The organism is Afipia carboxidovorans OM5 (assembly GCF_000218565.1).
GTDB lineage: Bacteria > Pseudomonadota > Alphaproteobacteria > Rhizobiales > Xanthobacteraceae > Afipia > Afipia carboxidovorans.
Genome location: NC_015684.1, coordinates 567,160 through 680,896, shown reverse-complemented (window position 1 = coordinate 680,896; position 113,737 = coordinate 567,160). Strand labels below are relative to the sequence as shown.

Below are 113,737 nucleotides of genomic sequence, written 5' to 3'. Positions count from 1 at the left end.
GGACTGAGGCTGAGACTCGGCGGTCTGCTGGCGCCAGAGCCGGGCATAGAGCCCGTCTTTGCTCAGAAGCGCGTCATGCGTGCCCTCTTCGACCACGCGACCGTCGTCGATCACCAGAATGCGGTCCATCCGCGTCAGTGCCGACAGCCGATGCGCGATGCTGATGATGGTCTTGCCGGCCATTAGCGCCTCGATCTCCTGCCCGATCGCAAGTTCGGCTTCGCTGTCGAGCGCGGACGTCGCCTCGTCGAGGATCACGATTGGCGCATCTTTCAGAATCGCACGCGCCAGCATGATGCGCTGGCGCTGACCACCCGAGAGCTTGCCACCGCGCTCGCCGACCGTCGCATCGAGTCCCCTGCGACCGTCTTCATCTTCGACGTCCGTAACGAACTCGAAGGCGCGCGCACGATGCAGCGCGGCTTGCAATTCGGCATCGGAGGTATCCGGCTTGCCGCACAGAATGTTGTCGCGGATCGAGCGGTGAAACAACGAGACGTCCTGCGTGACGACGCTGATCCGCTCGCGCAAACTTTCCGCCGAAACGGTGCGGATATCCTGCCCGTCGATGCGGATGTCGCCGCCCTGCACGTCCATCAACCGCAGCAACAGCGCCACCAGCGTCGATTTGCCGGCGCCGGAACGACCGACGATTCCAAGTTTTTCGCCGGGCGCGATATTCAGACTGAAGTTCTGGAAAACCGGCGGCCGGTCGCCATAGCCGAACGTCACGCGATTGAACGTGATCGCACCTCGCCGTGCGTCGAGTGCAGCCGCGCCGTCGTTATCCGGCATCGCATTGGGCGCAGCGATCACGCCCATCCCCTGCCGGATTTCGCCGAGGTTCTGGTAGATCCCCGACACCTCCCACGCAACCCAACCGCCGGTATTCGCGGCCTGCCACACCAGCGGCAGCGCCATCGCCACCGCTTCCGCGGCCACACGGTCGTGCAGCCAGAGAGTGCCGCCGATCACGGCCGTCGCCAACAGGAGCGCGGTGTTGAGAAGCGTGAGCCGCGTCATGAAGCCGGTGACGCTCGCCATGTGGCGCGCCTGCGCCTCGTCATGCGCGAGCACGGCATTGCGGATCGGCCCGTCGGTCGTCGCGGCGGCGGTGAACATCTTCACCGTCAGGATGTTGCCGTAGCAATCGACAAGCTCGGCCATCAGCCGGGAATATTTGTCGGCGTTGCTGTCGGCGCGCAGGCGCAGTTGCGGCACGAACCGCCGCAGCAGCAACGCAAAGCCAATGAACCATGCGAGGATCGGCAGCATCAGCCGCCAGTCGGCATTGGCGAGCAGCACCGCGCTCGTCAGCCCGTACATCGCGAGATACCAGACTGCGCGGATCGCAGCTTCCGCCACCTCGCGCAGCGCGCCCGGTGTCTGCATCACCCAATGCGCAAGCCGCCCCGGCGAGTCGCTTTGAAAAAAGCTCCAGCTCTGGCGCACGACATGCCAATGACTGATCCAGCGCATGCGCGAGGTGACGCCGGGGATCAGGAAGCCATTGCGGATGCGCAGGTCGAGCCAGATGAACAGCGGCCGGAGGAGGCCGATCACCAGCAGCAGCGCCAGCAGCATCGGCCACCGCTCGTGCCATGCGGCCCAGCGATCCGCCTGCCCAACGAACGCAACCATTTTGCCGATGAAGACGGCAACAAGCGCGTCGGCGAACGCGACGCCGAAGCCGCATACGAACAGCCAGATGAAGATGGTCCGATGTTCGGCCAGGAAATAACGGCAGAAGCCCAGCAAGGACGCGGGCGGCGCGGATGGTGGAGGCGGCGCGAGGATCGCCGGGCGCTGCAGCCGAAGCATCAGCGGCCGCTCCGGCAGACGATACAATCCCGGTCAGGACTGTTCGGATCATAAAGGGCCCGCCGCGGCTCTGTCGGCGCAGGCAAGACCATCGGCTTTATCGATTGGGCCGGGCCGCCATCCATTTCAGAGAAGCCGGGGTTCATAGGAGCCGGTTTTCAAAAGGCGATGGCGGACTTGAGGGAGTGGTGTCTCACCCTTCCCGAACGACATGCGGCATGCCGTCGCGACGGCATGCCGCACAATATCACTTACTTGAAAAAGCCGGCGTACTTCTTGCCGTCGCTGCTCGGCCCGGTGTGATTCGACTTGATGAGATCCATCGTGCCGAGTTGAATAAGAGCGGGTTTCTCGTATTTCTTCACAATATTCTCCCTCTAGAGGTTGCGTGTCGCATGGCACGCGGCCCGAAAACTGGCTGATTGCACAATCAAAACAAACCCCCCGTTTAAGGGGGCCGATCATTCTCACTCAACTTCAAAAAAACACCATCGGGCACCGACAGGTTTTTCACAGCGTTTCGTCACAGCCGAGCGCCCATGACGCGCCGATGAACCAGCAACGCTCCGGCGGCGCGGGACGCTTCCAGATCAGGCTGCGTACCCGGTCGAGACCGCCGCCCTCAAAGGCCGCTCGCAATCGCGCGAGTTCATCGGGGGCCACATCAGAGTTGCCTTCGGCCCAGACGAAATAGGCCGGCGTGATCGCCTCGGCCGCATAGCCCTCGGCCCGCCGCTCGATCCGCAGTGCGGCTCCGTGCTCGGCATGGCGACCGCCCAGATGCGGCTGCTGCGGACCGGGGACGCCGAGCGGAAACACCAACCGGCCACCGGAGGCGAGCCCTTCAATCCAGCGGTCGGCCGGCCGTGCCACGGCGAAATTCACATAGACGCCGTCGGCTTCATTTTCCGGCCAGCGCGTGCCGTCGCCGCAGACGACCGTCACGTTGCGATAGGACGAGAGATTGTTCCTGGCCTTGTCCGCAAGCGCCGGGTCGAACTCGACGGCAGTGACGCGACCGGACAGGCCAACCAGTTCGGAAAGCATCGCGCTGTAATAGCCGCTACCGGCGCCGATATGGACGACATGCTCGCCGGACTTCGGCCCCAGCGCCTCGAGGAGCTTGGCGTGCAGCGACGGGCTGCCGTTGTTGACGCCGCGCGCCGGATCGAGCGCCACGACGATATCCTGATAGAGCACCACCGGGTCCCGGTCCGGCAGCACATGATGGGCGATAACCGGCGAGACCGCCGTCCATGGCGGCGGCCCGAGAAACGCCTCGCGCGGCACGGCCGCAAAGGCTGCGGCGATGGCGGGGTTCTCGACGCCGAGCACCGCCAGCATCTGACGGCCAAACGCGCGCCGCACCACGGCAAGCTCAGCCGGCGAAAAGAGAGAGACGCCGTCTCTGGTTTTGGCCTCCTGCACCGTCGATGCCCCCGGACCATTTCGCCTCCACTATCGAGGAGGCGCGTCAAACTGTCATCTCTCAGCCGTCATCCGGATACCTATGCGATAGGTCGTGTCGGCACCGGCATCGCCCTGATCGCTTGAAGGTCCGATCCGCTTATGATTTCTGGATATTCGCTGAGGGGGACATCGACCGCAATGGCGCTGTGGCTGCCTAACCGGATCATACAGGCCACATTGCTGCTGTGCGCCGCCATCGTTGCGCTGACGCTTTGGGCAGCGCTGCACCAGCCATGGCTCGGTCTCGGCCTCACCGTCTCTTCAGAAACCAAGTCGATCCTCGTCGCCAGCACCCACCCGGCTGGACCGGCCAAGGGCATCGCCACGCAATCACAACTCGTGTCCATCGGGCCTGTCGTTCTTGATCCGGACGACATTGTCGAAGAGCCGGACATGTTCGAGTCCTACGACCGGATCGACCGGTTTCTGCAGCGGCAAACCGAACTCGCCAATCTTCTCCGGCAGCCGAGCGTCAGCCTGCGGATCCGGAGCGAGGCTTTCCCGACCGCCGAGGCGGATGTTCTCGTCAGCCCGGCCCGCCGCCCGATCAGCGATCTTCCGGCGTCGTTCTGGGTGCAGTTGATCACCGGCGTCGGCGCGCTGCTGATCGGGATGTTCGTTCTTGCGCTGCGGCCAGCCGATCTCGCCACCCGCCTGTTCGCGCTGTCGGGCGCAATGATCGCACTCTCGGCGTGTACGGCGGCGGTTTATTCCTCGCGTGAGCTTGCGATCGACGGCGGCCTCTTCCGCATGCTGTCGGCGCTCAACCATGTCGGATCGCTCGGCTTCGGCATGGCGATGATCGCGCTGTTTCTGATCTATCCGCGCCGGCTGGTGCCGCATTGGGCGTTATTGATCGTCCCGGCTATCTTCGTCCCATGGCTTGCCGCTGACATCTTCCGGCTGGTGCCGACGCAAACCATCGGCTCGCAGCTTCCGACCTCGATCGAAATGTTGCTGATCGTGGTTGCGGTCCTCGTGCAGTGGGTCATCAACCGGCGCGACCCCCGCGCCCGCGCGGCGCTGGCCTGGCTTGGCCTCTCCGTCATCGTCGGCGCCGGTGCGTTCGTGTCGCTGATCATCGCGCCGATCCTGGTCGAATCCGTACCGGCGATCCAGCAGGGCTATGCGTTCGGCTTCTTCCTCCTGATCTATGCAGGCCTGTCGCTCGGCGTCGCCCGTTATCGCCTGTTCGACCTGTCGGAATGGGCCTTCCGCATCGGCTTCTACACCGGCGGCACGCTGTTGCTGTTCGCCATTGATGCGGCGCTGATCCTGCTCCTGCAGATGCAGCAGACGACATCGCTCGGCATTGCACTTCTGCTCGTCGGGTTCGGCTATCTGCCTCTGCGCGGCACGCTGTGGAGCCGCTTCGTCGCCAACAAGACGCTGGCGGACCATGAAGTGTTCCGCTCGGTCATCGACGTTTCGCTCGCCACCACCGCGCCGGAGCGCTCCGCACGCTGGCGCGCGCTGCTGGAGAAACTATTCGATCCGCTCGCGATCGAGGACAGCAAGGAGTCCGTGCCGGACGTCGGCGTGCGCGACGAAGGTGTCGACCTGCTGCTGCCATCGGTTGCCGATACGTCTGCGCTGATCGTGCGCTATCCCTGGCAGGGGCGGCGGCTGTTCTCCACCGCGCATCAGGACCTCGCGCGCGAACTGGTCCGCCTGCTGCGCTACACCGAGGAAAGCCGCCACGCCTATGAGCGCGGCAGTCTCGAGGAGCGCAACCGCATCGCCCGCGATCTGCACGACGATGTCGGCGCACGCCTTCTCTCCGGCCTCTACAAGACCGAACTCGGCGACACTCATACGGTGCTGCGCGACGCCATCGCCGATATCCGCACCATCGTCAGCGGCCTCGCCACCGACCAGCCAGTGCTGGGACAAGTCATCGCCTCGCTGCGCCACGAGGCCGGCGAGCGGCTGAGCGCCGCGGGCATCGATCTCGATTGGCCCATCGCCGCCAATGACGACAGCGACACGCCGCTCGACTACCGCGTCTATCGCTGCTTCGTCTCCGCGCACCGCGAGGCCGTCAGCAACATCATCCGTCATGCCCGGGCGAGCAACGTGGCGATCCATGTCAGCGAGAGCGACGGCCTGCTGTACACCGTGATTTCCGACGACGGCATCGGCATCGATCCGGCGCGGGCTACCGGAAGCCCGAACGGGCACGGCTTGCGCGGCCTCATCCAGCGGGTGAACGGCGTCGATGGCCGCGCGGTGATCCGCCCGCTGCCGATCGGCACCACCGTCGAGATCACCATCCCACTCGCGCCGAACCAGTCTGCCCATTCCGATTCCAGCGCCACCCCGAATGCCGCGGCACACCCCGCGTTCAAGGGATAGGCGGCTTCCCCATACCGCCCTACGGTCCGGAGCGAAAAGTCCGCCTCATGACATTGTCACCAGCACAGGGCCGCCCGCGACAGGTCTTGATCATCGAAGATCAGGCCGACACCCGCGCGTGGCTCCGCCAGATGGTGGCGTCGGCATTCGAGCATGCCGAGATCGCCGAGGCATCGTCCTGCGCAACGGCGCTGGCGTGGCTGAAGGCGCATGGCGCGCGCATGGCCGACAACAGTGGCGCGCTCGCCCTGATCGATCTCGGCATGCCGGACGGCTCCGGTATCGACATCATCCGCGAACTGACGGCCCGCTACCCGACCGTGCTGCGGATCGTCACCACGATCTACGACGATGACCGGCATCTGTTCGAGGCGATTGCCGCCGGTGCGCAAGGCTACCTGCTGAAGGATCGGCACCCGGATACGATGGTGCAATATCTGCATCGCATCGATAATGGCGAGCCGCCGCTGTCGCCGTCGATTGCCCAGCGCATGCTGCAGCATTTCGCGCAAGTTAAACCGCAGACCTCCGATCCGGAATCCGCCTGCAGCCTCACCGCACGCGAGACCGACGTGCTGCGGCTTCTCGGCCGCGGACTTCGGGTTGCGGAAACTGCGCGCGTGCTCGGCCTCACGCCGCATACCGTCGCGGGCTATGTGAAGGTGATCTATCGCAAGCTGAACATTTCATCGCGCGCCGAAGCGGCAATCGAAGCGAACCGCCGCGGCCTGACATAGCGCCCGGGTGTAGGACTCAACAGCTCTCGCAATTCGTCATGCCCGGCTTTATGCCGGGCATCCACGTCTTAAAATTTCAATGCAAGAAGGCGTGGATGGCCGGGACAAGCCCGGCCATGACGACAACAACATTTCCGTCAACACCCTTAGTGCACGCCGAAATAGGCCTTCTTCATTTCCTCATCGTTCAGAAGATCCTGCGACGTGCCTTCGGCGACGACGGCGCCCTGACTGATGACATAGCCGTAATCGGCGATCGCAAGCGTCTGCCGGACGTTCTGCTCGACCAGCAGCACCGACACGCCCGATTTGTTGATGTCGCGGATGATGGCGAACGAATCACGCACCAGCGCCGGCGACAGGCCGAGCGACGGCTCGTCGATCAGGAGAATGCGCGGCTCGCTCATCAGCGCCCGGCCGATCGACACCATTGCCTGCTCGCCGCCGGACATCGTGCCGGCGAACTGCTGCTTGCGCTCGGCCAACCGCGGAAACGTCGCATAGACTTTCTCGAGCCGCTCCGCGACGACGGACTTGTCCTTGACCAGATAGGCCCCGACGCGAAGGTTTTCCTCGACCGTCATTTTCGGAAACAGCTTGCGGCCTTCCGGCACGCAGCCGACCCCGCGCGCGATGCGGACATGGGTGGCAAGGCCGTTCAACGCCTCACCGTCGAGCGAGACGTCGCCTTCGAGCACAGGCAGCAGGCCGAGGATGGCGCGGATCAGCGACGTCTTGCCGGAGCCGTTGGCGCCGAGAATGCAGGTGATGGCGCCGGCCTTCGCCACGATGGACACCCCGGACAGCACGCGGGCACTGCCGTAAGCGGCGGTGATGTTGTTGGTGACAAGATTTCCGCTCATGATGTCCCCAGATACGCTTCCTGAACCCAAGGATCGGCAACCACCGCCTCGAACGTTCCCTCAGCGACCTTGCGGCCGTAATTGAGAACCACGCAGTGCTCGGCGACGCGCTGCATGATATCCATTTCGTGCTCGATGATGATGATGCTCATGCGCGGATTGTGTTTCCGCACATTGAGAATATCGCCCATGAACTCGCGGGTCTCGTCGGGCGTCATGCCTGCGGAGGGCTCGTCCAGCAGCAGAAGGCGCGGCTCCGCGATCAACGCACGGCAGACTTCGATCCGTCGCCTGTCGATCATGTTGAGACGATGCAGCGGATCGAAAATCCGTTGCGCCAGCGGTTCGCTGAACGCCCTCAGCAACCCGTGCACGCGCTCATAATTTTCGCGCACCGACTGATTGAACTGCCGGCGGCGAATGAGATTGCTGAAGATCCCGAGATCGAGGCTGTTCTGCCGGCCGATCACGATGTTGTCGAACACCGACAGCGACAGACAAAGCCGCGAGCGCTGGAACGTCCGCGTCACGCCGAACTGATAGATCTGGCGCGCCGGCAGCCCACCGATCTCCTTGCCGTCGATCGACACCTGGCCGCCACTCAGATTGCAAAGGCCGGTGACGGCGTTGAAGAACGTCGTCTTGCCGGAGCCGTTGGGCCCGATCAGGCCGGTAATCGTGCCCTCATTGATATCGAGCGAGAGGCTGTCGAGCGCCTGCAGGCCGCCGAACTTGACGGACACATCCTTTGCGGAAAACAGGTGCGTCATTGCCCCACCTCCCTTCTGAACTGCCGCATCGCCCGCGGAAATAGACCGGCCGGGCGGAAACGCAGCACCAGAACGACAAGGATCGCGAAAACGAGAATGCGATATTCGCCGATGCCCTGAAGCTTCTCGGGAAACACCACGACGAGGATGGCCGCCGGCAGAACCGCCCAGAGATTGCCGATGCCGCCAAGGACGATGATCGACAGCATCAAAAGCGAATCCGAGAACGTGAAATTGCTCGGCGCGATGAAGTTCTGCATCATCGCAAACAGCGCACCCGCAACGCCGATCAGGAAATTCCCGACAACGAAGGCAAAGATGCGCCAGCCTGCGACGTTGATGCCGAACACCGAGGCGCCGACCGTATCTTCGCGCACCGCGTCAAGGTTGAGGCCGATCCAACTTTTCTCCAGGTTTCGCGCCAACAGAAAGAATAGCGTGAACGCCGCGAGCGCCAGCAGCACATAGTTGAGATAGAACGACGCCTCGAAGGAGCCGAATGTGATGCCGTTCAGGAGAGAATGTCCGGCGACGCTTGCGCCCTCGACCTTGAGACCCTGCGGCCCACCCAGCGCGGGGTTCACCTCGAGGAAGCTCCGGAACAACAGGCCGAAGGCGATGGTGATCAGCGCGGCATAGTGCCCCTGCGTTCGCAGCACCGGCAGAATGATGATGCTGCCGATCAGCGCGGCCATGAACCCGCCCGCCAGCAGGATCAGCAGCGACGGCACGCCGGTGCTTCCCATCACGGCGGCCGTATAACCGCCGACGCCGAAGAACGCCGCGCCGGCGAAGTTGATCACGCCCGCATAGCCGAACTGGATGGTGAGCCCGATGCAGGCGAGCCCGTAGATCAGCACCGAGGCCAGCATCATGAGCTGGAAGTGATCCTCATGGATGGCGACAGCGATGGCGACGACCGCAACCGGGATCGTCCACACGACCCACGAACCGGAGTCGGTCAGCAAGGATGCCAGCTCCGCACCGGCCTTCATGCGGGACACGGCAACAATCGCCACCGCCGCGACGGCGAGCGCCGCACCCACCTGCCACTGCTCTTCCGCAGCAAGGACGACGATCGTCCAGACAACGGCAAACGCGATGATCGCGACCGAAGATACGACGCGCAAAGGATTCACGATCACACCCTTTCGCTGTATCGCTCGGCGATGATGCCGGTGGGGAAAATCGTCATGGCGATGATGATCGCGGCGAAGGCGAACACATCGCGATAGCCGCTGGCATCGGGAAATACGACGACCCACAGCGTCTGCAGCGCGGCGAAGGTGAAGCCGCCGATGATGGCACCCCAGATGCTGCCGAGGCCGCCGACCACGGCCGCGGAGAAGCCGATGATGCCGAGCAACAGACCCACGCTGAAATTGATCTCGCTGTAATAGATGCCGTGCATGACGCCGGCGATCCCCGCAAGCAGCGAGCCGAGCGCGAAGGTCGCGAGCACCGTGCGCCGGAACGGAATGCCCATCGCCTGCGCGGTGTCGCCATCCTGAGCGACGGCGCGAATGGCGAGGCCGAGCTTGGTATGCCGGATCAGCCAGTGCGTCAGAAACACCACCGCAAATCCGAGCGCGAGAAGGATGAGACTATCGAGCCTTAAAAACACGCCGCCGAGCTCAATCGGCGTTTTGGGCAGGAGCGATGGAAACGCCTTCGGATTCGCGCCGTTCGGATAGAACAGGCGGATCGATTCACGGATCACCGTTCCGATCATCAGCGTCATCAGGAGAATGTTGAAGGCGGACGAGTTGCGCATCGGAATGACGAACAACTGCCCGATACCGGCGCCAATGGCGCCGGTGACGAGGCATGCGACCAGAAGGACGAAGATGAGGCCGAGAAAAGGAAGGTCAAGACCCACGAGTTGCAGGGCCAAAAATGCGATCAGACCGGAGAAGGCTCCCAGGGTGAGAACGTCACCGTGCGAAAACTTGATGACGTCCAGCACCCCGAAGAAGAGAGTGAAGCCCACCGCAACCAGGGCATACATGATGCCGAGTACCGCGCCGTTGAAGACGAACTCGAAGAAAATGGCCATCCCGATGCGCCTCTCGCCTTAGAGGCCCTTCAGCTTGCGTTTGCCGCTGACATATTCGCTGTCTTCCCAGCGGACCCAGTGGCCATCCTGCGCGACATACTTGGTCGAGGCCACGCTATTGTTGCGATGGTCGTCGAACGTGATCGCGCCCGCAATGCTCTGATAGTTCTTGGTGGCGTTCAGCACATCGCGAACCTTCTTGCGATCCGGCCCGACCTTCTCGATCGCGGCCATGATCAGATCGGCGGCGACATAGGCGTAAGGCCCGTAAGGCTCGGCAGGCTCCTTGAAGCCGGCCTTCTGATAGTCCTCGATGAACTTCTTGCCGCCCGGCATCGTCTCAGGCGGGGCGCCGTTGTGGAAAGCGATGGTTGCTTCCGCATTCGGACCGAGCGCTTCGAGATACGACGTGGACATGATACCCGACACGCCCGCGAACTGGATGTTGACGCCGAGACGCTCCATCTGCGAACGCACGCGCACGCCGAGCGGTGTCAGGCCTGCGAAGACGACGATCTGGGGCTTGGCTTCCTTGATCTTGAGAAGCTCGGCCGAGAAGTCCTGCTGATCCGCGCTCACGCCGAACGTGCCGACGATCTGCCCGTCAGTCTTGGCGATCTTCTCCTGGAAGAACTTGAGGAGACCGTTGCCGTAGTCCGTCGTGTCGTGGACCACGACCCACTTCTTGTAACCGGTACCGGTCAGGAACGTCGTTGCGACCGCGGTTTCGTCGAGCATCGAGCCGTTGACGCGATGGATTTCCTTGTAGTCGTTCCCGTAGGTGATCGCCGGAAGGATCGCGCCCCACACCACTGCGGGCATGCCGAAACGATGATAGACATCCACCGTCGCGATCGCGACCGCCGAGCAATAATGCGTCACGCCAGCGATGATGTTCTTGTCGGTCGCAGCGCGCGTCGCAACCTGAATGCCGACGTTCGGTTTGCACTCGTCGTCGAGCGCAACGAGTTCGTATTTGTATTTCGACTTCGGATCGGCGTTTCGCAGACGCACTGCGAGCTCGGCGGAGTTGCGGCCGCCAACACCGGCGGCGGAGTTGCCGCCCGACAGCGGACCGACGAAACCGATCTTGACCGTTTCCTTGGATTGCGCGTGAGCAGTGACGGCAGACACCGCCAATGCAACACCGACTGCTGCTGCTTTAAACAACATACTGACCTCCCTCGTGGCACTGGTTACGTTCGTTGAAGATACGGAGCACTCTTGGCGGTGCGTGTCTCTCCCATCCGCGCGAACGTGCGTTCGTTGCAGCCGGCAGAATGGGAGTGATGGTGAAAGGCTTGCAGGGCCCGCCTGCGAAATTAGCGCTGTACGATAGATGTTGAGCATCGCGGCGGGCAAAGCCGCGTCCGCGCTTGCGGGATGGCGTGCCCCGCAACCGGCTTCGCATGCGCCAGCCTGCAGCTCCGCGCGATAGCCCGTGCCTGCCAAGCGCAGGCGAGAATTGAGCGATCGTCCTCACAGGGGGTTACCTCCGTATCGTGGACGACATCGTACAATTTTTAATTCGACATATAGAACCAAGTTCGATAGACTGAATTGTGACACCTCTCGTCAGAATGTCAATGCCCGTCCTCTGAGGTGAAATGACATCTGCGGCGAACGCATCTGGAATACGAAATGCAACGGAAAGCGGAGATGACCACGCAGACGAAACCACCGGTCAAGAAAGACCTCGCTCCCGCGTTGACGCGCGGCTTAGGGATCTTGACGTTCATTGCACGCACCGGACGGTCGGTGACTCTGACAGAGATCGCCGACGAACTTGGAATTGCTAAAAGCTCCGCGCATGGACTGCTCGCAACGCTCGTGAACGGCGGCTTCCTCGACAGGCAGGCGGACAGCACGTATCGGCTCGGCCTGCGCGTGGTCGAACTCGCGAATGCACGCATTGAAAGCTCCGAGCTCCCTGCAGAATTCTACGCGATCTGGAATCGCTATCCGCAGTTTCATCAGGAAGCCGCCATCCTCGCGGTGCTGGATGGCCCGGACGTGATCTACATTGCATGCCGCAACAGCCCGCTCGCGCTCGGCATCACGTTCAGGCCCGGCATGAAGCTACCTGCCTGCTGCACCGCGACCGGCAAGGCGCTGCTCAGCACGTTGTCGAACAGCGAGGTGCGCGATTTCTACAAGCGCCATGAGTTCGCGCGGCTGACGCAAAGCAGCGTTCCGAACGTCAGCAAGCTGATCCGTCAACTCGAGGAAATTCGCGAACGGGGATTTTCGATCGACGACGGAGAAACGCGCGACCACATGTGGTCGGTCGGCGCACCGATCTGCGGCTGGGAGGGGCAACGCTCCGCCGCCGCGGTTGCGATCAGTTGCCTCCGATCAGAGGTGACGCCGGACAAAATCGTCCGGACCAGTGACTTTACGAAAGACTTCGCCAGAGCCTTGTCAGAAGCAGGCAGCGCTCTCCAATCCTGACCGTGCGTTTGACAAGAGAAACGCTGCATGGGGACGAAATATCTTTCACTGACCCAACTCGGCTGGGACCACTTCCGCGTGGTGCTGGAAGTGGCAAGAACCGGCACGCTTGTCGCCGCGGCGCGGCGACTCGGCGTCGATCAATCGACCGTCAGCCGTCGCCTTGCGCAGGTCGAGTTCAGCACCGGCGGCACGATCTTCAAGCGGAACCGGCAGGGGCTGTCGCTGACCCCACTCGGCAACGAGATTTTCTCCCGCGTCGAGAAGATGGAAGCCTCGCTCCTCGAAATTCAGGGCATTACTAGCAAAGGCACCATTGCAAGCGGCCGCGTCACCATCGCCTCGATGGAGGGCATCGGATCGCTGTTGATCGCGCGTTCACTGAAGGCGCTGTCGGTCGCCTATCCCGAGATCGAAGTTCATCTCGTGACGACATCGAACCACGTCGATATCTCCAAACGCGAGGCCGATATTTTCGTCAGCTTCTTCGAGCCCGCGACCGGTTCGCTCGTGACCCAGAAGATCGCCGACGTCTGCTTTCATCTCTATGCGAGCGACGAGTATATCGGCGGGCGCACGATCATGCTGCCGACCGACCTGCAGGGCGAGACCTTCATCGGCTACATCGACGATCCGATTTTCCTGCCCTCGGCCCGCTGGCTCGAAGAGTTCATCGAAAATCCCAAGATCGGTTTTCGCGCGACCAGCATGTTTTCCCAGATGAACGCAGCTCAGGAAGGCCTCGGCATTGTCATGCTGCCGAATTATGCGCAAGCCGAGTTGTCCGGTTTGCGCAAGATCGTCCCCGATCGCTTCACCACCGTGCCGCTCTACATCAGCGTGCAGCAGGATTCGCAATTCCTGCCGCACATCCGGGCCGTGTATGATTCGCTTCTGGGATATCTCGGCGAGACGGTGAGCTGAAATCTATCTCGACTAAGAGAAGAAACCGCTCTCCTGCAGGCACAAACGCAATCGGCCCTCCGTGCATCGGAATCGAAGCAACGGAGGGCCGACTGACGATTAGACTACAGAGACTTACTTGGACGCTCTCATGTCGGCGACCAGCTTCGCCACCTGATCGGCGCTGGCCCCCTGGATGCGCGCGTTGACGCGCGTGGTGCCGAAGCCGACGAAGAGCGCGATCTCGTTCGCTGCCGGTCCGCCGGGAATCGACACCGTCGTGCCGTCCATCGCATCGTAGTCCCAGGCGTCTTCAGCGCCGCCGAACAGAATGTCGATCGAGGTGCCCGGTCCGCCAACCTTGGCGTTTCCGGGAATGAGCGCAGGACCCGCACCAAGCCCGCGACGCATCGCAAGACCGATACGCGGATGAATGAGCGCCGCACCGTGCTCGGAGTCACCATTGCTTCCGACGATCACGCCTTTGCCGTAGGCACGCGGACGCTCCTGACCGGAAAACCGCTCGAGCACGCGCTTCGTCAGCATCCCGCCAACTTCCACCGAGATTTCCGCAAGACGCGCGAGATCGGCATCGCTCGCCGCACCCTTGCCGGCAAACGGATTTTCGAACACCACGCCCGCCACGATATGGCGCACCACCTTGTCAGCCGGCTTTCCAGCCTCGCTCAGGATTTCACGCTCGAACATGTGAAACTGCCTGATTTTCACTGACTTAACTTCATCAACCATTCTCTCTCTCCCTAAAGCTGTTGAATGCACGGTGGCGGACGCGACGAAGGATATTGGCCCGTCGCAGGGCTGTCAGTTTGCAAGAATGCATGGATGCATGCAGTTTTCCCGACATGCTGATGCAGCATCAGTCCTTATGGTGACGGCGCTTTTTGACTTTCTGGAAACAACGCATTCGCCGCGGATGAATTGGTGCGCGGCGGCCGCGTGAGGAGGCCATATGAACGCCGTGACGGAATTGCAAGTAAATACTATATCTCACTGGATTAACGGCAAGCCATTTGCCGCAACGTCGGGCCGCACGTCAGACGTCTTCAACCCCGCGATCGGCGCGGTGAGCGCGCGGGTCAGTCTCGGCAGCGCCGCCGATGTCGATGCGGCTGTCGATGCAGCCAAAGCCGCCTTTCCGGAATGGTCCGAAACGCCGCCGCTGCGGCGCGCGCGCATTCTCTTCAAGTTCAAGGAGCTGCTTGATCGCAATCACGACAAGCTTGCGGAGCTGATCACGCGCGAGCACGGCAAAGTGTTTTCCGATGCCAAGGGCGAAGTGATCCGCGGCATCGAGGTCGTCGAGTTTGCCTGCGGCATCCCGACTCTGCTGAAGTCCGAATTCACCGACAACATCGGCGGCGGCATCGACAACTGGAATCTGCGGCAGCCGCTCGGCGTCGTCGCCGGCATCACGCCGTTCAATTTCCCGGTGATGGTGCCGATGTGGATGGTCCCTGTCGCACTCGCCTGTGGCAACACCTTCGTGCTGAAGCCGTCCGAACGCGATCCCTCACCGAGCCTGTTGATTGCAGAACTGCTGAAGGAAGCGGGTCTCCCCGACGGCGTGTTCAATGTCGTGCAGGGCGACAAGATCGCGGTCGATACGCTGCTTGAGCATCCGGATGTCGAAGCGTTGTCCTTTGTCGGATCAACGCCGATCGCGGAGTACATCTACAAGGAAGGCACCAGCCGCGGCAAACGCGTGCAGGCTCTCGGCGGCGCCAAGAATCATCTCGTCGTCATGCCGGATGCCAATCTCGATCAGGTGGTGGATGCGCTGATCGGCGCGGCCTATGGCTCGGCCGGCGAACGCTGCATGGCGATTTCGGTAGCCGTCACCGTCGGCGATGTCGCTGACGAGTTAGTGCCGCGCCTTGCAGAGCGTGCGCGGACCCTCAAGATTCGCAACGGTATGGATTCCGAGGCTGAGATGGGGCCCTTGGTCACGAGCATCCATCAGGCGAAAGTCGAAGGATATATCGCCAAGGGACAGGGCGAAGGCGCGACGCTTGTCGTCGACGGCAGAGGCCACGAAGTCGAAGGGCACGAGAAGGGCTTCTATGTCGGCGGCACGCTGTTCGATCACGTCACCCCGAACATGACCATCTACAAGGATGAGATTTTCGGCCCGGTTCTCTCCGTCGTGCGCGTGCGCGATCTCGCGGAAGCCGTCGAGCTCATCAACGCTCATGAGTTCGGCAATGGCGTGTCGTGCTACACCAGCGACGGCGGCGTGGCGCGCGCCTTCTCACGCCAGATCAAGGTCGGCATGGTCGGCATCAACGTACCGATTCCGGTGCCGATGGCCTGGCACTCGTTCGGCGGGTGGAAGCGCTCGCTGTTCGGCGATCATCACGCCTATGGCGAGGAAGGCATTCGCTTCTACACGCGCTACAAGAGCATCATGCAGCGCTGGCCGAGCAGCATCGGCAAGGGTGCCGAATTCACGATGCCGGTTGCGAAATAAATTTTCGCGGGGCTCTCCTTGCGAGAGCCCCGTTTGGACTCAAAGAAAGCGTCACGCCGCATGGGATGACGACGGCTTGGCCAGCGAACGCTCCGGCAGCCGCGTCCCGCCATCGCCGGCGATCAGATCGGCAATGAACTCCGGCTTGTGGAACAGATAGCCCTGGCCAAGACGAAGGCGCGTCTGATTGATCAGATAGTCCTGCTCTTCCAGAGTCTCGATCCCTTCCGCAACCACGGACACGCTGAGAGCAGAGCCGAGCGATTCGATGGCGCGGAGAATGCTTTGGTTGCGCGGGCGCTGGTGGATCGACGAGACCAGCGAACGGTCGATCTTCAGTTCATCCACCGTCAGGTCCGCCAGCTTAGCGAGCGATGAATATCCCGTCCCGAAATCGTCGATCGAGATGCTCACGCCCGCCTCACGCAGCATGGGAAGCACGTGGGTCTGGAACGGTCCAATGGCCGCGAAGGATTCTTCCGTCAACTCCAGAATGACGCGTCCAGCCTGCCCGGTGTCGTAAATCCGCTGCGCCAGCTTGAGCATGAAGGGCATCTTCATCGACTGCGCGGCGGAGATGTTGATGCTGTATTTGGTGGCAAGGCCGAACTTGGCATCCAGCTCCGGCAGATGCTGGATCAGATCATCGACGATCAAATGGGTAATCCCGTCGAGAACGCCAAGCTCGCTGGCGAGCGGCAGAAACTCTCCCGGCGCGTGCACGGCACCGCTCTGATCGACCCAGCGCGAAAGCGCCTCGAAACCGACGATGGTGCGGGTGCGGAAATCGACCTTCTGCTGAAGCGCACAGCGGAATTCACGATTGGAAAGAGCCCCGCGAATGCAGCGTTCCAGCGACAACTTCTCCGTCGCTCTGCGCCCCAGCGTCCGGTTGAAGAAGGCGACACCGCCCTTGGAAGAGCTTTTGGCGCGATACATCGCCATGTCCGCATGGCGCCGCAACGTGTCGTAGTCGCGGCCATGATCTGGATAAAGCGCGACGCCGATCGAGGCGGACGTCTTGATTCCGACTCCCTCGATCCGGAACGGCCGCTTCAGACGGCTGCGCACGCGGCTGATCAATGCGGACGCGTCGGAGCGCTGGTCGACAGGATTGAGGATAATCACGAACTCGTCGCCGCTGATGCGCCCGAAAATATCCGTGGACCGGATCTCGGATTTCACCCGCTTGGCGATCTGCCGCAACAGTTCGTCGCCGATGGCATGCCCGTGATGATCGTTGACCTGCTTGAAGTCGTCGAGATCGAGAAAGGCGAACGCCACTTTCCGGTCATCGTCGGCGGTGCGGATCAGATCGTCGACAAGCTCCTGAATGTGGGTGCGGTTCGGCAGGCCCGTCAGCGCATCAAAATTGGCGCGGAAACGCAGCGCTTCCTGGCTGATCTTCAGCTGCTCGGTGAGGTGCTGAAGCCGGTTGCTCTCCGCCTCGGTCTGGTTGGCGCGGGACGCCGCCAGCGCGTGCGAGGCGAGCAGCGAGAATTTTCGCGCCACCGCCACATGCGCGCGGTCGAATCCGGGCTGATCTTCGCTGCGCAACAGCATCATCAGGCCGCGCCGGTTGCGAATGCCAAGCGGCAGATAAAGCGCAGGCTGCACACCGGAAAGATTGATGCCGAAATCACCGGGACATTCGTCAGGCCCGCCGTCCGAGACGGTCGTGACGATACGGCCGGACAATGCCTTGCCGAACAGGCGCGTGATCTTCCAGATCGAGCCCACGGCCGCAGGCTGACTCGACGCCACGCATTCCAGCGAATCGTCGCCATGCCGTCGCTCGACCAGCACGATAGCGCAGGAATAGTCGAACACCGGCATTAACGCGGAGAACACGCCCGCGAACGGATCGTTGTCGCCGTCCACGCACAGCACGGCATCAAGCGCACTCAAGAGCAGGTTGGCATGCGTGGTTTCGGTGCGCAGGATATCGACTTCCCTGCGCATCTCGACAAGTGTTTCGCGAAGCTCTTCTGAGCCTTCCATAAAGTCAGCCCGTTATTTGCCGAAAGCGATCGCGGAGATCATCAGGTTGCCGTGCGCGTTCTTGTTGAGGATCGCGCCCTGCTCACCAAAGGTGAAGCAGCCGAGGAACGGCATGCCGCCGAAGCTTGACGCGACCGCCTGCGAGACTTTCGGCATGCCGTCGCCGACCGCCAGCATGCAGCCCGCGCAATAGACCACGAGGCCGCCGGCAAGGTTGGAGAGCCCGCCCGAGAGCGTCGCCGTTGCCGCCGATGCGACCTTCCCGGCGCGATCGACAAGGCGCGCCTTTTCGCCCCGCATGCTGTAAAGCCGCGTGCCTTCCTCGATCGACGCGAAGGTCGACAGCACACCGTTCTCGAGGATCTTGTCCGGGTGCACGAGCAGATAGTGGGTGATGCCCTCGATCTTCCCGGCGTCGACACCAAGCGGATGCATCGTAGTGTCGACGAGAATATTACCGCCGGCCTCGACCTTTTCCGCGAGCACGCCGCCGAGCCATTCGTTATAAACTTCGGCTGCTGGCCGGCCATCGATCGAGACGATCTGCCGGCCGCACGATTGGGTGACGATACCGCTGCCGCCTGCGGAGCCGTAAACGACACGCGTGACGATGCCGCTTTCGCCGCTCGGCTCATAGCCGCCCTGAAACATGAAACCGATGCCGCCGGAGGAGAACAGCACGCCGACGACCAGCCCGTCGGTCATCACGCCACCCTGACTGATCTGCCGCCACTTCCCGGCGACCTCGTTGTCGGCCGCACTGCCGCCGATGATCGGGCAGCGATCTCCGACAACGCGCCGCAGGCCTTCGATCACCGCTTCTTCCTGACCAGGCGTCTGATAGATCCAGATCAGTTCGGGCAGTTCGCCGGCGCAGCCTGCATTCTCGAGCGCAGTGTGGAGTGCGCGTTCCGCACAATCCGCAGCATCGCCCTCAAGGCGCACACCTGCGGTGCCGTAATCACCGTCTGCGTCTTCGATCAGCAGAACGCCGATCGAACCTGCGCCGCCGAGCCCGGCTTCGGTCATGATGCCGGCACAGGACGTCCCGCCGAGGATCGCGGCATCAGGAAATTCCTTGCGGAGGAAATCGAGGATCGCCTGATCGTCGTGATCGCAATCATAGAATGCGCAGACGAGGTTCGGCTTTATGGTCGCATCAGCGATGTGGAGCGACAGGTCGGATAAAACATTCTCCGTCGAGCCGGAGGCAGCAAATGATTTCAAAGCAACCATGATATCCCACGCAAAGACATAGACGTCTTCGTGGCTATCAGGGCTCCGTTAAAATTTGCGGTAGTGCTATGGTTTCTTATTAGTTCTGGCGGACCAAAAATTGTAACTAAATTCGCATTTTCCGCTGTGTCCCAGCCACTTTCCGAATTGAAGCGCACCGTTGCGCCGCGTGCGCGGAACCGCCGCAGACGCCCAGAGCTCACACATTCCGAAAACGATTTCTCCAGGGCCTTGCTCTTTGCAAGACCCTGGAGATTGACGTGTCTGGAGACTTCCTTGGCTGGCAGCGTCGTTTACGCTTGCAGCGCAGCCTTCAGCTTATCCGGCGTATAGGGCACCGACCGCAGGCGAATGCCGGTTGCATCGAACACCGCATTGGAGATCGACGACGGCACGATCGCCGTCGTCGGCTCTCCCGCACCCCACGGCTTCTCGTTTGGCCGATCGATCAGCTCGATGACAATTTCCGGAATGTCCGGGAACGTCAGGATCGGATAGGTCGCCCAATCGAGCGAGGTCGACATCGCGCGATCGAACTTCACTTCCTCGATCAGCGTGCGGCTGACGGTCTGGATGATGTTGCCGTCGATCTGGTTCTTGACGCCGTCCGGATTGATGATCTGTCCGCAATCGTGAACGATATAAAAGCGCGGAACGCGAATCTTTCCGGTGCTCCGGTCGACCTCCACTTCGGCCACAGCCCCGACATACGTGCGGGTCAACTCATACTTCGTATAGCTGATGCCCCTGCCCTTCAGGATGTTGCCGGAGCGATTACCCTTCGGCGAGGCACGCTTGTCCCACTTGGCAAGCTTGGCCAGACGATCCAGCACCTCGATGCCGCGATTGTCATCGAGATACTTCAAACGAAACTCAAGTGGATCGATCTTGGCTTCGGCCGCCAATTCGTCCAGGAAGCATTCGTTCGCATACGTGTTCTGCATGCGCCCCGGCGCTCTGATCCAGGACGGGCGGAACGGCGTGCTCTCAAGCCGGTGGCAGACCGTGCGCACATTCGGGATTTTATAGGGGATCGCCGAATTGCGGATGACGTTGCCCGGCGCCATGACGAAGGTCGACGGCAACTCCGCAAGGTCCTGCGCCACCAGCGGCGTGCTGCCGGGCATGCCCTGCGGAACGAAGAACTCCGAATCCCAGGCGTTGATGTTGCCGTTCGCGTCCATATTGGCCCGCAGATCGATCAGCGTCGGCGGCCCCATCGGTTCCCAGCCATGCTCGTCCGCACGCGACCACTGCACGCGCACCGGCTTGCCGACGGCCTTGGCCAACACCGCCGCATCGCCCGCGGCATCCTCATGGCCGTTGCGGCCGTAACAGCCGGCACCTTCGTGATAGATGCAGCGGACATCCTCAGCCGGCATCCCGAACATCTGCGCCAGTTGCTTGCGCAGATTGTGTGTCGCCTGAGAGGCAGACCATGACGTCAGCTTGCCGTCCTTGAATTCCGCAATCGCACAGGATGGACCGATCGATCCGTGAAGGTTGATCGCGAAATCGTACGTCGCTGACAGCTTCTTGCCGTCGGCATTCAGCGCGGCGACCACGTCGCCGGTGTTGCTGGTGACGTCGTCCTTGGCGATCTTGGTCGATCGCACATGGTCCCAAAGCTTGGCTTGATCGGGCAGCGTTTCCGACTTCGACCAGCTCACCTTCAGTTTCTGGGCGGCGCGGATTGCATTCCACTCGGTGGCTGCAACGACGCCGAGGAAATCCTTCTCGCGCACGACGGTGACATCCGGGATCGACTTGATCGAACTTTCATCCACGCTCTCGATCTTCGCGCCGAAGGCCGGCGGCCGGATCACGCGGCCATGCAACATGCCCGGCACGCGAACGTCCTGCATGTAAGTGAACTGGCCGGTGACCTTGCCGGGAATATCGACACGCATGGCCGACTTGCCGACCACCTTGAAGTCCTTCGGGTCTTTGGTCTGGACCGGCTTCTTCGGATCGAGCTTCAGATTGAAACTCTTGTCGCCGATCAGTTGACCGTAGCTGACCTGCTTGCCGCCCTTGGATTTGACGACGCCATTCTCGACGGACAGGCTTTCGCGCGGCTCGCCGAGATGCTTCGCCGCTTCGTCGAGCAACGCATTGCGCGCCGTCGCCGCCGCCTGCCTGAGTTGAACACCACCGCTCTGAATGCCGAGACTTCCGGACGACACGCCCTGATCCGGCGTCAAACCGGTGTCGCCCTGAATGAACTTGATCGCGGACAACGGCACGTCGAGTTCTTCAGCGACCATCTGCGGCAACGCCGTCGAGATGCCGGTGCCGAGATCGACCTTCCCCGAATAGACGGTGACTTTCCCTTTGGTGTCGATCGACAGGAAGCTATCGACTTCCGTCAGCGCCAACGGCTTGCCAGGTTTTGCCGCATCCTGCGCAAGGGCGCCATCGAGCGTGCCGCCGATGGCAAAACTGACAACGAGAGCTCCGCTTCCCTTCAGAAGCTGACGTCGTGAAACATGCAAATTCATGACAGCCTCCCTTACACGTAGCTCGACGCGCGCTTGACGGCTTTGACAATGCGACTGTGCGTTCCACAGCGGCACAAATTATTGCCCAACGCTTCCTTGATCTGCTCTTCGGTCGGCTTCTTGTTCTTCGCAAGAAACGCGGCCGACTCCATGATCATGCCGTTGATGCAATAGCCGCACTGCACGGCCTGCTCTTCGATGAAGGCGCGCTGCACCGGATGAGGCTTCTGCGGCGTCCCCAATCCTTCCAGGGTGACGACCTTCTGCTTGTCGGTGATGGAGGACAGCGGCGTGACGCAGGAGCGCACCGCCGCGCCATCGATATGCACCGTGCAGGCGCCGCATTGAGATAGGCCGCAGCCGAAGCGCGGACCGTGCAGCGCGAGATTATCGCGCAGCACATACAAAAGCGGCATGTCTGGATCGTCGATCCGAACGGACACCTTCTTGCCGTTCACTGTGAGTGATTTGGAGACTGTCATGTTTCACCTCGAAATGGTCATGTACCATTGGGGTTAGGAGGCGTTTGTCAGGTCGGAATGGAAACTGCCGAACCGGGTCGCAACACCATGGCGGCACGCCGCACGATATATCTGCCCGTTCACTGCAGCCGTCTTATCCCGTGCGGCCGTCGCCACGGCCGCACCCTCGATGAGTTCGCCTATCGAAGACTATAAATTTTCGTACGAACAGAAATCGATAATATCTCACAATCATGTGCGAAAAACTCACCGACGGAACCGTACGCATTGCGACTTCCCCGCATTCTGCGCGCACGTTGCTGCTTCGTGATGGAATGTAGGAAGCCCGCAGGGATGCGGGGCATCACGAACGGGCATTATGCCGCACGATATATTGGCATATTGAATCCGCTCGTTCCGGCGAGGGCGCTGCAACGCCCCGTCAGCCCACCGGCGGTCAGGCTTCGACGTCGAGCCAGCCCTTGGCGATCGAGCCGTCACGCGCATCCGGATTGAACCAGATCATCTCGCCATCTTTCATTACGCCGCAGAGATTATCCAGCGCCCGGATATCCTTGAGCGGGTTGCCGCGCACAAAGATCAGGTCGGCATGAAAGCCGGGGCGGATCTGCCCCACCTTGTCACCAAGACCGATCGCCTCCGCGGCAACACTAGTGGCGCTTTTGAGCGCCAGCACTTCGGTCATGCCGGCCTCGACCATGAACTTCACTTCCACCGCGACAGAGCCGTGCGGATTGCCCGGCGTGCCGGCATCGGTTCCGGCAACAATGGGAACGCCGGCTGCAATCGCCGCGCGGAAGCTATCGAGCCACGGCTCCGAGGTGCGGCGCATTTTCTCGACGGCGTAATCGGGCAGCCGCTCCTCGCCGCACCCGAGCAGAATGCGCCGCATCGGCGTGAGCGTCGGCACCAGCACCGATCCCTGCTTCAGCATGGTCTCGATCAGCGCGGGCGTCAGATAAATTCCGTGCTCGATGGTGTCGACGCCAGCCTTCAGCGAATTGGCGATACCTTGCTCGCCCTGAGCGTGAGAGGCAGCGTGCTTGCCGCAATTATGCGCTTCATCAACCGCCGCCTGCATTTCCTCGGCGCTGAGCTGCACATGCTCGGGCTCGACACCGGAGGTGATCACGCCACCGGTGGACACCACCTTGATCAGATCCGCACCTGCCTTCAGATTCTGGCGCGCGGCCTTGCGTGCCTCATCAACACCATCGACCTCGACACCGATGAAACGGTTATGACCGCCGGTCATGACGATGCAGGGGCCCGAAGCGAGCATACGTGGCCCGCGCACAAAGCCCGCATCAATGGCCTTCTTCAGATAGATGCCAATCTTGCCGGAGCAGCCGACGTCGCGCACCGTTGTCGTTCCCGCACGCAGCGTCGCCTCGGCGGCTGCCGCCGCACGATAGGCCGTGGTGAGATAAGGCTCGGCCACGAGATGCGGAACGCTGTCGTTGCTGCCGTCCAGACAGAAATGGACGTGGGCATTGATAAGGCCCGGAAGAACCGTCAGCCCCTTCGCATCGATCACCTCGGTTGCGGGATCGAGTCCGGCGGCATCGGCGAAGTGTTCGCCTTCGATGCCGATATCCATCGCTTTGAGGTCGTTGCCGCCCAGCCAGACGTGCGCATTCGTGATCTTCATGAGAGTCTCTTAGGTTAGAGCGCGCCTTGCGCGAGGCGTTCGCTGACGACGTGGCAGGCCGCGAGGTGTCCCCCGCCGATATCGACAACCGGAGGCCGCTCCTCGCTGCACTTCGCGATCGTCAGCGGACAACGCGGGTGGAACGGACAACCCTTCGGCGGATTGATCGGGCTCGGAATCTCACCTGTGAGTTTCGTCCGGTTCTTGCGCTTGGCTGGGTCGACCGCCGGCACGGCGGAGATCAAGGCCTGCGTATAAGGATGCGCCGGACGCTCGAGCAGCACATCGGACGAACAAACCTCCATGATCTGCCCGAGATACAGCACCGCGATGCGGTCGCAAAAATACGAGCTGAGATTGAGGTCGTGGGTGATGAAGATGTAGGTCAGGCCAAGCTGCTTCTTCAGGTCTGAGAGCAGATTGATGATCTGCGCCTGCACCGATACGTCGAGCGCCGACACCGCTTCGTCCGCGAGGATGATGTCCGGTTTAACCGCCAGTGCCGCGGCAATCGCCACGCGCTGGCGCTGCCCGCCGCTCAATTCATGCGGATAACGGTTCGTTGCGGTCGGCGGCAGACCGACCAGTTTGAGCAACTCCTCAACCTGTCCGGAGAGATTGCCGGTCGCCACGCCGTAATTACGGATCGGCTCCGCCAGAATATCGCCGATCCGCATCCGCGGATTGAGCGAACTGAATGGGTCCTGAAAGATGATCTGCACCCGCTTCCAGTAGCTCTGACGCGCCTTGCCTTTGAGGTTCGCAACATCGCGTCCCTCGAGTTCGATGCTGCCATCGGTCGGCTGCTCAAGCCCGAGAATGAGCCGCGCCAGCGTCGATTTACCCGAGCCGGACTCACCGACGATGCCAAAGCTTTCGCCCTTGCCGATCGAGAACGAAACATCGTTGACCGCATGCACATACTTGCGCTCCACGGTCCAGCCGGTTCGCTGCGGCAGCACGAATGACTTCTTCAGATGGCGGATGCTCAGTTGCATGTCTGAATCTCCTTCCACCGGAAGCATCGCGTCTCCGCCCCATCGGGCAGGCGCTCAATCGACGGATGAACCTGAGAGCAAAGATCGATCGCGTTCGGACAACGCGGCGCAAACCGGCAGCCGGGCACATCGCTGAGCCGTGCCGGTGGATGGCCTTCGATGGCCTTCAGCCGTTCGCCGCGCGCGACGTCCGGAATGCAGGACAAAAGACCGCTGGTGTAGGGATGGTGCGGGGCCGCGAACACCTGCCGGACCGATCCACGCTCCTGCATCTCGCCCGCGTAGAACACGGCGACGGAATCGCAGAGCTCGGAAATGATCGCGAGGTCATGCGTGATGAACAGGATGGAGATTCCCATCTCATCGCGGATTTCCCGCAACAGATCGAGAATCTGCGCCTGAATGGTGACATCGAGCGCCGTCGTCGGCTCATCGGCAATCAGCAGATCAGGCGAACAGGCGATCGCCATGGCGATCATCGCACGCTGGCGCATGCCGCCGCTCAATTGAAACGGATACGCGTCCATGCGCCGTGCGGGCTCGGGGATGCCGACGCGCTGGAGAAGCTGCACCGCGCGCGCATGAGCTTCCTGCTTGCTCACCGGCTCATGCGCGAGAATGCCGGCGATGATCTGCGAGCCCACCGTAAACACCGGATTGAGCGCCGTGAGCGGCTCCTGAAAGATCATGCCGATCCGCGGGCCGCGCAGCTTGCGCATGTCGCGCTCCGGCATTCGCGTCAGGTCCTTCCCGTCAAACAGAACGCGGCCGCTCGAAACCTTGGCGATGGCCTGCGGCAACAGGCCCATCACGACAAGAGCGGTGACGCTCTTGCCGGAACCGGACTCGCCGACCAGTCCCATGATCTCGCCGCGGCGAATTTTGAAAGACACGCCCTGCACCACGTTGGCCGATCCGTGATCGGTGCGGAACGCGACGCTGAGATCTTCGACACTCAGCAGAATATCGTCCTGATTGCTCATGATCCGGCCTCAGAGCTTCAAACGGGGATCGAGCGTGTCGCGCAGGGCATCGCCGAACAGATTGATGCCGAGCACGGTCGCGACAATGGCGATGCCCGGCACAACGGACAGCCACCAGGCGATGCTCATGTAGTCCTTGCCTTCGGCAAGCATCCAGCCCCACGTCGGCGTGCTCGGTGACACACCGAGACCGAGGAAGGTCAGCGCCGATTCCATGATGATCATGAAAGCGAATTCGAGGGTCATCACGACAATGACCGGCGTGGACACGTTCGGCAGGATATGCGCGGCGAGAATGCGGAGCTGGCTGTTGCCGCGCACGCGCGCCGCCTCGACATACTCCTTCTCGCGCACCGACAGCGTCTGGCCGTAAACGATACGGGCAAACTGCACCCATCGCGTGCAAGCCAGCACGAGGATCAGATTGGTGATGCCGGCACCCAGCGCACCCACCACGGCAACGGCAAACAGGATGTAAGGGATCGCCAGAAACACATCGACGATCCGCATCAGCACGGAGCGGATCATGCCGGGATAGAAGCCCGCAACGATTCCCACCACGGTGCCGATCACGCAGGCGATGAAGGCCGTGGTGAAGCCGATGAAGAGCGAGATGCGCGCGCCATACATCACACGGCTGAGCAGATCGCGGCCGAGATGGTCGGTGCCCAGAATATGATTCCAGGTGCCGCCGGCGAATACCGGGGGCTTCATGCGCATCAACAGGCTTTGCGTATTCGGATCATGCGGCGCGAGCACCGGCGCCAGCACGGCCATTGCAACCATGACGAAAAGGATCGCAAGGCCGATGGCGCCACTGCTGCGCCCGAGAATCCGGCGCAGCGCCGACTTCCTGTACCAGGCAGAGAACCCCGACGATGCCGGCATCGAGCTGGCGGATGAGCTCATTTGAAACCTCCGCCTTCGCGAATGCGCGGGTCCATGTAGGTGTAGAGAACGTCGACCGTGATGTTGATGAGCACGAAGATCGACGCGAGCACGAGCACGACTGCCTGCACCACCGGATAATCGCGCGCGAAGATCGAATCGACGGCAAGGCGGCCGACGCCCGGCCACGCGAAGATGGTTTCGGTAATAACGGCACCGCCGAGCAACACACCGAATTCGAGGCCGATCACCGTGATAAGCGGGATCGCTGCGTTGCGCAGGCCGAACTTGAAAATCACCGTCCGGGTCGGAATGCCGACCGCGCGCGCCGTGCGGATATAATCCTGGCTCAACACGTCAAGCATGCCCGAGCGTGTCAGGCGCGCGATTCTCGCCATCGAGAACACGGCGAGCGTCGCGGCGGGAAGGATCAACGTTTCCAGACCGGAGCGGCCGCCCGACGGCAGCCACTGCAACTGAACCGAGAACAGCAGGATCAACATCAGCCCGAGCCAATAGACCGGCATCGCCTGCCCGAGCAGCGCGAGGCCCATCGCAATGGAGTCGAGCGCACTGCCGCGCTTGACGGCAGCGATCACGCCGATCGGCACGGCGAGACAGGTGGCGATCAGCAATGCGCTGCCGGTCAACTGGAAGGTCGCGGGCAGATGGTCGAGCACCATGTACACCGCAGGCTCACTGTGACGATAGGAGAAGCCGAGATTGCCGGTGATCACGTCATAGGCGAAGCGCAGGTACTGCAACGGCAATGGATCGTTGAAGCCCATGCGCAAGCGAAACGCGGCACGTTCCTCCGCGCTCGCATCCATCGGCAGAAGCAACTGTGTCGGATCGCCGGACAGATGCAGCAGGAAGAAAACGAGAGTCATCACTCCAAGCAGAACGAGCAGAGCCTGAAGGAGGCGCTTCGCCAGATAGCTGATCATTGAGGTGCGTCCCAAGAGGCGGGGCCGCCCGGAATGGGCGACCCTGCCAGAGCCAGATCAGCGAAGCTTGATGTCGGCAAGCCGCAGACTTTCGTCAGCGCGCGGCTTCCAATCCAGCTTGGCGTTCACGCCATAAAGGTCGATCTGCTGATGCAGGAACAGCCAGGCCGCCTTGTCGTGGATCATGTTGTTCAGCTTCTCGTAGAGCTTGTTGCGCTTGTCGGGATCCATTTCCTGACGCGCTTCGACAACAAGAGCCTGGATTTCCTTGTCGTCGAAATTCGACACCGGCTCGCCTGCGCCAAACTGCGGGGTCGCCCACTGATCGGGGTCCATGCTGGGAAGCGCCCAGCCCAGCATGTACATCGGCGACACCTTATGCGTCGTGAACATCTGGGCGTAGTTGCCCCACTCATGGACCTTCAGATTGACCTTGATGCCGACCTCGCCGAGCTGGGCAGCAACGATCTGCGAGATGACGCGGTCCATCAGGTAACGGCCGTTCGGCGTGTCCATGTCGATGGAAAAGCCGTTCGGGAAGCCGGCTTCCGCGAGCAGTTGCTTGGCCTTCTTCGGGTTATAGTCATAAAGCTTCGACTTGAAGTCCACACCGAGCAGCCGAAGAATATGGCCGTTGACGTCGCCCGCACGAATGCCGTTGCCGAGCAGCAGGCTCTTGACGATTTCATCGACATTGACGGCGTGGTTGATCGCCTGACGGACGCGCTGGTCCTGCAGCGGTCCGGGAACGGTGTTCACCAGACCGAAGAACAGCACACGCGCGCTCGGGACGGTCGCCACCTGAAGGTCGGAGGCCTTCTTTATCGCGGCGATGTAGTCCGGCGGCAGGTTGGTGATGATGTCGACGTTCTTCGCCTGCAGCGCGGCGATGCGGGCCGCGACGTCAGGAATGGCGCGGAACTGCGCCTTCTTCACCGTCGGCGCGCCGCCCCAGTAATTCTCGTTGGCATCGAGATCAAGGAAATCGCCACGCACCCACTTGCCGACCTTGTAAGCACCGGTGCCCACCGGGTTGGCGGCAATGCCTTCAAGGCCGACCTTATCGAAGTAAGCTTTCGAGACGATGTTGATGAGCGTGAGACGCGCGGGCAGCACCGGGTCCGGCACCGACGTCGTCAGCCGGACGGTGTAATCGTCGACGACATCGACGGACGACACCGTGTTGATCCAGCCGCGCTGCGGCGAGCGCTCTTCCTTGTTGAGCACGCGATCGAGCGAGAACTTGACATCCTTCGCGCTGAACGCATCGCCATTGTGAAATTTCACGTTCTTGCGAAGCTTCAGCTCGAGCACCGTATCGCTGATACGATTCTGCGATTCGGCAAGCGCAGGCACGATCTTCAGATCGGAATCGCGCGCAAGGAGCGCATCATAGATGTTGGCATTGACGTTGATGGTCGGAACGGTGACGTCGCGGTGAGGATCGAAGCTCACCGGATAGACGCCCTGCGCCACGACGACGCGGCCGTCCGGACCGGCCGAAGCGCTGAGCGGCGCGAGCGTCATGGCAGCGAGGCCCAAACAGGCCATCCACTTATGAAAAGCACTCATGGTCGTTATTTCCCCTCGTATGGACCTTGCGTTTACACCCTTAGCGAAGCAATTCTTGTGCCAGCCCCCGGCTATTTAGTTCCAAATGGGACTTGTTTGGATTTTCGCAGCTCCGCTGAATTAGTTCCATTGTGAACTAATTCGACATCATGTTATCAATTTGGTCAAGACCATGCCCCATCCAATGATCTTCATAGATAACCCGACACCGTTCGCGATCCGCGTGAACGTCCTGACGAACCGCTACGTCACCACGCTGGGGGCGATGCTCGAGAAGGAATACGGGCTCCAGTGGCATGAATGGGTGGTGGTATTTTGTATCGAGCTACGGGAGGGATGGACCGCCACCGACATTAGTAATGCGATCGGGCGGCCGAAGAACACGATCAGCCGGGCCGTGCATAAGCTGCAGAAAATGGGGCTTATTTCGCGGAAATCGCATCAGGACGACGCACGCGTCCAGGTGCTCGCCTTAACTGCGAAGGGAAAACGCTTCTACGCAAAGATGATGCCTCGCCTGCTGGTTGTGGAACACAGCATCTACGGCCGCCTGAACGACAAGGAGCAGGCCCAATTCATCAAGCTTCTCAACAAGCTTCACGACGTCAAACCAACCCGCGTCAGCACTAAAGAAGGATCAGATTGAGTGTCTCAGTTCGTCCATGACCCAGGCGATATAAGCGCGATCCAGTCCAGCTTCGTATCGGGTGCATCCGATCCAGTGAGATTTCTCGAAACGCTGCTGCAGCGTGCGGAGGCGGTCGAGCCGCATATTCACGCCTGGCTGTCGCTGGATATTGAGGCCGCACGGCGTCAGGCGCGCCGGTGTCGCGACGAAATGCAGCAGGGCGTCAGGCGCGGTCCGCTGCACGGCATCCCGGTCGCGATCAAGGATGTCGTCGACATCGAGGGTCAGCAGACCCGGGCGGGAACAGCAAGCCGGGCAGAAAGTGCGCCGGCCACTCTCGACGCGAATATCGTGGCAATCCTGCGCGCGGCAGGCGCCATTATAATGGGCAAGGTGCATACGACCGAGTACGCCTATTTCGAGGGCCCGCCCCCGACGCGCAATCCGTGGCACGCGTCTCATACGCCCGGCGGATCGAGCGCAGGATCGGCCGCTGCAGTCGCCTCCGGCACGGCGGTTTGCAGCATCGGCACGCAGACGGCCGGGTCCGTGGTGCGCCCCGCCGCCTATTGCGGCATTGCGGCGTTCAAGCCGACGACGCAAGACCTCTCCACCGCCGGCCTCACCCAGCTTGCGCCAACCTTCGATACGGTCGGCTGGTTCGGCTACCGGATGAGCGACGTCGCCACCATCAGCGCAGCGCTTCAGCCGCAGCGCTACAAGCATGCGCGCAGCACCCGCCCGCTGCGCATCGCGATGCTGGACGACCCGCTGTTCGCTGACGCGGATAGAGCGGTGCAGGACGGCCTCGGCAAGATCCACACGCAACTTCACAATGCCGGGCATCAGGTGACGTCGCTGAAGTCTGCCGTCGATCTGACGGCGGCCCTCTCACTGCATCAGACCGTTCTCGAATACGAGTTGTCCCATATCTATGGTGAGCTGGAGACCACGCATCCCGACAAGGTGTCGGAGGCCTGGCTTGCCGCTATCAAGCGCGGGAAGAAAATCAAGGATGGCGTTTATGCCGATACGCTGCATCGCATTCTACAGATGCAACTGACATTCTGGGACGCGTGCGCCGATATCGACGTCTTGATCGCCCCGGCTGCGCCGGACATCGCGCCCGAAGGCATGAAAACCGGCGACCCGCGCTACATCATTCCGCTCACCGCGCTTGGCGGCCCGATTTCGACCGTGCCTGTGGGAGTGGCGCCCTCCGGACTGCCGCTCGGCGTCATGCTCTGCAGTCCGCCGGCCACCGATGCCACATTGCTGGGGCACTCGCTCGCGATTGCAGATGCGATCGAAATGCCTCGCGCTTAAAGAGCGCCCTGCTCTTGGAATGACCGACGCCGGACCCGATCTCCATCGGTCCGGCGCTTGGCTGCCATTTTCAACGGCCGGCGGATTCGTCGCAGCTCAAGCTCCCCGCGCGGGGTAACCCACGTCGGCGAGCGCCTTCTCGATCCTGCCCCGGTCCGCTGTCGTGTCGACGCTCACCGTCCGCTTGCTGGCATCGGCGGAAACTTTTGCGCTCGGATCGACGGCCATGATCGCCTTCGTCACGGTCTCGACGCACCCGCCGCAGGCCATTTTTTCGATCAGAAGCTGCATCTCGGTCTCCTTGTTTCCATTGATATCCAGCTACACCTTCCTACCGTTGGAAGGTCAAGCCTCCTGCTTCTCCCGGCTTCCCCTTGACCTTCCAACGATGGGAACCCCCATCTTAGACGTGAGGTGGTTTTCTCAAGAGGAAAGAGGCTCATGAACGCCCCGACCAAACCGGAACGAACCAGCGCGCCGACCATCAGCCTGCCGATCGAGGGCATGTCCTGCGCATCTTGTGTCGGCCGTGTCGAAAAGGCGCTCGCCGGGATCGATGGGGTGGGCTCCGTCAGTGTCAACCTTGCGACCGAGCGCGCGGACATTCGCCCGAGCGGCCCGGTCGACACCCGCGCGCTGGTGCGGGCGGTCGAGGCCGCCGGCTATCATGTGCCGTCCACCGTCACCGACCTCACCATCGACGGCATGACCTGCGCCTCCTGCGTGGCGCGTGTCGAGAATGCACTGAAAGCAGTGCCGGGTGTCACCGAAGCGGTGGTGAATCTTGCGACCGAACGCGCGAGCGTGCGCGGCACGGCCAATCCGCAGATACTCGTAGCGGCGGTGGCATCGGTCGGATACACCGCGCGCCCGATCGGCCATAGCAGCGCCGACAATGACGCGGCCACGCAGCGCAAGGACGCGGAGCGGGCCGAACTCAAGCGCGATTTGATCATCGCCACAGTGCTGACGCTTCCGGTCTTCGCGCTGGAAATGGGCGCGCATCTCATTCCCGGCATGCACGACGTCATCATGCGCACCATCGGCATGCAGTGGAATTGGTACGTTCAGTTCGCGCTGACGACGCTCGTGCTCGCCATTCCCGGCATCCGATTCTACGCCAAGGGCATCCCCGCGCTTGTACGTCTCGCTCCGGACATGAACTCGCTGGTCGCGGTGGGAACGCTCGCCGCCTATGCCTATTCCATCGTCGCAACCTTTGCGCCGTCGCTGCTGCCTTCAGGCACGGTGAACGTCTATTACGAAGCAGCGGCGGTGATCGTGACGCTGATCCTGCTCGGCCGCTTTCTCGAAGCGCGCGCCAAGGGCCGCACCTCGGAGGCGATCAAGCGGCTGGTCGGTCTGCAGGCCAAGACCGCCCGCGTCCGACGTGACGAGACGCTTCAGGACATTCCGATTGGCGATGTCGCATTCGGCGACACTGTTGAAGTGCGCCCCGGCGAGCGCATTCCCGTCGATGGCGAAGTGATCGAGGGCGAAAGCTTCGTCGATGAATCCATGATCACCGGCGAGCCGATCCCGGTTGAGAAAACGACAGGCAGCAGGCTGGTCGGCGGCACCGTGAACCAGAAGGGTGCTCTCGTCTTCCGTGCGACCGCCGTCGGCGAAGCGACCATGCTGTCGCAGATCATTCGCATGGTGGAAGAGGCGCAGGGTTCGAAGCTGCCGATTCAGGCGCTGGTCGACAAGGTGACGATGTGGTTCGTACCCGCGGTGATGGCAGCAGCGGCGCTGACCTTCATCGTCTGGCTTATCTTTGGGCCGACGCCGGCGCTGACCTTCGCGCTCGTCAATGCCGTCGCTGTGCTGATCATCGCCTGCCCCTGCGCGATGGGCCTCGCCACGCCGACCTCGATCATGGTCGGCACCGGACGCGGAGCCGAGCTCGGCGTTCTCTTCCGCAAGGGCGAGGCTCTGCAACTGCTGAAGGACGCCAAGGTGGTGGCCGTCGACAAGACCGGAACGCTTACCGAAGGCCGCCCCGCATTGACCGATCTCGAGATTGCCGAAGGGTTTGCGCGCGAGCACGTGCTGGGCCGCATCGCTGCCGTCGAGACAAAGTCGGAGCATCCGATTGCCCGCGCCATCGTCGAAGCAGCGGAAGCCGAAGGCATTTCCATTCCCGACATCAGCGCCTTCGAATCCGTCACCGGCTTCGGCGTCAAGGCCGAGATCGACGGTGAACCGGTGCAGGTGGGCGCGGATCGCTACATGCGCGAGTTGGGACTGGATGTCGGCGTATTCGCGGCGACGGCCGTGCGGCTCGGCGATGAAGGCAAGTCGCCGCTCTATGCCGCCATCGGCGGACGCCTGGCGGCGATTGTCGCGGTTGCCGATCCGATCAAGGAAACCACGCCGGAGGCGATCAATGCGCTGCACGATCTCGGCCTCAAGGTCGCGATGGTCAGCGGCGACAATCGGCGCACCGCGGAAGCCATTGCCCGCCGGCTCGGCATCGATGAAGTGGCGGCCGAGATCTTGCCCGAAGGCAAGGTCGAGATCGTGCGCAAGCTGAAGGCGGAGCACGGCACGCTCGCCTTTGTCGGCGACGGCATCAACGATGCGCCGGCGCTGGCGGAGGCCGATATCGGAGTAGCTGTCGGCAACGGCACGGATATCGCCATCGAGGCAGCCGATGTCGTGCTGATGTCGGGCAGTCTCAAGGGCGTGCCGACGGCGATCGCTCTGTCGCGTGCCACCATCGGCAATATTCGCCAGAACCTATTCTGGGCGTTCGCCTACAACACGGCGCTGATCCCGGTTGCGGCGGGCGCGCTCTATCCCGCGTTCGGCATCCTGCTCTCGCCGATCTTTGCCGCCGGCGCGATGGCGCTGTCGAGCGTGTTCGTCCTCGGCAATGCATTGCGGTTGCGCAGATTCCAACCGTAATTATCCAGATAGAAAACCTGTGGTCGCATCGGAGGCAACAGAATGAACATCGGGCAAGCGGCAAAGGCCTCGGGCGTATCCGCCAAGATGATCCGCTATTACGAGCAGACCGGTCTCATTCCCCCGGCCGATCGCACGGAGTCCGGGTATCGGGATTACTCGGATTCGGATGTGCATATGCTGCGTTTTATCCGCCGCGCGCGCGACCTCGGATTTTCCGTTGCGGAAATCAACGAACTGCTCAGCCTGTGGCGCGACCGGTCACGCCAGAGCGCCGATGTGAAGCGCATCGCTGCAGCGCACATTAACGATCTGCGCGAGAAGATCACCAATCTGGAGCAGATGGCCGATACGCTGCAGGCGCTGATCAATTGCTGTGCCGGCGATCATCGCCCGGACTGCCCGATTCTGGCCGATCTGGAGAAGATGACTGATGATCCGCAGGAGCAGCCCCGCTCCGGAAATCTAAAACGCCTTCCGCATTAGATGCGCGGGCTTTCCGCGGATGGAACATGAATCGCCGCACATTAACGACGTCTGCGAAGCATGTGCATCTAGCGACATATTGCGCTGGCCATGCTGTCACGCAGCTAGTGCGAACGATCTATAGCCGCAGACCACAACAGCATTGACCTCCGGAACTCAAGTTACGCATACTACCTCCCAATAAGGGGACTGCTCGCATAATTAATAAGAATAATGCGGTCCTAGAAAATCGGTAGGGAGGGATCCGACATGGCAAACGGCCGGACTGGCTCGGTTGAAGGCAGGATCGTCGCCGGGCTCATTCAACGTGATGCTGGCCGAATTCGTGGCGTCGTATCTCGTGGAATTATTGCCACGTCAGTATACAGGAATCCGGCGTGAGCGTCGCTACGATTACCGAGCGACCGCGCGAGGATCAGTCAAAAGCTGCGTCCGTTCTGCTCGACGTACAAAATCTGCATGTGCATTTCGAAACCTCGCGGGGCCGCGTCAGGGCCGTCGAGGACCTCAGCTATAACGTCAAACGCGGCGAGGTCGTTGCCGTCGTCGGAGAATCCGGCTCCGGAAAGTCGGTCTCCGCGCTGTCTATCATGCGGCTGCTGTCGCCTCTGACCGGCCGCATTCCCAAGGGACGTATCGAGTTCGAAGGGCGCAACCTGCTCGATCTCACCAATGAGCAGATGCGAGAGGTGCGCGGCCGCGACATCTCGATGATTTTCCAGGAGCCGATGACCTCGCTCAATCCGATCCTGACGATCGGACTGCAGATCATGGAGCCCTTGAAGATTCATTTGAAGATGAGCGACGAAGAAGCCCACGCACGCGCGGTGGAGCTTCTGACGCTCGTCGGCATCCCCGATCCCGCGGGACGGCTCGATCAATACCCGCATCAGTTTTCAGGCGGCATGCGTCAGCGCGTGATGATCGCGATCGGGCTTGCCTGCAATCCCAAACTGATCATCGCCGACGAGCCGACCACCGCACTCGACGTCACCATCCAGGCGCAGATTCTGGAGCTGATGAAGGATCTGTCACGCAAGCTCAACATTGCGCTGATCGTCATCACCCACAACCTCGGCGTCGTTGCGCGTTACGCCGACCGTGTGATCGTGATGTATGCCGGCCGCCTGGTCGAGGAAGGCAACGCGGAGAACGTCTTTCATCACCCGCGCCACCCCTATTCGATGGGCCTTCTGCGCTCGGTGCCGCGGCTCGACCGTCCGCGTGGCGCGCGGCTTGAGACCATCGAGGGATTGCCGCCCAATCTCGCGCGCATGCCGACCGGTTGTCGCTTCGCGCCGCGCTGTCCGTTCAAGATCGATATTTGCAGCACCGAACCGCCTCTGCTGCCGACCGACACCGGAGGCTTGTCGCGTTGCCACCGGCAAAAGGAGATTGCTGCCGGTACAATCTCGTGGAGCGCCGCCGAAGGAAGTGTCCAGAAAACCGAGATCAAGACCGGCACGCCGATCCTCTCGGTGCGCAACCTCGTCAAGCATTTCGCGGTTGGCAGCACGCTGGGCACCAGCGGCGTGGTACGCGCGGTGCAGGATGTCAATCTGGAGATTTTCGCCGGTGAGACACTCGGCCTCGTCGGCGAGTCGGGCTGCGGCAAGACCACGGTCGGCCGCCTGATCCTGCGTCTGGAGAATCCGACCAGCGGCGAAATCCATTTCGAAGGCACCGATCTGGCAAGCGCTGACGCCGCCACGATGAAGGCCATCCGCCGCAAGATCCAGGTGATCTTCCAGGATCCCTACTCGTCGCTCAATCCGCGCATGACCGTCGGCCAGATCATCAGCGAGCCGCTCAAGGTCTATAATCTTGTCAAGGGCAAACGCGGCGCGCTCGAGCGCGTGGAGGAACTGCTCGCGCAGGTGGGACTGCGGCCTGAAATGGCCTCGCGCTATCCGCACCAGTTGTCCGGCGGCCAGCGCCAGCGCGTCGGCATTGCACGCGCACTCGCGATGGAACCCTCCTTCATCGTCTGCGACGAGGCCGTATCGGCGCTGGACGTGTCGATCCAGGGGCAGATCATCAATCTGCTCGAGGATTTGCAGCACCGGCTCGGGCTTGCCTATCTGTTCATCGCGCACGACCTCGCGGTAGTGCGACATATTTCGATGCGCGTGGTCGTGATGTATTTCGGCCGCGTCATGGAAGTTTCCGAGCGCGATGCGCTCTACGACGAGCCGCTGCATCCCTATACGAAAATCCTGCTCGACGCGGCGCCGATCCCCGACCCTACAATCGAGAAAAGCCGCGCGCCGCGGCTGATCAAGGGAGAGTTACCAAGTCACATGGCGCCGCCGACTGGATGCGTTTTTAATACGCGCTGCCCCATCGCTACCGAGGAGTGCAGGACCGTCGTGCCGCCGCTGGAAGAAAAGCGTCCCGGCCACTTTGCTGCATGTATCAAGGTATGACGGGCAGGCAGGGATAATAAAAAAAGGGAAGACGTCCACGCAGCAAGAACCCGAAAACAAGGGGCTATCAAGGAGGAATTCGCAATGAGACTGGGATTAGGGGCCTTAGCCCTCGGATTTTCTGCGCTCGCTTTGATGGCGAGTGGGGCCGACGCGCAAACGCCCAAAAAAGGCGGGGTTTTGAAATTCGCAGTCGGCGCCGAGCCGCCGAACTACGACTGCCACGGCGCGACGTCGTTCGCGTTCATTCATCCGGTACGCCCCCACTACAATACGCTCCTGAAGTTTGACGAGCCGAACTACCCGAAAGTGAAGGGCGATCTTGCCGCATCATGGACGGTGGCGCCGGACGGCCTGACCTACACGTTCAAGCTCAAGCCGAACATTAAATTCCACGATGGCTCGACGCTGACATCGGCCGACGTGAAGGCCAGCTACGATCGTATCGCCCACCCGCCGCAGGGCGTGGTGTCGATCCGCCAGGCGGCCTACGAGGACATCACCTCAATCGAGACGCCCGATGCGAACACTGTGGTGTTCAAGCTCAAGGCTCCGAACGCCTCGATGATTACCAACTTCGCGTCGCCGTGGGACTGCATCTACAGCGCCGCGAAGCTGAAGGAAGACCCGAAGTTTCCCGAGAAGCACATTCTCGGCACCGGCCCCTTCAAGTTCGTTGAACATGCCGCGGGCTCGCACTGGGTTGGCGAACGCTTCCCCGAATACTTCGAGAAGGATCGCCCCTATCTCGATGGCTTCCGCGCCATCTTCATCACCAACACCGCGGCCCGCGTGAATGCGCTGCAGGCCGGCGAGGTGCTGGCTGAGTTCCGCGGACAATCGCCAGCCGACAAGAAGAAGCTGGTGGACGCCCTCGGCGACAAGGTGAATGTCTACGAATCGCCGTGGGTGTGCAGCCTGGCGGTGATCTTCAACGTCGAAAAGAAGCCGTTTAACGATGCCCGCGTTCGCCGGGCGCTCTCGCTCGCTCTCGACCGATGGAAAGGCTCCGAGGCGCTGTCGAAGATCGCCGTCGTCCGCGATGTCGGCGGTGTGCTGCGACCGGGTTATGAGCTTGCGGCCTCAGAGGCCGAACTCACGACCTATCCGGGCTTCGGCAAGGACATCAAGAAAGCACGCGACGAGGCAAAGAAGCTGCTCGCCGAAGCCGGCGTGAAGGACTTGAAGTTCAAGTTCATGAACCGCAACGTGCCGAGCCCCTATACGCCGGTCGGTGTGTTCGTGGTCGATCAGTGGCGCCAGATTGGCGTGACCGCCGAGCATGAACAGCCGGAGACCAAGGCCTATATCGGCAATCTGCGCAGCGGCAACTACGAGGTCGGCCTCGACTTCGCCTGCGATGCTGTCGACGATCCGAACCTTCAGCTTCTGAAGTACGTGTCGTCTGACAAATCGACGATCAACTACAGCCGCAGCATCGATCGCAAGATCGATGAATTGTACGAGAAGCAGAAGCGCGAGCTCGACCCCAAGAAGCGGGCTGCCATCCTGCGCGAAGTGGAGAAGCACGCGCTGACGGAAGCTGCCACGGTCCCGGTGATCTGGTGGAACCGCATCATCGTGAACTGGAAGCAGCTCCATGGCTGGCACATGTCGCCGAGCCACTACATCAACCAGGATCTGCAGGACGTCTGGCTCGACCAGTAATCCGCACCATCCACCGGGCGGCGACGCAAGCCGCCGCCCGGCTTAATCCCGCCCGCGTGCGCAGGGACCTCTGCAGATGCTTCGCTACACGATCCGACGCTTTCTCCTGATGATTCCCACGCTGTTCGGCGTGGCCGTGCTCGTCTTCATTATGTTGCGCGCAATGCCGGGCGACATCGTCGAGATGCGCATGCTCATGGACGGCGGACAGGTGACGCCGGAGGCGCTCATCGTGGAGCGCGCGCGGCTCGGCCTCGATCAGCCGCTATGGTACCAGTTCTATGACTGGATCACCGGAATCATGGTCGGTGATTTTGGCACGTCGATGTGGACCGGGCGTCCGGTGATCGATGAAATCAGCAGCCGCCTCGGCCTCTCGCTCGAGGTCGCGATCCTGGCGACGATCCTCGCGATCCTGATTTCCATCCCGCTCGGCACCATCTCCGCTCTCTATAACAACACCTGGATCGACCACGTCATCCGCACCTTCGCCATCGCCGGCCTCGCAATCCCCTCGTTCTGGCTCGGCATGCTCATCATTTTGGGCCTGCTTTTGACCTTCAACTGGATTCCGCCCCTCACCTACACGCCGATCTGGGAAGATCCGATCACGAACCTCTCACAGCTCATCTGGCCCGCGCTCGCGGTCGGCTACCGCTATTCGGCAGTCGCCACACGCATGACGCGCTCGACGCTGCTCGAGGTCTTGCAGGAAGACTACATCCGCACCGCGCGCGCCAAGGGCGTCTACGAGCGGCTGGTGCTCTCCCGCCACGCGATCCGTAACGCCATGCTGCCGGTCGTGACCGTGATCGGCCTCGAATTCGCGTTCCTGATCGGTGGCCTCGTCGTCACCGAGCAGGTGTTCAATCTCAACGGCATCGGCAAGCTGTTCGTCGAAACCGTGACTCGCGCCGACTACACCATGGTGCAGGCGCTGGTGATGCTGGTCGCCGCGTTCTTCATTGCCGTCAATTTCGTGGTGGACCTGCTCTACGCCGTGCTCGATCCGCGCATCCGGTATTCATGACATGACAGACGCCGCTTCTCCCGACATCGACTTCCGCGAGCGCAAGGCGCAGCACCCGATCATCGCGTTCGCGCGCACGCAGCCAACCGGCATGATCGGCCTCGTCTTCATCATCGTGCTGTTCATCGCAGGTCTGTTCTCGGAGTTCGTCGCCCCCTATGACCCGCTGGAGATCGACTACGCCAGCATGCTGGCAGCGCCGTCGTGGGACCACTGGATGGGCACCGACGCCTTCGGCCGTGACGTCTTCTCGCGCATCATTTTCGGAGCACGCACGGCGCTCGCGGTCGGATTTCTGTCGTCGATGCTGGGATCGGGCATCGGCGCGGTGATCGGCATGGTCTCGGCCTATTTCGGCGGCCGCATCGACATGGCGATCGAGCGGTTCATGGACGTGTTGCTGTCGTTCCCGATCATCGTACTGGCGCTCGCGGTTGTTGCGGTGCTCGGCAAGTTTCCGGTCGGCGGGCTCGACCTCAACCTGATCGTGGCGATCGCCATTCCGATGATCCCGAAGATAGCCCGCGTGGTGCGCTCGGCCACACTCGCCATTCGCGGCCTGCCTTACATCGATGCCGCGCGCGCAGCCGGCTACAGCAACGTCCGCATCATCTTCCGCCACATCGCGCCGAACGTGGTTGCGCCGTTCCTCATCATGTTCACGGCCTTTATCGCGCAGGCGATCCTGCTCGAGGCCTCGCTCTCGTTTCTTGGCCTCGGCGTCACCGAGCCGACCGCGGCCTGGGGCTTGATGCTGTCGGGCACCTCGCAGGATTTCTACAGCCAGGCGCCCTGGATCATCCTGTTTCCGGGCATCGCCATCAGCATGGCGGTGTTCGCCTTCAATCTGTTCGGCGACGCACTGCGCGACTATCTCGACCCGCGCTTCAAGGTGTAACGGTCTCGCCTTGCGGCGAGGCCCCGAGCCAGGCAGCCGGACCCGATCGCGGCGGGCGATGATGCCAGGCCGGACAAGCGGCACCATTTTTGCAACGCTTGAAGAGGCGAATAGCTGGCGGCCGCAAATCCAACGGACCGCTCATCCCGCCCGCAATCACCGGCAATCAATATTTTATTTTAAACGGTGGGAATGGCGCGCCCGAAAGGATTCGAACCTCTGACCCCCAGATTCGTAGTCTGGTGCTCTATCCAGCTGAGCTACGGGCGCAATTCGCAGGATGGGGGCCAAGCGGCCCTTGCGAGGGGGCATAGCTAACGGCTCCGGTGGCTCTTGGCAAGGTCGGTTTTCTTAAAGATCACCGGCCAAATCCTCTCCCAATTGAGGACCTTAGTGCCGCTCAGGCGCGGGCCCGCTCCTGGCGCAATTCGCGCAAAGGAATGGTCCGGTCGGGGATGACGATCCGGAACGTCGCCCCGATCGTCCCCTCGACGAGATCGATCTGCCCGCCATGCGCGCGGATAAGCTCTGCCGCGATGGCAAGCCCAAGACCGGTGCCGCCTTCGCGCGAGGAGCCCTGAAACGCCTCGAACAGATGCTCGCGCGCGCGTGGTGGAATGCCTGGCCCGGTGTCGGAAATCTCCAGCACCGCGACCGCGCCCTCGCGACGCCCGGCCACGCGGATCTGCTTCGGCGCGATATCGGCATCAGGCTGGGTCTCGAGCGCCTGAAACGCGTTGCGCACGAGGTTGAGCAGAACGCGAAAGAGTTGATCGGGGTCGGCATCGACCACGAGCCCGCGCTCGATGGCACTGCCCCAAACAATATCAGGGTCAGTCGCGATGCCGACCGATTCGCGCACCTCGTTGACGATCGGCTCGAGCGCCACCATGCGCCGCTCCGGTCGCGCCTCCTGCACCTTGCCGTAGGACAGTGTCGACTGACAGAACGCAATCGCGCGCTCGAGCGAGCGCAACAGTTTTGGCGCGAAGCGCTGCACCCGCGGATCGGGCACGCTCGCGAGCTGGTCGGAGAGAAGCTGCGAGGAGGCGAGCAGATTGCGCAGGTCGTGATTAATCTTGGAAACGGCCAGTCCAAGCGCCGCGAGATGGCTCTTCTGATGCAGCATGGAGACAAGATCGTGCTGCAAATCCGCCAGTTCTCGCTCGGCGACACCGATCTCGTCCCCACGATTCGAGGGCACGATGACGCGATCGACGCTCTCCGGATTCTCGTGAAACGCAACCAGGTTCGCGGTCATCCGCCGCATCGGCCGCACGAACAGGAAGTGCAGGGCGAGGTAGATCAGTCCCGCGGTCGCGATCGCAAAACCAAACGACAGCAACAGCACGTTGGAGGAGAAGCGATACATCGCCTTGCGCAGCGGCGCCTCGTCCACCACCACTTCGATGAACTGCTCGCCCTGCGGTGCAGGCCCGATGATGCGGATCACGCCGTCGCTGCGCTCCAGCATCATCGAGAATGAATCGGCGATCGCCGACCACACCGTCATGGTGCGCATATCGATGTCGCGCACCACCGCGGGCGGCATATCGGCCACCGCAAGCAGGCGGCGCTGCTGGCCGGATTTGATCGCGACCGCACGCGCGCCGATGCTTTGCAGAATACTGCGGGCAAGCGAATCCGGCACCATGCCCGCTGGCGCGGCATCGAGCACCAGCGCCGCGGTGTTGGCGGCGGCGATCCGGTCGTTGAGGCGGTTGACGCTGAAGTTGGCGATCGAGGGGACGTAGATCAGCACTTCCGCGATCATCACCAGCGGAATCGTCAAAAGCAGGAGCTTGCCGGACAGATTGAGCCGCCCGCGCGGCATAGCCGGCCTTTCCTGCGACGTCTTCGGCGGCACGCTTTCAGCCACGATCCGGCCCTTGATTTCCGCTCCCTCGTGGGCCCCACACTCGCACCTGCAGGCGGGGCCCGTCAAACGCTCGAAATAGCTGAAATCTATGAATATTTCAGGGCGGCCCGGCGGCGGCGCCGGACTCGGGGCAATTTGCACGCTCCGTTGACGAAAACAGCCCACTCCCGTATAAGCCCGCCAACTGTCCGCGATGGCCCGGCTCGTCCGGGCCGGTTTATTTCTGGCCGGCTCCGAGCCCCATCTGCGGACGAACCCATTGAAACCTGCTCGGCAATTTGAATTTGCTCGGCACTCACTGGGGCGATGCCGCGAAAAGCGGACGCCCGACAGCGGAGAACGACCGTGAAGCGGACTTATCAACCCAGCAAACTGGTGCGCAAGCGCCGCCACGGCTTTCGCGCGCGTCAGGCCACGACCGGTGGCCGCAAGGTTCTCGCTGCCCGCCGCGCGCGTGGTCGCAAGCGCTTGAGCGCCTAACCGGCGGCCATGATGCGCCGGTTGACAGCATGGACCGGTTGAAAAAACGCGCGGATTTTCTCGCCGCCGCCCAAGGTCCGCGCGCTGCGCGGCCCGCTTTCGTGGTGCAGGCGCGCCTTCGCGACGATCCCGGCCCCACCCGCATCGGCTTCACCGTCAGCAAAAAGGTCGGCACGGCCACCGAGCGCAATCGCGTGCGCCGCAGGCTTCGCGACATGGTCAGACAGGCGGGGCTCGGCACGGCGCCCTCTCCGCGTGATTATGTCATCGTCGGCCGGCGCAACGCGCTCAACCGGGAATTCCAAGTTTTGATCGCGGATTTTCGCGCCGCGCTCGCTCACCTCAGCAAGGCGAAGGGCGCGATCGGCGCCCGGCCCTCCCGCCCTTCCCGCCCTTCCCGCCATTCGCAGCAGACCCGCGAGACCTGATCGATGACCGATAATCGCAACACCATCCTTGCCGTGCTCCTGTCCGGCGTCGTGCTGCTCGGCTGGCAGTATTTCTATAATGAGCCGGAGATGGCGCGCCAGCGCGCCGCGCAGCAGGCGCAGACGCAGGCGGCGAACCCCGCGAACTCGGCGGCACCGAACGCAACCACGCAGACGCCGGCCGCTGGCAGCACGGCACCGACGCCGGGCTCGCCCACCATCCAGCAGCAGCAGGGCGCGCAGGTGAAAGACCGCGCCGAGGTGATCGCCGCCTCTCCGCGCATCAAGATCGAGACGCCGAACCTCATCGGCAGCATTGCGCTGAAGGGCGCGCGCTTCGACGACGTGTCGCTCGTGAAGTATCGCGAGACGGTCGATCCGAAGTCGCCCGCGGAAGTACTGTTCTCGCCGTCGGGCACCAAGGCGCCCTATTACGCGGAATTCGGCTTCGTGCCGGCGGCCGGCGCTACCATCAAGATGCCAACCCTCGACACGGTGTGGACGCAGGAGGGCTCCAACGCACTCACCTCCACCACGCCGGTGGTTCTCAAATATGACAACGGCGAAGGGCTCACCTTCACCCGCACGATCTCGGTCGACGACAAATACGTCTTCACCGTCAAGGATGATGTCGCCAACAGCGGCACCGCGCCGACGACCGTCTATCCGTTCGGCCTGATCTCGCGTCACGGCGTGCCGGAAACTTCGGGCTATTACATCCTGCATGAAGGCCCGATCGGCGTGCTTGGCGACCAGGGACTGCAGGAATTCTCGTACAAGAACATGGACGAGAAGAAGACGAGCGAGTTCAAGGTCACCAACGGCTGGCTCGGCATCACCGACAAATACTGGGCAGCGACGCTGCTGCCGGATCCGGCTGCTGCGCTCACCGCGCGCTTCTCCTCGAACCTCGTCGGCCCAACCCGTATCTACCAGACCGACTATCTACTCGACCCGGTCGCCGTGCCGGCTGGCGGCAGCGCGACCACCACGACGCGCCTGTTCGCCGGCGCCAAGGAAGTCGCGACCGTCGATGCCTACGACAAGCAGCTCAAACTCAACCGTTTCGAACTGCTGATCGACTGGGGCTGGTTCTACTTCATCACCAAGCCGATGTTCTGGGCGATCGACCAGCTCTATCGCCTGTTCGGCAATTTCGGCGTCGCGATTCTGCTCGTCACCGTCGCCATCAAGGCGGTGTTCTTCCCGCTCGCCAACAAGTCCTACGCCTCGATGGCGAAGATGAAGGCCGTGCAGCCGCAGCTGACCGCGCTGAAGGAGAAATATCCTGACGACCGCGTGAAGCAGCAGCAGGAGATGATGGAGATTTACAAGAAGGAGAAGATCAATCCGATCGCAGGCTGTCTGCCGATCGCGATCCAGATCCCGGTCTTCTTCGCGCTCTACAAGGTGCTGTTCATCACCATCGAAATGCGCCACGCGCCGTTCTTCGGCTGGATTCGCGATCTCTCGGCGCCGGACCCGACCCACATCTTCAACCTGTTCGGCCTGTTGCCCTTCGATCCGAGTGCGGTGCCGCTCATCGGCACCTATCTCGCCATCGGCGCCTGGCCGGTCATCATGGGCATCACGATGTGGTTCCAGATGAAGCTCAATCCGCAGCCGCCGGATCCGACGCAGAAGATGATCTTCGACTGGATGCCGGTGGTGTTCACCTTCATGCTGGCCTCGTTCCCGGCAGGCCTCGTGATCTACTGGGCCTGGAACAACCTGCTGTCGGTTCTGCAGCAGAGCGCCATCATGAAAAAGAACGGCGTGAAGATCGAACTGTTCGACAACCTGAAGTCGATGTTCGCCAGCAAGAAAGCGGGATAGCGGCATAGCCGCCGAACCCGATATGTCATCCACCGTCATGCCCGGGCTTGTCCCGGGCATCCACGTTTCTGTAGTCTCGAAAAACATGACAAATGATCCCGACGCTGAATTGATCGAAGCCGGCCGAAAGCTTTTCGCCGGCGACTGGCAATTCTTCTGGGCCTCCCCCTCGATCGAGACGCTGCCGCCGATGCAGGGCATCGAGATCGCACTTGCGGGGCGCTCCAACGTCGGCAAGTCGAGCCTCATCAACGCGCTGACGGGCCGCAACGCGCTCGCGCGCACCTCGCACACGCCGGGACGCACGCAGGAACTGATCTTCTTCAAGGGACCGGGCCCGCTCGACGCTCAGACCCCCGAACTGCGGCTCGTCGACATGCCGGGCTATGGCTACGCCTCCGCGCCGAAAACCAAGATCGCGTCGTGGACCACGCTGATCCACCGTTACCTGCTCGGCCGGGCGAACCTCGCGCGCGTCTATGTGCTGATCGATTCACGTCATGGCTTCAAGGATGCCGACGACGAAGTGTTGACGACGCTGGACAAGTCCGCGGTCAGCTACCAGATCGTGCTGACCAAGACCGACCAGGTGAAGAAATCCGCGCTTGACGAGACCATGGCCGCAATGGCGGAGAAATTGCGCAAGCATCCGGCCGCCTATCCCGAGATGCTGGTGACGTCCTCGCGGGATGGCGCCGGCATGGCCGAGATGCGGGCGGCGATCGTGAAACTGTTGCGGGAGCGGGCATGACTTCAACCTTATCGCTGCGGATCGCGGTCGCGTTCGCCGGACTGATGGGGGCCTGCGGCGTGGCGCTCGCCGCCGCCGCGACACACCAGGCCGATGCAACTCGGCTCGGCATCGCATCCTCGATGCTGCTGTTCCACGCCTGCGCCGTGGTCGGCACGGTGCTGCTGGTTCATCAGGGGCTCGCGCGTCGCCAGCTCGGGCTGACCACCGCTTACGGCTTCATCCTTGCCGCGATCCTGTTCGGCGGCGACCTGGTGTCACTGCATTATACCGGCCATGGCCTGTTCAGAATGGCTGCGCCGACCGGCGGCACGCTGTTCATCGCCTCCTGGCTGATGCTCGCCGTCGCGGCACTCTGGCCGCCGCGGGCCACCAATGCGTGAGGTGCTTTGCACCTGTCACACCAATCGGCTAAACCCGTCTCGCCCAGCCACCTCTTGATTATCCCTCGATTATCCCTTGGCTACCCGCCGCAAGGTTCGCCCATGTCCGACATAAGCCCGCAGGATCAGGCCCGTATTCTCTCCGAAGCGCTGCCGCATATGCAGCAGTACGACGAGGAGACCATCGTCATTAAATACGGCGGCCACGCCATGGGCGAAGAGCACCTTGCGCGCGAATTTGCCCGCGACATCGTGCTGCTCGAGCAGACCGCGATCAATCCGGTGGTGGTGCATGGCGGCGGTCCGCAGATCGCAACCATGCTCGGGCGCCTCGGCATCAAATCCGAATTTGCAGCCGGATTACGGATCACCGATGCGTCCGCCATCGAGATCGTCGAGATGGTGCTCGCGGGCTCGATCAACAAACAGATCGTCAGCCACATCAACGCCGCCGGCGGCAAGGCCGTCGGTCTGTCCGGCAAGGACGGCAACATGGTCACCGCCGTGAAGGCGACGCGCACCATGATCGACCCGGATTCCAACATCGAGAAGGTGATCGATCTCGGTTTTGTCGGCGAGCCCGACAAGGTCGACCTCGCGCTGTTGAATCAGTTGATCGGCCATGAGCTCATTCCGGTGCTGGCGCCGCTCGCGGTCTCGACCGACGGGCAGACCTACAATGTCAACGCCGACACGTTTGCCGGCGCGGTTGCGGGTGCGTTGCGCGCCAAGCGTCTTCTGCTGCTGACGGATGTCGCCGGCGTGCTCGACAAGTCGAAAAAGCTGATCCCCGAACTGTCGATCAAGGATGCGCGGCGGCTGATTGCGGACGGCACCATCTCCGGCGGCATGATCCCGAAGGTTGAGACCTGCATCTACGCGCTTGAGGCGGGCGTCGAAGGCGTCGTCATTCTCGACGGCAAGACTCCGCACGCCGTGTTGCTGGAATTGTTCACCAATCAGGGCACAGGCACGCTGATTTACAAATGACAGCGGCGCAGACACCAGCCTGCTCCGCTTCTCCGAGAGACATGACCGAGAAACGCGGCTTCGACCACATCGACACCTGGGTGTTCGATCTCGACAACACGCTCTACCCGCACCACGTCAACCTGTGGCAGCAGGTCGACGGTCGCATCCGCGATTTCGTCGCCGACGCGCTCAAGGTCGAGGCGACCGAAGCCTTCCGCATCCAGAAGGATTACTATCGCCGCTACGGCACCACGATGCGCGGCATGATGACCGAGCACGGCATCAGCGCCGACCAGTTCCTCGCCTATGTCCACGACATCGACCACTCGCCGCTCGAGCCTAACCCGGCGATGGGCGAAGCGCTTTTCAAGCTGCCGGGGCGCAAGCTGATCCTGACCAACGCCTCCGTCGCTCACGCCGAGAAGGTGCTGGAGCGGCTCGCACTCGGCGTGACCTTCGACGGCGTGTTCGACATCATCTCGGCCGAGTTCGAGCCGAAGCCCGCGCGTCGCACCTATCAGCGCTTTCTCGACCTGCACGATGTCGATGCCTCGCACGCCGCGATGTTCGAGGATCTTGCCCGCAACCTCGCGATTCCTCACGAGCTTGGCATGACCACCGTGCTTGTGGTGCCGGACGGCGCCAAAAAGGTCGTGCGGGAAACCTGGGAAATGGAAGGCCGCGACGCGGCGCATGTCGACCATGTGACCGAGGACCTGACGGGGTTTCTGGCGGGGATTGCGGGAAAATAAATCCCCGTCATGGCCGGGCATAGCCGTTCGAAGAACGGCGTTCTCCTAAGAACGCCTATGACCCGGCCATCCACGACTTTCTTACCGGCTCTCAAGACGTGGATGCCCGCGACAAGCGCGGGCATGACGGTAGGTGTGGCTTGCTCTCTCTCGCAAATTCGGCCAAAGAATTCCCTGCCAATTGGCAACTACTTCCAGCTGGCAGGAATTCTTACTGCTGATTTTCCAAGGAAGCCAATGTCTCTCTCCGCTCTCGAAACTACGCTGAACACAGCCTTCGACGCCCGCGACAGCATTACCGCCGCGACCAAAGGCGAGGTGCGCGACGCGGTGGAGCTTGCGCTCGACCTGCTCGACAAGGGCGAGGCGCGGGTTGCCGAACCGCAGGCGGATGGGGCGTGGAAGATCAATCAGTGGCTGAAGAAGGCCGTGCTGATCTCCTTCCGCCTCAACGACATGGCGCCGATTCCGGGCGGCCCCGGCGGCGCGCAGTGGTGGGACAAGGTGCCCTCGAAGCTCGAGAATTATTCCGAGCAGAAATTCCGCGAGGCGGGTTTCCGCGCGGTGCCGGGCGCGATCGTCCGCCGCTCGGCGTTCATCGCCAAAAACGTCGTGCTGATGCCGTCTTTCGTCAATCTCGGCGCTTATGTCGATGAAGCGACCATGATCGACACGTGGTCGACTGTCGGCTCCTGCGCGCAGATCGGCAAGCACGTCCACATCTCCGGCGGCGTGGGCATCGGCGGCGTGCTGGAGCCGTTGCAGGCCGGCCCGGTCATCATCGAGGACAACTGTTTCATCGGCGCGCGCTCCGAAGTCGCCGAAGGCGTGATCGTGCGAAAGGGCGCGGTGCTGTCGATGGGCGTGTTCATCGGCGCCTCGACCCGCATCATCGACCGCGCCACCGGCGAAGTATACATCGGCGAAGTGCCGGCCTACTCCGTGGTGGTCCCCGGCTCGATGCCCGGCAAGCCGCTGCCCGACGGCTCGCCCGGTCCCTCGCTTTACTGCGCCGTGATCGTCAAGCGCGTCGACGAGAAGACCCGCTCCAAGACCAGCATCAACGAACTGCTGCGCGAATAACCATGAGCAAGGCGCTCGACATTGCCCGTGATCTTCTGGCTTGCCCCTCGGTGACGCCGGCGGATGCGGGTGCGCTCGGCGTGCTCGAAAAGCTTTTGAAGGATGCCGGTTTCGAAACCTATCGCCTGACGTTCAGCGAGCCGGGCGCGGACGACACCGACAACCTCTATGCGCGCATCGGGGCCGGCCATCCGCACATCACCTTCGCGGGTCACACCGACGTGGTGCCACCCGGCGATAATGCAGCGTGGTCGCACGATGCATTCGCGGCCACAGTCGACGGCGGCGTGCTCTATGGCCGCGGTGCCGTCGACATGAAGGGCGCGATCGCCTGCGCCGCCGCCGCCGTGCTCGATTATCTCGAAGCCAACGGTGGTAAACCAAAGGGCTCGATCTCGTTCCTCATCACCGGCGACGAGGAAGGCCCCGCCGTCAACGGCACGGTGAAGCTGCTCGACTGGGCCGCGAAGCGCGGCGAAAAATTCGACCACTGCCTGCTCGGCGAACCCAGCAACGTCAACGCGCTCGGCGACTGCATCAAGGCAGGGCGGCGCGGCTCGCTGTCCGGCACGCTGATCGTCGAAGGCAAGCAGGGCCACGCGGCCTATCCCGACCGTGCGCATAATCCATTGCCTGAAATCGCAAGCCTCGTCGCAGCGCTTGATGCCGATCCGCTCGATCAGGGCAGCGATCACTTTCCGCCGTCCAACCTCGAATTTCTGTCGATCGACACCGGCAATCCGGCGTGGAACGTGATCCCGGCGCAGGCGCGCGCGCGCTTCAACATCCGCCACAACGATTGCCGCACGCAGGACGCGCTACGTGCCTTGATCGAAGCGCGTGTCGAGAAACTCACAGGCAACCGCATCACCGCGCGCATCGAGTGGGAGCCGTCGAACGCCGACGCTTTTCTGACGCAGCCGGGCGCGTTCACTGATCTCGTTATCGACGCGATCGAGGAAGTGACCGGACGCAAGCCGAAGCTCGACACCGGCGGCGGCACCTCGGATGCACGCTTCATCACCCATTACTGTCCGGTGCTGGAATTCGGCCTCGTCGGCCAAACCATGCACCAGATCGACGAGCGCACGCCGGTCGCCGATCTCGACGCGCTGACGCAAATCTATCGCGGCGTTCTTACGCGCTACTTCAAGTGAGCACGCGCATGAGCGGGCACATTCTCGTTCTCACCGCCATCGACGATGAACTCGACAAGGCGCGCGCGCCTGACGGCGTCGAGGTGATCTACACCGGCGTCGGCAAGATCAATGCGGCGAGCGCCGCGACGCTCGCGCTTCTGGTGCTGCGCCCGCGGCTCGTGATCAATTACGGCACTGCCGGCAAAATTCACAAGATGCATAACGGCCTCGTCGAGGTCGCGCATGTCGTTCAGCGCGACATGATGGCGATGCCGCTCGCGCCGCGCGGGCGCACACCGTTCTCGCCGGAGATCGATCACCTGTCGTCGGGGCGCGACGGCGTGATCTGCGGCACCGGCGACAGTTTCGTCACCGCGCCCGATCCGTGGCTCGTCGAGAACAAGGTCGACATCGTCGACATGGAGCTCTACGCCATCGCTCATGTCTGCCAGCGCCACTCGCTGCCCTGGCGCGCATTCAAGTTCATCACCGACGAAGCCGACGACAACGCCGCCGATCACTGGCAGGAGAATGTCAGGGACGGCGAGGAGACGTTCTGGGATGCGATGAAAGCGCTGGAGTCATAGCCTCTACGAGCACTTCTTCCCCTCTCCCCTTGTGGGAGAGGGTGTCCGAGCCCAGCGAGGGCGGGTGAGGGGTCGCATCGCATATGCAGCTTCACCCCTCACCCGGCTCGATCTCGCTTTGCTCGATTCTCGCCACCCTCTCCCACAAGGGGAGAGGGAAAGAAGAATCAATAATCCACCCGCACCAGATACAATCCTTCCGGCGGGGCCACCGGGCCGCACGCGGTGCGGTCGCGCGCAGCGAGCGCATTGCGCATGTCGGCGATGGTCCACCGGCCGTGACCGACCCACACCAGCGAGCCGACCATCGAACGCACCTGGCTGTGCAGGAACGAGCGGGCCGAGGTGACGATGCTCACCGCATCGCCCTCACGCGTGACGTCGAGTTGATCGAGCGTCTTTTCCGGCGATTTCGCCTGACATTCGGTGTCACGAAACGTCGTGAAATCGTGCCGGCCGACCAGCACCTGCGCAGCCTCGTGCATCGCCGCGACATCGAGCGTCCGCGCGATACGCCACGCACGATGAAGATCGAGCGCGAGGTTGGCTCGCCGATTGCTGATGCGATAGATATAATGCCGCTTCACCGCTGAGAAGCGCGACTCGAATGTCTCCGGCACGATCTCCGCTGACAACACGCCGATCGGGTGCGGCCGCAGATGGGCGTTGAGCGCATCACGCACCTGATCGGTACGATAGGATTTCTCGAGATCGATATGCGCGACCTGCCCCAGTGCATGCACTCCGGCGTCGGTGCGCCCCGCGCCATGAACACGCACGTGCGTGCCCGCCAGCGCGGCGACGGCATCCTCCAGTGCGCCCTGCACGGAGGGGCCGTTGTCCTGATACTGCCAGCCGCAGAACGGCGTGCCGTCATATTCGATGAGGAGCTTGTAGCGCGGCATCAGCGTCGGAGCCTCGCTCCCTCTCCCCGCCCGCGGGGAGAGGGTCGGGGGTATAATGAGGGTGAGGGGCATAGTCCGGACGAGCAGCACGAACGCCCCTCACCCGGATTGCTACGCAATCCGACCTCTCCCCGTAAACGGGGCGAGGTGAAAGAGGCCGATCGAGGAATCCCCATCACATGACACTCAGCGGCGGTATGAGCGGCGTGCCACGCAGAAAATCCAGCGCGCGCATCGGCTGTTTGCCCGCGCGCTGCACGTCGAGAAGACGGATCGCGCCCTCGCCGCATGCGATCGTCAAGCGATCGTCGAGCAGTGCGCCGGGCGCGCCTGATCCCTTCACCAGCTCACAGCGCAGCACCTTGATGCGCACCGGCGCGCCGTCGATGGCGACCTCGAACCACGCACCGGGAAACGGCGACAGACCGTGAATGTGGCGCAGCACATCGTGTGCAGGCCGTGCCCAGTCGATCTTTGCTTCCGCCTTGCCGATCTTGGCGGCGTAGGTGACGCCTTCTTCGCCTTGCGGTTTAAGGTTGAGACTACCCTGCTCCAGCGCAACCATCGCCTGCGCCATCAACCTGGCGCCGCGCGGCGCCAGCGCATCGTGCAGGTCCTGCGCGGTCATCGCATCGGTGATCTGCAGGCGATCCGTCATCGCGACGTCGCCGGTATCGAGACCGACATCCATCTTCATCACCATCACGCCGGATTCGGCGTCACCCGTCATGATCGCACGCTGGATCGGCGCAGCTCCGCGCCAGCGCGGCAACAGCGAGGCGTGCAGATTGAAACAGCCGCGCGGCACAGCGTTGAGAATGTTCGCAGGCAGGATCATGCCATAGGCGACGACCACGGCGGCATCCGCGTTGTGGGCGCGGAATTCCGCTTCCGCCTCAGGCGTCCTCAATGTTGACGGCGTCAGCACCGGCAGGCCGAGCTCGCGCGCCGCCTTCTCCACCGGCGTTATCTGCAGCTTCATGCCTCGCCCGGCGGGCTTGGCCGCACGGGTATAGACCGCCGCGATCTCATGGCCCTGCGCATGCAGTTCGCGCAGCGTCGGCACTGCGAAATCCGGCGTGCCCATGAAGATCAGACGAAGCGGCATGAACGCGGGTTATCCCTTGCAGACTTAACCTTTTTACTCTGTCATGCCCGCGCTTGTCGCGGGCATCCACGCCTTGGCGATTTGAAAGACCAAGATGTAGATGCCCGCGACGAGCGCGGGCATGGCAGCAAGAGGGATTTCGTTCGACTACTTCGCCGCGAGCTTCGCGGCCTTGGTGAACTTCTTCATCACCCGGTCGCGCTTGAGCTTCGACAGATAATCGATGAACAGAACGCCGTTGAGGTGGTCGATCTCGTGCTGGATGCAGGTGGCGAAAAGCCCCTCGGCATCCTCCTCATGAACCTCGCCCTCGAGGTCCATGAAGCGCACGCGCACCGAGGCCGGCCGCTCGACTTCCTCGTAATATTCGGGGATCGACAGGCAGCCTTCTTCGTAGACCGCGATGTCTTCCGACTTCGACAAAATCTCCGGGTTGATGAACACCCGCGGCGCGCTCTCGCCCTCTTTCTTGGCGAGATCCATGGTGATGAGCCGCAGCGGTACCGCCACTTGAATGGCGGCAAGGCCAATACCTGGCGCGTCATACATGGTTTCGAACATGTCCTCGGCGAGCGCGCGGACTTCGGAAGTAATTTTTTCAACCGGCTCGGAAACGCGGCGCAGGCGTTTGTCCGGAATGCTGATGATTTCACGAATGGCCATGACTGCGATGTAATCGCTGCGCCTTTCGCGGTCAAACGGCCCGTGTGGCGCGCCGGGTCACCGCGTATGAAATAATTTGTTAACCATAAATGTTCCCGCTTCGTTCCATAGCGGACGCGAATCGGGCTACACTCGCACAATGAACGACATCCTATTTCTGATCGGCGATACCCCGGTGCGCACCGGCATGGCGCTTCTCGTCTGCGGCGTGCTCGCGCTGTCGCTGCTTCTCGTCATTGCCATCATCATCGCTCGCACCGGGAGGACCCGCGCGGCTGTTGCCATGGCACAGGCGATCCGCGCGGATGAGATGGAGGAGCGCCTCAGCGAGGTGCTGCGCATCCAGAACGAAGCTGCCGGGCGCGTGCACGAGATGGGGCAGGCGCTCGCCGGGCGGCAGACCGAGATGGCGCGCGCCGTCAACGAGCGGCTCGATTCGGTGACGCAGCGTGTCGGCCAGTCGATGGAGCAGACCACCCGCAACACCATGGAGAGCCTGCGCGCGCTGCACGAGCGGCTCGGCATCATCGACAACGCGCACAAGAACCTCACCGACCTCACGACGCAGGTGACGACGCTGCGCGACGTGCTCGCCAACAAGCAGGCACGCGGCGCGTTCGGCCAGGCGCGGATGGAAGCGATTGTGCAGGACGGGCTGCCGAAAGGCGCGTTCGCCTTCCAGCATACGCTGTCGAACAACAAGCGCCCGGATTGCGTGGTGTTTCTGCCCGACCAGCGACCGCTGTGCATCGATGCGAAATTTCCGCTCGAGGCGGTGACGGCGCTGCGCGAGGCCAAGAGCGACGACGCGCGCAAGCTTGCGGCGCAACGCTTGCGTCAGGACGTGATGAAGCATGTCTCCGACATCGCCGGGAAATATCTGATTGCCGGCGAGACGCAGGACACGGCCTTGATGTTCGTGCCCTCCGAATCCGTCTACGCGGAGATTCATGACGGCTTCGACGACGTGGTGCAGAAGGCCTATCGCGCCCGAATCGTGCTGGTGTCGCCCTCGCTCCTGATGCTCGCGATTCAGGTGATGCAGCAGATCATGAAGGACGCGCGGATGCGCGATGCCGCCGACCAGATCCGCACCGAGGTGATGAACATGATGGGCGACGTCGAGCGGCTGCGCGACCGCGTCAGCAAACTGGGCAGCCATTTCGATCAGGTCAGCGAGGACGTGCGGCAGGTGCTGATTTCGGTCAACAAGATCGGCAAGCGCGCGGTCAAGATCGAGGAACTCGATTTCGGCCAGACCGAGGATGCCTCCCCGCCCGCCGACAGCACACCGACCGACCTGTTCCCCAGCCAGCCGCGGGCATTGCAGGCGGGGGAATAAGCTTTTCCGCCATGACGATAGCGAGTGAAACTGCTGCCCTGCCACAAGTGAGAAGGAAAGCGCCCCGAATCTGCTAACACCTTCCCATGACATCGCCAGAGAGCGTCGAGACATCCGCTGCGGCCCGCGCATCCTGGCGTGAGGCGCTCACCGTTTATCTGAAGCCCCGCGTTCTGGTCGTGATGTTCCTGGGCTTCTCGTCGGGACTGCCGCTGGCGCTGTCGGGATCGACACTGCTGGTATGGGTCAGCGAGAGCGGTGTCAGCCTCGGCACCATCGGGCTGTTCACGCTGGTCGGCACGCCCTACACGCTGAAATTCCTGTGGGCGCCGCTGGTCGACGGCCTCAATCTGCCACTCCTCGGCCGCTGGCTCGGGCGCAGACGCGGCTGGCTGGTGTTCACGCAACTTCTCCTGATAGCAGCGATCCTTGCACTCGGACTGACCGATCCGGCGCGCTCGCCGTTTTTCGTCGCGGTCGGTGCGTTGCTGGTCGCGACTGCCTCGGCGACGCAGGATATCGTCATCGATGCCTTCCGCGTCGAGAGTCTTCCCGAGGATGAGCAGGCCGCAGGCATGGCCTCCTATGTCGCGGCCTATCGCGTCGGCATGGTGGCTTCGACCGCCGGCGCGCTGTTTCTCGTCACCGGGTTTGAGTATGCCGGTTTCGGCCGGCTTGCCGCCTGGTCCGCAAGCTTTGCCGTGATGGCAGGGCTGGTCGTGATCGGAATCATCACCGTGCTACTGGCACGCGAGCCGGCGCCATCGATCGAGGCAGAAGCAACAGCCGTCACGAGTGGCCACGACAGCTCAGTGCAGCGCGTGGCGCAGGCCGCGCTCGGCGCCTTCACCGAATTCCTGACGCGGCGTGACGCGGTCGCCGTGCTCGCCTTCGTGATGCTGTTCAAGTTCACCGATGCATTTGCCGGCGCGATGACGGTGCCGTTCATCATCGATATCGGGTTTTCCCGCAATGACTATGCCATCATCGTCAAGGGCGTCGGCCTCGCGGCCACCTTGATCGGTGGCTTCGCGGGCGGCTTCCTGGCCCGCACTTCGCCGCTGATTGTATGCCTGTGGATCGGCGGCCTGCTGCAGGCGATCTCCAACCTCACTTTCTCATGGCTGGCGTTGATCGGACCGCAGCAATGGGCGCTCACCGTTGCCGTCACCCTCGAGCAGTTCACCGGCGCCATCGGCACGGTGATCTTCGTCGCCTACCTCTCGGCCTTGTGCAACAACCCGCTGCACACCGCGACGCAGTATGCGCTGTTGACCGCGCTCGCCTCGGTCGGCCGCATCTATCTGTCATCAGGCGCCGGCTATGTCGCGAAAGCCACCGGCTGGCCCGCATTCTTCGTGGTCAGCGTGCTGGTCGCGATCCCGAGCCTGTTCCTGCTCGCCTATCTGCAGCAGCGACGGCATTTCGAGATGCTGGAAACGCCGACAAAGGCGTAGCTAGAACAGCGTCCGCTGCCGCATCGCCGCCGACAGCGTACCCTCATCGAGATAATCGAGTTCGCCGCCGACCGGCACGCCATGCGCGAGCCGCGTCACCTTGACGTTGGCATCCTGCAGCATGTCGGTGACGTAGTGCGCCGTGGTCTGGCCATCGACAGTGGCATTGAGCGCGAGAATGATCTCGGTCACTTCGGGCACCTGCGCGCGCGTCACCAGCGCATCGATGGTGAGGTCTTGCGGGCCGATGCCGTCGAGCGGCGACAGCGTCGCACCCAACACATGATAGCGACCCTGCGTTGCATGCGCACGCTCCAGCGCCCAGAGGTCGGAGACGTCGGCCACCACCACAATGATCGCCGGATCACGCCGCGGGTCGCTGCAGATCGTGCACGGGTTCTGCGTGTCGATGTTGCCGCAGGTGTGGCACACCTGAATGCGCTCGATCGCAACTTGCAATGCGGAGGCGAGCGGCGCCATCAGAGCTTCGCGCTTCTTGATGAGATGCAGCGCCGCGCGGCGGGCCGAGCGCGGGCCAAGGCCCGGAAGCCGCGCCAGCAACTGGATCAGCCGCTCGATCTCCGGTCCGGCAACGGTGGAGGCCATGTCAACCGAGGCCCAGCCCCGGAATGCTGAGGCCACCGGTCAGCGCCTTCATGCGCTCCTGCATCGCCTCTTCCGCCTTGCGCCGCGCATCGTTCTGCGCCGCGACCAGCAGATCCTCCAGCACCTCGCGCTCCTCCGGCTTCATCAGCGACGGATCGATGGAGACGGCTTTCAGCTCCATCTTCGCGGTCATGCGCACGGTCACCATGCTGCCACCGGCGGAGCCCTCAACCTCGACCTGGTCGAGCTGCTCCTGCATCTCCTTCATCTTCGATTGAAGCTGCGCAGCCTGCTTCATCATGCCGAGAAAATCAGCCATGAATCATCCTCACGTTAAACGTCGTCGTCATCGTCGAAGCCATCGGCGGACTCATCGCCTGCAGGCATCGCCGCGGGCGGCTCCGGCGCAAGACGGCGCACGTCGACCACCTCGGTACCCGGGAACAGCGTCATCACCGCCTGCACGCGCGGATCGGCCTGCACATCTTCGGTCAGCTTGTCCTTGCGTTCGCGCGCCTGCGCGCGCAGCGTCGGCTCGCCTTCTTCATTGGACACGATCACCGCCCAGCGGCGGCCGGTCCATTGCTCGAGCTTGCGCTGCAACTCGTTGACCACCGAGCGCGCGGCACTGCGCTCGAGCGCGATCTCGAGCTTGCCGTCTTCCATACGCACCAGCCGCAGATCGGCCTCAAGCGCGGTCTTGAGCTGCACGTCGCGCTTCTCGCGCGCGAGTTCGACAATGTCGGCGTAGGTCGAAAGCCGTAGCACCGGCGCGGACTGTGGCGCGACCGACTCCACCGGTCGCGGCTGCTGGCGCGCGATGGTTTCATTTGCAGCCCGCGCAGGCGGCATGGTGCGCGGCGCGGGCGCAGGACCACGCGAAACCGATGTGGGCGCAGACATCGCGGGGCTTCTCGGCGCGGCACCGCCGATGGGCGCAACAGAAGGAACGCTCCCTGCGCCGCCGTTTTCACCGATCATCTTGATCGCTTCGTCGGGCGTCGGCAGGTCGGCGACGTAGGCGACGCGCACCAGCACCATTTCGGCCGCAGCCTGCGGGCGCGTCGCGTTCTGCACCTCCGCAATGCCCTTGAGCAGCATCTGCCACATCCGCGACAGCACGCGCATCGACAGCTTGGTTGCGAATTCGCGACCACGCGTGCGCTCCGCTTCGCCGAGCGCGACGTTGTCCGCCGTCGCGGGCACCACCTTCACACGGGTGACGAAGTTCACGAACTCAGCGAGATCGCTCAGCACCACGACCGGATCGGCCCCGGTGTCATATTGCTCGCGGAATTCGGCAAAGGCGCTGGCGATATCGCCCTTCGCGAGATGTTCGAACAGATCGATCACCCGCGTGCGGTCGGCAAGACCAAGCATCTGGCGCACGTCCTCGGCGCGCACGAGGCCTGCCGCATGCGCAATCGCCTGATCGAGCAGCGAGAGCGAGTCGCGCACCGAGCCTTCCGCCGCGCGCGCAATCAGGCCGAGCGCTTCCGGCTCCGCCTCGACGCCTTCACGCGTCACGATATTTGCGAGATGCGTCATCAGCACCTCGGCATCGACACGCCGCAGGTCGAACCGCTGGCAGCGCGACAGCACCGTGACCGGCACTTTGCGAATCTCAGTAGTCGCGAACACGAACTTGGCGTGCTCCGGCGGCTCCTCCAGCGTCTTGAGGAAGGCATTGAACGCCTTCTCCGACAGCATGTGGACTTCGTCGATGATGTAGACCTTGTAGCGCGCACTCGATGGCGCATAGCGCACGCCGTCGGTGATCTGGCGCACGTCGTCGATGCCGGTGTGCGAGGCCGCGTCCATCTCCAGCACGTCGATGTGACGGCTTTCCATGATCGCCTGGCAATGCACGCCCGGCACCGGCATCGCGATGCTCGGCCCTTTCGCCGAGCCATCCGGCAATTCGTAATTCAGCGCGCGGGCGAGGATGCGCGCAGTCGTGGTCTTGCCGACGCCGCGCACGCCGGTGAGAATCCAGGCCTGCGGAATCCGCCCGGTCTCGAACGCATTCGAGATGGTGCGGACCATGGCTTCCTGGCCAATCAGGTCGTCGAAATTCGAGGGACGATACTTCCGCGCCAGAACGCGGTAGCCCGAGGCGACCGCGGGACGCTCGACGGCTGCGGGCTCCGCAAAACCAAGACCCGCTTGATCGCCGGCCTGCTGATCGGCCTGGTCGCCCGCACTCAGGCCTGAGAGGTCGGAATCGGGCATCGGACGATCCGCATCGTTGTTCGGGCGCGCCGCTCTGCCACGCAAAGCGGCGGGCAGTCGGCCGGCATCGCGCCGGCCCCGGCAGATGAAAGAGGTAGGAGACTGACGAGCGACCCGATCCGGACCTCGTTAGGGCTGCTTCCTTCCGGACCTGACCCGGTTGGCGAGTGGCTCGTCCACCGCCAATCTCCCACTCCCTATTTGGAGCGAAAGCCCACGGAAAGCAAGCAAGGGACGGTGCGTTTTACCGCTTTACAACGCCGCCCGGCGGGGCCGAAGCGGCGGATACCTCCGGCGGCAATCGAACAACCCGACGCCACTCTCATCCCTATCCGACAGGTTCCACGCTCCTCGCACAGCTCTGCTAATGTGCCGCGCAGAATCAATCGTCGTTGCGAGTCCCGCATGCCCTCATGGTCGCTTCACCCTCAGCTCGAAACAGACACCTGGGTCATCGGCGATCTGGAATTGTCGCAGCTGCTGCTCATGAAGGACGCCAACTACCCCTGGCTGGTGCTGGTGCCGCAACGTGACGGTGCGCGCGACCTCATCGATCTGACCGAGACCGATCGGATTCAACTCACGAAAGAGACCGACCGCGTCGCGCGGGCGCTGAAAGAGATTACCAACTGCGACAAGCTCAACGTCGCGGCGCTTGGCAACATGGTGCCGCAATTGCATGTCCACATCATCGCGCGCCGCACCACCGACGCCGCATGGCCGCGCCCGGTGTGGGGTGTGGTGCCGCCCGTGACTTACGAGGCCGCCACGGCCGATGCCTTGATCCGCGCGTTGCGCGAGAAAATCGGATTGTCCTGACAGGCGCGGAGACAGCAGACCTACGCTACGCTGAGATCCAATCCGGGGAACCGACCTCGTGGTCCGGCTGTTTTCCTGTTGCCACCCGCGATCGGAAACTTGATGAGTTTGCACCAGCCACCCGCCTCCGCTCCCCGCATTCTCTGCATCGGCATGCCGGTGCGCGACCTCGTGTTTCGCGTCCACAACCTGCCAGCAGCGGGCCACAAGGTACGTGCCACGCACTTTACCGAATTCAGTGGCGGCAATGCGCTCAATGCCGCGGTTGCCATCGCCCGGCTCGGCGGCCGCGTGCGGATGTCCGGTCCGATGGGAGATGCCGGCGAGAAGGTCGCCGAGACCATCATCGACGATCTCGCGCAGGAAGGCATCGACTCGAGCGCCATGGTGCGGATGCCGGGCCTCGTGACGCCAATCTCCAACATCATGATCGACCACACTGGCGAGCGCACCATCGTTACCTATCGCGATCCGCAAATGTGGAAGGTAACGCTGCCCGATACCGACGAACTCTTGAAGGATTGCGACGCGATCCTCACCGAGAACCGCTGCGCCGAATTCGTCCGCGACATTTGCTTCGAGGCGCAGGCGCGCGGCATTCCCGTGGTGCTGGACTATGACCGCGTGATGCCGCTCAATCAGCCCATGCTGCGGGCCGCGACCCACATCGTCTTCTCCGCCGAGGCGCTGCGCGGCACCGCCGAGACCAAAGACGATATTGCCGCGCTTCAGGCGATCGCCGGGATGACGCCGGCGTTCGTCGGCGTCACAAAGGGTGCGGGCGGCATGATCTGGCTCGAGGACGGGCGAGGACGCCACATGCCCTCCTTCCCGATCGAGGCGGTGGATACGCTCGGCGCAGGCGACGTGTTCCATGGCGCCTTCACGCTCGCGATTGCCGAGGGGCAATCGACCGAAGGCGCCATGCGGTTTTCGGCGGCCGCCGCGGCGCTGAAATGCGGTCGGCATGGCGGCGCCTTCGCTTCCCCTCAACGCGTTGAAGTGGAAGCATTTTTGGAAAGCGCCGGGGTCCGTCAGGAGGCCTGAACACCGGCTTCGCGCTTGGCCCAATGGCGGGGCTTGTCGTGAGAATATTTTTCTATATTATGGCGGTTTATCCTCCTTAAATAGAAGAATTATTCCATGTCTGACACCACCCTCGCGGCGGCCCCGATCGACACGGCACGCCGGCTCGACGCCATCGACCGCAAGATTCTCACTGTCCTGCAGGAAGACGCCTCGCTCTCGGTCGCTGAGATCGGGGAGCGCGTCGGGCTATCGTCGACACCGTGCTGGAAGCGAATTCAGCGGCTGGAGAGCGAAGGCATCATCCTGCGCCGCGTGGCTCTCGTCGATCAGAACAAGATCGGCCTCGGCATCACCGTGTTCGTCTCGGTGGAGAGCGGCGACCATTCCGATGCGTGGCTGAAGAAGTTTGCTGACGCGGTCAGCGCCATGCCGGAAGTGATGGAGTTCTATCGCATGGCGGGCGACGTCGATTATATGCTGCGCGTCGTCGTCGCCGACATGCAGAGCTACGACATCTTCTACAAGAAGCTCATCAGCGCGGTGGCGCTGAAGAACGTCACTTCGCGCTTCGCGATGGAGAAGATCAAATCCGTGACGGCGCTGCCGGTGCCCGCGTTGGCGTAAGACGGCCCCGGACGGCCGCTCCTTTTTGGCGCCCAAATAATCGTTTTTACCGATTGAATATAATAATATAATAAATTAGTATGATTGATCTGGATTTGCGATCAATGGCTGGAATTTCAGGAGTTCAGCCATGGATATGGTCTCCAGCGCAGCGCCTGCGCAGGAAAAGCCCGTTGTAACCCCCCGTTTTCGGATCGCCAGCGGCATCTGGCCGGGCCTGTTTCTGACCACCCTGATCGCGGCGGCCGCCTTCGGCATGCAGCGGCTGCCGGTGATTTCCACCTTCAGCCCGCTGATTCTCGCGATCCTGCTCGGCATGATCTTTCACAATCTGGTCGGCACGCCGGCCAACGCCAAAGCCGGCGTTACCTTCTCGCTGCGGCGGATTTTGCGCGGCGCCATCATCCTGCTCGGCCTGCAACTCACTGTCGTGCAGGTGATCGAAGTCGGCGCGGTCGGCTTCGGCATCATCGTGACCTGTTTGGTCGCGACCTTCCTGTTCACCGGCTGGTTCGGCAAGCTGATCGGCGTCGATCCCAAGCTCGCCGAACTGATCGGCGCGGGCACCTCGATCTGCGGCGCGTCGGCCGTGATCGCCACCAACACCGTCACCAACGCCCGTGACGAGGACGTTGCCTATGCGGTCGCCTGCGTCACGGTGTTCGGCTCGATCGCGATGTTCGCCTATCCGACGCTCACGCATCTCCTGCATCTCGACCCGCGCGCCTACGGCCTGTGGACCGGCTCCTCGATCCATGAAATCGCGCAGGTGGTCGCCGCCGCGTTCCAGGAAGGCAAGCAGGCCGGCGAATTCGGCACCATCGCCAAGCTATCGCGCGTCATGCTGCTGGCGCCGCTGGTGATCTCGCTCGGCGTGATCGCGAGCCGCCGCAACCATGGCACCTCGAGCGCCAAGGCGCCGCTGCCGTGGTTCGTGTTCGGCTTCATCGCGCTGATCGCGCTCAACAGCGTCATCACCGTTCCGCCGGAAGCCAAGACGGTGATCGTCTCGATCACCACCTTTCTGCTGTCGATGGCGCTGGCCGCGATGGGACTTGAAACCGATATCGGCAAGCTCTACGCCAAGGGCCTGCGCCCCTTGATGCTGGGCGCCGCGGCGTCGCTGTTCATCGCGCTCCTCAGCCTGACGCTGATCAAGCTCACCTCTTAAGGACCTTACCTCTCAAGGATCATGGATGACGCTCGAACAGCTTCGCATTTTCGTTGCCGTTGCGGAGCACGAGCACATGACCCGTGCGGCGGGCACGCTGAATCTGACTCAATCAGCGACCAGCGCGGCCGTCGCCGCACTTGAAGAGCGCTACGCGATCAAGCTGTTCGACCGGGTCGGACGCAACATCCGGCTGACCGACGCCGGCCGCCGCTTTCTGGTCGAGGCGCGCGCGATGCTCGCCCGCGCAGCAGCCGCAGAAGCCGTTCTCGCCGATCTTGCCGGACTGACTCGCGGCACGCTGACGCTTGCAGCCAGCCAGACCGTCGGAAATTACTGGCTGCCGCCGCTGATCCACCGCTATCGCCAGCGCTATCCCGGCATCGACATCACGCTGAAGATCGGCAACACCGAGCAGGTTGCAGCGTGGGTGCAGGAAGGCGTTGCCAATCTCGGCTTCATCGAAGGCGAGATCGAGAACCCCGGCCTGTCCACCGCACCCATTGCGGACGATGAGCTTGCGCTGATCGTCTCCGCCTCGCATCCGCTCGCAAAGTGCCGGACGCCGACAGCCGCTCAACTCAAGGCCACCAAATGGGTGGTGCGCGAACAGGGCTCCGGCACGCGCCATGTTCTCGAGGCGACGCTCAAGGGGTTAGGTGTCGCTCCCGACGAGATCGATATCGCGCTCGAGTTGCCGTCCAACGAGTCGGTGCGCGCGGCGGTGCTTGCGGGCGCGGGCGCCACCATCATGTCGCGCATCGTGGTCGAGGGCCTCGTGCACTCACGCGCCCTGATCGAGCTGACGGTGCCGATGCCCGCGCGGCGGTTCTCGCTGCTGCATCACAAGGAGCACCACATCACCCGCGCCGAGCAGGAGTTGCAGAAGCTGATCACGGAGAAGAAGTAAGCAGTTTGACGAAGACATCCTCCTCACGTCATTGCGAGGAGCAACGCGACGAAGCAATCCAGTTCGAATGCGAGGCAAAATGACGTCTGGATTGCTTCGCTCCGCTCACAATGACGATCCCAGAGCGTACTGCGCTAATCCCGGCGTGTCAGATCGCCTTGATCGCGGCGAGCGTCTCGTCCGAAACCTCAATGCCGTTGGCCTCGGCCGTATCGCGCAGCTTGAGGCGGCGGCTGCCGGGCAACCGCGCACCAGGCTGCGTGTCGATCGACGAGGCAAGCTCGGCGAAGTGCGTGAGAATTCCAGCACCACCGATGATCTTGGGATCGAACGCAACGATCAGTTGTCCGGTCGCAGGTGACGGCCCGTTCGCATCGAGGAAAGACGAGGCATCCGCTGCGTAAGTCGCATTCGTGAGACCTGCGGCAAGAAGTTCGACGATCATCGCCAGTACGGTGCCCTTGGCATCGCCCGCCGGAACCATCGTGCCCTTCAATGCCGCGACCGGATCGGTGGTCGGCTGTCCGGCTTCATCAAGCGCCCAGCCCTCGGGGATCGGCTCTCCCTTCTGCTTTGCGGCCAGGATATTGCCGCGCGCGACTTTCGACAGCGAGAGGTCGGCAACAATCGGCGCGCCATCGGGCAGCGGACAGGCAAATGCAATCGGGTTGGTGCCGAACACCGGTTTTGAACCGCCCCACGGCGCGATGGCGGCCGGGGTGTTGGCGAACAGCAGTGCGACGAGGCCCGCTTCCGCCAGTCGCTCGACCGGCTGACCAGCCGCACCGCAATGGTGCGAGCGGCGAATGGCGGCCACCGCTACGCCCTGCGACCGCGTGACGGCAGGCAGTTCGGTGATCGCAAGCTCAAGCGCGGGATAGGCAAAGCCGAGCGCCGCATCGATCGCGAGAACGCCAGGCGCGGAACGCGTCATGACTGGCACGGCGCGGCCATCGATCTTGCCGGCTTTGACCTGCGCAGCATAGGTCGGCACGCGCGACAGGCCATGGCCCTTCAGGCCGCTCGCTTCGGCGCCAACCAGTGAGCGCGCGACAACGGCGGCGGTCTCACGCAATGTCCCGGCCCGCACCAGAGCATCGGTGATAAGATTGTTTGCTTCAACCAGGCTGATCTTCGACATGCTCACGCCCCCTTGAGATGGCGGGCGACATTGTCCACCGTCACGCGCGACACGCGCACGTTGGACTCCACCGTCACGCCGGCGATGTGCGGCGTGAGAATGAGGTTCGGCGCATCCGCGAACACCGCGCCGCTGTTGCCGATCGGCTCCTTGTCGAACACGTCGAGCGCGGCGCCGCCAAGCTTACCGGCTTTAAGGGCCGCGGCCACGGCCGCCTCATCCACCACGCCACCGCGCGCGGCGTTGATGATGACAGCATCGTTCTTCATGCCGGCAATGGCCTTGGCATCAATCATCGAACGCGTCTCGGGCGTCAGCGGCACATGCAGCGACATCACATCGGCGGCCGCAAGCAGTTTAGCAAGATCGAGCGACTGCACCTTGCCCCACGGCTGCGTCCACACCGGCGCGTCGGCGGCAACGTAGGGATCGAAGGCAACGACTGTCATACCAAGCGCTGCAGCGCGCTGCGCCGTCTCGCGGGCGATCGAGCCGAAGCCGATCAGGCCCAGACACTTTCCTGAAATCTCACGGCCGACCAGCCGATTGCGCGGCCATTGCCCGGCAACCAGTTCCGGCGTCGCCTGATAGGCGCCACGCAGCAGCACCATGGCAGTCGCGATCACATATTCCGCGACTGAAACGTCGTTGGCCCCCGAGGCCGGATAAACCTTGATGTTGCGGGCGCGACAGGCTTCGACATCGATATTGTCGAGGCCGACGCCGAGGCGCCCGATGACTTCGAGCTTGGTGGCGGCTGCCAGCACGTCACCGCGCACCTGAGTGCGATTGCGCACGATCAGCGCGCGCGCCTCGCGCACGGCTTCCAGCAAGGCCTGCGGCTGATCGACAAGAGTGGGATCGTAGCGAACGTCAAAACCCGCCAACCCGTCACGGATGGCATCTTCGTCCATGAATTCAGTGATCAGTATCATCGGGTTCTCTGCTTGATAGGCACGTGAAAGTAATCGGGAGCCGCAATGCGGCTCCCGATTTGATGCTGTCAGAGCTTACTTCTTGTTCTTGCCGATCACGTCTTTCCAGACGGCGATCTCATGATCGAACTGCTTCTTGTGAGCAGCCGGAGTGCGCTGGTCAGCCGGGAACGGGCTGGTGCCCACCTCGGCAAAACGCTGCAGCACGGACTGGTCGGAAAGCGCAGCCTGCAGCGCCTCGTTCAGCTTCTTGACGATGGGCTCGGGGGTCTTCGCCGGAGCATAGAGGCCGTGCCAGATCGTGAAGTTGAAATCCTTCAGCCCGGCTTCCTGCAGGGTCGGAAGGTCCTTGAGCGCATCGAGGCGCTCGGCGGAGGTCACCGCATAGCCCTTGATCATCTTGCCGGAGATCTGCGGGATCGCGGTCGTCGATTGATCGCACAGAATGTCGAGCTGGCCGCCCATCAGATCGTTCATGGCCGGGCCCGTGCCCTTATAGGCGACGAGCGTGAACTTGCTGTTCAGCGCTTCCTGCATCAGCAGCGTGCAGAGGTGCGAGTTGGAGCCGACGCCGGCGTGACCGACGCTGACCTTGGTGCCCTGCTCGCGCATAATGCCGAGCAGCGCCTTCGCATCGCTTGCCTCGTAATTCTTTCGGCTGAGGAGAACCATCGGTCCTCGGTTGACAAGGCCGATCGGCGCGAATGCCGTCGACGTATCGTAGTCGAGGTTCTTGTAGAGCGATGCACCCGCAGCAAGAGCAACGTGGTGAATGAGGATGGTGTAGCCGTCGGCATCGGAACGCGCGAGACGCGAAGCGCCGACCGTACCGCCGGCACCGCTGACGCTTTCGACAACGACCTGCTGGCCGAGGGACTTCGACATCGACTGAGCGACAAGGCGCCCGATCGCGTCACTCGGTCCGCCCGCAGCAAAGGGAACGATCATTGTGATCGGACGAGTTGGATAATCCTGAGCGACGGCGGTTCCCGCCAGCATTAGAATTCCTGCAACTCCTGTGAGGCAAGCGTGCCAAACTGAGCGATTGCGCATGTAATCTTCCCTCCCTTTAATCAGCGCTGTTGAAAATGCAGCGGAGGCTCAGCGCACAAGCTCTCCGACCTTAGCTCTATCTTGCTCTTATATCATATATCTTCTATAAGACAAGGGTAGCAGGGAACGGCCAAAGAGTCATTCCCACACGAAGCTACCAAGCGTCGCTCGAACTGATGTTGGTCTAAGAGGGCAAAAGCTCTCACACCGAGGGAGGGTCGAATATGTCGGAGAGAGAGACGGCGAATGAGCAATCGTTATTGCTCAATCAGTCCGTTGTCGGTGGTCTTGCACTCATTGCGTTTGCTGTTTTTGCATTCTGGGCGCTGGGAGATCTCGATAGCGGCACGCTGCGCAGCATGGGCCCGGGTGGACTCCCGCGCGGCGTCGCGATCCTGATCGGCATCTGCGGAATTTTCATCGCAACGATCGGCGCACGCATCGATCCGCTGCGCATCGAACGCGTCGCAATCCGCCCGATCATTGTCTTGATGATATCGATCATCATCTTCGCCGCAACGATCCGCTCATGGTCGTTTGGATCACTGTCGATGCCGGGACTGGGCCTGATGGTTGCGGGACCGGTCACAGTGCTCGCCTCGGGCTTTGCCCAGCGTGAGCGCGACTGGCTCGACCTCGCCATTCTTGCGATGGCACTGACAGCCTTCTGCATGTTGCTGTTCGGCGATATGCTCTCGCTTCCGATCCCGGTGATGCCGATCTCGCTGCTCACATTTTTCTCGGGATGGGATCAGCGTCAGGTGCTCCGCCTGATCGTCGCGATCTACACCGTGATCGCCCTCGGCCTGTACCTCATTCGCCGCCAGCGTAACGCCAAGGGAGTGGCCGCATGAGCGAACTTCTTGGCAATCTCGGCCTCGGCTTCACCGTTGCACTTACTCTGCAGAATATCGGCTACTGCTTTATCGGCTGTCTCGTCGGCACGCTGATCGGTGTGCTGCCGGGCGTTGGCCCGATCGCAACCATCGCGATGCTGCTGCCGATCACCTTCGGTCTCGATCCGACCGGCGCGCTCATCATGCTGGCCGGCATCTATTACGGTGCGCAGTATGGCGGCTCGACAACCGCGATCCTCGTCAACATTCCAGGCGAAGCAACGGCCGTCATCACCACGCTCGACGGCCACCAGATGGCGCGACGCGGCCGCGCCGGCATCGCGCTCGGCATCGCGGCGATCGGCTCGTTCTTCGCGGGCACGGTTGCGACGCTGGTGATCGCCGCGCTCGGCAAGCCGCTCACCGGGCTCGCATTGCTGTTCGGGCCGACCGAATATTTCTCGCTGATGGTGCTTGGTCTCGTGTTCGCCATCGTGCTCGCGAGCGGATCGGTGCCGAAAGCCATTGCAATGGTGCTGGTCGGAATCCTGCTGTCCTGCGTCGGCGCGGATCTCGAAACTGGTGAGACGCGCATGACGTTCAACATGCCGTTCCTCACCGACGGCATCGACTTCTCGGTGCTGGCGATGGGCCTGTTCGGCATCGCCGAGATCATCCGCAATCTCGAGTCGCCGGAAGCCCGCGACGTCGTGCGGGACAGGATCGGCCGGCTACTGCCCGGCCTGGATGAATTGCGTCAGTCGGCGAAACCGATCCTGCGAGGCACTGGCCTCGGCGCCATTCTCGGACTTTTGCCCGGCAATGGCGCGGTGCTTGGCCCGTTCGCGTCCTACACCCTCGAAAAGAAACTCGCCAAGGACCCGAGCCGGTTCGGCAAGGGTGCGATCGAAGGCGTTGCGGGGCCGGAAGCCGCCAACAATGCCGGTGCGCAGACGTCATTCATTCCGATGCTGACGCTCGGCATTCCGCCGAACGCGGTGATGGCGCTGATGGTCGGCGCAATGACGATCTTCGGCATCGTGCCCGGCCCGCAGGTGATCGCGTCTCATCCCAAGCTGTTCTGGGGCATGATCGCCTCGATGTGGCTCGGCAACCTGATGCTTCTCGTCATCAACCTGCCGCTCGTGGGCCTGTGGGTGCGCCTCCTGAAAGTGCCCTACCGGCTGATGTACCCGACCATTCTCGTGTTCTGCTGTGTCGGCATCTATTCGATCAACTCCCAGCAGACCGACGTGTTGCTGATCGGCCTGTTCGGTGTCGTCGGATTGCTTCTGGCAAAAGTCGGTTTCGAAGCGGCGCCCCTGCTGCTCGGGTTCGTCCTCGGCGAGTTGATGGAAGAGAACCTGCGGCGCGCGCTGGTGCTGTCCCGCGGCGATCCGTGGGTTTTCATCACCCACCCGTGGAGCGCCGTGCTGCTCGCATTCTCGGTGTTCCTCCTCGTGCTGACGATCATCCCGGTGGTCCGCAAGGAACGCGAGGAAGTGTTCGCCGAATAACGGGAGCGATTGCAAAGCCAGTCAGGGGCGTGGGCGATGCTGAGCATCACCACGCCCCTTTTGTTTGCCGGTGCCGTATAAACTTCATCGCCTCGATGACGGAGGTGTCGATGTCCGCATCGTTCAAGCGATCGCCGGTCTGGCGGGATCGTCGCAAATGGTGCGGTCACTATTGAACGGCAACCAGCCATCTCGATAGTTCGTCTGCTTCGGACAGTGGAGGGTTTGAGAGGAGCGATGTCGCTCCCCCGCCCGTCATTGCCGCGCAATACTCTTGAATGCAGCGCAGAGCGGCTTCAAGGCCGAAGCGAACATAACTCTTGCGGGACCTATCGACCTCTCCAGCACAGGCGTTCGTAGATTTCTCCGACAAGTCATGTCCGCGTCGGCCTGATCAAACTGCTCTCTTCAAAGTGCAAACTGCTCCGGACTTGCAGGCACAAAAAACGCCGGCCTCGAAAGGCCGGCGTCTTTTTCTCTACGAGGACTCTCGCCGCTGCGAGCGGCGAGAGAAAGTCTCAGGCGCTGCGATAGAGCTTCGTCATCGAGAACTCACGATGGCCGAGCGCTTCCGCCGCAGTATTGCGGCCGCTCGCGGTCCGCATGATCATGTCGATCAGCGCATCGCCCGCCTGGTCGATGGTCATCTCGCGGCGGAGGATGCCGGTGACGTCGACGTCGATATGCTCGCTCATGGTGCGGAGCGTGCGCGGGTTGGCGGTGATCTTGATCACCGGCACGATCGGGTTGCCGATCACGTTGCCCTGGCCGGTCGGGAAGGTGTGGACGACATAGCCGCCCGCAGCCATCAGGGTGACGCACTCGGCCGCGGCCGACGAGGAGTCCATGAAGTAAAGACCCTTGCCCGACTTCGGCGCCTCGGCCGGCTCGAGAATGTCGATGTAGCGCGAGGTGCGGCCGATCTTCTCGAGGTTGCCGAGAGCCTTCTCCTCGATGGTGGAAAGACCACCCTCGATGTTGCCCTTGGTCGGCTGGCTTTCCGACAGGTCGTCGGTCTGGTTCTTGAAGATCACGTCGTCGGAATAGGCCTTCCACATCTTGTGCCAGCGCTCGCCGACTTCCGGCGTCGCCGCGCGCGTCTTGCAGATGTGCTCCGCGCCGGTGATCTCCGAAGTCTCGCCGAAGCAGCCGTAGATGCCTTCGGGAAGCAGCTTGTCGTACATGTTGCCGACAGTCGGGCAGGAGCCAAGACCGGTGGTGGTGTCGCTCTCGCCGCACTTGGTCGAGACCCACAGCTCGGAGACCGAGCATTCCTCGCGCTGCAGTTCGGTCGCGTGCTGAACGAAATCCTTCGCGGCGCGCGAAGCGTTCATGATGGTCTTGAGATCGCCGTTCTGCTCGATCGAGAAGCTCGCAACCGGCTTGCCGGTGGCGGCGATGCCATCGGCCACGCGCTTGGTCCAGCCGGGCTCGATGCCGATCACGACGCAGGCCGCGACGTTCGGGTTGGCGCCGGTGCCGATGATGGTGCGGAAGTGCAATTCAAGGTCTTCGCCGAACTGCAACCGCCCGTAGGCGTGCGGAATCGCGAGCGTGCCCTTGATGTTGTTGGCGACCGCCTCACAGGCAGCGTTGGAAATATCGTCCACCGGAAGGATAAGGACATGATTGCGGACGCCGACGCGGCCGTTCTCGCGGCGATATCCCTTGAAGGTGAGGTTGGAATATTTACTAGCCATGATTGTCGCGCCTCCCTTACCAGCGCTTGGTCTTGAGGTTGTGGACATGGACGTGTCCACCCTTCGCGACATCAGCGGTAAACTTGCCGATATCCTCGCCGTACTTCATCGCGGTGTCGCCGCTCTTGATGTCCTTTAGCGCGATCTTGTGCCCGATCGGCACATCCGCGCCGGCAACGAGCTCGAAGCTCGAATTATCGTGAGTAACGACACACAGCATTTTCGTCCCGGCCTTCAGGCCCTCGACGACGACAACGCCAACATTGTCTTTGTGCTCGTGCACAAGAAGTTGGGGAATGGACACGGTCCACGCGCTCCTCTTTAAAGAGTTGGTCTTATATCTTATATAAGATATTATCTTGTTGGCAGTGTCAAGGAGAAACGGATAGTTTCCGGGCGAAACCGAATCCCAGAGGAGTCGCAAAAGACGTGGCGAAGGCAATTGGCACCAGGCCGTTATATTCCCAGATCAGGGAGCAGTTCCTGCACCATCTGGAGGATCGTACCTGGGCACCGGGCATGCTCATTCCGAGCGAGATCGAGCTGGCGCGCAAGTTTGGCGTGAGTCAGGGCACGGTCCGCAAGGCGCTGAATGAGATGACCGCGGAGCGGTTGCTGACCCGTCAGCAGGGGCGCGGGACGTTCGTCACCGAGCCCGAAGACTCGCGCATTCTGTTCAAGTTCTTCCACCTCACGCCCGACAAGGCGGAGCCGACCTTTCCGGTGTCGCGTTTTCTATCGCGCACGAAAGGTGCGGCGACGGCCGAGGAAGCCGCCGCGCTGGCGATCCATCCGGGTGACGCGGTGTGGCGGATTCGCCGCAATCGTTCATTCGGCCAGATGCTGATCCTGACCGAAGTGGTCGTGCTGGCGGTGGCGCGGTTTCCGGACCTGCCGGAAGCGACGGTGTTGCCAAACAATCTCTATCAGCTGTTCTCGACGCGCTGGCGCATCACCATTGCGCAGGCGGACGAACAGTTGCGGGCGGTCTCGGCGACCAAGGCAATCGCACAGACACTGGGCTGCGAGCCGGGAACAGCGCTCTTGCAGATCCGCCGTATCGCGCGCGACCTCGGCGAGCGGCCGGTCGAACTGCGCACCTCGCATTGCCTCACCGACCATATCCACTACGCCTCCAACCTGCGCTGAGCGGCAGAGAAGGCGTCAGGTAACGCGTCATTCCCGGCTTTACGCCGGGCAAACCCGCTTTGAGTCTCGCCGCAATTCCAGCGGGGCTTAAATCTTCTGATTGTATTCGCCGACTTCGGGATGGGTGCGCAGAACGCTGTCCATCGCCTCGAACATCTCGCGCATGCGCTTCTCGGAGACCGGGCTTTCCACCACCACGACAAGTTCGGGCTTGTTCGATGATGCGCGCACAAGGCCCCAGCTTCCGTCCTCGCAGGTGACGCGCACGCCGTTCACTGTGACGAGATCGCGGATCGGCTGACCGGCGACCTTGTCGCCCTTCGCCTTCGCCGTCTCGAAATGCTTCACCACCTTGTCGACGATGCCGTACTTCGCTTCGTCCGCGCAGTGCGGCGACATCGTCGGCGACGACCAGGTTTTCGGCAACGCGTTCTTCAGGTCCGACATCTTCTTGCCGGGCGCGTGGTCGAGCATCTCGCAGATCGCGATCGCGGAGACGAGACCGTCGTCATAGCCACGCCCGAACGGCGCATTGAAGAAGAAGTGGCCGGACTTCTCGAAGCCCGCCAGCGCGCCAAGCTCATGCGTGCGGCGCTTCATGTAGGAGTGGCCGGTCTTCCAGTAACTCGCCTGAGCGCCCTGCCTCGAGAGCACCGGATCGGTGACGAACAATCCGGTCGACTTCACGTCGACGACGAACTGCGCGTTCTTGTGCAATGCCGACATATCGCGCGCCAGCATCACGCCGACCTTGTCGGCGAAGATTTCCTCACCGGTGTCGTCGACCACGCCACAGCGATCGCCATCGCCGTCGAAGCCGAGGCCGACATCGGCCTTGTGTTCGAGCACCGCGTCGCGGATTGCATGCAGCATCTCAAGGTCTTCAGGATTCGGATTGTATTTCGGGAAGGTGTGGTCGAGTTCGGTATCGAGCGGGATAACGTCGACGCCGAGCTTTTCCAGCACCTGCGGTGCGAATGCGCCCGCCGTGCCATTGCCGCAGGCGACCACCGCGCGGATGCGGCGCGAGAACGGCTTGCGCTTGGTGAGGTCCGCGATGTAGCGCGCCGGGAAATTCTCGTGAAACTGATAGCCACCGGCCGGCTGCAGCTTGAAGGCCGCGCCCAACACAATCTCCTTCAGCCGCGTCATCTCGTCGGGACCGAAGGTGAGCGGCCGGTTCGCGCCCATCTTCACGCCGGTCCAGCCATTGTCGTTATGCGAGGCCGTGACCATCGCCACGCAAGGCACGTCGAGATCGAACTGCGCGAAATAGGCCATCGGCGTCACCGCAAGGCCGATGTCGTGCACCTTGCAGCCGGCCGCGAGCAGGCCCGAGATCAGCGCGTATTTGATCGAGGCCGAGTAGCCACGGAAGTCGTGGCCGACCACGATCTCCTGCTTCACACTCATCTCGCCGATCATGGTGCCGAGGCCCATGCCGAGCGCCTGAACGCCCATCAGGTTGATTTCCTTGCCGAACAGCCATCGCGCATCGTATTCGCGGAAGCCGGTGGCCTTCACCATCGGCTCGGATTCATAGGCGTAGGTATTGGGCTTCAGCTCGGCTTTCGGCTTCGGAAACATGGAGAGGGCCTCGTGGAAAGAACTGTGGCAAGCCATAGCGAGAGCGACGGCTTGAGAAAAGGAGGGACTGGCGTTCTAGGAATGAATTGCGGCAGTTTGGCAGTCATATTACGGCCAGAAGGCTAACGCATTCCTCCTGTCATGACCGACGCCCGCCTCTACTACCCGGCCACGCAACGCAACCGTGACGTCATTCTCGGCGTGCTGCGCGGCGTCCTGCCGGCCTCGGGGCTGGTTCTGGAAATCGCAAGCGGCTCGGGCGAGCATGTCGTGCATTTCGCTGCCGCGCTGCCGCAGCTCACCTTCCAGCCGTCCGACCCGGAGGACGCTGCACGGCGCAGCGTCGCCGCCTGGACGGAGCGGTTGGGGCTTTCCAACGTGCTGCCGCCGCTCGCATTCCACGTGCAGGACAAATGGCCGATCGATGCCGCCGACGCAGTAGTGTGCATCAACATGATTCACATCGCGCCGTGGGAGGCGACGCCTGCGCTCTTACAGGGCGCGGCGCGAATCCTATCGCCCGGCGCACCGCTCTATCTCTACGGCCCCTATCGGCAGAAGGGCGTCGTCACCGCCGCGAGCAACGAGGCGTTCGATGCCGACCTCAAATCGCGCAACCCGGCATGGGGACTTCGCAAGCTGGAAGACGTCGCGGACCTCGCGCGCACCGCAGGCTTTTCCGCACCCGAAGTGACGCTGATGCCGGCGAACAATCTCAGTGTGGTGTTTCGGCGAGTGTGAAACCTGATGAAGTGTCATGCGCGGGCATAGCCGTTCGAAGAACGGCGTCGCTTCCGCTCGCCTATGACCCGCGCATCCATCATAAAAAAATTTATTCGATGGATTGCCGGGTCGAGCCCGGCAATGACGGCCTTGTGGCCTTACTGCTCCAGCACCAACTGGCCGCGGCTGTATTCAAAACGCTTGAGCTTCGACAGGTACGTCATGCCGAGCAGGTTCTGTTTCAGCGCGCCTTCCGGCATCACCAGCGCATCGACATCGCGCACCACGACGCCGCCGATATCGATACGGCTGATGCGGGCGCGCGCAGCTTTCGCCGGGCCATTCGCCGTATTCACGCTGGTGGTGTACTCATTGAGGAATGGCCGGATGCCGATCCGCTCCGCATCCTTCTGCGTCAGCGCGATCACCGTCGCGCCGGTATCGACCAGAAAATCGAGGTCGCGGCCATCAACGCGCGCCTCGGCACGGAAATGCCCGCTTCTGTCGGAGCGCAGCGCCACCTTGCGCACGCCGGGCTCTACCTCCGCCATCGCAAAGGCGTTCATGTCTTTCGACGCGCTTTCGGTCTTGGCCGGCAACGGCAGGTCGAGCCGCTCGGCGACCTTCGCCAGATAACTGCCGGAAGCGGCCATGATAACCGCGACGATCAGGACGGTACGCATTCGCCGGCGCCTGCTTTCTCAAACTATGGCCCGCCCGAACCCGCCTGTGGCCGATTCGGACCGGTTCACTCCCCCTCGCGAGGGGTTAACGAAGGCCCCGTCCCGCGGGGCCTCCCGTCCTGTTTCGGCGAATAGGGTAAGCAAAGTCTTAATGGCGGATGGAACCTCTCCCCGGTTGCGGTGCGAGGGAGTCAGGTTCCCCGTGGCTTCGCCCGGCGCGTCGGAGCGGCCGCCGCCGGATCGTCCGGCCAGGGGTGGCGCGGGTAGCGGCCGCGCAGGTCCGCGCGCACCCCGGCGTAAGAGCCGCGCCAGAAGCCCGGCAGATCGCACGTCACCTGCACGGGGCGATGCGCGGGCGACAACAGTTCGACGACGAGCGGCAAGCGTCCCTGCGCAATCGCGGGGTGCACGTTGAGCCCGAACAATTCCTGCAGGCGCACGGAAATCTTCGGCCCCTCCTCCGCCTCGTAGTCGATCGGCAGCGCCGTGCCGGTCGGCGCGGTAAAATGGGTGGGTGCCTCGCGCTCGAGTCGCGCACGCTTGTCCCAAGGCAGCAGCGCCATCACCGCATCCGACAGGTCGCCAGCCGAGATATCGGACAGCGCGGTCTTGTCGGTCAGCATCGGCTCCAGCCATTCCGAGCGATTTGCCGCAAGCGCGGCATCGGACAGATCGGGCCACTCGTCGGGCGCGGTTGCGCGCAGAAACATGACACGGTCGCGCCACTGCTTCAGCGCCTTCGACCACGGCAGACGGTCGAACCCGCTTGCCGCGAGCGCGTCGGCGAAAACCGTCGCCGTGTCGGCCGACGGTGTCACCGGCAGATTCTGCTCCGACAGCGTGATGGCATGCAACCGCTTGCGCCGCCGCGCCCGCAGCGCCATCGCGGATCTGTCGAACGAGACCTCATCCGCCGTCTCGATCTGCGCGGCAAAAATCCGCTCGATCTCGCCTTGCGTGATCGGCGCAGCGAGCAGAATGCGGCCGTTGGCGGCCGTGCCGGTCAACTCCGCGACCGCTAGGTATGGCTCGCGCGCCAGCCGCGAAGCCGGATCGACCTGCGCGCCGCGGCCGTTCGCCAGTGTGAAACTGCCCTTGCCGCGATGACGCGCCACGCGATCCGGAAACGCCAGCGCGAGAATCTCGCCTGTCGATAGCGCCTCTCGACCCTCTCCCCGCCCAGCGGGGAGAGGGTGGCGAGCGTCCTGCGCAGCAGGAGGTTCGGCGGGTGAGGGGCTTTCTTTCACTTGCGTCACCCAGCGCTGCGCCAACTGCCTAGCACCCTGCGCACGCGGTGAGCGGTCGCGCGCGAAATTCTCAAGCCGCGCATCGAGATCGACGCTGTCGCCACCGAGCCCGCGCTCAGTGAGGACCGCAGCGATGCGCGCCGCCGCCTCACCTGCGCCCTGCCCCGCAGCATCGACGATCATCCGTGCCAACCGCGGCGGCAGCGCCAGCGCGCGCAAGCGCTTGCCCTCTGGTGTAATCCGGCCCGCGGCATCGAGCGCACCGAGTTCGCGCAGCAACGCAGTCGCTTCTTTCAACGCGACCGCCGGCGGCGGGTCGAGAAACGCAAGCGTCGCCGGGTCAGCCACACCCCAATGCGCGAGGTCGAGCACCAGCGAGGACAGATCGGCGGACAAAATCTCTGGCCGCGTGAACGCCTCGAACGACGCTGTCTGCGGCTCGTCCCACAGCCGATAGCAAACGCCGGGCTCGGTGCGACCGGCGCGGCCACGGCGCTGATCGACCGCCGCGCGCGAGGCGCGTACAGTCTCAAGCCGTGTCAAGCCGATATCGGGCTCATAGCGCGGCACCCGCGCGAGCCCGCAATCGACCACGATTCGCACGCCCTCAATCGTAAGCGAAGTTTCCGCAATCGATGTTGCAAGCACCACTTTGCGCGTGCCCTTCGGCGCAGGCGCGATGGCGCGATCCTGCACGGCTGCGTCGAGCGCGCCAAACAGCGGCACGATCTCGATGGCAGGATCGCTGATGCGCTCGGCGAGAAATGTCTGCGTGCGGCGAATCTCAGAAGCGCCCGGCAGAAACGCCAGCACCGATCCATTCTCGCTTCGTAATGCTGAGGCGATCGCATCCGCCATCTGCCGCTCGATCGGCGCATCCGCCTTGCGGCCGAGATAGCGTGTCTCCACCGGATAAGCGCGGCCCTCGCTTTCAATCACCGGCGCATTACCGAGCAGTTTGGCAACCCGCGCGCCGTCGAGCGTCGCCGACATCACCAGAATGCGCAAATCCTCGCGCAGGCCGGTTTGCGCGTCGCGCGCCAGCGCAAGGCCGAGATCGGCATCGAGCGACCGCTCGTGGAATTCGTCGAACAGCACGGCAGCGACGCCGGTGAGTTCAGGATCGTCGAGGATCTGACGGGTGAAGATGCCCTCTGTCACCACCTCGATCTGGGTCTTGCGCGAGATCTTCGAGCCGAACCGCACACGATAGCCGACACGCTCGCCGACCTTTTCGCCAAGCGTCTGCGCCATCCGCTCAGCCGCGGCACGCGCGGCGATGCGGCGCGGCTCCAGCACGATAATCTTTCCACCCTTCACCCACGGCGCATCACGCAGCGCCAGCGGCACTCGGGTGGTCTTGCCCGCACCGGGCGAGGCGACCAGCACGGCGGCGTTGTCGCTCGCCAGCGTCTGCGCGAGTTCGTCCAGAACCGCATCGATGGGAAGGGGGGTGGTGAAGGTTGTCGTCACTGGCGCTCTCGTCTCACCCTCTCCCCTTGTGGGAGAGGGTGGTTTCGAGCGCAGCGAGAAACCGGGTGAGGGGTGAGACATATACCCCTCACCCGGCGCGATCTCGTTTCACTCGATCTTGCCACCCTCTCCCACAAGGGGAGAGGGAAGAAAAGACCCGACCTCAAACAAGCGCCGTATATGGGACTACAGCCCGCTTACGCGCCCCGCCCAATGCTCTCGTAGGTAAAGCCAAGCGCGGCCATCTCGTCGCGACGATAGATGTTACGCAGATCGACGATCACCGGATGCGCCATCTCGTTCTTGAGACGGGCGAGATCGAGCGCGCGGAACTGCACCCATTCGGTGACGATCACCAGAACGTCAGCGCCGTGCGCGCAGTCATAGGGATCGGTCGCATAGCCGATGTTCGGCAAATCGTGCTTCGCAGGCTCCATGCCGGCTGGATCATAGGCCCGCACCCGCGCACCGAGATCGAGAAGACCCGTCACCAGCGGGATCGACGGTGCCTCGCGCATGTCGTCGGTCTCGGGCTTGAAGGTGAGGCCGAGTACCGCAACCGTCTTGCCACGCAGATTGCCGCCGGCGGCGGCCGCGACCTTGCGCGCCATCGCGCGCTTGCGATTGTCGTTCACCGCGAGCACCGCCTCGACGATACGCAGCGGCACGTCGTGATCGAGTGCAGTCTTCACCAGCGCGCGGGTGTCCTTGGGAAAGCAGGAACCGCCGAAGCCCGGCCCCGCGTTGAGAAATTTCGGGCCGATACGATTGTCGAGGCCGATGCCGCGCGCCACTTCCTGGACATCGGCGCCAACCTTCTCCGCAAGGTCCGCAATCTCGTTGATAAAGGTGATCTTGGTCGCGAGAAACGCGTTCGCTGCGTACTTGATGAGTTCGGCCGTGCGCCGCTCGGTATAGAGGATCGGTGCCTGATTGAGATAGAGCGGGCGATAGACCTCACCCATCACCTTGCGGGCGCGCTCCTCCGAGGTGCCGACCACGATGCGATCGGGATGCTTGAAGTCCCGGATCGCCGCACCCTCACGCAGGAACTCCGGATTGGAAGCCACCGCGACATCGGCGGACGGATTGACCTCGCGGATGATGCGCTCGACCTCGTCCCCTGTCCCCACAGGAACGGTCGACTTCGTCACCACCACGGTGAAGCCCTTGAGTGCCGCGGCAATCTCGCGCGCGGCCGCGTAGACGTAACTGAGATCGGCATGCCCATCGCCGCGCCGCGACGGCGTGCCGACCGCGATGAACACCGCATCGGCTTCCGCCACCGGCCCCGACAGGTCGGTCTGGAAATCGAGCCGGCCGGCCTTCACGGAGGTCTCGACAAGCTGCTCGAGGCCCGGCTCGTAGATCGGCATCTCGCCGCGATGGAGTGCCGCGATCTTCCCGGCATCGGTATCGACGCAGGTGACGCGGTGGCCGAAGTCGGCCAGGCAGGCGCCGGAGACGAGCCCGACATAGCCAGTCCCGATCATCGTGATCCGCATTGCCCGATCTGCCTCATGGTTAACGCGCCGTTGCGCAAAGCCTCGCGCGTCTTAGCGGTTTTGCAACGCCGAGGGAACACGTTGCTGCCACATTAACGGCCACAGCGGCATGACATTTGAATGAATAAACCCGACTGAAACCTGCGCCCTCGAATGTAGCGCGAACCGAGCAGATTTGGCACGACAGTGAGCAAGAACGGGACACAAGCGACACCGGGCGCACGCGTCGACTGGGTCGACTATGCCAAGGGCATCTGCATCATCATGGTGGTGATGATGCACTCGACCCTTGGCGTCGAGGCCGCAGCTGGCGACGAGGGCTTCATGCACCTCATCGTCGCGTTCGCGAAGCCGTTCCGCATGCCCGACTTCTTCCTGATCTCGGGCCTGTTCCTGCCGCTCGTCATTAACCGTAACTGGCGCACCTACCTCGACCGCAAGGTCGTGCACTTTTTCTATTTCTATATCCTCTGGACCGCGATCCAGTTCGCATTCAAGGCACCGCATTTCGCATCCACCGGCGGCTGGATGCATGTCGGCGTGATGTACCTCGAATCCTTCATCGAGCCGTTCGGTACGTTGTGGTTCATCTACCTTCTGCCGGTGTTCTTCGTCGTCACCAAGTTGACGCTGCGCCTGCCCGGCTGGGCGGTCTGGATCGCCGCGGCGATGCTTGAGGCCTCCCACTTGCAAACCGGCTGGACGGTGATCGACGAGTTCGCCGCACGTTTCGTCTATTTCTATTCCGGCTACTTGTTCTCGCAGCACATCTTCACGCTCGCGGAGTCCGTCCGCCGCCGCCCCGGCGTGGCATTGGCCGGGCTTGCTATGTGGGCCGTCATCAACGCCACCCTCGTTCATATCGGCGCGAGCGAATGGCCGCTCGTCTCACTAGCGCTCGGCATTGCCGGTGCCTGCGCCGTCATCGCCGCGGCGACGCTGCTGGCACGCGCGAGTCTGGCCGATGCAATCCGCTACTGCGGTGAACATTCAATCGTGATCTATCTCGCCTTCTTCCTGCCGATGGCGGCGACGCGCACGCTTCTCCTGAAAACCAATCTCATTGCCGACGTCGGCCTCATCTCGCTGATCGTCACCACCGCCGGCGTCGTCGGTTCGCTTGTGATCTGGTGGGTCGTGCGCGACACCCGCCTCAACTTCCTGTTCGAGCGGCCGGGCGCGCTCTGGATCGCACCGCAGAAGCCGCGCCCTGCCCTGCAGCCGGCGGAATAGCCAATCTCTGCGCTCCCGTCATATCCGGACTTGTTCCGGGCATCCACGTCTCCCGGAATTCGAGAAGAAGGTCGTGGATGGCCGGGTCATCAGGGCGTTTACGCCCGTCTTCGACGGGCTATGCCCCGCCATGACGAATTCTGGTGTGCAGTGCTCCATTCCAAGGGGTGTCAAACGCGAGCCGGACTCCTTAAGTTGCGGCCATGTCGAAAAAGCCAGTTTCCTCCGCCAAAACTTCCGCAAAACCCGCCGGGGTCAAGCCACCCGGCAAGGGTGACCATGTCTTTCTGGTCGATGGCTCGGGCTACATCTTCCGTGCCTACCACGCGCTGCCGCCGCTGAACCGCAAGTCCGACGGCTTGCAGATCAACGCCGTGCTCGGCTTCTGCAACATGCTGTGGAAGCTGATGCGCGATATGCCGCCGGAGGATCGGCCAACCCATCTCGCCATCGTCTTCGACAAGTCCGAAGTTACGTTCCGCAACACGATCTATTCCGACTACAAAGCACACCGCCCGCCTGCGCCGGACGACCTCATTCCGCAGTTCGCGCTGATCCGCGAAGCGGTGCATGCCTTCGATTTGCCCTGCCTCGAACAGGGAGGCTTCGAGGCCGACGACCTGATTGCGACCTATGTGCGGGAAGCCTGCGCGCGCGGCGCGAGCGCCACCATCGTTTCTTCCGACAAAGACCTGATGCAACTCGTGACCGACTGCGTCACCATGTACGACACCATGAAGGACCGCCGCCTCGGTGTCCCCGAAGTGATCGAGAAATTCGGTGTGCCGCCGGACAAGGTCGTCGAGGTGCAGGCGCTCGCGGGCGACTCCGTCGATAACGTGCCGGGCGTGCCGGGCATCGGCGTCAAGACGGCCGCGCAACTCATCACCGAATACGGCGACCTCGAAACGTTGCTGTCGCGCGCTACGGAGATCAAGCAGCCGAAGCGGCGCGAGGCACTGATCGCGAACGCCGAGAAGGCGCGGATTTCGCGCCAGCTCGTGCTGCTCGACGACAAGGTGAAGCTCGACGTGCCGCTCGACGAGCTTGCCATTCACGAACCGGACTATCGCAAGCTGATCTCCTTCCTCAAGGCGATGGAATTCTCGACGCTGACGCGCCGCGTCGCTGATTATGCCGAGATCGATGCGTCGAGCGTCATGCCCGACGAGCGGCTGAAAAGCGCTTTCGCAGGCGGGCCGAGCGAAGCTTCGCCACAGACGCTGCCACTCGGCGGCGAGCCCGACACCAGAGCCAGGGGGACAGTCTCCACCGCGCCAGTTACAACGCTCGCGGCAGCGCCGGTATTTTCACCGCAGGCACTGGCGGCCTCGCGCGCCAAGGACGTTGCCGCAGCGAAGGTCGATCGCACCAAATACGCCACCATCCGCACCGCGGACGAACTCGCGGCCTGGGTGACGCGCGCGCATGACCTCGGCCATGTCGCGATCGCTATCAAGGCGACGTCGTTCGATCCGATGCAGGCGGACATCTGCGGCATCGCGCTTGCGCTCTCGCCGAATGAGGCTGCCTACATCCCACTCGGCCACAAGAAGGCCGGCGGCGGCGACGATCTGTTCGCAAGCGGGCTCGCGGATGGACAGATCGAAGCCGCGAAGGTGCTCGAAACCCTGACGGCACTTCTCGAATCCGAAGCCGTGCTGAAAACCGGCTTCGACATCAAGTTCGCGGCCGTGCTGCTCGCGCAGCACAACATCACGCTGCGCACCGTCGATGACGTGCAACTGATGTCTTACGCGCTCGATGCCGGGCGCAGCTCGCATGACATCGAGGCGCTGGCCGAGCAATGGCTCGGGCACGAGATGATCGCTCATGCTGACATTGTCGGCAGTGGGCGCAACCGTATCTCTCTCGATCAGGTGGAGATCCCACGGGCCGCCGAATACGGCGCAGAGTCCGCCGATGTCATCATGCGACTGTGGCTCGTGTTCAAGGCGCGGCTGATCTCCGAGCGCATGAATAACGTCTACGAGTCGCTGGAGCGGCCGCTGATCGACGTGCTCGCCCGGATGGAACGGCGCGGCATCATGATCGACCGCCAGGTGCTCGCACGTCTCTCCGGTGAATTTGCCCAATCCGCCGCGCGGCTCGAAGCGGAAATCCGCGAGATTGCCGGCGAGGACATCAATCCCGGCAGCCCGAAGCAACTTGGCGACGTGATGTTCGGCAAGATGGGCCTGCCCGGCGGCCAGAAAACCAAGACCGGCGCATGGTCGACCACGGCTTCGATTCTCGAAGATCTCGCCGAGGCCGGCCACGACTTCCCGCGCAAGATCCTCGACTGGCGGCAGGTGTCGAAACTGAAATCGACATACACAGATGCGCTGCCGACCCACCTTCTGCCGCAGACGCAACGTGTCCACACCACCTACGCGCTTGCCGCGACCACCACGGGGCGTCTGTCGTCGAACGAACCGAACCTGCAGAACATTCCGGTTCGCACCGAGGACGGCCGCAAGATCCGCCGCGCCTTCATCGCAGCGAAGGGGCACAAGCTCGTCTCGGCCGACTATTCGCAGATCGAATTGCGGCTTCTCGCCGAGATCGCCGACATTCCGGTGCTGAAGCAGGCGTTCAAAGACGGCCTCGACATTCACGCGATGACGGCGTCGGAGATGTTCGGCGTGCCGATCAAGGACATGCCGGGCGAGGTGCGCCGCCGCGCCAAGGCGATCAATTTCGGCATTATCTACGGCATCTCGGCGTTCGGGCTCGCCAATCAGCTTGGCATTCCGCGCGAGGAAGCCGGCGCCTACATCAAGAAATATTTCGAGCGCTTCCCGGGCATCCGTGCCTACATGGACGCGACGCGTGATTTCTGCCGTGAGCACGGCTATGTCACCACGCTGTTCGGCCGCAAGTGCCATTACCCCGACATCAAGGCCTCGAACCCGTCGCTGCGTGCCTTCAACGAACGGGCTGCGATCAACGCGCGACTGCAAGGCACCGCCGCCGATATCATCCGCCGCGCGATGATCCGGATGGAGGATGCGCTGACGCAAAAGAAGCTCGCCGCGCGCATGCTGCTGCAGGTGCATGACGAGTTGGTGTTCGAGGTCCCGGACAGCGAAGTGGACAAAACGCTCCCCGTCATCCGCGAGGTGATGGAGCAGGCCCCCTTCCCGGCGACGGCGCTGTCGGTGCCGTTACGCGTCGATGCCCGCGCCGCCGACAATTGGGACGAGGCACATTAAGCCATGCCGACGGCCTGACCCGGATGAGCGCGCTTCTCTCAAGCCCGCTCGCCGCGTTTGCCTTGACCGCGCCTTCACCGCCCGCCGACAATTCCGCATTGAACTGTTGATGGGCACGCGCAATAGTGGTGCACCCTCCCGATCGCCGCTAAATTGCGGTCCTCATCCCATCAGATTTCCGAGCCTGCCCGTGTCCACAGCCGCTGCCCGCGCCCGCCTTAAAGACATCATTCGCGACCGTTCGTTCGGACGCGGCGAGATTACGCTCGTCTCCGGGCGCAAGAGCGATTTCTACTTCAACATGAAGCCGACCATGCTCGACCCCGAGGGCGCGGCGCTACTCGCCGAACTGTTCTTCGAGGCGCTCCGGAGCGAGAAGATCGATTTCGTTGGCGGCCTTGAGATGGGCGCGGTGCCGATCGCCGGCGCAATCGCACAACTGTCATGGCAGAAGCAGCAGCCGATGTCGGCAATCTTCGTGCGGAAGGCGCCGAAGGAGCATGGCGCAAAGCTCGGCTTGGAAGGCCTTGCCAAGACCCAAAGCCTGAAAGGCAAGCGCGTCGCCATCCTCGAGGACGTCACCACCACCGGCGGGTCGGCTGTCAAGGCGGTGGATGCCGTCCGCGACGCCGGCGGCGAGGTTGCACTCGTTTTCACCATCGTCGACCGCGAGGAAGGGGCAAACGAGACCTTCAAGGCCGCAGGCTTGCCATTTCGCTCGCTCTACACTGCGACAGAATTTCTGAAGTCCTAGACTTTTGAAATCTTGAAAAATCGGCCGGCGAGGTCACACTGCCCGCAAATGACGATATCCCGCCGCCTGATCCTCACCCTTCTCGCCATCTGCCTGCCATCTCCCGCCTTCGCTTCGGGCCTTGATGGTGCTCAGTTGTCCGTTCTCTGGGCCCTGCCATTCATCGGCATCCTGCTCTGCATCGCCACCGGCCCGGTGTTCTACCCGCATGTCTGGGAGCACCATCTCGGCAAGTTCACCCTCTTCTGGTCGGCGCTGATCGTCATTCCGCTGTTTCTCGCGGTCGATGCGCCGACCGTGACGAGCGCACTCGCGCATACGGCATTTCTCGAATACATGCCGTTCATCCTCCTGCTGCTCGCGCTATTCACGGTTGCAGGCGGCATCTATCTCGAAGGCAATCTGCACGACAGCCCGCTGAGCAACACCGCGCTGCTCGGCATCGGTGCGGTGCTTGCGAGCATCGTCGGCACCACGGGCGCGGCGATGATCCTGATCCGGCCGCTGATCCGCGCCAACGACGAGCGGCAATACAATGCGCATGTCGTCGTGTTCTTCATCTTCCTCGTCGCCAATATCGGCGGCGCGTTGTCACCGCTCGGCGACCCGCCGCTGTTCCTGGGCTTCCTCAAGGGCGTCGACTTCTTCTGGACCACGCAGCATCTGTGGCTCGAAACCCTGACCACCGGCGGCATCGTGCTGGCGGTCTTCTGCGTGCTCGACATCTATTTTCACCGCCGCGAAGGCCGCGCACGGAAGAAAGACCCGACACCCGATTCACCGCTCAAGCTGCACGGCAAGATCAATCTGCTCCTTCTCGCCGTCATCATCGCCGCGATCCTGATGAGCGCAAAATGGAAGCCAGGCATTGCTTTCAACGTCGCCGGCGCCGAGCTCGAACTGCAGGATTTATTGCGCGACGCAATCTTCGTGCTGGTCGCGATTGCTTCCATCCGCCTCACCCGCAAGGCCGACCGCGATGCCAACGGCTTTTCGTGGGGGCCGATCCGCGAGGTCGCGATCCTGTTCGCCGGCATCTTCATCTGCATCATTCCGGTGATGGCGATGCTGCAGGCGGGCAGCAACGGCGCGTTCGCGAACCTGCTCGCGCTGGTGAGCCGCGCCGACGGCAGCGCCAACCCCGCGGCCTATTTCTGGCTGACGGGCGCACTGTCTTCGTTCCTCGACAACGCGCCGACCTATCTCGTGTTCTTCCAGCTCGCGGGCGGCGACCCGCAAGTGCTGATGACGACGCAGGCGGCGGTGCTCGCGGCGATCTCCTCCGGCGCGGTCTACATGGGCGCCAATACCTATATCGGCAACGCGCCGAACTTCATGGTCTATGCCATCGCCCGCGAGCAGGGCGTGAAGATGCCGAGCTTCTTCGGCTACATGATCTGGTCCTCGCTCGTACTGCTGCCGACCTTCGTGCTCGTCACGTGGCTTTTCTTCTAAGGCGCTGAGCGCGGGTTTCGCGCTCAGCCAAGGCCGCAAGCCGTGCCCTAACCTCGCGTTTACCATCCCGCGTTATTGTTTTGACGCCGGAAGCCACGCGCCGCCGGCACATTTTTTGTCGTGTTGGTGGAGTGACCGTTGCGTTTGCGTCCCGCATCGAAGCCCGGCTACGCCGTGCTGTTCGCCGTCGTGCTGGCGCTCGCGCCGCAATCCGCCTCCGCAGGCTTTCTCGATTTCCTGTTCGGCAGCAGCCCCGACCAGCGCGCGGCCGAGCCCACACGGCAAGCCCCGCAGACCGACTTCTTCGGCAATCCAATCGATCCGCCGCCTGCAACCGTCACACCCGTCAGCAGCGGGCGCTCCGCCTCCTACTGCGTGCGCACCTGTGACGGAAAATATTTTCCGCTGCCCGCGCGCACCAGCATGCCGCCCGCACAGATGTGCCAGTCGTTCTGTCCGGCCAGCACCACGAAAATCTATTTCGGCAGCAATATCGAAACCGCGCTCGGCGCGAACGGCGAGCGCTACAGCGAACTGCAGAACGCCTTTGCCTATCGCAAGACGCTGAAGGCCGACTGCACCTGCAATGGCCGCAGCCCCGGAGGCCTTGCGCCGGTCGACCTCGCACTCGACACCACGCTGCGGCCCGGCGACATCGTTGCGACCACCGACGGCCTCGTCGCCTATACCGGCGTGTCGCCGATCAACGGACAAACGGCGGAATTCGCACCGGTCGCGACCTATCCGGGCCTCACCCCCGAATTGCGTGCCCGCCTTGGTGAGATGAAGGTGGCGCCCGTCAGCGCCGATATCGGCGAGGTTCGGCCGAATTCGAATGTCGAGATTACCGGCACGCTGCCAGCGGCCCACACAGCGGCACGGAGCTCGGCACCTAAGATTGCGATGCCGGCGACCCGCGCCTCGCTGAACTGACGACGCGTCTTATCAGCGGCTGACGATGACGCCGATCACATTCGGCACGGCGCGAAAGCGTTCCTCCCATTCCAGCCGCGCGGCCGCACGGTTCTCCGGCGTGAGCAGCCCACGCTTCTCGGCGAGGATCATCCAGCAGAACCCCCACCAGTCGGTGAGAACGCCCTCGTCCCCCAACAGGTCATAACCTTGCTCCGCCGCGAACAGGCGGGCGCGATATTCGTCGAGCGTATCGAGGAACTCATGATCCTCCGGCGCGAGCATGTCGTCGGAAATGTCGTCGATGGTGTAGCCCCACACCGACATGCACACCGCATTGAAGGCGCGATCGATCTGGTCGTCGTCGATCATCTGATCGCGGGCCGCCACATGCAGGCGCGTCAGCGTCCGCGCGAAATCGGCGATCCGGGTCAAAGCGAGAGCGTTCAACGCAGCGTTGGACATGAGACCTCAAGCAGTAACAGGAGCCCCTTGGCCATCCCTTGGGGCAACAGCGAATCACAATGCTACAGCAACTCTTAATAATGTTCTACTTTTGTTCTTTATAACCCTTCTGCCCGCCCGGGCAATCCGGGCGGGCAGAAGCAACCAAAGAGGCCCGTTTCGGCCGAGCGCCGTTTATTCGGCCGCCTGCCGAGCGTCCGGCGCGGCCGCCAGCACATCGGCGTCGACGAGCTTCTCGAACTTGGTGAAGTTCTGCCGGAACATGCTGACCAGCGCCTGCGCGGTTTTCTTGAAGTCCGCCTTATCGGCCCATGTGTTGATAGGGTCGAGAATATCGGATGGCACGCCCGGCAGCGCGGTCGGCACCGCAAAGCCGAAATAAGGATCGGTGCGGAACGTCACGTTACGCAGCGAACCGTCGAGCGCGGCGGTGAGAAGCGCGCGCGTCACCTTGATCGGCATCCGGTTGCCTATGCCGAACTTGCCGCCAGTCCAGCCGGTGTTCACCAGCCAGCAGTCGACGTTATGCTTGGCGATCAGCTTGCGCAGCATCTCGCCATAGACGGTCGGATCGCGCGGCAGGAACGGTGCGCCGAAGCAGGCGGAGAATTCCGGCTGCGGCTCGGAGCCGAGACCCCGCTCTGTGCCCGCGACCTTGGCGGTGTAGCCCGAGAGGAAGTGATACATCGCCTGCGACGGCGTGAGCTTCGCGATCGGCGGCAGCACGCCGAAAGCATCGGCGGCAAGCATCACAATATTCTTCGGTTGCCCGGCACAGCCGGTTGGCGACGCATTCGGGATCGCATCGAGAGGATAGGCCGAACGGGTGTTCTCGGTCTTGGAGCCGTCGTCGAAATCCACCGCACGTGTCTGCGAATCGACCACGACATTTTCCAGCACCGCCCCGAAGCGCAGGCTCGCATCGTAGATCGCGGGCTCCGCCTCGCGCGACAGGCGGATGGTTTTGGCGTAGCAGCCACCCTCGAAATTGAAGACGCCGTCCGGGCCCCAACCATGCTCATCGTCGCCGAGCAGCGTGCGCTGCGGATCGGCGGACAGCGTGGTCTTACCGGTGCCGGAGAGGCCGAAGAACACCGCGGCATCACCCTTCGCTCCGACATTTGCCGAACAGTGCATCGGCAGCACGCCCTGCTCGGGCAGATAGAAGTTGAGCGTGGTGAACACCGACTTCTTCATCTCGCCCGCGTAATGCGTGCCGCCGATCAGCACGATCTTGCGGGTGAAGTCGATCGCAACCACTGTCGGCGAGCGCACGCCGTGGCGCGCGGGATCGGCACGGAAGCTCGGCAGATCGATGATGGTGAGCTCGGGCACGAAGTCCGCGAGCGCTGCCGTCTCCGGCCTGCGCAGCATCGTGCGGATGAACAGCGAGTGCCAGGCGAGCTCGGTGTAGACGCGGGTCTTGATCTGGAATTTCGGATCGGCGCCGCCGCAAAGGTCCTGCGCGTAAAGCGTCATGCCCTCGGCATGCTTGATGAAGTCCGCATGCAGCACCGCGAACTGCTCGGGCGTGATCGATTGGTTGGTGCTCCACGACATCGTCTTGTCGGTGAGCGCGTCGCGGACGGTGTATTTGTCTTTCGGGCTGCGACCCGTGAACTCACCGGTCTCGGCGCACAGCGCACCTTCCCGCGTTAGCTCCGCCTCGCCATTGCGAAGCGCATATTCGTAAAGAGCAGCCGTACCAAGGTTCCAATGCACGGCCTTGAGATTCTTGAGGCCGAATTTGTCGACGCCAAAAGCATCGTTACGGACACCACTCTGATCCACGAACGCTCTCCCTGCCTGCCGCGCATTTTGCGCGGTCGTTGATTTGAGGTCGCGACTTTATCCGTTGGGTGACAGACTGACGACGAAGCTCCTTTTCCGCCTTTAGTCGTGCGCAGGAAGTTGCAAACTCCCTTCGCTCATCGTGCTCCGCTGCGCGCCTTGTCCGCAAGGTCTTTCAACACGGTGCGCAAGGCGCCCGGGCTGGCGACCCGTCTCGGGAACGTCAATCGCAGATACCGATCCTCTGCGGCAAGGTCGAGACCGTCAGGGTCGCATGCGATACATCGCCAGTCCGCGGCAGGTGTATCGAGAAGCTGCGTCGCAAACAGGCTCAACGTCTCGGGATGATCAGTATTGAGATGCGCCACGATCTCCTCCTCCGCTGCCACGAGATCGGCTGCATCTGAGACCTCGGTGAGAAAACGCGCCGGCACGAGATCCACGATCCGCCCGAAGCCCGCGACAAGATGCACACCGGAGGGGTCGATCCGGAAGAACGAGAAATCGGGAAAATCCGCAAAATCCCGCGCCGAAGGGTGGAAGGCAAAATATCGCCTGCGGATACGGGGCAGCGCCTCCGGGGCGGCGGGCCGTGCCTCGCCTGCCAGCATAATGCGTGCGCCTTCAAGCGGATCGCCCGCCCGGCGCTCGTCCAGCATCAGTGAAACCCGCGGGTCGGCCAAAGCGTTCTGGGTATGCAGCGCCAGCCGCGAGATCAGGAGGAGCGGCGCGCCATCCGCGTCGGGAGCAACATTGACGAGCGAGCAATAGGGCGCCCCGCTCTCCGTCATCAGGGTCGCCAGCGCCCCTTGGCGGCTCCCGCGAAGCAGCGAACGGACCATGGTGGCGGAATCGGTCTGGGGCTGAGGTTTCACGGGGCAGAATCTTTCTTGAATTTAAAGGACTTTTTCTCAGCAAAAGCTGGTTCTTTTCGTGGTTTGGCGCATTATATGAGCAAAATCAGGTTGATTTGACCGGGTGCCGGGGAACCCGGTCACATTTCAGCCCAGCTTGAATTGCTCGTGGTTGATCCTGCTTGCCTTATTTGTGCGGCATCAAGGGTTGAAAACCCGCCCTCAGACGCTCGGAAACCAGACCCATGCCAACAATCGCCCTCGTTGACGACGATCGCAACATTCTCACCTCGGTCTCGATCGCGCTGGAAGCCGAAGGCTACCGCATCATGACCTATACCGACGGAGCGTCCGCTCTGGATGGCTTCAAGACAAGCCCTCCAGACATGGCGATCCTCGATATCAAGATGCCGCGGATGGACGGCATGGAGACGCTGCGGCGACTGCGGCAGAAATCGGATCTGCCGGTGATCTTCCTCACCTCCAAGGACGAGGAGATCGACGAGTTGTTCGGCCTCAAGATGGGCGCCGACGACTTCATCCGCAAACCGTTCTCCCAACGTCTCCTCGTCGAGCGGGTGAAGGCCGTGCTGCGGCGCGCGGTGCCGAAGGACCCTTCGACCCAGCAGAAGGAATTGGACACCAAGGCGCTCGAGCGCGGCGCGCTCCGCATGGACCCCGAGCGCCACACCTGCACCTGGAAGAACGAGCCGGTGACGCTCACCGTCACTGAATTCCTGATCCTGCAGGCGCTCGCGCAACGCCCGGGTGTCGTGAAAAGCCGCAATGCCCTGATGGATGCGGCCTATGACGATCAGGTCTATGTCGATGACCGTACCATCGACAGCCACATCAAGCGCCTGCGCAAGAAGTTCAAGGTCGTTGACGACGACTTTGAGATGATCGAAACGCTTTACGGCGTCGGCTATCGCTTCAAGGAAGCCGCCTGAGCGGCTTTCCCTGCTGATTGTCCTGATGGGCGGCGGGCCGGATGACTGCGCTCGCCGTCGTCGCAAGTGAATGGGTTTACGGTTGCTCGATCGCACGCCATCAGATCAATCGAGAACCACGGATGGGGCCATCCCGGCCGACCACCTGACGGTCGACGAGTCCATCAGCGACGACATCGTCACCGAAACGAGGGCGCAACCGCTCAACATCTTCCAGCGCGCGAGCCGCTACTTTCTCGCGCTGACGTTCTCCAGCCTGACCCGCCGCATCGTCTCGCTCAATCTCGTCGGGTTGATCGTGCTCGTGATCGGCATTCTCTATCTGTCGCAGTTCCGCGCCGGCCTGATCGATGCGCGCGCGCAGAGCCTTCTGGTGCAGGCCGAAATTATCTCCGGCGCAATCGCGGCCTCCGCCACCGTCGAGACCAACACCATCACGGTCGATCCGGATCGCCTCAGCGATCTGAAGACCGGCGAAAGTTATGGGCCGAATGACGAGATCCTGTCGGGCCTCGATTTTCCGATCAATCCCGAGCGTGTCGCACCGGTGCTGCGGCGGCTGATCTCGCCGACCAAAACGCGCGCCCGCATCTACGATCGCGACGGGGTGCTGCTGCTCGACAGTCGCAGCCTCTATGGACGCGGCGATGTGATGCGGTTTGAACTTCCTGCGCCCGCCCACAGCAAGCCCGGCCTGTGGGAGCGCACCATGATCGCGGTCCGCACCTGGCTCAATCGCGGCGACCTGCCGCTCTATCGCGAGCTCGGACCCGAGAACGGCAACGGCTACCAGGAAGTGAAGGAAGCCCTCGAGGGGCAGAGCGCCAGCAAGGTGCGGATCAACGACCGCGGCGAAGTAATCGTCTCGGTCGCGGTGCCGGTGCAGCGCTTCCGTGCAGTGCGCGGCGCGCTGATGCTCTCAACACAAGGTGACGACATCGACGAGATGGTCACCGCCGAGCGCGTCGCCATTCTGAAAGTGTTCGGCATCGCAGCCGTGGTGATGATCGCACTGTCACTGCTGCTCGCGAGCACCATTGCAGGCCCCGTACGCCGCCTTGCCGACAGCGCCGAGCGCGTGCGACGGCGCATCAAGAGCCGCGTCGAGATTCCCGACTTCTCCGCACGCAGCGACGAGATTGGACATCTGTCACAGGCGCTGCGCGACATGACCGGCGCGCTCTACAATCGTATCGACGATATCGAGCGCTTTGCCGCCGACGTCGCGCATGAATTAAAGAACCCGCTGACCTCGATGCGCTCAGCGGTCGAGACGCTGCCGCTCGCCAAGACCGACGACAGTCGCGGCCGCCTGCTTGCCGTAATCGAACACGACGTGCGCCGGCTCGACCGGCTGATTTCCGACATTTCCGATGCCAGCCGCCTCGACGCCGAATTGCAGCGGCAAGACGCCGAGCCGGTCGACATCCGCCATCTGCTCGATACGTTGACTTCGGTTGCGAACGAAACCCAGCAGGGCACCGACGTGAAAGTGGAGACGCGCTTCGAGGGTCTGGCTTCCGACCGCTTCTCCGTTCCGGGCCATGATTCCCGTCTCGGTCAGGTGATCGCCAATCTTCTCGCCAACGCCCAGTCATTCTCCGATCCGGGCAGCAAGGTTCGCGTTACCTGCCGCCGCCGCCGCGATCAGGTGGAAGTCGTTATCGACGATGACGGCCCCGGCATCCGTCCCGGTGCGCTCGAAAAAATCTTCGAGCGCTTCTACACCGACCGTCCGCATCAGGGCTTCGGCCAGAACTCCGGACTTGGCCTCTCGATCTCGAAGCAGATCATCGAGGCGCATGGAGGAAAGATCTGGGCCGAGAATCGCGCCGCACCGCCGGACACCGAGGGCAATTCGCGGATCGCCGGCGCGCGCTTCGTGGTGCGGCTGCCCGCAACATGACGCTCCCACCAGCCACCGTGCACGCCTCCGCCGTTCGTGTCGGTGATCGCGGCATCCTGATCCGCGGCGCCTCCGGGACGGGGAAATCGCGCCTCGTCCTCGACCTGATCCTCGCAGGGCGGACCGGCGCCATCCCGCCGACACAACTTATTTCGGATGACCGCGTCCGGCTCGAGGTTCGCGACGGTGCCCTGATTGCCCATGCGGTTCCGGAGCTCGCCGGTCTGATTGAAATCCGGGGTCTCGGCCTCCGGCACTGTGATTATGCCGCGCAGGCCAAAATCGGTCTGGTGGTCGATCTGGCCGCGCCCGACGCCGAGCGACTGCCCCCTCCAGAATGCCTCAAGACGTTGATTTCAGAGGTGGAATTGGCCCGAATCCCGGTCGAGGCCGGATATTCCGCGCTGCCGCTGGTGCTTGGGTTCCTCATCACCTCCTGAGCCTGTGCGAGGGGTGCGACGGAGCGCCCCTCGATTGCTGGAAGGGATTTGGTAACCATATAAATCCCAATATATCCTTCGGCTTGGCCGATGCAGGACTCTGCCGGTTTCGGTGGAGGCCCGCCATGGTCCCTCTTGCGTCGGGGCGCGGGATGGTCAACATGTGGCCCTTTCGTGCGGTGCACCAAACGCACCCGCGAGGAGTCTTTGATGATAGGTCTGGTTCTGGTGACCCACGGGCGTCTTGCCGACGAGTTCAAGGCGGCGCTCGAACACGTCATGGGTCCGCAAAAACAAATCGAGACGATCACGATCGGTGCGGAAGATGATGCCGATTTGTGTCGGAGCGACATAATCGAGGCCGTCAAGCGTGCCGACAGCGGTCAGGGCGTCGCGATCCTCACCGATATGTTCGGCGGCACGCCGTCCAATCTCGCGATTTCCTGTATGAGCCGGCCGAAGGTGGAAGTCCTCGCCGGCATCAATCTGCCGATGCTCGTCAAGCTCGCCAAGGTGCGCGAGGAGAAGTCTCTTCCCGAGGCGATCGCTGCCGCACAGGAGGCCGGGCGCAAATACGTCACCATCGCCAGCCGTGTGCTGGCTGGAAAATAACCATGACGGACGAGCAAACGCAGGCCGGAGCTGTCGTCCGGGAAATCCCCATCACCAACAAGCGGGGCCTGCACGCGCGCGCCTCGGCAAAATTCGTGCAGATGGCGGAGAAGTTCGACGCCGAGATCACCGTTACGCGCAGCGGCGAGAGCGTGGGCGGAACATCGATCATGGGATTGATGATGCTCGCGGCGGGGATCGGCACCTCGATCACCGTCACCGCGACGGGCCGCGAGGCAAAAGCCGCGGTCGATGCCATCGCCGAACTGGTGGCGAACAAGTTCGACGAGGAATAGCGCCGCCCGGCGGCCCGTTCCCTCCGTCATTTCCGCCCTTTTTACGCTTCGATCGGCCTTTCAGCCTTTGCTGAGAAAACCCCTAATGCTATCTCCGCGCGCATGACAACCACTCCGATATCGAACGTCCGCAACTTCTCCATCGTCGCCCATATCGACCATGGAAAATCGACGCTGGCCGACCGCCTGATCCAGACGACAGGCGGGCTGCAGGACCGCGAGATGAAGGAGCAGGTGCTCGACTCGATGGACATCGAGCGCGAGCGCGGCATCACCATCAAGGCGCAGACCGTTCGCCTCCGCTACAAGGCGAAGGACGGCAAGGACTACATCCTCAACCTGATGGACACGCCCGGCCACGTCGACTTCGCCTACGAGGTCAGCCGGTGTCTCGCCGCCTGCGAGGGCGCGCTGCTTGTCGTCGACGCCTCGCAAGGCGTCGAAGCGCAGACGCTCGCCAACGTCTATCAGGCCATCGACAACAACCTCGAGATCGTACCCGTCCTCAACAAGGTCGACCTGCCTGCCGCTGAGCCCGATCAGGTGAAGCAGCAGATCGAGGACGTGATCGGCATCGACGCCTCCGAGGCCATCATGGTGTCGGCCAAAACCGGCATCGGCATTCCCGATGTGCTGGAGGCCATCGTCACCCGTCTGCCGCCGCCGAAGGGCGATCGTGATGCGACGCTGAAGGCGCTTCTGGTCGACTCCTGGTACGACGTCTATCTCGGCGTCGTCGTGCTGGTGCGTGTCGTCGATGGCGTGCTGAAGAAGGGCGACCGCATCCGCATGATGGGCACCAACGCCGCCTATGATGTCGAGCGCGTCGGCGTATTCACGCCGAAGATGGTCAACGTCGATGAACTCGGCCCCGGCGAGGTCGGTTTCATCACCGCTGCGATCAAGGAAGTCGCCGATACGCGCGTCGGTGACACCATCACCGACGACCGGAAACCCATCACCGAGATGCTGCCGGGCTTCAAGCCGGCGATCCCCGTGGTGTTCTGCGGCCTGTTCCCGGTCGATGCCGATGATTTTGAAACGCTGCGCGGGGCGATGGGCAAACTGCGCCTCAACGACGCGAGTTTCTCGTTCGAGATGGAGACCAGCGCGGCATTGGGCTTCGGCTTCCGCTGCGGCTTCCTCGGCCTGTTGCACCTCGAAATCATTCAAGAGCGGCTGTCACGCGAGTTCAACCTGAACCTGATCGCGACCGCGCCGAGCGTGATCTACAAGATGCACCTCACCGACGGGCAGGAGATCGAGATTCACAATCCGATCGACATGCCGGATGTGGTGAAGATCGCCGAGATTGAGGAACCGTGGATCGAAGCCACGATCATGACGCCGGATGATTATCTCGGCGCGGTGTTGAAACTTTGCCAGGAACGTCGCGGCACGCAGAAGGAGCTGACCTATGTCGGCAGCCGCGCGATGGCGAAGTACGAACTGCCACTCAACGAGGTGGTATTCGACTTTTATGATCGGCTGAAATCGGTGTCGAAGGGCTATGCCTCGTTCGACTATCACCTCACCGACTACAAGGCGGCCGATCTCGTCAAGATGCAGATCCTCGTCAACAACGAGCCGGTCGATGCGCTCTCCATGCTGGTGCATCGCTCGCGCGCCGAGGGCCGCGGCCGCGCCATGGTCGAGAAAATGAAGGAGTTGATCCCGCCGCACATGTTCCAGATTCCGATTCAGGCGGCAATCGGCGGCAAGGTGATCGCACGCGAGACGGTGCGCGCGCTGCGCAAGGACGTCACCGCGAAATGCTACGGCGGCGACATCACGCGCAAACGCAAGCTTCTGGAGAAGCAGAAGGAAGGCAAGAAGAAAATGCGGCAGTTCGGCAAGGTCGACATTCCGCAGGAAGCCTTTATCGCCGCGCTCAAGGTGGATAGCTGAGGCCCGGCCTCTTCAGGAACTTGTTTCACCACACGGCGTTTCGCGGAAGTCCACAACCGCGAAGGAGGCTCCTATGCCGCGTGGAGACAAGTCGAGTTATACCGACAAGCAAAAGCGCAAAGCCCAGCATATCGAGGAAGGCTACGAGAAGCGGGGCATCTCCGACGATGAAGCCGAACGCCGCGCCTGGGCAACCGTGAACAAGGAAAGCGGCGGCGGCAACAAGAGCGGCTCGGGGCGCGGGGTGAAGGATACCCACGTCTCCTCCAAACGCGGCGGCGCCATCGGTGGCCATCGCGGGGGTGTTGCAGCCGCACGACGGCCAAAGGCTGCGCGCTCAGCCTCCGCCAAGAAAGCCGCCGCAACACGCAAGCGCCAAGCCGCCGCGCACACGAAGACCGCCAAGAAAACATCGGCAAGAAAAACTGCAACGAAGAAAGCAGGCCGCAAGACGGCTAAACGCCGGGCGACCTGAACCGACACTCGCAGCCGGCGACGTGGTGTCGATCCGATTGTCGCTGTCTTGTCTGGGAAAATTCGCGCCAGGAGCCTTCTTTATCGGAGGCTCTGATGTGGCGTCTCCAACGCTTTTGCCATCGATCCTGTCTTGACTCCGCCCTTTGAGGCCACGACGCTTGCCGCCGTATTCATCTCAGTCGAGGGAGACAGGAATGGCCTACAAGTTTGAAGTCTACAAAGACAAGGCGGGTGAGTTTCGGTTTCGCTTCAAGGCCCCGAACGGCGAGACGATGTGCAGCTCGGAAGGCTACAAGCAGAAGGCCTCGGCCCTCGATGCCATCGCGTCGGTCAAGAAGAATGCTCCCAATGCGGAGCTCGACGATCAGGCAAAATAGCCCTCTTTCCCTTTGAACGTATTTTGTCGATTGAAAATCCCCGGTTGCCGCCGGGGATTTTTTATGGATCAAATTTTTCAATAACTTCCGCACCGCAGCTGCGTCTCGTTTGAGGCGGCGCGATAGGTTATAAGGCGGCATGAGATTCCTGCGCCTGATTCTGGCACTCGCTTTTTCTCTCGCCCCCTTCGCGACATACGCGCAGGACAGAGGCACGCTTCATCCAAAGCCGCTGCCACCGCTCGCCAATCCGGACGATCCGCATCTCGCCGCCAAGCAACTTTTCGGCCGTGAAACAGGACCTGCGCGGCTGGTGCCGGGCGCGATCGGCTACTACGCCAAGGGCTGTCTGGCAGGGGCCCAGGCGATACCGATCGACGGGCCGCACTGGCAGGTGATGCGGTTGTCGCGTAACCGCAATTGGGGCCATCCGGAGCTTGTAGCATTGCTGGAGCGGCTCGCCGCCAAGGCGAACAAACTCGGCTGGCCGGGCCTCCTCATCGGCGATATGTCGCAGCCGCGCGGCGGCCCGATGTTCACGGGCCATGCCAGTCATCAAGTCGGGCTCGATGCCGACATCTGGCTGACGCCGATGCCGAACCGCACACTCACGCGCGCGGAACGCGAGAATATGTCGGCCGTGCAGATGGTTCGGAAAGATCGTCTCGATATCGATCCGCGCGTGTGGACACCGGCGCATCTCAAGGTGATCCGCGCCGCCGCCGAGGCGCCGCAGGTCGAACGCATCTTCGTCAATGCGGCGATCAAGAAGGCATTGTGTCGTGAGGCGACCGGAAACCGCCAATGGCTTTCCAAAGTCCGCCCGATGTATGGGCACGACTATCACTTCCACATCCGCATCAAATGCCCGCCGGGCAGCGTCGGATGCGAGTCGCAAAGACCGCCGGACGATCACGAGCATTGCAGCGGCCCTGATCTCGCCTATTGGTTCAGCGACGCGGTGCTGCATCCCAAGCCGCCGAAAGTGCCGCCAAAACCGAAGCCGCCTCTGACACTTGCGGATTTGCCTGCGGCATGTCGCACCGTTCTGACCGCACCATAGGGCGTGCGTCCGTTGAGCGATATGCGCATCAGTGCCCGCAACCAGATCAAGGGTAAAGTCGTGGAGGTGACCAAGGGCGCGACCACCTCGCATGTCCGGGTGGACGTCGGTGGCGGACAAGTCATCACCTCGTCAATCACCAACGAAGCCGTCGACGAACTCGGCCTGAAGAAGGGCGACAACGTCATCGCCGTCATCAAGGCATCCGACGTGATGATTGCCGTCGGCTGATGCGAAAAGCTCTCGCCGTCGCCATCCTGGCACTGGGGATCGTTCCTGCTCATGCGGACGATCCGGCCGGCTGCGATGGTTTCAAATGGTCGGTGACGCGAGAGCGCGCACTTCTCACCTCATCCGAATTGCCCACTCTCAATTCGGGTGTGGATGCGACAACCCTGCCGCCGCTGGGCGCTACGCTTAATCTGCAGCCCGCCGCTACGGCCAAACTGCCGAAACTGCCCGAGAGAACCCAGAAGTCCGGGACCCATGCCGGCTATCTGCAGCTCGGCCAGATACCAGCCGGCGTCTACACCGTCAGCATCTCGAGCTATGCCTGGATCGACGTCGTGCAGGACGGCGCCTACGTCAAGCCGATGGCTCTGAGCGGTGCGACCGGGTGCGACGGCATCCGCAGGGCGATCAAGTTCAACCTCGCGGCGGGGCTCACGACGGTGCAGATCAGCGGCGTCGATGCTGCGACCATCAGGATCGCGGTTATCCCTTCGTCCAATTAAGCCGTTGCCGCAGGCGCTAACAGCCTTCGCGCATGCGCGCTTAACCATTGGCGAAGTTAGGCAAAATGCCCCATGTCGCAGGCCGAGCCTTTACGCAGGCGTCACGCCTGATAAGGTGCGGCCCAAGCGAAACGCCAGCTCGCCGTAAGCCTGCTGGAGTTTGGAACGGCGCTTCCATTTTTCGTGTCCTGATCTGACACCCGGATTCCGCGCATTTTTTGCCGCGGACGGAACGCATATGGAGCGACTTATGCAATTGTTCTCCCGCATTTTCCTTGCTGCTGCGCTGATCAGCGCGCCGCTCTCAACCCAGGTTTTCGCCAAGGACGCCAAGCCGGCCGCCGCGACCGAAGCCAAAACCTTCACCGCCTTCGCTGCTGCCTCGATGAAGAACGCGCTCGACGAGGCTAACAACGCCTACACGGCGAAGACGAACAACAAGATCACCGCGAGCTACGCGGCCTCCTCCGCGCTTGCGAAGCAGCTTGAGCAGGGTGCGCCTGCCGACGTCTTCATCTCGGCCGACACCGCCTGGATGGATTACGCCATCAAGAACAAGAGCGTGAATCCCGACACTCGCGTCGACCTCCTCGGCAACAGCATCGTGCTGATCGCGCCGAAGGATTCCAAGATCACCAATGTCGAGATCAAGCAGGGCTTCGATCTCGCCAAGCTCGCCGGTGACGGCAAGATCACCACGGGCGACGTCAAGGCTGTTCCGGTCGGCAAGTATGCCAAGGCCGCGCTTGAGAAGCTTGGCGTCTGGGCTTCGGTCGAGCCGAAGATGGCAATGGCCGAAAACGTGCGCGCCGCGCTCGCACTGGTGTCGCGCGGTGAAGCTGTTCTCGGCATCGTCTACTCCACCGACGCCAAGGTCGATCCCGGCGTGAAGATCGTCGGCACCTTCCCGGCGGATTCGCACCCTGCGATCATCTATCCGGTTGCAGCCACCGCGAATGCCAAGGAAGGCACCGCGGATTACCTCAACTTCTTGAAGAGCTCTGCCGCCAAGGCGACGTTCGAGAAGTATGGTTTCAGCTATCTCGTCAAACCGAACTCGTAAGCGGTCCCGCTCACAATCGTGTTTGATATCTCTGCTGAAGAGTGGACGGCGATCGAGCTTTCGCTTCGCGTCTCGATCGTCGCCACGCTGGTGTCCACGCCAATCGGCATTGCCGTGGCGTGGCTGCTGGCGCGCCGCGACTTCTGGGGCAAGGCACTTCTCGACGCTGTGATCCATTTGCCGCTGGTGCTGCCGCCTGTCGTCACGGGCTACCTGTTGCTGTTGAGCTTCGGGCGGAAGGGGCCGGTCGGCGGTTTCCTCGACCAGTATTTCGGCATCGTGTTCTCGTTCCGCTGGACCGGTGCCGCGCTCGCCTGCGGCGTGATGTCGTTTCCGCTTCTGGTGCGGCCGATGCGGCTCTCGATCGAAGCGATCGACAAGCGTCTCGAGCAGGCTGCAGGCACGCTCGGTGCAGCGCCCTGGCAGGTGTTCCTCACCGTCACGCTGCCGCTCGCGCTCCCCGGCATTCTCGCCGGCATGATCATGGGATTTGCCAAGGCGCTCGGCGAATTTGGTGCGACCATCACCTTCGTCTCCAACATTCCCGGAGAGACCCAGACCATTTCCTCGGCGATCTACTCGCTGATCCAGACGCCTGAAGGCGACGTCGCCGCACTGCGGCTCGTCATCATCTCGGCCATCCTGGCAGTCGCTGCGCTGGTTGCGTCCGAACTCTTTGCGCGGCGCGCGCTGCGCCGTATCCACGGGCTGTGACATGCTGGACGTCGACGTCACCAAGCAACTCGGCCAGTTGAAGCTTGAGGTCGCCTTCCAGAGCGACAGCCCCGTCATCGGCCTGTTCGGTCCTTCCGGCGCTGGAAAAAGTTCGATCATCAATATGATCGCGGGCCTGTCGAAGCCCGATCGCGGCACGATCAAGATCGGCAGCGAAACGGTCGACGACACCGCAATCGGGCTGCATGTGCCACCCCACCGACGCAGAATCGGCTACGTCTTTCAGGATGCGCGCTTGTTTCCCCACCGCAACGTCAGCCAGAATCTCGACTATGGCCGGCGCATGAATAAGCTCGCGCCCGACCCCGCGCACTTCGAACGAATTCTCAACCTGCTCGATATCGGTCATCTGAAAAACCGGCGGCCGGGTCAGCTCTCCGGCGGCGAACGCCAGCGCGTTGCGCTCGGACGCGCATTGCTGGCCAAGCCGCGGCTGCTTTTGATGGACGAGCCGCTCGGCGCGCTCGATCAGGAACGCAAGGCGGAGATCCTTCCGTACTTCGAGCGCCTGCGCGATGAAGAGCATGTCCCCATGGTCTATGTGAGTCATGACCCTGACGAGACGCGCCGCCTCGCCGGGCATGTCGTGATGCTCAAGCACGGACGCATTGCGGCCCAAGGCGGACCGGAAATCCTGCCGCCATAGCTGCCGATTACGCTGATCCTGCTATCGCAGCTTTTGCAGCTCATATTTCAGAACACCAAGGCCTTCCAGCAGCGCAGGGCCGCCGCACAACGTATCGCGCGAGGGCAGATGGATGCGCCGCGTCTCGTCATAGCGCGCGCGCAACGCAGGGTGCGTGAGAAACAGCGCACCCTGATCGGTCGCGCCGCTTGCAGGCTCCTGCAGCACCAGCACGTCCGGTCCGGCCGTGAGCAGCGTCTCCATATCCATGAAGCCACCGATGCCGCCGCGCGCATTCGGCGGCGGTGTGAGCCCGGCCACCGCCAGCATCGCGGCAACAAGGCTCTCGGTGCCCTCAGTATAGCCCTCCCGCTGCAGGACAATCGCGGTGCGGGGCGGTTTCAGCGCCACTGCTGCAAGATCGTCCTCCGCGTGCTTCAGCTTTGACGCCAGCGCCGCGCCCCGCTCGGGATGGCCGAGCAGCACGCCCAGTTCGCGCACCTGCGCACGCGCCTCATCGATGTTTCGCACCAGCGCGACCTGCACCACGCGCAGCCCCGCGGCAGCAAGGATCGCCTGGGTCGGCCGATCGGTGAAACCGGACAGCACGAGATCCGGCGCAAGATTGACGACCGACTCGGAATTCCAGTCGATCTTCGGGAAGGCTGCCGCCTGTTCCGTCGTCACCGATAGCGAAGCATCGGTCGCATAGGGCGAGAGCGCCGCGATCTGCGATGGGTCGGCCAGCGCCAGCAGCAACTGATCGGCACACAGATTGAACGACACGATACGCCGCGGCGGCTCGACCGCAGAGGCGTCCCCCACGACAAGCATCAGCGCAAACATAGCCCCGATGGCAGCTTTCCAGCGAGGCGCTATCCGAACATCCATGCCCTGGCCTTTGACCGTCATTCCCTTGATCGCAACGCCCTGTTATGCCACGCCCATCGTCTCGCGCCAGCCATGGCGCACCCAATCGTAACCCGGATCGCGATGGCCTCCGACCCACAGGGACGTCTGCTCACTGTACTGCTCGCGGCACTCGTCGCGGTGCTGTTCGCTGTATCGTTGATGACAGGTCCGGCGCATTTCGACGCCGGGATAGTGATGAAGGCTCTGGTCTCCGATCAGGGCGTGGCCTCGATTATCGTGCATGACGTGCGCCTGCCCCGAACCCTGCTCGCCACGTTGATCGGCGCGACATTCGGCATTGCCGGTGCGGCATTGCAGGGCTTGCTGCGCAATCCGCTGGCCGAGCCTTCGCTGTTCGGCGCACCGCAGGCCGCCGCCGCATCCGCTGCCGGCCTGATGGCTTTCGGACTGGTCAGCCCCACCTCTCTTGCAGTGCCGCTCGGCGGCATTCTCGGAGCGCTCGTTTCAGTCGGCGCACTGGTGGCGATTGCGGGACGCCACGCGTCGCTGACGATGACGCTGCTCGCAGGCCTCGCGCTGGCAAGTCTTGCCGGTGCCGCGATCGCGCTCATCCTCAACCTCGCGCCGAATCCCTACATCGCGCTGGAAATTGCGTTCTGGCTGCTCGGCTCACTGCGTGACCGCAGCATGATTCATGTCTGGATCGCTGCGCCGTTCATGATCGCGAGTTGGATCGTACTCGCGGCGAACGCCCGCGCATTCCGCGCGCTGACGCTCGGCGAGGATGCTGCCGCCTCACTCGGCGTCGATGTCGGGCGCGTGCGCATCCTCGTCGTGATCGGCGTTGCGCTTGGCGTCGGCGCGGCGGTGTCGGTTGCAGGCGCGATTTCCTTTGTCGGCCTCGTCGCGCCGCATCTGGTGCGCCGCTTCTATGGCTCCGACCCAACTCGCACGCTGCTACCCTCCGCGCTCGCCGGAGCGGCGCTGCTGCTTGCCGCGGACATCGTGGTGCGGCTGGTGCCGGGCCCGCTCGAGATCAAGATCGGCGTTGTCACCGCGCTGATCGGCGTGCCGTTCTTCCTCGCGATGATCTTCCGCGAGCGCCGGGTGCTGGAGGAAGCGCCATGAAGCCGGACCTCGCTCCACGCTTTCGTGCCGAGCATCTCACCATCCGCCGCGGCGCGCGGACCATCGTTTCCGATGCGAACCTTGCGCTCAACGCCGGCGAACTCACCGTCCTTGCCGGACCGAACGGTGCGGGCAAGACGACGCTCGCGCGCGCGATGGCAGGCCTCATTCCTTGCGAAGGGCGCATCACCATCGACGGCACCGCACTTACTGCCATGAGTGCGCGGGAGCGAGCGAGCGCTCTCGCCTATCTGCCGCAAGGTCACGAATTCCATTGGCCGATGAGCGTCGCCCATATCGTGGCCCTCGGCCGCGAGCCTCATGCCGACCCGTTTTCCCGGACATCGACCGACGATCGCGCCGCCATCGTGAGGGCGATGGAAGCGACATCGACGGATTATCTTGCGGACCGCATCGTCACCACGCTGTCCGGTGGCGAGCGGGCGCGCGTCGCACTTGCCCGCGCACTCGCAACCGACGCACCGGTACTGATCGCCGACGAGCCGATCGCTTCGCTCGACGGGCGTCATCAGCTTATGATCATGGGGTTGCTGCGCGACATCGCCCATCGCGGCGCTGCGGTGCTGGCGATCATCCACGATCTCATGCTGGCGGCGCGGTTTGCCGATCGCGTGATCCTGCTCGATCAAGGCCGGATCGTTGCCAATGACGAACCGATCCTCGCGCTAACGGCGGAGCGCATCGCGCAGATTTTCAATATTTCGGTCCACCGCGTCGAGACGCCGGACGGCCCGCTTCTTCTGCCCTCGCGCCCGCTCTAGGTGCTGGGCGCTATGTGCCGGATACCGTCTTCCACATCCGCAGCACCCGGCGGCGCACGGCAGAGACACGGCGCGGGACGCGGATCGGCTTCTTCTCCTCGGAGAGACGCAGGCCGATCATGTTGACGCGGTTGCCGCCGAGGCCGCGCGCCACCAGCACAATGGAATCGAGAGGCAGCGTCGCACCCACCCGCGGCGCACGATCGAGGTAGATATCGAAATAATCCGCAAGCGTCAGCGACCGCATATCCGCGGGCACATTGATGCCATACGCCTCGGCCACTGCCTCCAGCGTGACGTCTCCCGCCAGCATGAAGTCTCCGAGCAGATGCGGGTCGGGCGCCATCGCCGGCGGCATATCGACGAAGAAGCGATCGAGTGCGCCGGCTTTCTGCGGCGGCGCCAGCAGATAGAGGTAATCGCCCTTCTGCACCGGCTCGGCTTCCGACGCCGAGAGGATTTTCTCCTCGCGAATAACCAGCGTCGGCTTCGACCACGAGGGCAGCAGCCCGCGCTTCAGGTACAAACTATTCGGTCGTACCGCGTAACCGACAAGTTGCTGCTCGAGCTGGCCCGGCAGATCGAGTTCGATACGGCGGGGCCCGCGGTCGGTGCGCGGCAGCGCGACATGCAGCCGCCGCGCCGCGTAGCCGAGCGTCCACCCTTGCATCAGAAGAGAGACGATGACGACAACGAAGGCGACATCGAAATAGACCTGCGCTTTCGGCATCTCAAGCAGCAGCGGAATGGAGGCAAGGAAGATCGCCACCGCGCCGCGCAGGCCCACCCAGGAGATGAAAATCTTTTCCCGTAGCTGGAACGGGAACGGCGCAAGACACAGAAACACCGCGATCGGCCTTGCGATGAACGTCAGTGCCAGGGCGACGGCGAGAGCCGGCAGCAGTGCCGTTATCAGCCGCTCGGGCGATGCCAGCAGGCCGAGCAGAACGAACATGACGATCTGCGCAAGCCAGGTCGCGGCATCAAGAAACGTCAGCACCGAGTTGTGGGCCCGCGTCGGCCGGTTGCCGATCACGATGCCCGCGAGATAGACCGCGAGGAAGCCGGAGGCGTGGTCGATCTGGGCGACACCGAAGATCACCAGCGCCGCCGTGGTCACGAAGGGGGCGTGCAGCCCCTGCGGCAGCGATATCTTGTTCAGCGCGAACACGACGATCCGGCCGCCGACCAGACCGATGATGGTGCCGAGCACGGCCTCCTGAGCAAACTGCCAGGCGATATGCGTCGCCGAGCTTTTCCCGAGCGACAGGATCTCGATGAGAACCATCGTGAGAAAAACCGCAAACGGGTCGTTGGTGCCGGATTCGACCTCCAACGTCGCGCCGATGCGCGGGCGAAGCCGCAACCCCTGCGCATGGACCAGGAGGAACACTGCGGCCGCATCGGTCGAGGCAACCACCGCGCCGACCAGAAACGCCTCGGGCCAGCTGAGATCGAGCGCGTATTTTGCGACCGGTGTCGTCAGGAGCGCCGTCAGCAGCACACCCACCGTGGCGAGCACCGCCGAAGGCGCAAGCACCGCGCGAATGCTCTGGAAGCGGGTCTTGAGCCCGCCGTCGAACAGGATCAGCGCCAGCGCCGCGGAGCCGACCAGATAGGCGATCCGGACATCGTTGAAATGCAGCTTGCCGAGGCCGTCCTCGCCCGCAACGAGACCAAGGCCAAGGAACACCAGCAGCAAGGGGGCTCCGAAGCGCAGCGCGAGCAAACTCGATAGAATGCCCGCCATAATCAGCACGGCACCGAGCAGGATCGCCAGATTGACGGAGTCGAGGATGACCATAGGGCGGAGGGGCTTTCAGCCGAGTCTTGTTCCTGCTTATAGGTGTCACGACAGATCGCCAACCAAAATCTCGGGATCATAAATGCGCCGGATTTCCGGTGCTCAACGCATCGCTCCGCGAGCCACACACCGCCCGCGCCGATTGACGTCCACGGCGCAAGGACGCATGAAAAGATCCTCCCCTACTGCCTCAAGCGGGACCTCTTGATGGACTGGACCAATCTGACCGACGCCCTCGCCAGCGCGACACGATCCATCGGCATCGAGGTGACGTCGCCCTGGTTCTACATGCAGTTCGGGGTGGTTCTGATCACCGCCGGGATCGCGCTCGCCCTCGCGAGCCTGCTGCGGGCGTGGTTCAGCCCGGCCTCGTTCTCCATGGGCTGGCCGGCACCGTTGCGGCTGCTGGTCCGGGTGCTGACCCAGCGCGCCGGGACTCTCCTGTTCGCGGTGCTGACCGAGGTCGTCCGGCTGGTAATGGTCAAGATGGAGATTCTCCCGCGCGGCTATGTGCTGTCGACCGCGACCAATCTTGCGACCGCATGGTTCGCCATCAGCCTCGCCACTAGCCTGATCCGCAACGAGTTCGTCGTCCGCATCGTCTCGGTCGCGGCATGGACGGTGGCGGCGCTCAGCATCATCGGCCGGCTCGACGACGCGGCAAACGCCCTCGATTCCATCTCGTTCACGGTCGGCACGCTGCGCCTGACGGCGCTCCTGCTCATCAAGGCCACCGTGCTGCTCGCCGTCGCGCTGTGGCTCGTCGGCGCGCTCAGCAACTTCATCGAAACCCGCATCACCCGTACCCGCGATCTCACGCCTTCCGTGCAGGTGCTGCTGATCAAGCTCGTGCGGTTCGCGCTGATCGTTGTTGCGATCGCGATGGTGATGGCCTCGCTTGGCGTCGACCTCTCCGCCTTCGCGCTGTTCTCCGGCGCGATCGGCGTCGGCCTCGGTTTCGGTCTGCAGAAGATCATCGCCAACTTCATCAGCGGCGTGATCCTGCTTGCGGACAAATCGGTGAAGCCCGGCGATCTCATCACCATCGCCGACAGCACCGGCACGATCAGCTCGATGAATACCCGCTACATCTCGGTTGCGGCTGGCGACGGGCGGGAAATCCTCATTCCGAACGAAGACCTCGTCACCCAACGCGTCGTCAACTGGACCTATACCGACCGAACCATGCTGGTGAAGGTCAATTTCGCCACCAATTACGATGCGGACCCAAGCCTCGTCTGCAAGCTTGCGATCGACACCGCTCGCAGCACGCCGAATGTCGCCACCTTCAAGGAACCGAACTGCTTGCTCACCGAATTCACCGAAACCGGCATGAAGTTCGCGCTGACGTTCTGGGTCGCCGACATCGCGGTCGGTATGGACGCCGTGCGCAGCAAGGTGATGCAGGGGCTGTGGACCGCCTTCAAGAAAGAAGGCATCCGGGTGCCCTATCCGGTGCGAGAACTGCGGGTCCGTGGCGGCGCGCTGCCGGTCGAGACAACGCTCGAAAACTTCGAGGACGAGAAAGACCAGGCTCCCGCCAATCCACCCAAAACCCCATAGCCATCGCCACAATTCGCTCCCCACGCGCCGTGGTTGCGAATTGCCGGCAAGGCATTAAATTAGCGCTATCGGGCCGCTACGCCCTCCAACCTGCCGCACCCATGACCTACGTTGACGCCACCCACGCCGCCGCGCGCAAGACCGGCCAGATCAAACTGCACGGCCCTTCCGCCTTTGCGGGCATGCGCAAGGCCGGTGAACTCACCGCCAGATGCCTCGACGAACTGGTGCCGCTGGTGCGCCCGGGAGTTCCCACCTCGGAAATCGACGACTTCGTCCGCGACTTCGCGATCGCGCATAACGCCATTCCCGCGACGCTGATGTATCGCGGCTATCGCCACTCGACCTGCACGTCGATCAACCACGTCGTCTGCCACGGCATCCCCGGCGACCGGCCGCTAAAGGAAGGCGATATCATCAACGTCGACGTCACCCTGATCGTCGACGGCTGGTATGGCGATTCCAGCCGCATGTACGCCGCAGGCGCGATCTCGCGCCGCGCCGAACGGCTGATCGATGTGACCTACGAAGCGATGATGCGCGGCATCGCCACCGTGAAGCCGGGCGCCACCACCGGCGACATCGGGCACGCGATCCAGAGTTTCGTCGAGCCACAGCAGATGAGTGTGGTGCGTGACTTCTGCGGCCATGGACTCGGCCGGCTGTTCCACGACGAGCCAAACATCATCCATGTCGGCAAGCCCGGCGACGGTGTGGTGCTTCGTCCCGGCATGATCTTCACCATCGAGCCGATGATCAATCTCGGCAAGCCGCATGTGAAAATCCTCTCCGACGGCTGGACGGCGGTGACGCGGGACCGCTCGCTATCCGCGCAGTTCGAGCATTCTGTTGGCGTGACCGAGAACGGCGTCGAGATTTTCACGCTCTCCCCCGGCAAGCTCGACAAGCCGCCCTACGCGGCCGCCTGAAATCTTTCGCAGCGGACATGCCGCATTTGCTTCTTGCAAAAGGCGGCGGGCTCGGCATGGTGATCGGGTAAGCTGTTGTGCCTGCCCATGACTGAAGATACGGACAATCCGTCAGACAAGCCCGGCTTCTCCGAAGCGCCGCACTATCACGGCCATCGCGAGCGATTGCGCGACCGCTTCCGCGAGGCCGGCCCCGATGCGCTCAGCGATTACGAATTGCTGGAAATGGTGCTGTTTCGCGCATTGCCGCGGCGCGACGTGAAGCCGCTCGCCAAGGCGCTGATCACGCGCTTCGGCTCGTTTGCCGAAGCTGTCCACGCGCCGGAGGCACGGCTCAAGGAAGTGAGCGGGCTTGGTGATGCCGCCATCACCGAAATGAAGCTGATAGCCGCAACCGCGAGCCGTGTTGCCAAGGGTCAGGTGAAGCAGCGGACCATGCTGTCGTCCTGGGCGAGCGTGATCGACTATTGCCGGGCTACCATGGCCTTCTCCGACAAGGAGCAGTTCCGCATCCTGTTTCTCGACAAGCGCAATCAGTTGATCGCCGACGAGCTGCAGCAGGTCGGCACCGTCGATCACACCCCGGTCTATCCGCGCGAGGTGGTGAAACGCGCGCTGGAACTATCGGCGACCGCGATCATTCTCGTGCACAACCATCCCACTAGCTCATTCATGAGCACGCTCAAGCACGCTACATCACATTGATGCACAATGATTTTCTGGCTTGTCGTAGTGCCGGATACCATGGCATATTGGGGGCGGTAAACGGAGGGATCAAAGCTCCTTTTGACCCCAGTCGCCGGCCCCACGAATCCGTCTGGCGACCCCACTTGAAAGCCGATGGGAGAGCCCAGTGCCTAGCCTTACTGATGGAGAAATACGCAGCGCCCTAAAACAGGTAGAGACAACTGGAAAGCAGCTAAGCCTCGTTGACGGCGAAGGACACGGCACCGGTCGGCTTGTCTTGGTCATGAAGCCAATGCCAACTCGCGTCACGGCAGATTGGATGGCGCAACAGTGGCGCGATCAGAAGCGCATTAAGAAGAAGCTCGGATCGTACCCTTCAATGAGCCTCCGACAGGCACGCGAGGTTTTCAATCGCGACTTTGCCGATATGATTCAAAAAGGTCGCAGCATCAAGATCGCGGGTGACACGCGCCCCGGTACTGTAGCTGACTTGTTCGAAGCCTATGTCGCGTCGCTCAAAGCCGCCGGTAAGCCGTCTTGGAAGGAAGCGGAAAAAGGGTTCAACAAGATCGCTGACACTCTCGGGCGTAACCGACTGGCGCGCGACATCGAGCCCGACGAAATCAGAGACCTTATCCGTCCGATTTATGAGCGAGGCAAACTGTCAATGGCGGATCATGTCCGCGGCTATATTCGGTCAGCATATAGTTGGGGCATGAAGTCCGAACATGACTATCGCTCAACGTCGGCGCGCCGCTTTCACCTCAACTATAATCCAGCCGCAGGAATCCCAACCGAGCCGAAGAAAGTCGGTACACGCTGGTTGGACGAGGAGGAATTTCTGAGGCTATACCGCTGGCTCGAATGCCCCGACGCGCCGGTCCATCCACCCTATACTCGTGCTGTCAGGATTCTCATGCTGACCGGTCAGCGCGTTCAAGAAATTGCTTCTTTGCATGTCGATCAATGGGATGCAGCGGAACGCATTATCGATTGGTCAAAGACCAAGAATGGCAAGCCTCATGCTATTCCGGTACCAAAGATCGCGGCGGAACTCATCGAGTCTATTAAGCCCAATAAGTTTGGTTGGTTCTTTCCTTCGGCCAAAGACCCGTCTCAGCCTGTTAGCCACGGTACGCTTTATTCCTTCATGTGGCGCCAGCGAGATCGTGAAGTCATCCCATTTGTAACGAACCGTGATCTCCGAAGGACATGGAAGACACTCGCTGGAAAGGCGGGGCTATCGAAGGAAATCCGAGACCGGCTCCAAAACCACACCCTTCAGGATGTTAGCTCCAAGAGTTACGATCGCTGGAACTACATGCCTGAAAAACGAGCGGCCATGGCCAAGTGGGACAAATTCGTGCGCGGGCTACTCGCGAAGAAGAAAAACAAATCCGAAATGAAAGAGGCCGCGTGACTGCGAAAATATGCGGGCTATGCTGGTCGTCTGGATCATTTATACGCTGTGGCGCATAAACACGATTTATTCGCTACAGCGTATATCCGAAGGAACGAACATCAATGTTCGGTATCGTGCGCAAGTGGATGGAGAAGCGGCGTGCGCTACGCCATCTCTGGCAAACTGACGCTCAGACGCTCATCGAGCAAGACGAGCCGAATGCCTACTATACGGCCCAGCGTTTGGCTGCACGGTGCCGCGCACGCGGCGATAAGGATTCTTTCTTTCATTGGGCCAAGGTCGCGGCGGAAGTCGCGCGCCTCTCTCCCCTCACTGAAATGAACTACGCGGTTGTAGAAGCCATTGTTGCGGAAGAACTCAGCGGCGCGGACAAAACGGAGCCAGGCCGTTCCTGATTTGGGAGTTTCCGGCACCGAGCAAATGCAAGCCGCGCATTAGCGACTTGCCGCAGTTCCTGACCGCCGGGCCTTTGCGAACTCGCGATCCGTAGCGATGAACCGTTCCAACATCGGCACGATCAGCTTCACCGGATCGGTTGCAGGCTGACCCGTCTCGCGGGCCAGCACTTCGGCATAGGCCACAAGATCGCGATGGAGCGACGCAGGCAGCTCCATCGCGATCTTCACGGGCTTGTCGTCGGCGATGGGGCCGAGTTTCAGTTTGGCCATGGTCAACCTCTGTAGGGCTCGAAGACGAGATCGCGTGTAACGATTACGCGGACGGGGAAGCCCGGCCGAATAGTTAGCGTCGGCGCGACATTGAGCTGGCGGCGGATGATCTGCTGCCCCGCATCGTTGATGGTGTCCTGGCCGCCGTTGCGGATGGCGCGCAACAGCCGGTCGTCGTCATCAACTGCCAGCTCCGCGCCGACGGAAAGCAGCGTCGAGAGGCCGGCGGCCTTGGCGAGATCCCACCAGTGATAATCAACGCCGTCCTCAAGACCGGCATAGCCTTGCGTGTCCGCGCCCGGCTGGCGTTCGAGAACGATCGAGCGACCATTGGGGAGGATCAACCTGTTCCAGACGAGTAGCACGCGACGCTGACCGAACTGCACGTTGTTGTCGTACTGCCCGATGATGCGCGTGCCCTGCGGCACGAGCAGGATGCGGCCGGTCGGGCTGTCGTAGATGTTCTCGGTCACTTGCGCGGTGATCTGGCCCGGCAGATCGGAACGGATGCCGGTAATCAGCGCGGCCGATATGACGGCTCCGGCCTGAAGGACATAAGGAGACGCCGGCGGCATGACGCGATCCATTGAGGTGGTGCGGCGATCGACGGCGGCGTTGAGGAAAGCAAGCTGCTTGTCCTGCGCGGTCGGCTGCGCGGATTGTCCATTGAGGCCCGCAAGATCGAGGCCGGCGAGGTTCGGCATCGCCGTGCTTCCCGGCGTACCGGCCGGATTCGTGGTGCGTGCCTCGGTCTGGAAAAACACCTTGCTGACGCGCGCGGCTTCTTCCTCCGCGAGCCGGCGTTCCTCGGCACGATCGACCGTTGGCGTTACGACCGTGGGCGGCACGACGGGCTGACCACGGTTCTGCGCATTGACGATGGGCCGACCGAGATCGCCCGGCAGCGCGGGACCGAGAACCGGGCCGGTGTAGTCGCGCGGCAATCCCGCAAGGCCATCGGCGGTCTGGCGGTTGTCAGTCGAATAGAGTTCTTCGCCACCCTTGCCGGCGTCACGGGTCTGAAGCGCATAGATCAGGGCACCGCCGATCCCGACCAGGGCGACGGCGCCGACGCTCGCCAGCACCTTGCGCGACAGGCGCGTGACACGCGGCGGTTCGGCGCGAAGCCGCATCGCCCCGGCGTTGTTTTCGGTGTCGGTCATGACGATGGCCTCCCGTCCGTGCGGACAATTCTGACGGTTTTCTGGTGTTTGCCACTGCCAAGGCGCAGCTCGGCCGCGCCGAACAGGCGGTCCACGATCAGGATGTTGTGGTAGATGCGGCTGTTGACGATCTGCGCTTCGCCGTCCGCGCCGATGACGAAGATCGGCGGCATTTCGCCCTGCACGATGCCGCGCGGAAACTCGACATACACTCTGCGGCCATCGTCATAGACCGCGACCGGCTTCCACGGCGGCGTGTCGCCGGTGAGCGCATAGCGATAGTTGCGCGCGGCGGCGACCGGGATGATTGGGGTTGCGGGAACGCCCGCGCGTCGATCTGCCGGCGATTGCGGATAGGCCCAGGCGACGGCGGGCATGTAGGGTTTCTCACCGGAGCGCAGCTCGACCATGTAGGTGCGCCGATCGGTGGTAATGACGAGGTTGGTGGTGATGTCGGCACGCGAGGGCTTCACCAGCACATGCACCCGGCGCGTCACGCCCGATCCGCTTTCCGTGTCGCCGATGATCCATCGGGCGGTGTCGCCCGCGGCGATCGGTCCCGCGCCGGTCAGGCTCTCGCCGGGTTCGAGCGCGATGTCGGTGATCTGGCCGGGCGCGGCATAGACCTGATAGAGCGCGCCATCGCTCCACGGATAAATCTGGATCGCATTGTAATAACCTTCGCGGCGCGGCTGCACACGGGCGGCAGCATTGGCGTTCTCGACGCGGCCGACCGGCGTGCCGGCCGCGGTGCCGCCCTTCGCCGGCGTCCAGGCCGGCGGAATGTGCAACGGCTTTGGCCGATCGTCGGTGACGGATGCGGGCATGGCCGGCAACGGCGGCACATCGGCGTCGTAGCTGATCTGCGGCGGCTTGTAGGTGGCGCAGCCTGCGAGCATGGTCGCGGAGAGCAGCAAAACCGGAAAGGCGGATTTACGGAAAGGCGTGCTCATTGGCTCATCTCCCGCGACCAGTTGATTGCATTGATGTAGATTCCCAACGGATTGGCCTTCAGCCGTTCGGCATCGCGCGGCGGCTGGATCGCGATGGTCAGGATCGCCGTCCATCTCTCCGTGGTGGAGAGCTGCCCGTTCTCGTAGTGACGTTCGGTCCAGGCGACGCGGAAGGAATCCGCCGAAGCGCGGATGACACTGGAGACTTCAACGGCGATCTGCTGCTTGCCGACTTTGGTGAATGGGTCGTTCCCCCTCGCGTAATCGTTGAGCGCCGCCGCGCCGCGATCGGTCGTCCAGTCGTAGGCCCGGAGCCAGTTTTGCCGCACGATGATCGGATCGGCCGGGATCGAGCGGACTTGCTCGATGAAGCGCGCCAGATGCCACGCCACTTGCGGGTCGGTCGGCCGGTAATCGGCCGTGGCTGCTGCGACGGCCTGTGCTTGGCCGAGCTTGTCCACCTGCACCACCCACGGCACGACGGTCCCGCGCGCAGACTGCCAGACCAGGGCGGAAGCGAAACCGGCCGACAGGATCAGTGATCCGAAGGCCATGAGCCGCCAGTTCCTCGCCTGCACGCGGGCCGAGCCGATACGGTCATCCCAGACCTGTGCGGCGCGCTGATATGGCGTTTCGGGTTGCGGGGTCT

General features: G+C 62.7%; 104 protein-coding genes, 1 tRNA gene and 1 other RNA gene (2 of these 106 running past the window's edge). 60 read left to right on the top strand and 46 right to left on the bottom strand.

Features of this window, described 5'->3' with window-relative positions; translation table 11 throughout:
• Together OCA5_RS03235 and OCA5_RS03230 are read right to left on the bottom strand one after the other, a co-directional pair.
• A protein-coding gene (locus OCA5_RS03235; protein WP_013912831.1) for an ABC transporter ATP-binding protein crosses the window boundary here: on the bottom strand, positions 1-1,821 show its 5' portion. 45 nt of this gene lie to the left of the window's left edge; the window shows 1,821 of its 1,866 coding nt (coding positions 1-1,821); the start codon lies at positions 1,819-1,821; its stop codon lies off the left edge, out of view.
• Positions 1,822-2,331: 510 nt separating this feature from the next.
• Positions 2,332-3,249 carry a protein-L-isoaspartate O-methyltransferase family protein gene (locus OCA5_RS03230; RefSeq protein ID WP_012564619.1) on the bottom strand — a complete coding sequence of 306 codons (918 nt, stop codon included), beginning with the start codon at positions 3,247-3,249 and terminating at the stop codon, positions 2,332-2,334.
• Positions 3,250-3,390: 141 nt separating this feature from the next.
• On the opposite strand from OCA5_RS03230, the gene OCA5_RS03225 reads away from it, so the two are divergent.
• Positions 3,391-5,646 (top strand): sensor histidine kinase, encoded by a 2,256-nt coding sequence (locus tag OCA5_RS03225; RefSeq protein ID WP_012564620.1) that lies wholly within the window; start codon positions 3,391-3,393, stop codon positions 5,644-5,646.
• Between the two features lie 47 nt (positions 5,647-5,693).
• Positions 5,694-6,383, top strand: coding sequence for a response regulator (locus tag OCA5_RS03220; protein WP_012564621.1), 690 nt, complete (start codon positions 5,694-5,696; stop codon positions 6,381-6,383).
• 146 nt (positions 6,384-6,529) lie between these two features.
• Here OCA5_RS03220 and OCA5_RS03215 read toward each other — a convergent pair whose 3' ends face one another.
• The 5 genes from OCA5_RS03215 to OCA5_RS03195 are packed head-to-tail and all read right to left on the bottom strand — an operon-like array spanning position 6,530 to position 11,245.
• The gene (locus OCA5_RS03215; RefSeq protein ID WP_012564622.1) at positions 6,530-7,246 is read right to left on the bottom strand and encodes an ABC transporter ATP-binding protein; all 717 of its coding nucleotides are present in this window, start codon (positions 7,244-7,246) and stop codon (positions 6,530-6,532) included.
• The gene (locus OCA5_RS03210; RefSeq protein WP_012564623.1) at positions 7,243-8,016 is read right to left on the bottom strand and encodes an ABC transporter ATP-binding protein; all 774 of its coding nucleotides are present in this window, start codon (positions 8,014-8,016) and stop codon (positions 7,243-7,245) included. The genes OCA5_RS03215 and OCA5_RS03210 overlap by 4 nt, the downstream gene beginning before the upstream one ends.
• The gene (locus OCA5_RS03205) at positions 8,013-9,155 is read right to left on the bottom strand and encodes a branched-chain amino acid ABC transporter permease (RefSeq protein WP_013912829.1); all 1,143 of its coding nucleotides are present in this window, start codon (positions 9,153-9,155) and stop codon (positions 8,013-8,015) included. Before OCA5_RS03205 ends, OCA5_RS03210 begins: the two co-directional genes overlap by 4 nt.
• Before the next feature lie 2 nt (positions 9,156-9,157).
• Positions 9,158-10,072: a branched-chain amino acid ABC transporter permease gene (locus OCA5_RS03200; RefSeq protein WP_012564625.1), complete on the bottom strand. Its 915-nt coding sequence runs from the start codon at positions 10,070-10,072 to the stop codon at positions 9,158-9,160.
• Between the two features lie 18 nt (positions 10,073-10,090).
• On the bottom strand, positions 10,091-11,245 hold the full coding sequence (locus tag OCA5_RS03195; protein WP_012564626.1) for a branched-chain amino acid ABC transporter substrate-binding protein: 1,155 nt from the start codon (positions 11,243-11,245) through the stop codon (positions 10,091-10,093).
• Positions 11,246-11,731: 486 nt separating this feature from the next.
• Between OCA5_RS03195 and OCA5_RS03190 the strand changes: the two genes are divergently transcribed.
• On the top strand, positions 11,732-12,523 hold the full coding sequence (locus tag OCA5_RS03190; RefSeq protein ID WP_012564627.1) for an IclR family transcriptional regulator: 792 nt from the start codon (positions 11,732-11,734) through the stop codon (positions 12,521-12,523).
• A 27-nt stretch (positions 12,524-12,550) separates the two neighbouring features.
• The gene (locus OCA5_RS03185; protein WP_012564628.1) at positions 12,551-13,447 is read left to right on the top strand and encodes a LysR family transcriptional regulator; all 897 of its coding nucleotides are present in this window, start codon (positions 12,551-12,553) and stop codon (positions 13,445-13,447) included.
• A gap of 114 nt (positions 13,448-13,561) precedes the next feature.
• Here the strand turns inward: OCA5_RS03185 and OCA5_RS03180 are convergent, their stop codons facing one another.
• Positions 13,562-14,176: an amino acid synthesis family protein gene (locus OCA5_RS03180; RefSeq protein WP_012564629.1), complete on the bottom strand. Its 615-nt coding sequence runs from the start codon at positions 14,174-14,176 to the stop codon at positions 13,562-13,564.
• A gap of 220 nt (positions 14,177-14,396) precedes the next feature.
• On the opposite strand from OCA5_RS03180, the gene OCA5_RS03175 reads away from it, so the two are divergent.
• Complete coding sequence (locus tag OCA5_RS03175; protein WP_012564631.1) at positions 14,397-15,914, top strand: CoA-acylating methylmalonate-semialdehyde dehydrogenase; 1,518 nt, start codon at positions 14,397-14,399, stop codon at positions 15,912-15,914.
• A 51-nt stretch (positions 15,915-15,965) separates the two neighbouring features.
• Here the strand turns inward: OCA5_RS03175 and OCA5_RS03170 are convergent, their stop codons facing one another.
• From OCA5_RS03170 to OCA5_RS03125, 10 genes are all read right to left on the bottom strand, one after another.
• On the bottom strand, positions 15,966-17,915 hold the full coding sequence (locus OCA5_RS03170) for a putative bifunctional diguanylate cyclase/phosphodiesterase (RefSeq protein ID WP_012564632.1): 1,950 nt from the start codon (positions 17,913-17,915) through the stop codon (positions 15,966-15,968).
• Positions 17,916-17,927: 12 nt separating this feature from the next.
• The gene (locus OCA5_RS03165; RefSeq protein WP_012564633.1) at positions 17,928-19,151 is read right to left on the bottom strand and encodes an FIST signal transduction protein; all 1,224 of its coding nucleotides are present in this window, start codon (positions 19,149-19,151) and stop codon (positions 17,928-17,930) included.
• Positions 19,152-19,444: 293 nt separating this feature from the next.
• Entirely contained in the window at positions 19,445-21,652 is a 2,208-nt protein-coding gene (locus tag OCA5_RS03160) for a xanthine dehydrogenase family protein molybdopterin-binding subunit (RefSeq protein ID WP_012564634.1), read from the bottom strand.
• 11 nt (positions 21,653-21,663) lie between these two features.
• A complete protein-coding gene (locus OCA5_RS03155; RefSeq protein WP_012564635.1) occupies positions 21,664-22,134 on the bottom strand; it encodes a (2Fe-2S)-binding protein in 471 nt (156 codons plus the stop codon).
• 436 nt (positions 22,135-22,570) lie between these two features.
• The gene (locus OCA5_RS03150; protein WP_012564637.1) at positions 22,571-23,785 is read right to left on the bottom strand and encodes a metal-dependent hydrolase family protein; all 1,215 of its coding nucleotides are present in this window, start codon (positions 23,783-23,785) and stop codon (positions 22,571-22,573) included.
• A 14-nt stretch (positions 23,786-23,799) separates the two neighbouring features.
• The gene (locus OCA5_RS03145) at positions 23,800-24,783 is read right to left on the bottom strand and encodes an ABC transporter ATP-binding protein (RefSeq protein ID WP_012564638.1); all 984 of its coding nucleotides are present in this window, start codon (positions 24,781-24,783) and stop codon (positions 23,800-23,802) included.
• Positions 24,774-25,766: an ABC transporter ATP-binding protein gene (locus tag OCA5_RS03140; RefSeq protein WP_012564639.1), complete on the bottom strand. Its 993-nt coding sequence runs from the start codon at positions 25,764-25,766 to the stop codon at positions 24,774-24,776. The genes OCA5_RS03145 and OCA5_RS03140 overlap by 10 nt, the downstream gene beginning before the upstream one ends.
• A gap of 9 nt (positions 25,767-25,775) precedes the next feature.
• Positions 25,776-26,675 (bottom strand): ABC transporter permease, encoded by a 900-nt coding sequence (locus OCA5_RS03135; protein ID WP_012564640.1) that lies wholly within the window; start codon positions 26,673-26,675, stop codon positions 25,776-25,778.
• Positions 26,672-27,601: an ABC transporter permease gene (locus OCA5_RS03130; RefSeq protein ID WP_012564641.1), complete on the bottom strand. Its 930-nt coding sequence runs from the start codon at positions 27,599-27,601 to the stop codon at positions 26,672-26,674. Before OCA5_RS03130 ends, OCA5_RS03135 begins: the two co-directional genes overlap by 4 nt.
• A gap of 57 nt (positions 27,602-27,658) precedes the next feature.
• Entirely contained in the window at positions 27,659-29,173 is a 1,515-nt protein-coding gene (locus OCA5_RS03125) for an ABC transporter substrate-binding protein (RefSeq protein WP_012564642.1), read from the bottom strand.
• Between the two features lie 160 nt (positions 29,174-29,333).
• Here OCA5_RS03125 and OCA5_RS03120 point away from each other — a divergent pair, with 160 nt between their 5' ends.
• Entirely contained in the window at positions 29,334-29,819 is a 486-nt protein-coding gene (locus OCA5_RS03120; RefSeq protein WP_244396093.1) for a MarR family winged helix-turn-helix transcriptional regulator, read from the top strand.
• Positions 29,820-31,127: an amidase gene (locus OCA5_RS03115; RefSeq protein WP_012564645.1), complete on the top strand. Its 1,308-nt coding sequence runs from the start codon at positions 29,820-29,822 to the stop codon at positions 31,125-31,127.
• A 96-nt stretch (positions 31,128-31,223) separates the two neighbouring features.
• Here OCA5_RS03115 and OCA5_RS03110 read toward each other — a convergent pair whose 3' ends face one another.
• Positions 31,224-31,418 carry a heavy-metal-associated domain-containing protein gene (locus tag OCA5_RS03110; RefSeq protein ID WP_012564646.1) on the bottom strand — a complete coding sequence of 65 codons (195 nt, stop codon included), beginning with the start codon at positions 31,416-31,418 and terminating at the stop codon, positions 31,224-31,226.
• A gap of 150 nt (positions 31,419-31,568) precedes the next feature.
• On the opposite strand from OCA5_RS03110, the gene OCA5_RS03105 reads away from it, so the two are divergent.
• The 6 genes from OCA5_RS03105 to OCA5_RS03080 all read left to right on the top strand — a co-directional run bounded on the left by OCA5_RS03105 (position 31,569) and on the right by OCA5_RS03080 (position 40,545).
• A complete protein-coding gene (locus tag OCA5_RS03105) occupies positions 31,569-34,037 on the top strand; it encodes a heavy metal translocating P-type ATPase (RefSeq protein ID WP_012564647.1) in 2,469 nt (822 codons plus the stop codon).
• A 42-nt stretch (positions 34,038-34,079) separates the two neighbouring features.
• Entirely contained in the window at positions 34,080-34,523 is a 444-nt protein-coding gene (gene cueR / locus OCA5_RS03100) for a Cu(I)-responsive transcriptional regulator (RefSeq protein ID WP_012564648.1), read from the top strand.
• A gap of 377 nt (positions 34,524-34,900) precedes the next feature.
• Entirely contained in the window at positions 34,901-36,949 is a 2,049-nt protein-coding gene (locus OCA5_RS03095; RefSeq protein WP_012564649.1) for a dipeptide ABC transporter ATP-binding protein, read from the top strand.
• Positions 36,950-37,129: 180 nt separating this feature from the next.
• Positions 37,130-38,617 (top strand): ABC transporter substrate-binding protein, encoded by a 1,488-nt coding sequence (locus OCA5_RS03090; RefSeq protein ID WP_244396094.1) that lies wholly within the window; start codon positions 37,130-37,132, stop codon positions 38,615-38,617.
• Between the two features lie 76 nt (positions 38,618-38,693).
• Complete coding sequence (locus OCA5_RS03085; protein ID WP_012564651.1) at positions 38,694-39,647, top strand: ABC transporter permease; 954 nt, start codon at positions 38,694-38,696, stop codon at positions 39,645-39,647.
• 1 nt (position 39,648) lies between these two features.
• The gene (locus tag OCA5_RS03080; protein ID WP_012564652.1) at positions 39,649-40,545 is read left to right on the top strand and encodes an ABC transporter permease; all 897 of its coding nucleotides are present in this window, start codon (positions 39,649-39,651) and stop codon (positions 40,543-40,545) included.
• A 193-nt stretch (positions 40,546-40,738) separates the two neighbouring features.
• On the opposite strand, the gene OCA5_RS03075 is transcribed toward OCA5_RS03080, so the two are convergent.
• Both OCA5_RS03075 and OCA5_RS03070 read right to left on the bottom strand, forming a co-directional pair.
• Positions 40,739-40,815: transfer RNA gene (locus tag OCA5_RS03075), tRNA-Arg, on the bottom strand.
• Between the two features lie 130 nt (positions 40,816-40,945).
• A complete protein-coding gene (locus OCA5_RS03070) occupies positions 40,946-42,379 on the bottom strand; it encodes a sensor histidine kinase (RefSeq protein ID WP_012564653.1) in 1,434 nt (477 codons plus the stop codon).
• A 390-nt stretch (positions 42,380-42,769) separates the two neighbouring features.
• Between OCA5_RS03070 and rpmH the strand changes: the two genes are divergently transcribed.
• The 10 genes from rpmH to OCA5_RS03020 all read left to right on the top strand — a co-directional run bounded on the left by rpmH (position 42,770) and on the right by OCA5_RS03020 (position 50,835).
• Positions 42,770-42,904, top strand: coding sequence for a 50S ribosomal protein L34 (gene rpmH, locus OCA5_RS03065; RefSeq protein ID WP_012564654.1), 135 nt, complete (start codon positions 42,770-42,772; stop codon positions 42,902-42,904).
• A gap of 29 nt (positions 42,905-42,933) precedes the next feature.
• Positions 42,934-43,332, top strand: coding sequence for a ribonuclease P protein component (gene rnpA / locus OCA5_RS03060; protein ID WP_012564655.1), 399 nt, complete (start codon positions 42,934-42,936; stop codon positions 43,330-43,332).
• 3 nt (positions 43,333-43,335) lie between these two features.
• A complete protein-coding gene (gene yidC, locus OCA5_RS03055) occupies positions 43,336-45,168 on the top strand; it encodes a membrane protein insertase YidC (RefSeq protein WP_012564656.1) in 1,833 nt (610 codons plus the stop codon).
• An 85-nt stretch (positions 45,169-45,253) separates the two neighbouring features.
• Positions 45,254-45,919 (top strand): ribosome biogenesis GTP-binding protein YihA/YsxC, encoded by a 666-nt coding sequence (gene yihA / locus OCA5_RS03050; RefSeq protein WP_012564657.1) that lies wholly within the window; start codon positions 45,254-45,256, stop codon positions 45,917-45,919.
• A complete protein-coding gene (locus OCA5_RS03045; RefSeq protein WP_012564658.1) occupies positions 45,916-46,302 on the top strand; it encodes a DUF423 domain-containing protein in 387 nt (128 codons plus the stop codon). The genes yihA and OCA5_RS03045 overlap by 4 nt, the downstream gene beginning before the upstream one ends.
• A gap of 102 nt (positions 46,303-46,404) precedes the next feature.
• Complete coding sequence (gene argB / locus OCA5_RS03040) at positions 46,405-47,292, top strand: acetylglutamate kinase (RefSeq protein WP_012564659.1); 888 nt, start codon at positions 46,405-46,407, stop codon at positions 47,290-47,292.
• 41 nt (positions 47,293-47,333) lie between these two features.
• Positions 47,334-48,026, top strand: coding sequence for a pyrimidine 5'-nucleotidase (locus OCA5_RS03035; protein WP_012564660.1), 693 nt, complete (start codon positions 47,334-47,336; stop codon positions 48,024-48,026).
• A 237-nt stretch (positions 48,027-48,263) separates the two neighbouring features.
• Complete coding sequence (dapD, locus tag OCA5_RS03030; RefSeq protein ID WP_012564661.1) at positions 48,264-49,109, top strand: 2,3,4,5-tetrahydropyridine-2,6-dicarboxylate N-succinyltransferase; 846 nt, start codon at positions 48,264-48,266, stop codon at positions 49,107-49,109.
• A 2-nt stretch (positions 49,110-49,111) separates the two neighbouring features.
• Positions 49,112-50,266 carry a succinyl-diaminopimelate desuccinylase gene (gene dapE, locus OCA5_RS03025; RefSeq protein WP_012564662.1) on the top strand — a complete coding sequence of 385 codons (1,155 nt, stop codon included), beginning with the start codon at positions 49,112-49,114 and terminating at the stop codon, positions 50,264-50,266.
• 8 nt (positions 50,267-50,274) lie between these two features.
• The gene (locus tag OCA5_RS03020; protein ID WP_012564663.1) at positions 50,275-50,835 is read left to right on the top strand and encodes a phosphorylase family protein; all 561 of its coding nucleotides are present in this window, start codon (positions 50,275-50,277) and stop codon (positions 50,833-50,835) included.
• Positions 50,836-51,002: 167 nt separating this feature from the next.
• Here OCA5_RS03020 and truA read toward each other — a convergent pair whose 3' ends face one another.
• From truA to def, 3 genes are all read right to left on the bottom strand, one after another.
• A complete protein-coding gene (gene truA / locus OCA5_RS03015; protein WP_012564664.1) occupies positions 51,003-51,740 on the bottom strand; it encodes a tRNA pseudouridine(38-40) synthase TruA in 738 nt (245 codons plus the stop codon).
• 175 nt (positions 51,741-51,915) lie between these two features.
• A complete protein-coding gene (gene fmt / locus OCA5_RS03010) occupies positions 51,916-52,848 on the bottom strand; it encodes a methionyl-tRNA formyltransferase (protein WP_012564665.1) in 933 nt (310 codons plus the stop codon).
• A gap of 147 nt (positions 52,849-52,995) precedes the next feature.
• Complete coding sequence (gene def / locus OCA5_RS03005; protein ID WP_012564666.1) at positions 52,996-53,511, bottom strand: peptide deformylase; 516 nt, start codon at positions 53,509-53,511, stop codon at positions 52,996-52,998.
• Positions 53,512-53,650: 139 nt separating this feature from the next.
• Here def and OCA5_RS03000 point away from each other — a divergent pair, with 139 nt between their 5' ends.
• Positions 53,651-54,853 carry a DNA recombination protein RmuC gene (locus tag OCA5_RS03000; RefSeq protein ID WP_012564667.1) on the top strand — a complete coding sequence of 401 codons (1,203 nt, stop codon included), beginning with the start codon at positions 53,651-53,653 and terminating at the stop codon, positions 54,851-54,853.
• 86 nt (positions 54,854-54,939) lie between these two features.
• Positions 54,940-56,310, top strand: a complete 1,371-nt coding sequence (locus tag OCA5_RS02995; protein WP_012564668.1) for an AmpG family muropeptide MFS transporter — start codon at positions 54,940-54,942, stop codon at positions 56,308-56,310.
• Here OCA5_RS02995 and recR read toward each other — a convergent pair whose 3' ends face one another.
• The 4 genes from recR to ffs all read right to left on the bottom strand — a co-directional run bounded on the left by recR (position 56,311) and on the right by ffs (position 59,339).
• A complete protein-coding gene (gene recR / locus OCA5_RS02990) occupies positions 56,311-56,916 on the bottom strand; it encodes a recombination mediator RecR (RefSeq protein WP_012564669.1) in 606 nt (201 codons plus the stop codon).
• 1 nt (position 56,917) lies between these two features.
• The gene (locus tag OCA5_RS02985; protein WP_012564670.1) at positions 56,918-57,235 is read right to left on the bottom strand and encodes a YbaB/EbfC family nucleoid-associated protein; all 318 of its coding nucleotides are present in this window, start codon (positions 57,233-57,235) and stop codon (positions 56,918-56,920) included.
• A 14-nt stretch (positions 57,236-57,249) separates the two neighbouring features.
• The gene (locus OCA5_RS02980; RefSeq protein ID WP_012564671.1) at positions 57,250-59,148 is read right to left on the bottom strand and encodes a DNA polymerase III subunit gamma/tau; all 1,899 of its coding nucleotides are present in this window, start codon (positions 59,146-59,148) and stop codon (positions 57,250-57,252) included.
• A 94-nt stretch (positions 59,149-59,242) separates the two neighbouring features.
• Positions 59,243-59,339, bottom strand: an RNA gene (ffs, locus tag OCA5_RS18650) — signal recognition particle sRNA small type.
• A gap of 214 nt (positions 59,340-59,553) precedes the next feature.
• Between ffs and OCA5_RS02975 the strand changes: the two genes are divergently transcribed.
• The 5 genes from OCA5_RS02975 to OCA5_RS02955 all read left to right on the top strand — a co-directional run bounded on the left by OCA5_RS02975 (position 59,554) and on the right by OCA5_RS02955 (position 63,701).
• Complete coding sequence (locus OCA5_RS02975; RefSeq protein ID WP_012564672.1) at positions 59,554-59,967, top strand: HIT domain-containing protein; 414 nt, start codon at positions 59,554-59,556, stop codon at positions 59,965-59,967.
• Between the two features lie 102 nt (positions 59,968-60,069).
• A complete protein-coding gene (locus OCA5_RS02970) occupies positions 60,070-61,014 on the top strand; it encodes a sugar kinase (protein WP_012564673.1) in 945 nt (314 codons plus the stop codon).
• A gap of 96 nt (positions 61,015-61,110) precedes the next feature.
• Positions 61,111-61,620, top strand: a complete 510-nt coding sequence (locus OCA5_RS02965) for an Lrp/AsnC family transcriptional regulator (RefSeq protein WP_012564674.1) — start codon at positions 61,111-61,113, stop codon at positions 61,618-61,620.
• 130 nt (positions 61,621-61,750) lie between these two features.
• Positions 61,751-62,791 (top strand): YeiH family protein, encoded by a 1,041-nt coding sequence (locus OCA5_RS02960; protein WP_013912824.1) that lies wholly within the window; start codon positions 61,751-61,753, stop codon positions 62,789-62,791.
• Between the two features lie 25 nt (positions 62,792-62,816).
• Positions 62,817-63,701 (top strand): LysR family transcriptional regulator, encoded by an 885-nt coding sequence (locus OCA5_RS02955; protein WP_012564675.1) that lies wholly within the window; start codon positions 62,817-62,819, stop codon positions 63,699-63,701.
• Between the two features lie 148 nt (positions 63,702-63,849).
• Here the strand turns inward: OCA5_RS02955 and OCA5_RS02950 are convergent, their stop codons facing one another.
• The 3 genes from OCA5_RS02950 to OCA5_RS02940 all read right to left on the bottom strand — a co-directional run bounded on the left by OCA5_RS02950 (position 63,850) and on the right by OCA5_RS02940 (position 66,830).
• Complete coding sequence (locus OCA5_RS02950; protein WP_012564676.1) at positions 63,850-64,842, bottom strand: Ldh family oxidoreductase; 993 nt, start codon at positions 64,840-64,842, stop codon at positions 63,850-63,852.
• A 2-nt stretch (positions 64,843-64,844) separates the two neighbouring features.
• Complete coding sequence (locus OCA5_RS02945; protein ID WP_013912823.1) at positions 64,845-65,777, bottom strand: hydroxyacid dehydrogenase; 933 nt, start codon at positions 65,775-65,777, stop codon at positions 64,845-64,847.
• 75 nt (positions 65,778-65,852) lie between these two features.
• Positions 65,853-66,830, bottom strand: a complete 978-nt coding sequence (locus OCA5_RS02940; protein ID WP_012564678.1) for a tripartite tricarboxylate transporter substrate-binding protein — start codon at positions 66,828-66,830, stop codon at positions 65,853-65,855.
• 224 nt (positions 66,831-67,054) lie between these two features.
• Here OCA5_RS02940 and OCA5_RS02935 point away from each other — a divergent pair, with 224 nt between their 5' ends.
• Positions 67,055-67,684 carry a tripartite tricarboxylate transporter TctB family protein gene (locus OCA5_RS02935; protein ID WP_012564679.1) on the top strand — a complete coding sequence of 210 codons (630 nt, stop codon included), beginning with the start codon at positions 67,055-67,057 and terminating at the stop codon, positions 67,682-67,684.
• Positions 67,681-69,183 (top strand): tripartite tricarboxylate transporter permease, encoded by a 1,503-nt coding sequence (locus OCA5_RS02930; RefSeq protein ID WP_012564680.1) that lies wholly within the window; start codon positions 67,681-67,683, stop codon positions 69,181-69,183. The genes OCA5_RS02935 and OCA5_RS02930 overlap by 4 nt, the downstream gene beginning before the upstream one ends.
• Before the next feature lie 518 nt (positions 69,184-69,701).
• Here the strand turns inward: OCA5_RS02930 and OCA5_RS02925 are convergent.
• Positions 69,702-70,883: a UxaA family hydrolase gene (locus tag OCA5_RS02925; protein WP_012564682.1), complete on the bottom strand. Its 1,182-nt coding sequence runs from the start codon at positions 70,881-70,883 to the stop codon at positions 69,702-69,704.
• Positions 70,884-70,899: 16 nt separating this feature from the next.
• Positions 70,900-71,187: a UxaA family hydrolase gene (locus tag OCA5_RS02920; protein WP_012564683.1), complete on the bottom strand. Its 288-nt coding sequence runs from the start codon at positions 71,185-71,187 to the stop codon at positions 70,900-70,902.
• A 125-nt stretch (positions 71,188-71,312) separates the two neighbouring features.
• On the opposite strand from OCA5_RS02920, the gene OCA5_RS02915 reads away from it, so the two are divergent.
• Positions 71,313-72,032: a GntR family transcriptional regulator gene (locus OCA5_RS02915; protein ID WP_012564684.1), complete on the top strand. Its 720-nt coding sequence runs from the start codon at positions 71,313-71,315 to the stop codon at positions 72,030-72,032.
• A gap of 87 nt (positions 72,033-72,119) precedes the next feature.
• Here OCA5_RS02915 and OCA5_RS02910 read toward each other — a convergent pair whose 3' ends face one another.
• The gene (locus OCA5_RS02910) at positions 72,120-73,619 is read right to left on the bottom strand and encodes a phosphomannomutase/phosphoglucomutase (protein ID WP_012564685.1); all 1,500 of its coding nucleotides are present in this window, start codon (positions 73,617-73,619) and stop codon (positions 72,120-72,122) included.
• Positions 73,620-73,760: 141 nt separating this feature from the next.
• Between OCA5_RS02910 and OCA5_RS02905 the strand changes: the two genes are divergently transcribed.
• Positions 73,761-74,360 carry a DUF938 domain-containing protein gene (locus tag OCA5_RS02905; protein ID WP_012564687.1) on the top strand — a complete coding sequence of 200 codons (600 nt, stop codon included), beginning with the start codon at positions 73,761-73,763 and terminating at the stop codon, positions 74,358-74,360.
• Positions 74,361-74,500: 140 nt separating this feature from the next.
• On the opposite strand, the gene OCA5_RS02900 is transcribed toward OCA5_RS02905, so the two are convergent.
• From OCA5_RS02900 to OCA5_RS02890, 3 genes are all read right to left on the bottom strand, one after another.
• Positions 74,501-75,025, bottom strand: coding sequence for a TIGR02281 family clan AA aspartic protease (locus OCA5_RS02900; protein WP_012564688.1), 525 nt, complete (start codon positions 75,023-75,025; stop codon positions 74,501-74,503).
• A gap of 191 nt (positions 75,026-75,216) precedes the next feature.
• Entirely contained in the window at positions 75,217-77,826 is a 2,610-nt protein-coding gene (gene hrpB / locus OCA5_RS02895) for an ATP-dependent helicase HrpB (protein WP_013912822.1), read from the bottom strand.
• 116 nt (positions 77,827-77,942) lie between these two features.
• The gene (locus tag OCA5_RS02890; RefSeq protein ID WP_012564690.1) at positions 77,943-79,250 is read right to left on the bottom strand and encodes a UDP-glucose dehydrogenase family protein; all 1,308 of its coding nucleotides are present in this window, start codon (positions 79,248-79,250) and stop codon (positions 77,943-77,945) included.
• Positions 79,251-79,436: 186 nt separating this feature from the next.
• On the opposite strand from OCA5_RS02890, the gene OCA5_RS02885 reads away from it, so the two are divergent.
• The 5 genes from OCA5_RS02885 (at position 79,437) to OCA5_RS02865 (ending at position 86,840) form a co-directional block, all read left to right on the top strand.
• Positions 79,437-80,483: an acyltransferase family protein gene (locus OCA5_RS02885; protein ID WP_012564691.1), complete on the top strand. Its 1,047-nt coding sequence runs from the start codon at positions 79,437-79,439 to the stop codon at positions 80,481-80,483.
• A gap of 203 nt (positions 80,484-80,686) precedes the next feature.
• Positions 80,687-83,698, top strand: coding sequence for a DNA polymerase I (gene polA / locus OCA5_RS02880; protein ID WP_012564692.1), 3,012 nt, complete (start codon positions 80,687-80,689; stop codon positions 83,696-83,698).
• A 190-nt stretch (positions 83,699-83,888) separates the two neighbouring features.
• The gene (pyrE, locus tag OCA5_RS02875) at positions 83,889-84,452 is read left to right on the top strand and encodes an orotate phosphoribosyltransferase (RefSeq protein WP_012564694.1); all 564 of its coding nucleotides are present in this window, start codon (positions 83,889-83,891) and stop codon (positions 84,450-84,452) included.
• Positions 84,453-84,500: 48 nt separating this feature from the next.
• On the top strand, positions 84,501-85,907 hold the full coding sequence (locus tag OCA5_RS02870; protein ID WP_012564695.1) for a sodium:proton antiporter: 1,407 nt from the start codon (positions 84,501-84,503) through the stop codon (positions 85,905-85,907).
• Positions 85,908-86,045: 138 nt separating this feature from the next.
• On the top strand, positions 86,046-86,840 hold the full coding sequence (locus OCA5_RS02865; RefSeq protein ID WP_012564696.1) for a DUF2865 domain-containing protein: 795 nt from the start codon (positions 86,046-86,048) through the stop codon (positions 86,838-86,840).
• Positions 86,841-86,852: 12 nt separating this feature from the next.
• Here OCA5_RS02865 and OCA5_RS02860 read toward each other — a convergent pair whose 3' ends face one another.
• The 3 genes from OCA5_RS02860 to OCA5_RS02850 all read right to left on the bottom strand — a co-directional run bounded on the left by OCA5_RS02860 (position 86,853) and on the right by OCA5_RS02850 (position 89,950).
• On the bottom strand, positions 86,853-87,284 hold the full coding sequence (locus tag OCA5_RS02860; protein WP_012564697.1) for a YbgA family protein: 432 nt from the start codon (positions 87,282-87,284) through the stop codon (positions 86,853-86,855).
• A gap of 174 nt (positions 87,285-87,458) precedes the next feature.
• A complete protein-coding gene (locus OCA5_RS02855; RefSeq protein WP_012564698.1) occupies positions 87,459-89,075 on the bottom strand; it encodes a phosphoenolpyruvate carboxykinase in 1,617 nt (538 codons plus the stop codon).
• 137 nt (positions 89,076-89,212) lie between these two features.
• Entirely contained in the window at positions 89,213-89,950 is a 738-nt protein-coding gene (locus OCA5_RS02850) for a HugZ family pyridoxamine 5'-phosphate oxidase (protein ID WP_012564699.1), read from the bottom strand.
• Positions 89,951-90,174: 224 nt separating this feature from the next.
• On the opposite strand from OCA5_RS02850, the gene OCA5_RS02845 reads away from it, so the two are divergent.
• The 14 genes from OCA5_RS02845 (at position 90,175) to modC (ending at position 101,136) form a co-directional block, all read left to right on the top strand.
• On the top strand, positions 90,175-90,879 hold the full coding sequence (locus OCA5_RS02845) for a response regulator transcription factor (RefSeq protein WP_012564700.1): 705 nt from the start codon (positions 90,175-90,177) through the stop codon (positions 90,877-90,879).
• A gap of 70 nt (positions 90,880-90,949) precedes the next feature.
• Complete coding sequence (locus tag OCA5_RS02840) at positions 90,950-92,785, top strand: sensor histidine kinase (protein ID WP_193372364.1); 1,836 nt, start codon at positions 90,950-90,952, stop codon at positions 92,783-92,785.
• The gene (locus OCA5_RS02835) at positions 92,782-93,225 is read left to right on the top strand and encodes an HPr kinase/phosphorylase (RefSeq protein WP_012564702.1); all 444 of its coding nucleotides are present in this window, start codon (positions 92,782-92,784) and stop codon (positions 93,223-93,225) included. Before OCA5_RS02840 ends, OCA5_RS02835 begins: the two co-directional genes overlap by 4 nt.
• Before the next feature lie 210 nt (positions 93,226-93,435).
• Positions 93,436-93,837, top strand: coding sequence for a PTS sugar transporter subunit IIA (locus tag OCA5_RS02830; protein WP_012564703.1), 402 nt, complete (start codon positions 93,436-93,438; stop codon positions 93,835-93,837).
• 2 nt (positions 93,838-93,839) lie between these two features.
• Positions 93,840-94,133 (top strand): HPr family phosphocarrier protein, encoded by a 294-nt coding sequence (locus OCA5_RS02825; RefSeq protein ID WP_012564704.1) that lies wholly within the window; start codon positions 93,840-93,842, stop codon positions 94,131-94,133.
• Positions 94,134-94,235: 102 nt separating this feature from the next.
• Positions 94,236-96,041 carry a translation elongation factor 4 gene (gene lepA, locus OCA5_RS02820; RefSeq protein WP_012564705.1) on the top strand — a complete coding sequence of 602 codons (1,806 nt, stop codon included), beginning with the start codon at positions 94,236-94,238 and terminating at the stop codon, positions 96,039-96,041.
• 73 nt (positions 96,042-96,114) lie between these two features.
• The gene (locus OCA5_RS02815) at positions 96,115-96,516 is read left to right on the top strand and encodes a hypothetical protein (protein ID WP_012564706.1); all 402 of its coding nucleotides are present in this window, start codon (positions 96,115-96,117) and stop codon (positions 96,514-96,516) included.
• 196 nt (positions 96,517-96,712) lie between these two features.
• A complete protein-coding gene (locus tag OCA5_RS02810; protein ID WP_012564707.1) occupies positions 96,713-96,895 on the top strand; it encodes a YegP family protein in 183 nt (60 codons plus the stop codon).
• Positions 96,896-97,034: 139 nt separating this feature from the next.
• Positions 97,035-97,958: a penicillin-insensitive murein endopeptidase gene (gene mepA, locus OCA5_RS02805; protein WP_012564708.1), complete on the top strand. Its 924-nt coding sequence runs from the start codon at positions 97,035-97,037 to the stop codon at positions 97,956-97,958.
• A gap of 21 nt (positions 97,959-97,979) precedes the next feature.
• Positions 97,980-98,189 (top strand): TOBE domain-containing protein, encoded by a 210-nt coding sequence (locus OCA5_RS02800; RefSeq protein WP_012564709.1) that lies wholly within the window; start codon positions 97,980-97,982, stop codon positions 98,187-98,189.
• A complete protein-coding gene (locus OCA5_RS02795; RefSeq protein WP_012564710.1) occupies positions 98,189-98,692 on the top strand; it encodes a hypothetical protein in 504 nt (167 codons plus the stop codon). Before OCA5_RS02800 ends, OCA5_RS02795 begins: the two co-directional genes overlap by 1 nt.
• Before the next feature lie 250 nt (positions 98,693-98,942).
• Complete coding sequence (gene modA, locus OCA5_RS02790) at positions 98,943-99,755, top strand: molybdate ABC transporter substrate-binding protein (RefSeq protein ID WP_012564711.1); 813 nt, start codon at positions 98,943-98,945, stop codon at positions 99,753-99,755.
• Between the two features lie 18 nt (positions 99,756-99,773).
• Positions 99,774-100,469 (top strand): molybdate ABC transporter permease subunit, encoded by a 696-nt coding sequence (gene modB / locus OCA5_RS02785; RefSeq protein WP_012564712.1) that lies wholly within the window; start codon positions 99,774-99,776, stop codon positions 100,467-100,469.
• Position 100,470: 1 nt separating this feature from the next.
• Positions 100,471-101,136 (top strand): molybdenum ABC transporter ATP-binding protein, encoded by a 666-nt coding sequence (gene modC / locus OCA5_RS02780; RefSeq protein WP_012564713.1) that lies wholly within the window; start codon positions 100,471-100,473, stop codon positions 101,134-101,136.
• Between the two features lie 21 nt (positions 101,137-101,157).
• Here modC and OCA5_RS02775 read toward each other — a convergent pair whose 3' ends face one another.
• Positions 101,158-102,027 (bottom strand): ABC transporter substrate-binding protein, encoded by an 870-nt coding sequence (locus OCA5_RS02775; protein ID WP_012564714.1) that lies wholly within the window; start codon positions 102,025-102,027, stop codon positions 101,158-101,160.
• Between the two features lie 81 nt (positions 102,028-102,108).
• Here OCA5_RS02775 and OCA5_RS02770 point away from each other — a divergent pair, with 81 nt between their 5' ends.
• Both OCA5_RS02770 and OCA5_RS02765 read left to right on the top strand, forming a co-directional pair.
• Positions 102,109-103,116: a FecCD family ABC transporter permease gene (locus tag OCA5_RS02770; RefSeq protein ID WP_012564715.1), complete on the top strand. Its 1,008-nt coding sequence runs from the start codon at positions 102,109-102,111 to the stop codon at positions 103,114-103,116.
• Positions 103,113-103,898 carry an ABC transporter ATP-binding protein gene (locus OCA5_RS02765; protein WP_012564716.1) on the top strand — a complete coding sequence of 262 codons (786 nt, stop codon included), beginning with the start codon at positions 103,113-103,115 and terminating at the stop codon, positions 103,896-103,898. Before OCA5_RS02770 ends, OCA5_RS02765 begins: the two co-directional genes overlap by 4 nt.
• A 10-nt stretch (positions 103,899-103,908) precedes the next feature.
• Here the strand turns inward: OCA5_RS02765 and OCA5_RS02760 are convergent, their stop codons facing one another.
• Positions 103,909-105,702 (bottom strand): potassium/proton antiporter, encoded by a 1,794-nt coding sequence (locus OCA5_RS02760; RefSeq protein WP_012564717.1) that lies wholly within the window; start codon positions 105,700-105,702, stop codon positions 103,909-103,911.
• A 207-nt stretch (positions 105,703-105,909) separates the two neighbouring features.
• Here OCA5_RS02760 and OCA5_RS02755 point away from each other — a divergent pair, with 207 nt between their 5' ends.
• From OCA5_RS02755 to OCA5_RS02735, 5 genes are all read left to right on the top strand, one after another.
• The gene (locus OCA5_RS02755; protein WP_013912819.1) at positions 105,910-107,265 is read left to right on the top strand and encodes a mechanosensitive ion channel family protein; all 1,356 of its coding nucleotides are present in this window, start codon (positions 105,910-105,912) and stop codon (positions 107,263-107,265) included.
• A gap of 101 nt (positions 107,266-107,366) precedes the next feature.
• Positions 107,367-108,194: a type I methionyl aminopeptidase gene (map, locus tag OCA5_RS02750; RefSeq protein ID WP_012564719.1), complete on the top strand. Its 828-nt coding sequence runs from the start codon at positions 107,367-107,369 to the stop codon at positions 108,192-108,194.
• Between the two features lie 87 nt (positions 108,195-108,281).
• Positions 108,282-108,899, top strand: a complete 618-nt coding sequence (locus OCA5_RS02745) for a JAB domain-containing protein (protein ID WP_012564720.1) — start codon at positions 108,282-108,284, stop codon at positions 108,897-108,899.
• Positions 108,900-109,047: 148 nt separating this feature from the next.
• Positions 109,048-110,301, top strand: coding sequence for a tyrosine-type recombinase/integrase (locus OCA5_RS02740; protein ID WP_012564721.1), 1,254 nt, complete (start codon positions 109,048-109,050; stop codon positions 110,299-110,301).
• A gap of 104 nt (positions 110,302-110,405) precedes the next feature.
• Positions 110,406-110,699 carry a hypothetical protein gene (locus OCA5_RS02735; protein ID WP_012564722.1) on the top strand — a complete coding sequence of 98 codons (294 nt, stop codon included), beginning with the start codon at positions 110,406-110,408 and terminating at the stop codon, positions 110,697-110,699.
• Positions 110,700-110,738: 39 nt separating this feature from the next.
• Here the strand turns inward: OCA5_RS02735 and OCA5_RS02730 are convergent, their stop codons facing one another.
• The 4 genes in view from OCA5_RS02730 to trbF are tightly spaced (at most 2 nt apart) and all read right to left on the bottom strand, a layout consistent with a single transcriptional unit that may run on beyond the window.
• The gene (locus OCA5_RS02730; RefSeq protein WP_012564723.1) at positions 110,739-110,972 is read right to left on the bottom strand and encodes a DUF2274 domain-containing protein; all 234 of its coding nucleotides are present in this window, start codon (positions 110,970-110,972) and stop codon (positions 110,739-110,741) included.
• A gap of 2 nt (positions 110,973-110,974) precedes the next feature.
• Positions 110,975-112,135 carry a TraB/TrbI/VirB10 family type IV secretion system protein gene (locus OCA5_RS02725; protein WP_013912818.1) on the bottom strand — a complete coding sequence of 387 codons (1,161 nt, stop codon included), beginning with the start codon at positions 112,133-112,135 and terminating at the stop codon, positions 110,975-110,977.
• Positions 112,132-113,088, bottom strand: coding sequence for a P-type conjugative transfer protein TrbG (gene trbG, locus OCA5_RS02720; RefSeq protein ID WP_012564724.1), 957 nt, complete (start codon positions 113,086-113,088; stop codon positions 112,132-112,134). Before trbG ends, OCA5_RS02725 begins: the two co-directional genes overlap by 4 nt.
• Positions 113,085-113,737 carry the 3' portion of a conjugal transfer protein TrbF gene (trbF, locus tag OCA5_RS02715; protein ID WP_012564725.1) on the bottom strand. Its footprint extends 37 nt past the window's final position, so only the last 653 of its 690 coding nucleotides appear in the window; its start codon lies beyond the right edge, outside the window — the gene reads right to left on this strand; its stop codon occupies positions 113,085-113,087. Before trbF ends, trbG begins: the two co-directional genes overlap by 4 nt.

Excerpts from the sequence above, each read along its gene's own strand:
- OCA5_RS03225 (WP_012564620.1), top strand. The coding sequence starts at position 3,391 with ATGATTTCTGGATATTCGCTGAGGGGGACATCGACCGCAATGGCGCTG.
- OCA5_RS03220 (WP_012564621.1), top strand. The coding sequence starts at position 5,694 with ATGACATTGTCACCAGCACAGGGCCGCCCGCGACAGGTCTTGATCATC.
- OCA5_RS03215 (WP_012564622.1), bottom strand. The coding sequence starts at position 7,246 with ATGAGCGGAAATCTTGTCACCAACAACATCACCGCCGCTTACGGCAGT.
- OCA5_RS03210 (WP_012564623.1), bottom strand. The coding sequence starts at position 8,016 with ATGACGCACCTGTTTTCCGCAAAGGATGTGTCCGTCAAGTTCGGCGGC.
- OCA5_RS03200 (WP_012564625.1), bottom strand. The coding sequence starts at position 10,072 with ATGGCCATTTTCTTCGAGTTCGTCTTCAACGGCGCGGTACTCGGCATC.
- OCA5_RS03195 (WP_012564626.1), bottom strand. The coding sequence starts at position 11,245 with ATGTTGTTTAAAGCAGCAGCAGTCGGTGTTGCATTGGCGGTGTCTGCC.
- OCA5_RS03190 (WP_012564627.1), top strand. The coding sequence starts at position 11,732 with ATGACCACGCAGACGAAACCACCGGTCAAGAAAGACCTCGCTCCCGCG.
- OCA5_RS03185 (WP_012564628.1), top strand. The coding sequence starts at position 12,551 with ATGGGGACGAAATATCTTTCACTGACCCAACTCGGCTGGGACCACTTC.
- OCA5_RS03180 (WP_012564629.1), bottom strand. The coding sequence starts at position 14,176 with ATGGTTGATGAAGTTAAGTCAGTGAAAATCAGGCAGTTTCACATGTTC.
- OCA5_RS03175 (WP_012564631.1), top strand. The coding sequence starts at position 14,397 with ATGAACGCCGTGACGGAATTGCAAGTAAATACTATATCTCACTGGATT.
- OCA5_RS03170 (WP_012564632.1), bottom strand. The coding sequence starts at position 17,915 with ATGGAAGGCTCAGAAGAGCTTCGCGAAACACTTGTCGAGATGCGCAGG.
- OCA5_RS03165 (WP_012564633.1), bottom strand. The coding sequence starts at position 19,151 with ATGGTTGCTTTGAAATCATTTGCTGCCTCCGGCTCGACGGAGAATGTT.
- OCA5_RS03160 (WP_012564634.1), bottom strand. The coding sequence starts at position 21,652 with ATGAATTTGCATGTTTCACGACGTCAGCTTCTGAAGGGAAGCGGAGCT.
- OCA5_RS03155 (WP_012564635.1), bottom strand. The coding sequence starts at position 22,134 with ATGACAGTCTCCAAATCACTCACAGTGAACGGCAAGAAGGTGTCCGTT.
- OCA5_RS03150 (WP_012564637.1), bottom strand. The coding sequence starts at position 23,785 with ATGAAGATCACGAATGCGCACGTCTGGCTGGGCGGCAACGACCTCAAA.
- OCA5_RS03145 (WP_012564638.1), bottom strand. The coding sequence starts at position 24,783 with ATGCAACTGAGCATCCGCCATCTGAAGAAGTCATTCGTGCTGCCGCAG.
- OCA5_RS03140 (WP_012564639.1), bottom strand. The coding sequence starts at position 25,766 with ATGAGCAATCAGGACGATATTCTGCTGAGTGTCGAAGATCTCAGCGTC.
- OCA5_RS03135 (WP_012564640.1), bottom strand. The coding sequence starts at position 26,675 with ATGAGCTCATCCGCCAGCTCGATGCCGGCATCGTCGGGGTTCTCTGCC.
- OCA5_RS03130 (WP_012564641.1), bottom strand. The coding sequence starts at position 27,601 with ATGATCAGCTATCTGGCGAAGCGCCTCCTTCAGGCTCTGCTCGTTCTG.
- OCA5_RS03125 (WP_012564642.1), bottom strand. The coding sequence starts at position 29,173 with ATGAGTGCTTTTCATAAGTGGATGGCCTGTTTGGGCCTCGCTGCCATG.
- OCA5_RS03110 (WP_012564646.1), bottom strand. The coding sequence starts at position 31,418 with ATGCAGCTTCTGATCGAAAAAATGGCCTGCGGCGGGTGCGTCGAGACC.
- OCA5_RS03105 (WP_012564647.1), top strand. The coding sequence starts at position 31,569 with ATGAACGCCCCGACCAAACCGGAACGAACCAGCGCGCCGACCATCAGC.
- cueR (WP_012564648.1), top strand. The coding sequence starts at position 34,080 with ATGAACATCGGGCAAGCGGCAAAGGCCTCGGGCGTATCCGCCAAGATG.
- OCA5_RS03085 (WP_012564651.1), top strand. The coding sequence starts at position 38,694 with ATGCTTCGCTACACGATCCGACGCTTTCTCCTGATGATTCCCACGCTG.
- OCA5_RS03080 (WP_012564652.1), top strand. The coding sequence starts at position 39,649 with ATGACAGACGCCGCTTCTCCCGACATCGACTTCCGCGAGCGCAAGGCG.
- OCA5_RS03070 (WP_012564653.1), bottom strand. The coding sequence starts at position 42,379 with ATGCCGCGCGGGCGGCTCAATCTGTCCGGCAAGCTCCTGCTTTTGACG.
- rnpA (WP_012564655.1), top strand. The coding sequence starts at position 42,934 with ATGGACCGGTTGAAAAAACGCGCGGATTTTCTCGCCGCCGCCCAAGGT.
- yidC (WP_012564656.1), top strand. The coding sequence starts at position 43,336 with ATGACCGATAATCGCAACACCATCCTTGCCGTGCTCCTGTCCGGCGTC.
- yihA (WP_012564657.1), top strand. The coding sequence starts at position 45,254 with ATGACAAATGATCCCGACGCTGAATTGATCGAAGCCGGCCGAAAGCTT.
- OCA5_RS03045 (WP_012564658.1), top strand. The coding sequence starts at position 45,916 with ATGACTTCAACCTTATCGCTGCGGATCGCGGTCGCGTTCGCCGGACTG.
- argB (WP_012564659.1), top strand. The coding sequence starts at position 46,405 with ATGTCCGACATAAGCCCGCAGGATCAGGCCCGTATTCTCTCCGAAGCG.
- OCA5_RS03035 (WP_012564660.1), top strand. The coding sequence starts at position 47,334 with ATGACCGAGAAACGCGGCTTCGACCACATCGACACCTGGGTGTTCGAT.
- dapD (WP_012564661.1), top strand. The coding sequence starts at position 48,264 with ATGTCTCTCTCCGCTCTCGAAACTACGCTGAACACAGCCTTCGACGCC.
- dapE (WP_012564662.1), top strand. The coding sequence starts at position 49,112 with ATGAGCAAGGCGCTCGACATTGCCCGTGATCTTCTGGCTTGCCCCTCG.
- OCA5_RS03020 (WP_012564663.1), top strand. The coding sequence starts at position 50,275 with ATGAGCGGGCACATTCTCGTTCTCACCGCCATCGACGATGAACTCGAC.
- truA (WP_012564664.1), bottom strand. The coding sequence starts at position 51,740 with ATGCCGCGCTACAAGCTCCTCATCGAATATGACGGCACGCCGTTCTGC.
- fmt (WP_012564665.1), bottom strand. The coding sequence starts at position 52,848 with ATGCCGCTTCGTCTGATCTTCATGGGCACGCCGGATTTCGCAGTGCCG.
- def (WP_012564666.1), bottom strand. The coding sequence starts at position 53,511 with ATGGCCATTCGTGAAATCATCAGCATTCCGGACAAACGCCTGCGCCGC.
- OCA5_RS03000 (WP_012564667.1), top strand. The coding sequence starts at position 53,651 with ATGAACGACATCCTATTTCTGATCGGCGATACCCCGGTGCGCACCGGC.
- OCA5_RS02995 (WP_012564668.1), top strand. The coding sequence starts at position 54,940 with ATGACATCGCCAGAGAGCGTCGAGACATCCGCTGCGGCCCGCGCATCC.
- recR (WP_012564669.1), bottom strand. The coding sequence starts at position 56,916 with ATGGCCTCCACCGTTGCCGGACCGGAGATCGAGCGGCTGATCCAGTTG.
- OCA5_RS02985 (WP_012564670.1), bottom strand. The coding sequence starts at position 57,235 with ATGGCTGATTTTCTCGGCATGATGAAGCAGGCTGCGCAGCTTCAATCG.
- OCA5_RS02980 (WP_012564671.1), bottom strand. The coding sequence starts at position 59,148 with ATGCCCGATTCCGACCTCTCAGGCCTGAGTGCGGGCGACCAGGCCGAT.
- OCA5_RS02975 (WP_012564672.1), top strand. The coding sequence starts at position 59,554 with ATGCCCTCATGGTCGCTTCACCCTCAGCTCGAAACAGACACCTGGGTC.
- OCA5_RS02970 (WP_012564673.1), top strand. The coding sequence starts at position 60,070 with ATGAGTTTGCACCAGCCACCCGCCTCCGCTCCCCGCATTCTCTGCATC.
- OCA5_RS02965 (WP_012564674.1), top strand. The coding sequence starts at position 61,111 with ATGTCTGACACCACCCTCGCGGCGGCCCCGATCGACACGGCACGCCGG.
- OCA5_RS02960 (WP_013912824.1), top strand. The coding sequence starts at position 61,751 with ATGGATATGGTCTCCAGCGCAGCGCCTGCGCAGGAAAAGCCCGTTGTA.
- OCA5_RS02955 (WP_012564675.1), top strand. The coding sequence starts at position 62,817 with ATGACGCTCGAACAGCTTCGCATTTTCGTTGCCGTTGCGGAGCACGAG.
- OCA5_RS02950 (WP_012564676.1), bottom strand. The coding sequence starts at position 64,842 with ATGTCGAAGATCAGCCTGGTTGAAGCAAACAATCTTATCACCGATGCT.
- OCA5_RS02945 (WP_013912823.1), bottom strand. The coding sequence starts at position 65,777 with ATGATACTGATCACTGAATTCATGGACGAAGATGCCATCCGTGACGGG.
- OCA5_RS02940 (WP_012564678.1), bottom strand. The coding sequence starts at position 66,830 with ATGCGCAATCGCTCAGTTTGGCACGCTTGCCTCACAGGAGTTGCAGGA.
- OCA5_RS02935 (WP_012564679.1), top strand. The coding sequence starts at position 67,055 with ATGTCGGAGAGAGAGACGGCGAATGAGCAATCGTTATTGCTCAATCAG.
- OCA5_RS02930 (WP_012564680.1), top strand. The coding sequence starts at position 67,681 with ATGAGCGAACTTCTTGGCAATCTCGGCCTCGGCTTCACCGTTGCACTT.
- OCA5_RS02925 (WP_012564682.1), bottom strand. The coding sequence starts at position 70,883 with ATGGCTAGTAAATATTCCAACCTCACCTTCAAGGGATATCGCCGCGAG.
- OCA5_RS02910 (WP_012564685.1), bottom strand. The coding sequence starts at position 73,619 with ATGTTTCCGAAGCCGAAAGCCGAGCTGAAGCCCAATACCTACGCCTAT.
- OCA5_RS02905 (WP_012564687.1), top strand. The coding sequence starts at position 73,761 with ATGACCGACGCCCGCCTCTACTACCCGGCCACGCAACGCAACCGTGAC.
- OCA5_RS02900 (WP_012564688.1), bottom strand. The coding sequence starts at position 75,025 with ATGCGTACCGTCCTGATCGTCGCGGTTATCATGGCCGCTTCCGGCAGT.
- hrpB (WP_013912822.1), bottom strand. The coding sequence starts at position 77,826 with ATGTCTCACCCCTCACCCGGTTTCTCGCTGCGCTCGAAACCACCCTCT.
- OCA5_RS02890 (WP_012564690.1), bottom strand. The coding sequence starts at position 79,250 with ATGCGGATCACGATGATCGGGACTGGCTATGTCGGGCTCGTCTCCGGC.
- polA (WP_012564692.1), top strand. The coding sequence starts at position 80,687 with ATGTCGAAAAAGCCAGTTTCCTCCGCCAAAACTTCCGCAAAACCCGCC.
- OCA5_RS02870 (WP_012564695.1), top strand. The coding sequence starts at position 84,501 with ATGACGATATCCCGCCGCCTGATCCTCACCCTTCTCGCCATCTGCCTG.
- OCA5_RS02860 (WP_012564697.1), bottom strand. The coding sequence starts at position 87,284 with ATGTCCAACGCTGCGTTGAACGCTCTCGCTTTGACCCGGATCGCCGAT.
- OCA5_RS02845 (WP_012564700.1), top strand. The coding sequence starts at position 90,175 with ATGCCAACAATCGCCCTCGTTGACGACGATCGCAACATTCTCACCTCG.
- OCA5_RS02840 (WP_193372364.1), top strand. The coding sequence starts at position 90,950 with ATGGGTTTACGGTTGCTCGATCGCACGCCATCAGATCAATCGAGAACC.
- OCA5_RS02835 (WP_012564702.1), top strand. The coding sequence starts at position 92,782 with ATGACGCTCCCACCAGCCACCGTGCACGCCTCCGCCGTTCGTGTCGGT.
- OCA5_RS02830 (WP_012564703.1), top strand. The coding sequence starts at position 93,436 with ATGATAGGTCTGGTTCTGGTGACCCACGGGCGTCTTGCCGACGAGTTC.
- OCA5_RS02825 (WP_012564704.1), top strand. The coding sequence starts at position 93,840 with ATGACGGACGAGCAAACGCAGGCCGGAGCTGTCGTCCGGGAAATCCCC.
- lepA (WP_012564705.1), top strand. The coding sequence starts at position 94,236 with ATGACAACCACTCCGATATCGAACGTCCGCAACTTCTCCATCGTCGCC.
- OCA5_RS02815 (WP_012564706.1), top strand. The coding sequence starts at position 96,115 with ATGCCGCGTGGAGACAAGTCGAGTTATACCGACAAGCAAAAGCGCAAA.
- OCA5_RS02810 (WP_012564707.1), top strand. The coding sequence starts at position 96,713 with ATGGCCTACAAGTTTGAAGTCTACAAAGACAAGGCGGGTGAGTTTCGG.
- mepA (WP_012564708.1), top strand. The coding sequence starts at position 97,035 with ATGAGATTCCTGCGCCTGATTCTGGCACTCGCTTTTTCTCTCGCCCCC.
- OCA5_RS02800 (WP_012564709.1), top strand. The coding sequence starts at position 97,980 with ATGCGCATCAGTGCCCGCAACCAGATCAAGGGTAAAGTCGTGGAGGTG.
- OCA5_RS02795 (WP_012564710.1), top strand. The coding sequence starts at position 98,189 with ATGCGAAAAGCTCTCGCCGTCGCCATCCTGGCACTGGGGATCGTTCCT.
- modA (WP_012564711.1), top strand. The coding sequence starts at position 98,943 with ATGCAATTGTTCTCCCGCATTTTCCTTGCTGCTGCGCTGATCAGCGCG.
- modC (WP_012564713.1), top strand. The coding sequence starts at position 100,471 with ATGCTGGACGTCGACGTCACCAAGCAACTCGGCCAGTTGAAGCTTGAG.
- OCA5_RS02775 (WP_012564714.1), bottom strand. The coding sequence starts at position 102,027 with ATGACGGTCAAAGGCCAGGGCATGGATGTTCGGATAGCGCCTCGCTGG.
- OCA5_RS02770 (WP_012564715.1), top strand. The coding sequence starts at position 102,109 with ATGGCCTCCGACCCACAGGGACGTCTGCTCACTGTACTGCTCGCGGCA.
- OCA5_RS02765 (WP_012564716.1), top strand. The coding sequence starts at position 103,113 with ATGAAGCCGGACCTCGCTCCACGCTTTCGTGCCGAGCATCTCACCATC.
- OCA5_RS02760 (WP_012564717.1), bottom strand. The coding sequence starts at position 105,702 with ATGGTCATCCTCGACTCCGTCAATCTGGCGATCCTGCTCGGTGCCGTG.
- OCA5_RS02755 (WP_013912819.1), top strand. The coding sequence starts at position 105,910 with ATGGACTGGACCAATCTGACCGACGCCCTCGCCAGCGCGACACGATCC.
- map (WP_012564719.1), top strand. The coding sequence starts at position 107,367 with ATGACCTACGTTGACGCCACCCACGCCGCCGCGCGCAAGACCGGCCAG.
- OCA5_RS02745 (WP_012564720.1), top strand. The coding sequence starts at position 108,282 with ATGACTGAAGATACGGACAATCCGTCAGACAAGCCCGGCTTCTCCGAA.
- OCA5_RS02735 (WP_012564722.1), top strand. The coding sequence starts at position 110,406 with ATGTTCGGTATCGTGCGCAAGTGGATGGAGAAGCGGCGTGCGCTACGC.
- OCA5_RS02730 (WP_012564723.1), bottom strand. The coding sequence starts at position 110,972 with ATGGCCAAACTGAAACTCGGCCCCATCGCCGACGACAAGCCCGTGAAG.
- OCA5_RS02725 (WP_013912818.1), bottom strand. The coding sequence starts at position 112,135 with ATGACCGACACCGAAAACAACGCCGGGGCGATGCGGCTTCGCGCCGAA.
- trbG (WP_012564724.1), bottom strand. The coding sequence starts at position 113,088 with ATGAGCACGCCTTTCCGTAAATCCGCCTTTCCGGTTTTGCTGCTCTCC.